Genomic DNA, 115,343 nt, shown 5'->3' with positions numbered 1-115,343 from the left:
TAATCTGTCCCTCTTCAATGGATGCAACTAACTCCTTGTATGAATTTTTAGGAAGGTAGTCTTTCATTTTGTTTACGGAAAAAACATTCTTTCCGTAAATGTCAGTTGCTTTTTTAGTTTCAACTTTTTCAAATGAAGCAATTTGGCGTGAGCCTGCTGCTTCTACTGCTTTGAATCTTAGGTTCGACATTTGTATTTTGTAGTTAAATTACAGTTTGTTGATTTTGTTTTTCAAAAATATTGTGTTTTTATTGAAAACTGAAATTTTTTTTGATGTTTTTTGTGAAATAATTCAAAAATTATGGTTTTTGGCTAATAAAAAAGGTGTGATTTATATAAATCACACCTTTTTTATTGTTTTGTGTTATAATTCGAATCCCCAGTCTATTCCTTTTTCGGTAGCAGGTACTCCTTTCTTCATCCAAGCAGGAGCGGGGGCACCTTTTAGGAAATGATCGAAGAATTGCTGTTCGCGAATTTGTATATCCTTACGGTTTTGTCGAAGTATGAGGTTATGTTCATCACCATTATAATTCAGCATCCATACAGGTTTGTTTAATCGGCGTAACGCAGTAAACATTTCAATACCTTGATACCATGGCACGGCCCCGTCGTTGTCATTAGCCATAATGACAACAGGAGTTTTAACTTTATCCAAATGGAATAAAGGTGAATTTTCGATATATAGTTCTGGAGCTTCCCACAGGGTTTTTCCGATGCGGCTTTGTGTATGTTCGTATTGGAACTGGCGGGACATACCACTTTGCCAGCGTATTCCGCCATAGGCAGATGTCATGTTGACGACAGGAGCACCAGTCCATGCTGCAGCGTACATATTGGTCCGCGTAATGAGGTGAGCAACTTGATAACCGCCCCAACTTTGGCCCTGTATTCCCATCTTTGTGCTATCAACCCATGCATTCTGAGCGAGGTATCTCATCCCAGAATTGATGTATTCTTCAGCTGATTTACCCGGATGACCTGTTTTGTAGCTTATATTTGGCGCAAATACCAGGTACTCGTTACTTACAAAATAGGGGATGTTCAAACGCGATGGCGTAGGAGCAGGGGGTTGATACGTATATAATCCATCTGAAAGCTTTTCATAGAAGTAAGCTATAATGGGATATTTTTTTGCAGGATCAAAATTTTCTGGTTTATAAAGAATTCCCTCAGCCTGATTTCCTTCGGGCGTTGTCCAATGGACTAACTCCGCTGTCCCCCAGTTGTAATTAGCCTGTTGCTGATTAATATTGGATAGTTGTAATTCGTCTTTGAACTTTATGGTATTGGTGTAGATATTAGGCGAATTCATATAATCCTCTTTACTGTACAGTATCGTTTGTTGATCCGCTGAAGAGCTGATATTCCTGAACGTTTTTGCCTCCACCAAAAGACTTTTAGGATCGTTATGCTGCCCCTTGAACTGGTAGAAACCAGATTCTTTGGTTTTATTGTCAAAGGAAGTTAGAAAACCACCCTTTTTATAGTCGAGTGTTGTGGCTTGTTCGCGGTCCTCTTCTCTTTTTAGCGGTAAGTAGCGGAAAGTTGTCTGCGATGCAGCTCCATAGCCGTTGGTCAAGATGGATTTGTTGGAACCGTCCAAGTTAAAATACCAGATATCATACCTCGAATTGACGTAAATCCCTTTAAAGTCCGGACTCCATGCTGCCATGCCATATCCTTGCGCGGCAGTAGGCATATCATTTTCCTCGTCGGCAAAGGACGCTGGTATACCGTCATTTAGCACCGTCTTTTTCTTTGAACTAACCTGATAGGAATTCCAGGAACCTTTATCTTGGTCGAAATATACGATGTATTTTGCGTCAGGACTTAAGATTGCATTTCCTGAAAAGTTTGAAAGGATTAACTCTTTATTTCCTGTTTTTGTTGAAACCAGATAAATGTCGTCTCGTGTACTGCCTTCCCATTGACTTGCGATGCGCTTGCCAAAATCAGTGCGTGCTAAGATATACTCTTCATTTCCGTCCGGTGTAAGTGCGGTGGAGTTAAATGTTTGGTCCGTAAGGGGAATAATGTTGCGATTATATTTGGGGTAAGTAACCGCTAAGAAATTTCTTGCAAGATCTTTCTTTAAATTGACCAACTGCATGGGCTGTAAATAGTCGTCTTGCCAGTTCCAAACGTCCACTTTAGCATGCTCAAAATCAACCAAAGTGGTGTCTCTGACACGTGGTATTGGTGCTATGCCGAAAAATAGCTTCTCCCCATTTTTGCTGAAACGGATATCGCCATCCCCACTAACGGCCCAGTCTTTAGGTATACCATTGCTTGTTTTTGTTGCGAGGTATTGGGCTGTATCTATACCATTGGCATAATAATATAGATTGTAATTTTTTAGTAATGCCTTTTCATTGGAGAGATCCCCCAGGTAAGCGAGCTGATTACCTGATTCATCAAATTTGAAATTTTTATAATTACCTTTTCCATTTGATATCTTTTTAAGCTTTTTAGTTGCTATTTCGTAAAGGTAGACTCCAGATTCTTTTGATAGGCTATCTTTTGAATCTGTTTTTTTTGAAAAAACGATTTTTGATCCATTTTTATTCCATTCGTATTGATCTACAGATGAGAATTGCACCGAATCACCAGAATTTAGATCATATAAAGCAAGCGTTGCCACTGTTTTTTTCTTTTTATCGCTGCCTTTCTTTGCTTGTGTGGCATCAGTAGCCGTTTTTGAATCAGGTTTTTCATTTATTTCCTTGTCGAAAAGAAAAGAGACGAAATTGTTGTTTTGATCAGCAATTTTATAGGATTTTACCTGCGCAAATTTGACAAGGGATGACGTTGTTACATTGTAGATTGCCAATGAATCTTTTGGGAGATCTTCGGCTTTCTTCTTTTTGATCTTGGCTTCGCGGGTTAAGGCAAATGGCGCTTTGACCAAACTTAACAGATGATTTTCGGTATCTGTTAGTTTTCCATTATACCCACGGGGAATTTGAATGATTTCTTTGTTCTCTTTGGTTTTGAGAAAAAGCTGATTGTCGCCTTCTTGTGGAACGACCTGGAATAGGATAAATTTTCCCGATTTACTGATATAGGGTGATGATACGCTTTGCCAACTATCATATACCGTATGATCCAATGGTTTCTTTTGCGCATGGGCAGCGAATGCAGCCAGAAAACAAAATGGAATACAGATACTTTTCTTATTCATATTTTTAAACCTTTTTGTCGCAATTTATTCATAAAAAATAAATAAACATCGATTTTTTGGTATATTCATTGTTACGTAAACATAAAAAACTGGTTATGAAATCATCATCCGCTGTTATTATTTCGATTATAATGGGCGTTGTGCTCTTGCTCGGCACCTGGATATTGGGTACAGCTTATCGCTATAAGTTTAAATCGACGCAGACAATCACTGTTAATGGTAATGCCAAAAAAGATTTTGAATCCGATTTAGTCAAATGGAGTGCTACTTTTAGCCGAAAGAATTATGAATTGAGTGCTGCTTCAGCACAATTGGCTACCGATAGAGATTTGGTGCGGGACTTTTTAGTACAACAGGGGGTTAAGGCTGACGAGATCCGTTTCGAGGCTGTTAATATTGCCAAAGACTTTGAATATCATACCGATGGAAAAGGCAATGGTTATAATACTTTTTCCGGTTATACCTTATCGCAGGCCGTCAGTGTCGAATCAAAAGACTTAAATAAAGTTGACAATGCTTCAAGAGAAATATCGACATTAATTTCCAAGGGGATAGAACTTAGCTCCAGTACCCCTAACTATTATTACTCCAAGCTAGAGGATCTAAAGCTGGAACTTATTTCACAGGCTTCAAAAAATGCACATCAACGTGCAGAGAATATCGCAAAGGAATCGAATGCCGGATTGGGTAATCTGGTAAAGGCCGATCTGGGAATTTTTCAGATAACGGGACAAAACGACAACGAAGAATACTCTTCAGGTGGTGCATTTAATACAGCATCAAGAAAAAAAACAGCTAATATCACAGTTAAAGCAAGTTTTTTGAGTAACTAATGAAAAATTATTTGACTGAATCTCAGTCCTATATTGGTTTTGATTGAAAATTTATTCAAAAAGTTTTCTCCTTTTCAATAAAAAACCTACTTTTGCATCATCCCAAACGGATATGCCCGGATGGCGGAATTGGTAGACGCGCTGGTCTCAAACACCAGTGGGAAACCGTGCCGGTTCGACTCCGGCTCCGGGTACTGAAAGCCTCTTTGCGATACGTAAAGAGGCTTTTTTTATACACCTATGTTTTTCTGACCTGATGATTTCGACAATACCCCGATAATAACTTATCAAGATAGACAATATAACGGATATATCCTAATACCAACGTATACCTAATACCAGTTTTTAAGCAGTTTTTAGACAATGATTAGTCATTACTTATTCAGTTGTCACTGAGCAAGCACTGAACGAGCACTGAACAAGCACTGAACAAGCAGTGTCTAAAGAGCTAATCTGATCGCTCTTTGATCCGAATTTGCTACAATAGCTATAGCTTGTTCTTTGGTGTTTCTTCGCTTATTATAGGGACTTTCATTAGACCTTCCTGAGTATTCGTTCGCTATTTCTCTGGTGTTTCCTTGGTGTTTCCTTGGTATTTCTTTGGTCTTTCTTTGGTGTTTCTCTGGTCTTTCTTTGGTATTTCTTTGGTATTTCTTTGGTCTTTCTTTGGTGTTTCTCTGGTCTTTCTTTGGTGTTTTAACGATAAAATGCCAATAAAAGAGCAATAAAAGAGCAAAGAAACGGTAACGTAGGTGTAATCCTCAACCAGACTTGTAGATAAGAAAGATAAATTGCCTACCGTTGAATTGGCAGTAAGACGGGCTTTTTTTTATAAACTTTCTTTAATCTGAATTTTCTTGTTTAAATTGGAAATACCAAATATAAACTTGGATGAAAACAGTTTTTTTATCGCTGGCACTGTTGTGTTTTTTCATGACGCAGGGACAAGTGGGGTTTGTCTTAAACGGGAAAAAGAATGTCAAAATTCCTTTTCTTTTTGTTCATAACCTAGTCATTATACCTGTGCAAGTAAACGGGTATATGATGAACTTCCTGTTGGATACAGGTGTTAAAGAAACCATGATATTTGGGGAAACATTAAAGTCAATTGATAGCGCTGTTTTTGTTAATAAGTTTCAGGGCTTGGGTCGGGAAGAGGGTTTGGATGGCTATTTATCCGTCAGCAATCACGTGAATATTGCAGGCGTATATGAAGATTTGGATCAACCGATCTATATTCTTCAAAATGCTCATATTGATATTTCTACCCGGATAGGCGTGGAAGTGAATGGAATTATGGGTAGTCGTTTTTTTGAAAACCAAATGATCGAAATGGATTTTCAAAAACATCGCATCACCTTATATCCAAGGGCGAACAAGCCTAAGGGGCTTGAGAAGATGCAGCGTTTGCCCTTGGATATTTTAAACAGTCGCCCCTATACTTCGGTTGCTTTTAAACAGGGCGATGTGGCTATTGATGGTCGTGTATTGATCGACATGGGAAATAGCGATGCCTTAATGCTTATTCCTTCCAAGCTAAATAATTTTGATATTAAGCCTCCATTTATTGATGACTACATAGGGCAAGGATTTAACGGTGAGATTTATGGAAAAAGAAATCGAATCCGATCGCTCGAACTTGGGCCGTTTACAATGGATTATCCCCTCGTAGCCTATCCCGAATTGAGTTCGTTACAGCATGCAACATTTGTGAGCGAAAGGGTAGGTTCCATTGGAAATGAGTTGTTACGCCGATTTAAGGTCGTATTCGATTACCCCAACAAATCCATATACCTTCATAAGAATAAAGATTTTGATCGCTTTTATTATTTGAATATGAGTGGCTTAGAAATTATCCACGATGGCATTAAATACGAAAAAGAAGAAATACCCGTGGTTCTGCAAAAAGATGGCGGTACAGAGGTAAGAATGGGCAACAGCGTGCAGTATCGCTTTGTACTACGGAATATGTACAAAATTGCGACGGTTCGTGATGGTTCGCCTGCGGCAATCGCAGGACTAATGCCGGGAGATAAGGTTATAAGGATCAATGGTAGACCTGCATCTTCATTTTCCCTGGAGTCGATCCATAATCTTTTTAAATCAGAAGAGGGAAAGGAAATGCGTTTCCGCGTAACCAGAGGCGGGAATACACGCGACTTTAAATTTGTGCTAAAGGATCCACTTCCATTTAACCCGAATTAAATTTTTGCAAATATGAAAAGTTTAAATAAAACTTATTTATCTTTGCTGTCAATAATAGTATTTTAACAATTAAACACGAAGAGATATGTTGGTCGCCAAGATTATAACACCGCAAGCTTTTAAGGCAAATGGATTTGCTGAAAGCAATCTTCGTGCTTTTTGTCATAGTTAAGACATTCTTCAAAATTGGAGCACATCGTGTTTATTCAATCCGCTGGAATAAATAATCGGATCGCTTCACTTCTTTTGGAAAACCAATTAATACAGATGAAAAAGCCGAAGTTCATTCGGGCTTTTTATTTTTCCTGATTTTCGTTTCTATTCATACAACTTAGACACTTTAGGGGCATATGGCTTTCTGAAAAGGTGTTTATAATCCGCTCTTTCGCACGAATCAACTGTGCATAATGAAGAGCATTTGTTTAATAGATTCGTTATCTCTAAAAGAATATTCCCGAAATTTTTTCAAAAATGCTGCCGATTTCTACGATGGAATTGGTGGCTAATTATGTATGTTTTTTACAAAAAATGGGAAGTAAATTATCTGGAAAAGATCTAATAAAAATAGGTTTTCCACAAAATAATATAGTTAACACAGCTTTGGGACTGATCACAAGGTATCGAAAGAAAGAAAATAAAGAAACCATTCTTCTTGAACTTGCTGAGCTTTTAGAAGCTCCAGAGCGATTTATGAAGCATAAAATATGGGGAAAGCTTTCTGAAGGACTGGTGCAGCCCATAGAAATACGTGTCCGGGAGCTGAGCGCGCATGGAGCTCCATTTAACATATTTGGTGCAAATGAAATTGATGAGCAGGCGAAAAGACAATTGTACGATGCATTGCAATTGCCTATTTCAAGGCAAGGTGCATTGATGCCAGATGCACATACAGGTTATGGGCTTCCCATCGGTGGGGTGCTGGCTACAGAAAATGCCGTTATACCCTATGGTGTCGGGGTGGATATCGGTTGCCGGATGAGCCTGTCGATATTCGATTTACCTGGCAGTTATTTTAAAGGACGAGAATTTCAACTAAGAAATATATTGAAGGAAAATACCAAATTTGGTTTAACCGACACGCATCGTGAGAAGTCTGATCACATCATTTTCAGTAGGACGGAATTTCAGGAAATCCCGCTGTTAAAATCCCTGTTGGGGAAAGCTTATAGGCAATTCGGGACTTCTGGCAGCGGAAATCATTTTGTCGAAATGGGCATTGTTGAGCTTCATACCGTGCGGAACGAATGGGGGATGGATCCAGGGCAGTATTTGGGGATTTTATCCCATAGTGGTTCTCGCGGCCTGGGAGCACATATCGCTAAACATTATACGAGTCTGGCTGCCCAACTGTGTCCATTACCTCGTCATGTGCAGCATTTGGCCTGGTTGGATTTATCAACCCAAGAAGGACAAGAATATTGGATGGCAATGAATTTGGCAGGGGACTATGCTCAGGCCTGTCATACGGATATCCACCGACGTTTGGCTAAAGCACTTGGATGTAACCCCGTGGTAACGATCGAAAATCATCATAATTTCGCATGGAAGGAATTCGTGAATGGTGAGGAATGTATCGTTCATCGGAAGGGAGCAACTCCTGCTGGAAAGGGTGTGTTGGGGGTGATTCCCGGCTCGATGACAGCACCGGGGTTCATTGTGGAAGGGAGGGGAAACCCCTTAAGTTTACAGTCGGCATCCCATGGAGCGGGGCGGGTCATGTCGAGATCTGCCTGCAAAAATAATTTAACAAAAAGCGCCATGTTGAAAGAGCTGGAAGCATGTGGTGTGGAGTTGATCGGGGGCGCATTGGATGAGTCGCCACGTGCTTATAAAGATATTCATCGGGTGATGAAATTGCAGGAGGAACTGGTGAATGTTCTCGGAACGTTTAGTCCGAAGATTGTGCGTATGGACAAATAAAGGTGATGGAAGAAAGGTATCTACAGATTTCTTCGGGACGAGGTCCTAAGGAATGTAATATGGCTGTCCGGTTAGTATTCGATAGACTCGCTGTTGAATGCCGTAAAGTTGGCGTAGAAGTCACGGAAATAGAAAGAGAAGACGTTGATGGACTTCCTTGTTCGTTAATCGTCAGATTGAGCGGAAGAAATATGGAACAATTGATTGATCATTGGATTGGCACAATCTGTTGGGTGTGTAAAAGCCCTTTTCGTCCTTTACACAAACGGAAGAATTGGTTTGTCGACGTTAAAATGTACGATCCTGAGGAAAAGGAAAAACTGTTGAATTTGAAAGATGTATATTTCCAAACAATGCGGAGTAGCGGCGCAGGTGGGCAGCATGTCAATAAAGTAAGTTCTGGCGTCAGAGCTACGCATGCACCGACAGGGGTAAGTGTTCAGGTGATGGATACGAGATCCCAATTGCAGAATAAGGAGATTGCAATGCTGCGCCTGGCTGCACGTCTTCGGAATTTAGGGCAGGCCACATTAAACGCGGCCAAAGCACAAAAATGGAAAAATCAAATCGAGGTGTCACGGGGACAGGCAAAACGCGTCTTTCATGGACAAAAATTTATTGAAAAGTAAGTTATTTTTACTGTTTTACTGAAGCGAAAACCCTTGCTAGTATTTTGGCAAGGGTTTGTTTTTTAGCGTTAATTTTTTTATTTGAAAAATGCTCGCGGTTTATTTGTGGAAGGTCAATGATTTAAATTTAGCTGTGTTAGACTTGTAATATTTTAACATTTGATGTTAAAATATAGGTAATATTGGTCAATATCATAGCGTGCTCTGTTTTAACATTTGCATAATTTAGATTTTATAAAAGCATTTTAAACTAACTAACAGAGACTAGCTTATGAACAAAAGAAGTATTGCAATACTAGCATCCAATATACTAGTATGTTCTGCGCTTTATGCCCAAACAGCACTTAAAGGTAAAGTGTTGGATCAGGATGGCAAACCAATACCAGGGGTATCGGTAACCATTCGAGGCGGTGCCGGCACGCAGACAGGAATTGATGGTGGATTTTCATTAACATATACAGGTGGAGGAGTTTTAAATGTCACTGCAGTTGGTTATAAATCCAAGCAGTTTCAACTGAATAATCAAACGAATTTAAGCATTACATTAGAATCTTCAGCGGAGAATTTAGACGAAGTGGTGGTTACCGCATTAGGTATCACAAGAGAGAAGAAATCGTTGGGTTATGCCATGCAGGAGGTTAAAGCCAAGGAATTGACAGATGCCGGACAACATAGTCTAACAGGAGCATTGGCGGGTAAAGTTGCAGGTGTCCAAATAAACCAATTTGGTGGAGCGATCGGATCTTCAGCGCGTATTTCGATCCGCGGAAACACGTCGTTACAGGCAAACCAGCAACCGCTTATCGTAGTGGATGGTATTCCTATTACAAATAACTCTCAGCGTTCCGGAGATAATACCTATACTGGGGTGGATTACGGTTCGGGTCTAAACGACATTAATCCAGATGATATCGAAAGCATCAACGTACTGAAAGGTGGGGCAGCAGCACTATACGGTATGCGTGCTGGTACAGGCGTTATTATGATTACCACAAAATCTGGAAAACGGGCCGAAAACGGAGTCCAGATTTCATACGATGGTAATTTTTCCATCGACAGAGCCGCCAATTTACCGAAGTACCAAAATTTATATGGTCAAGGATCACGGGGGGATGAATACAGTTTTAAGAAATTTGGTGGAAATCTATCTTATCAGGATTATGTAACGCAGAATTCATTCAGTTACGTTGATGGCACAGGAAACATTGGTGTTAATGATAATATCGATGAATCTTGGGGGCCTCGCATGGACATTGGTTTGTTGATACCACAGTTTAACAGTCCGGTTGTGAATGGTGTACGCCAGGCAACAGCATGGAATTCACATAAAAACAATGTTAGAGAGTTCTTCCAGACAGGTTTTTCCCAAAACCATAATGTTTCATTGCTTTCCAAATCAGATCGATCTTCTACACGTGCATCTATTTCCTTTAGGGATCAAAAGGGAACAGTACCTAATACAGATCAGAAAAAATATACTGCCCAGCTGAACAATGAATATAAGGTTAGCGATAAAGTGTCTTATGACATTATGAGTAACTTTACGCGTACAGAAAGTAACAACTTGGTCACGCAGGGATATGATGCAGCAAATCCAATGAACGGCCTGATCTGGTTTGGTCGCCAGGTGGATATGCAAGACTTGAAAAATAATTGGGATCAAAAAGATGCGCAAGGGAAATATACCTATTACAATTGGAATTCCGCTTATCATATGAATCCTTTTTATACGATGCATGAATCCCGTAATGCGATGAAGATGAACCGTGTTTTCGGTAAGACATCCTTATATTATCAACCTTTTGATTTTTTGAAATTTGAGGGACGTGTAGGATTGGATTACTATAACACACATATGTTTGAGACGACTTATTTTAACTTTGATAACCAAGATGGTAAGTTCAATGACATAAAAAATAGCAATTCCGATTTTAATGCAGATTTTATCGCAAATTTCAATAAACAATTTGGGGATTTGAGTTTGACAGGTATTTTGGGTGCTAACTACCGCGATTATCAATATGAAACAAGTACACTAGGGGCCAAAGGATTAAATGTATTAGGCGTTTATACGATTGCGAATAAAATAGGAGATGCCTACACGTTTATGGATCATTCGAAAGGCCGATCCAATTCGGTTTACGCTCAGGCAAATTTGGGCTGGAAAGATCAATTATATTTGGATCTGACAGCACGGAATGACTGGTCATCGACACTACGGAAATCCTTTTTCTATCCTTCGGCAAGTTTAAGCTGGATTCCGACAGCTTCATTTGAAGGTCTGAAAAGTGATTATTTGAATTTTTGGAAAATGCGATTTAATTTGGTGAAAGTAGGTAACGCTACACAACCTTATCAAAATGGAAACTATTATTATGCACAAACAGATGCTTATAATAACCTAGCGCAAATGTACAAGAGTATGGTCTATGCGATCGAAGGCCTGGAACCTGAAGCTATCACTTCTTATGAAATCGGTACTGAGCTTGGATTATTCAAAGACCGTCTTCATTTAGACCTTACCTATTATCAAAAAATAAATAAAAAACAATTGCTTCCAGTGACGACCTCCAATGTGGTTGGGTTTAGTAGTATCTTCTTAAATGCGGGAGAAATTCGAAGCAAGGGTATTGAAGTTCAATTACGCGGTGATATCCTGAAACGTGAAGATGGATTGAATTGGACAACAACTGTCAACTTCTCAAAAGATAATAACAAGGTTGTTGAACTTTATCCTGAATTGGGCTTGAAAGATTACAGACAGGGTTGGACTTGGGGCATCTCCAATATGGCTTCTGTGGGGCGCCCTTGGGGAAGCTTGGTTGGCCCCGGATACGATCGTGTAAAAGATGGACCGATGAAAGGTGCTATTAAAGTGGGTTCTAACGGTCTGGTTTCTACACCACTTGATGGTCAAGTGATTGGTAATGCTGTGCCGGACTTCTTGGCTTCGATGCGTAATGACTTCACCTTTAAAGATTTTAGATTTGGCTTTATGCTCGATTTTCGTAAGGGGGGAGATATTTGGTCACAAACGATGTCCCATGGTTATGCGACGGGTATAGCTGAAATCACTGCTGCGGATGGCATTCGTGAAAGGGCAATTGTAGCAGGTCGGGATGTGATGAAGAATGAACGATTTGCAATGTCGGACGGAAAAGGAGGCTGGGTTGCAAATACCATAGAAACGTCAGCGCAGGACTGGTACGAAAATGGCGGAATTGCCGAAATGTATGTTTTTGATGGTTCTTTCCTGAAATTAAGAGAGGCCTATATTTCGTATAATTTACCAAAACATTTATATAGTAAAATAAAAGGGATTAAGCGGGCTAATATTTCTGTAACGGGTACCAACTTAGCCTTGCTTTGGGTGCATAAATCAAATACGATGCGGTTAGATCCCGAAGCGGGAGGTGTATCTAGCGATTCTAGAGGTGTAGGATTTGAGCAAGCGACAGTTCCAAACTCAAGAAGTATAGGTCTTAAACTTGGTTTTACATTTTAATTAATACATAAAGTTTAAGATATAGAACCCCAAAAAATTATGATTATGAATACTTTCATTAAAAAATTTAAATATACGCCTTTGTTAGCCGTTCTTTTGGTGACAGGTTGTACCAAAAATTTTGAGAAAATTAATACCGATCCGGATGCTTTAAATGACGTTCCACCACAAAATATGTTGGTCAACGTGATGCGAAATGCCGGAGACCAGTTTGGCGGCGACGTTGATGGTTATGGTACATTTGCTGGATATATTGTTAAAATTCAATATCCAGATAACCTGAGTGGATTGATTCCGACAAATAATACCTATGGCAATCGTTGGGCTGCTTGCTACTATAATATCACCCAAATGAAAGACCTGCTTAAAAAGACAGAAGCCAATGCTGAAGGGTATAAAAATACAAGGGCTATAGCAAGAATTTGGAATAACTACATGTGGTCTTATTTATTGGACGGCTGGGGTGATATTCCATATTCAGAGGCATTTAAAGGACGGCCAGAAGATGGTTCGGTATTGAAAGCCAAATATGATAAACAGGAGGATGTTTTTCCCGCAGTTTTAGCGGATCTCAAATCAATTGCTGATGAATTGGCGGCTGGTATTGGAACGGATGATGTTGGTAACTATGACGTCATCTATGGAGAGGCTAATAGTGGTAGTCCGGATGTAAAAACACAAATGTTAAGGTGGCAGAAGTTTTGTAATTCGCTACGCTTGCGGATGGCAATACGCATTTCTTCCGTTGCTCCGGCATTAGCTAAATCTACAATAGAGGAAATTGCTGGAAATAAGACAAAATATCCATTAATTGAGACCAATGCGGAAAGTTGTCAAATGTTTTTCCCTGGAAATCTGCCTTATATGGAACCTTGGTATGAGTCTGGTATTTACGGTAAACGCATCAACAATTGGGGAATGTTTGATATTTTTATCAATCATTTAACGGAAACGAACGACCCTCGGATTGAGTCCATTGCGCAGAAAAATAATGCCGGTAAATATGTTGGGTTTGTTAATGGTTCGTTGACTAATCCTTCCCCTTCAACATCAATTTCATGGATTGGACTCCATTATATCAATAACCCTGCTGGGGCAGTACCTTTTTATAAAGCCTGTGAAACTTATTATATGTTGGCTGAAGCCGCATTATTAGGTTATAATGTTGGAATTACAGCTAAAGCAGCCTATGAAACAGCAGTTAGGCTATCTATGGAAGATAACGAAGTTGCTGAACCAGCTGTGAATGCTTATTTAGCCGGAGCGGGAAAATTTGATGGGTCGAAGGATCGTATCTATTGGGATATGTGGGTCGCTTTATTTAAAGAAAATTTTGAAGCCTGGAGTTTGTATAGAAGGACGGGAATTCCTAGCACCAATTATCCTTCAAAAATTCAAAATTCAGCAACTCCACATACAGACCAACCATTTCGCCTGCCTTATCCGAATAATGAATACCTATATAATACGGATAACGTTACAGCAGCTGCGCAAGGGACTGTGGATTATAACTGGGGAAAACGCTTATGGTGGGCTAAAAATAACGGTAAAAACTAGTTTAAAATGCTTTATTGAGCGGGTATCGAAAGATCCCGCTTTTTTTTGCTCGTTTTAATGACAATTTTACCCCTTCGGTGCAAGACGTCCTGTTAACCTTTCTGATAAAGCCTCAACATCAAAAGTTGGGGCTTTTTGATTGCTACTGTATCCTCCCTTAGAAAAAATAGTACACGGTTGTTAAGGCCATTTAGCAGACTGCGGGAAAGCTTTAGCCGCTGAAATAATTTATTTATAATTAATAGGGACTATTACCGTATTTTCTTCTGTCATTGACCTTTAATGTAGAAAATAATTTGTTTTATTGCGGTGATAATTAGTATCTTTAAGAGGAAGGGCCTCAAAAGAATTCCTTCAGACTAAGTAAACTTAAGTAGTCGCTGTAACCTGCATCTAAAGGAGGTTATAGGGCATGGAATTTCAAATTCGATATTATGATAAAATCCCCGGGCTTCCTTTTTAAGGAAGCGATCAAGAATGAAAAACCATTACAAATTGTTGGAGCGATCAATGCGAATCATGCTCTTTTGGCTGAACAGGCCGGTTTTAAAGCTATTTATCTTTCTGGAGGTGGTGTTGCAGCAGGTTCTCTTGGGATTCCGGATCTTGGGATTACAACACTTCAGGATGTTTTGATTGATGTGGATCGCATTACAAATGTGTGTAAGCTTCCTTTGCTGGTGGATATTGATACTGGCTTCGGTCCTTCGGCATTCAATGTGGCACGTACAATAAAGTCTTTAATTAAAGTGGGCGCGGCGGCAGTACACATGGAGGATCAGGTGGGAGCTAAGCGTTGTGGGCACCGGCCTGGGAAAGAGCTCGTCTCTCGATCTGAAATGGTTGACCGTCTGAAAGCGGCGGTGGATGCACGCACGGATGAACATTTTGCCATTGGTGCACGTACAGATGCACTGGCTTCCGAAGGCCTTGAGCTTGCTTTGGAAAGGGCAGTGGCTTATAAAGAAGCCGGAGCGGATTTTATTTTTGCCGAGGCGGTGCATCATTTGGAGCAATACGTTCAATTTAGTGCGGCAACAGGCCTTCCGATTTTGGCGAATATCACCGAATTTGGACAAACACCGTTGTTTGGCCTGGATGAACTTCGTCAAGCGGATGTTTCTATTGTCCTTTATCCGCTATCTGCCTTCCGTGCAGCTAATAAAGCCGCTACAACTGTTTATCGTCATATTCGGGAAGATGGGGGGCAGCTGAATGTGATCGACGATATGCAGACGAGAGAGGAGTTATACAGAAGTATCGATTATTATGCTTATGAAAATCGATTGGATCAATTGTTTAACAAATAATTATATTCAGATGGAAGAGACAAACGGCGCAGGTTTTAAGCCTAAAAAAAGTGTAGCACTTTCTGGTGTAACAGCTGGTAATACGGCTTTGAGTACTGTCGGAAAAAGTGGTAATGATCTGCATTATAGGGGTTATGATATTTTAGATCTGGCGCATCAGGCAAGTTTTGAAGAGGTTGCTTACTTACTTATTTATGGAAGTCTACCAACACAGGCGCAGCTCGTCACGTATCAAAGTCAGTTGATCAGTCAACGTGGCCTACCTATTACTGTTCAACAAGTCCTTAAGCAGTTGCCATCTACAGCCCATGCCATGGATGTTTTACGGACTTATGTTTCGTTTTTCGGTAGTGTATCGCCAGAAAAGGATAGTCATCCCATTGCTGGTGCACGGGATATTGCAACTCGTCTGATGGCATCGATGGCTTCAGCACTGTTGTACTGGTATCACTTTAGTCAGCATGGACGTGAGGTGCAGGTTGAGACTTCGGACTCCACTTTAGGCGGACATTTTCTACATCTCCTGCACGGAAAGGTCCCATCGCCGTCTTGGGTGAGAGCGATGCAAATTTCACTTAATTTATATGCGGAGCATGAATTCAACGCATCCACATTCACCGCTCGGGTAATTGCAGGAACAGGATCAGATATGTATTCCTGTATAGTAGGGGCAATAGGTGCGCTACGTGGACCTAAGCATGGCGGAGCCAATGAGGTCGCTTTCGAAATTCAGAGTCGTTATGCAAATGCTGATGAGGCGGAAGAGGATATCCGAAGACGATTGGCAAATAAAGAAGTCATTATTGGATTTGGCCATCCGGTGTATACGATCTCGGATCCAAGAAATCAAGTGATAAAACAAGTTGCGAGAGAGCTGTCGGAAGAAGCAGGAGACATGACACTCTACCTGATCGCGGAGCGGTTGGAAAAAGTTATGTGGGAAGAAAAGAAAATGTTTCCGAACCTGGATTGGTACTCCGCCGTGTCCTATCATATTATGGGGATTCCAACGGAGATGTTTACGCCCTTATTTGTTCTCTCACGTATAACAGGCTGGTCAGCGCATGTTTTTGAGCAACGTCAGGATGGAAAAATTATCCGGCCGAGTGCAAACTACATTGGTCCCGATGATAGACCTTTTGTACCTCTTTCCGAACGGTAAATTTGGATTAATGAAAGGTGTTTAAAGTGCTTTTTGAACAGGGGGGAGAGGAAGAATTTAGCGCATAAAAAAAACGAATTATATTAATAAATAGAACGATAGTCTTATACGAAATACACGAATGAGTTCAGCAATATCAAATGAAAGACCACAACCGGATCAGGTTTTAGTGGACATTGTGGATTATGTCCTAAATTATAAAATTGAGGAAAAAGTTGCTTGGAATACAGCATTTTACTGTTTTCTCGATACCATCGGCTGCGGCTTGGAAGCATTGACTTATCCTGCCTGTACTAAATTGTTGGGGCCAGTTGTGGCAGGGACCGTTGTACCGAATGGTGCAAGGGTGCCGGGTACAAATTTTCAATTGGATCCCATTCAGGCTGCCTTCAATATCGGCACGATTATTCGATGGCTGGATTTTAATGATACCTGGCTAGCTGCAGAATGGGGCCATCCATCCGATAATTTAGGGGGAATTTTAGCTGTCGCAGATTGGTTGAGCCGAACCAATATTACGCATGGTCAAAAACCATTGAAAACTAAAGTGGTGCTCGAGGCAATGATTATGGCTCATGAGATACAAGGTGTTTTGGCGCTTGAAAACTCGTTTAATAAAGTGGGTTTGGACCATGTTATTTTGGTTAAGGTAGCTTCAACAGCGGTGGTAGGTAGGCTCCTTGGTCTCACAAGAGAGGAATTGCTCAACGCGGTTTCTTTGGCTTTTGTCGATGGACAAGCTTTACGCACTTATCGGCATGCACCAAATACAGGTAGCCGAAAATCATGGGCAGCCGGAGATGCAACTTCACGTGCTGTTCGACTGGCCATGATCGCAAAAACAGGAGAAATGGGCTATCCATCTGTTTTGACAGCTCCAATCTGGGGATTCTACGATGTATCCTTTAAAGGAAGTGCATTTAAATTTCAACGTGCTTACGGATCATATGTGATGGAGAATATTCTTTTTAAGATTTCTTTTCCCGCTGAGTTCCATGCACAGACTGCAGCCGAAGCAGCAATGTTACTTCATCAGCAATTGAAGGAATTCGGAAAAAGTACTTCGGATATTGCCCGTGTTACCATTCGTACACATGAAGCGGCTATCCGGATTATCGATAAAAAGGGGCCTTTGCACAACCCTGCAGACCGTGATCACTGTATTCAGTATATGGTTGCTGTGCCGCTGATCTTTGGACGTCTGACAGCTGAAGATTATGAAAATCATATCGCTTCTGATCCAAGAATTGATGCACTGCGCGATAAAATTTATTGTATCGAAGATACTCAATTCACCCTTGATTATCACGATCCACAAAAGCGGGCGATATCAAATGCTTTGACCATTGAATTGACTGATGGGACCTTATTGCCTGAGGTCGTTGTCGAATACCCAATAGGTCATCCAAGAAGGAGGGCAGAAGGAATACCTAAGTTAATTGAAAAATACAAAACAAATCTTGCTCGGGTATTTTCTGAAAAACAGCAAAAGGAAATACTTGCAGCTACCTTGGACTACGATACTTTCCTCGAACAGGATGTTTCGCGTCTCATGGATTTGTTTGTGCGCTAATGATATAGCTAGGGCGACTCACCCTATTTTTCGCCCTAGCTTTTGTTTAGTACTTTATAACATCATTACGCAATTATATAGAATATTTAGTTTTAAAGATGTAATCCTTTGTTTGGTAGTTTTTTAACCCTTTAATGGTTATCTGTTAGGGTAGCATTTAATAGGTGCTAGACAACTTCTTCAGTTGAGCACAGGTCGGTTTTAAGACCAGTTTGAGTCGAAACCATTATAAAATCTGAAATCTTTATCTGCCAGCTCTCTTAAAGATGCTGGAATATCCCATTGTTCACCGTAGGGCTGAAATAGTTGACATTCCGAAACGAATAGAGGAAGTGTTGTGAGATCGATGTGACCGAATACCCCCCCTGTATGGCTTGCATAACCAACCCCTAAGATGGAACCAATATCGCCATCGATGGGTTGATGAAGTACACCTTCTGCGAGGCATCGGTAACTATCCAATGCCATAACATGCAATAAACGCTTACGGATAATTGTAGCCGTTATATTTTCCTTTACAGATGCAATTATAGGGTTTTTCCAAATTTTCTTCTTTTTGGTTTCAGTGTCATAATCGTAGAATCCGGCGCCTGATTTTTTTCCTTTTCTTCCTTGATCCACCATACCTTTGAGGTAATTGTATGCGCGCTTTTGGCTGGCATGTAGTTGTGGAAGTTGATCATATACATGGAGCATTAGTTCCAAGGAGATTTCGTCTAATACCGCTAAGGGACCTACGGCAAAACCTGCAGCTATCGCTTCCTCTTCAATAAGAGTTGGAGAGATTCCTTCCAATACCATTGTAATACCCTCCAGTAAATAGTTGAAGAAAATACGCGAGGTGAAAAAACCTGGACCGTCTTGTACGACTATCGGAATTTTATTGAGGCGTAAAGCTGTGGTGAGTGCTTTCTCCAACGTTTTTTGCGCGGTTTGTTTACCACAGATGATTTCGACAAGAGGCATGCGGTCAACAGGAGAAAAGAAATGCATGCCGATAAAACTTTTAGGTTCGGAGCTTGCGAAAGCAAGCTCCGTAATGGGCAATGATGTCGTATTTGTCGCGAAGAACCCATTTTCACTTAAATAGGGTAAGCTTTCTTGTGTGACATTAGCTTTTAGGTGGAAATCTTCAAATACAGCTTCAATAATACAGTCAGATCCATTCAGATCACCGACTTGTTCCGTTGGTTTTATGCGTGCAAGCAATTGTTCCCCTTGGGATGCGGTCATGGCCCCTAAAGCCAGTGATTTTTCACAAACCTGCTTAGCATAAGCTTTGCCGCGTTGGGCTTGGGAAAGTGTAACGTCTTTTAAAGCAACTTCTATTCCTGCCCGGGCCGCCTCATAAGCGATCCCCGAACCCATCATTCCAGCACCCAGAATGCCTATTTTTTTTAGGCTATAATCTTCAAAATGATTTATAGTTTTGGGTGATTTCGCCAATTGGACACCATAATGAAGTGTACGGACCATGCTGAGTGGCTCGGGACGTCTTAATACGTGCAGGTACAAGTTTGCTTCCTGCTCGGCGGCCTCAAACGGTGTAGATAATTGTTTTTTTTGTAATAATTCAATAACTGCATTTGTGCCGGCGTATAAGCCGCGTGCTTTTTTTTGGATAGCGAGAATTGCTTCGGGCCCCAGTTCGTCCATTTGTTTTGTGTGCTGGTTGGCATCAATGCTGGGAGGATGAAGAATCCAGTTTTTTGCTAAAGGTAGGCAATCGTCCGGCTTCTGCGCCAATTCATTGATTAACCCAAGTTGATGTGCTTCTTCACTGCTCACAAGTTTGCTTTGTGTCAGCAGACTTAGGGCATTTTCAGTACCTATCAATGCTGGCAAATAGATCGTTGCACCAAAAGCCGTAAACAAACCATACCTACTTTCCGGAAAGCCAAACTGAAGTGTTTCGGAGGCGATACGATAATTAGACCATAGCATAGTCGCTAGGGCAATCGCAGTACAATTGTTAGTGAAAAGAGAGACAATTGGCTTTTTAAACGTTTCCCAACGCAAAACTTTTGATGTAAGCTCGAATAAGTCCGAAGGGCTCGAGCGGCTCGAAGAAAACTGCCTAAATAATTGCGCATACTCAATTTTTTCGTCTTGAATCGGGCAAGTGTATACGACGCCTACCGTATCTTCCCGTTCGAGAATGAACGTAACCAAATCGACAAATTGTGTGAGATAGCCTATCATATCCAACTGCTCTGGAGCTGCTGCCGATAGAGGTTGGATTGTAATGATATGATGATTATCCTGTTCTACACGAAAGAGAGGGTGTGTCCTATAAGATTTATTTTCATCCATTGTATTGGTCCTGATTTTTAAAAGCTTTCTATTGTTTGGACTTTCCGGATTGATAAGTCACATGATCTATTGTCATTTTCGCGATAATTTCGAGCATGATTTCTGAGGTTCCTCCGATAATGGTGCCGACACGGACATCGCGATATAAACGTGCGATTTTATAATCTTCTGTAAAGCCATAACCGCCAAATAATTGGAGACATTGGTTTACGACATTGACGGCGAGCTCACTTGCTTGTAGCTTCGCTATGGAACATTCTTGGACTGCATATTCGTTTTGGTCTTGGAGATCACAACAATGGTAGACAAAGGCTTTCGTGGTAGCAATATTGGCTGCCATTTGTGCGATCCGGTGCCGTATGGTTTGAAATTCCTGGATCTTTTTTCCAAAGGCTTCGCGTTGTGCGATATAATCAAGCGTGTATTGAAACGCGGATTCTGCGGTAGCGAGACTATGAACAGCTGCGGTAAGCCTTTCCAACTGAAGTCCATCCATTAAATAGCGAAATCCTTCTCCGGCAATGCCAACAAGGTGAGAAATAGGGACTCGCACATTATTAAAACCTAGTTCGGCAGTGTCTGAGGCGTGCCAACCTAATTTATTGATTTTGTTTGAAGAGACTCCGCTTGCATTTCTGTCAATAATTAACAAGCTTATTCCTTTTGTTCCTTGGTCAGGAGCCGTTTTGACTGCTGTAATGAAAAAATCACCGTAGTAACCGTTGGTAATAAATGTTTTAGATCCGTTGACAATATAAAAATCTCCGTCGCGGACAGCTGTTGTTTTGATCTGCTTTACGTCAGAACCAGCCCCGGGTTCAGTAATAGCAACAGCGCTGATCATATCACCAGCAATAACCGGTTTAAGATAGCGTACTTTCAGATCTTCTGATCCATATTTCAGTAGGTATGGAGCCGACATAAACTGAATGACAAGCGCGGAAATGGTAAATCCGCCAGAAAAACAATACGATAATTCTTCGCAGAGTATCAAGGAATAATAAAAATCGAGTTCTAGTCCGCCATACACTTCTGGATAATTGAGACCCATAAATCCCATATCACCCATTTTCTTCCACACTTTCCGGTCGATCTCCCTCTGTTTTTCCCAATCATCGATGTAAGGTGTAATCTCTTTTCGAATAAATGCGCGAAGTGTATCGCGAAAAATCTGATGTTCAGCTGTAAACCGGATTGTCTGCATAATCGTTTATCTTGCTTCTGGTTATCTTATGTAAGGGGGCCTTTTGAATGCCCGTCCATTAGGATGTTATCTAAACGAATTTAACGAAAAGGCTTGGCTTTTTACAAATTTTTATTCTTTATTTTTCGTTTAATAGTTTAAGTAGGGAAGTTTTTGGGTTGTTTTTTTTCTATTTATTCTGTTTTTATAAAAAAAATAAAACCGACTTGTTGTGGGGTATCTGTTATATTTTTTATCTTTAAGACGAGGAAGGGCTGTTGCGGATACGCTTAGGATAGGCCTCCTAATTTTAGCAAAACAATTATAAATTTTTATATCATGTCAAAAAGCGTATTTATCGTTGCAGCGAAACGTACACCAATTGGAAGCTTTGGTGGAGCGCTATCGTCAATTTCAGCCACGAAGCTCGCAGCCCGGGTTGTCCGAGCGGTTGTTGATGAAGCTGGAATTGCCAGTGATTTAGTCGACGAGATTATTATGGGGGCTGTTTTGCAAGCTGATTTAGGACAAGCGCCGGCTCGACAGGTTGCTCGTTTCGCCGGTTTATCAGATCATACAACTGCAACAACCATCAATAAAGTATGTGCAAGTGGCATGAAAGCCATAGCGGTTGCTGCGCAGAGTATTCTATTGGGAGATGCGGATGTTGTGATTGCAGGGGGGATGGAAAGCATGAGCAGGGTACCTTACTATGCAGATGCTATGCGCTGGGGTGCTAAGTTTGGTGCTCAAAGCCTGAGTGATGGCTTGCAACGCGATGGCTTGAGTGATGCCTATTCAAATGATGCCATGGGAGTCTTCGCGGAACTATGCGCCGAAAAATATCATATTGGTCGTGAAGAACAGGATAATTATGCAATAAGTTCCTATAAAAGAAGTCTCGATGCTTGGCAAAAAAATAAGTTTTTGAGCGAAGTCCAACCTATAACGGTACAGAGTCGAAAAGGAGAGGTGCTTGTTTCGCGGGATGAAGAGTTTTCTCAGGTTAATTTTGACAAGATACCTGAGCTTAAACCCGCTTTCAAAAAAGAGGGGACTGTAACTGCAGCGAACGCATCGACGATAAGTGATGGAGCTGCTGCGGTACTGCTCATGTCTGGTGAAAAATTGGAAGAACTTGGACTTGTCCCCTTAGCCGAGATTATTGCTTATGCTGATGCTGAACAAGAGCCAGAATGGTTTACGACAACGCCTAGTATTGCCACAAATAAAGTATTAAAAAAAGCAGGCCTTACCATTGATGATATTGATTATTTCGAATTTAATGAAGCCTTTTCTGTTGTCGCTTTGGCAAATGCACAAATTTTAGGCTTACCCTTGAACAAAGTAAACGTTTATGGGGGGGCGGTATCTTTGGGGCATCCATTGGGATGTTCGGGAGCTAGAATTGTGGTAACACTTAGTAGTATCTTAAGACAGGAAGGGGGATCATTAGGACTGGCTGCGATATGTAATGGTGGCGGCGGTGCCTCTGCCATGGTTATTAAAAAGATTTGATGCTTCTTCCAGCATAAGAATGCATTAATCTTATGCTGGAAGAAGTTCAGTTTTATTGAATTCGGTTGTTATTAACCATCTAGCTTCCAAGAAACTTATTTTATTTGCTATCAAGTCGTTTGTCTACTCTTCATATAGACGACTTGCTTCGACGCCATGGAGCGCAAGCTCCGATTCGATTTCCGTCGGGTTTAATCGAATGCCTTCTATGGTTAACAGATTGTAAATAGAATCCAAGTCGATTTTCCATTCGTGGATGCCATTCAGTTTTTCAACAGCTTGTTTAATTTTGTCTACAAGACTGGGATGTTGTGCATTAGTTTCGAAAATGAGCTTTTCCATAGTGTTTCATATTAGGCCTGATTAAAAATCAGGCGGGTTTAACCAAAATAGCGTAGACAATCATTTGATCGGCTAATTACAATAGTCTCAATATAAGGATAATAATCTGAAATTAATGTTTCAAAGTGACTAAATTGTAATGAAACTGTTAATTTTTGTAATAAATACATAAGAATTTTACAGTGCTGTATTTTGTTTAGATTGCTCAGATTTCATTTGATCGTTAACGAGTTTGATTATCCAGGTTTTCTGCAACTGGTTTTTCGTTTAGAATGAAATTTTAACTAAGTTTGGATGAACATGACAACTGAAATCTCGAATATAATCATTCTATTATTGCTGACCATTGTTGCTGTAGTATTGGTTTTGTTTCTATTGTTAAGACAAAAATACCGGAAATTGGAGGTCGAAAATAGACGACAAAAAGATCTTTTTAATCGTATGGACAATCAAAAGATAGCACATTTCCATCGGGCTCAATTAAATCCACATTTGCTTAAAAATTCGTTGAACGGAATACTTTCCCATGCTTATCAAACCTATTATACGATGGACAAATTGGCCATGGTATTGGATTACGTGTTGTATGAAAGTGAAGATGAGCTCGTTTCACCAAAGGCCGAAATTGAATTTGCCCGCAATCTCATTGAGATTAATAAAGTTAAATTAAGCCCTTTATTTGATATCCGCGTAAAATTTGATATTGATGAACTAAATGACGCTATATTGAACACACCTTCTTTTGTTCCTCTGATGTCGGTTGATTTAATTGAAAATGCGTTTAAGCATGCGGACTTTCACGGTCCGGATTCTTTTATCGCAATCATGTTGACCTTTAAGAACGGTTTATTCGAATTAGTTGTAAACAATCGAATATCAAAACGTTCACCATTGCAAAAGTCTAAAAGTGGAATAGGTAGCAAAACCTTGGAAGAGCGTCTCATGTTGTATTATCCAGGTAGACATCATCTGCGCAGATTTGTAGAAAATGATGTTTATACTGCCCACCTTCAAATTAGATTGTATGCCGATTGAAAAAAATTTGAAATGTATTCTTTTGGATGATGAAATACCAAGCTTGAGATTTTTGAAAATGCTATGTGAACAGATTCCTGGCTTGGAGGTGGTGAAAACTTTTAATGATCCAACTGTATTATTGAGTGAATACCGCAATTTGAGTTTTGATTTTTGTATTCTGGATATTGAAATGCCGGAATTTAACGGATTTGATCTAGCCATAGAGCTAAAAGACTTTCCAATTGTGTTTTCTACCGCATATAAACAATATGCGAGCGAGGCATTTGACATCAACGCAGTAGATTATATGCGTAAACCACTGTCCTTGGAACGTCTTCAACAAGCCATTATGAAGGTTGAGCAGCTAATCAGCAAGCGATCTGAAACTGTCTCGTTTGCGCAATTTAATACGAATAAAGGAAAAACAGTATTGTATTTCGAACAGATTAACTATGTTCAAATAGCTGAAGTAGACAGCCGGGATAAAACAGTTTATTTGGCGGATGGTTCATTTATTTTATTGAAAAATATAAGCTTTGATAAGCTGATGGAGATCTTGCCTGAACAGGATTTTATCCGTATCAATAAAAAAGAGATCATTGCAGCCAAGATCGTCAAATTTTTCTCGGCTGATGAAATTACAAGCACTTTGTTGGACGAACAAAATCTACCCCTTGTTTTTAATTTGGGCGAATCGTACAAGAAAATGTTTTTCGAGAAATTCAGTTGATTACAAAATTCTTTTGGTTCATTACATATTTTCTTAGACCTACCTGCTGAAAGGCATTAAAACTGCAACAGAATTATATTTTTGTTGAGAATGTATTTTATCCCCCCTTTGTTTAAAGAATATTGGTCGGGACTTAGTATGCTATTGTCATTATATTTATTTTAATTGCCATTGAAGATGAGGAGATATAGGAATACAATTTTCTACGTAGTGTTAGTGGGTACGTTACTCGGTGTGATGTATTGGGTGATTCATTTGGGGACACAGCTGGAGGCTCCAGAGCTGCTGCGTGGACAGAAAACAAGTCAAGGTGCCTGGAACGATTTTACATCAACCTTATTCCATAGTCTGCAGCATCCGCTAGCGATATTACTGGCGCAAATCGTGACAATCATTATCGCTGCACGTATCATGGGCTGGATTTGCATAAAGATTAAGCAGCCTGTCGTCATAGGAGAGATGCTCGCCGGTATCATATTGGGGCCATCGTTGCTGGGACTCCATTTTCCCGAATTTTCGCATACACTTTTTCCTGTAGAATCGCTTAGTAACTTGCAGTTTCTGAGCCAAATTGGGCTAATCTTATTTATGTTTATCATTGGAATGGAGCTGGACCTGAATGTGCTGCGAAATAAAGCGCATGATGCTGTTGTCATTTCTCATGCAAGCATTGTGATCCCATTTACGTTGGGAATTTCACTGGCTTATTTTTTATACCTATTCCATCCACCCACAAATGTAGAGTTTCTATCCTACAGCTTGTTTATTGGTATTTCCATGAGTATAACAGCGTTTCCTGTTCTTGCTAGAATTATACAAGAAAGGGGGTTGCAAAAAAGTAAGTTAGGTGCAATGGCGATTACCTGCGCCGCTGCAGACGATACTACAGCTTGGTGTATTCTGGCTGTCGTGATAGCAATTGTCAAAGCGGGTGATTTTGCTAGTGCATTATATACCATCGGGCTGGCTGTTGCCTATGTGCTCATCATGATTAAGATCGTTCGTCCATTTTTGATGCGCGTTGGAGAGGTAAAAGGAAGTAAAGAAGCCCTAAGTAAGCCTGTTGTTGCTATTTTCTTTATTGTGCTGTTATTGTCGGCTTATGCGACCGAAGTAATCGGAATCCATGCACTTTTTGGAGCATTTATGGCCGGAGCTATTATGCCCGAAGGGAGTCGATTCCGGACAGCATTTATCGAAAAAATCGAAGATGTTTCAACCTTGTTACTATTACCTTTATTCTTTGTCTTTACAGGTCTCCGCACGCAGATCGGTCTGCTTAATGACCCTCAGTTATGGATGATTACCATTGGGATTATTTTGGTTGCGGTTATTGGTAAATTTGCAGGTAGTACGTTAGCGGCGCGCTTTGTTGGTCAAAGCTGGAAAGATAGTTTGAGTATTGGTGCCTTAATGAACACGCGGGGGCTAATGGAACTTATCGTCCTCAATATTGGATACGATCTTGGCGTTTTAAGTGCTGAATTATTTTCGATGATGGTTGTAATGGCGTTGGTCACTACTTTTATGACGGGACCATCTTTAGATTTAATCAATTTCCTCTATCGACCTAAGAAAAATTCACTACAGGAAGATTTCCGTGATAAATCAAAATTTAAGATTCTACTGTCTTTTGCGAAAAGTAACACGGGGATTTCACTATTGTATCTGGCTGATGCTTTAACGTTGAAATCAAAAAAGAACGCTGAAATTACGGCATTACATATTGAGCCTGCCAACGAATTACATCATTATGAAGTGGAAATCCAGGAGCTGGATAGTTTCCGTGAAATTAAGCAGGTGGCGATGCAGCTTGAGCAACCGATCCAGACAATTTTTAAAATCTCCAGTGATATTGACAATGAGATTGTTCAAACTTCCAATGAGCGCAATCAGGACTTATTATTGTTGGGTGTCAGTGAATCAATTTATGAGGGAAGCTTACTGGGGCGTTTTTTAGATTTTACTACCCGGATTGTGAATCCCGAGAAGTTATTCCATACGGTTACAAATGCAGAGTCTCCTTTCATGACTTTCGATCGAAATCAGCAAATCAATGCTAAAGTAAATGCACAGGTAGGTATCTTAATCGATAAAAATTTTCTAAAGGCAAATCGTGTGGTTGTTCCTGTTGTCTTAAAAAACGATGAATTTCTTGGTGAAATGATACAGCGTCTAATACAGCATTCCGATGCTCAAGTCATTGTGTGGGATCTCAACCAAGTGCTGAAAACCAATGAGAGCTTTAAAGAGAAATTGAGGCAATTGGAACAACTTGTACCAAATCATCTTACAATAACTGAAAAAGAGTTAAACCGTGAGACCTGGCAGGAGCAAGACTTAATGTTGATCAGCCTTCCCAGCTGGAACAAAATTGTCAATAAAAAAGTACATTGGCTTCCTTTCACGCCATCGACACTGTTGATGGCAGATCGCAAACCATAAATAAAACATAAAAGGCCCTAAATCCAATAATTTAGGGCCTTTTACTTGAGGTTTTATAAAGATCTATTTATTGATCTTTTCTATTTTGATTTTTAGTCCGATTAATTTTTCAATATCAGCTAAATATGGTCTTTCTTCTACATCGCAAAAAGAAACGGCTTTTCCTTCCTGGCCAGCTCTTCCTGTTCTTCCGATGCGATGAACGTAGGTTTCCGGTACATTAGGGAGATCATAATTAATCACAAGGGGGAGTTGTTCGATATCAATTCCTCTTGCAGCAATATCGGTAGCGATCAATATTTTAAGATGACTGTCCTTAAATTCACCTAGCGCTTTTTGTCTCGCATTTTGAGATTTATTTCCGTGAATGGCTGCTGCTCTCAAACCATTTTTCGCAAGTAACTTAACGATTTTATCCGCTCCGTGTTTTGTTCGGGAGAAGACAATGGTACGCTCATGCTTCAGCTTTTTTAGTATGCTCGTCAATAATTTGATCTTATCCTTCTTTTCAACAAAAAATACAGATTGATTGACTTTCTCGGCCGTTGAGCTTACCGGGGTGACGTCAACTTCAATAGGTTTATGTAATATGCCATGTGCAAATTTACGGATATTGGGTGGCATCGTTGCCGAGAAGAATAATGTTTGTCGTTTTGACGGAACTTTGGCCAGGATCTTTTTGATGTCATGAATAAAGCCCATGTCCAGCATATTGTCCGCCTCGTCCAATATTAAGATTTCGATTTTATCTAGAGAAACTATTTTTTGATTCATTAAATCCAGTAAGCGGCCTGGGGTAGCTACAAGAATATCGACGCCCTTTTTAATTTCTTTAACTTGTTTTTCTTGGCTTACACCACCGAAAATAGTGCAGTAGTTTAGTTTTAGATATTTCCGGTATAAGTTTATATTGTCTCCAATTTGAATGGCTAGTTCACGTGTTGGCGTAAGGATCAAAGCCCTAATCGGAACGAGCTTACCTGAAGTCTTAGTTTCTTCAAGACGTTGTAAAAGCGGAAGTGCAAAAGCGGCGGTTTTGCCTGTTCCCGTTTGTGCACAACCAATAAGATCGTTGCCTTGCAATACAACTGGAATGGCTTTCTGTTGAATTGCAGTGGGGTGTGTGTAGCCTGTTTCTGTTATTGCTTTTAAAAGCGGAGCGATTAAACTGAGTTGTTTAAATTCCATAAATAGTATGTTCGAATTTGTCTTAAATAAAACCTTTGAGAATCCTTTTTATGCTTTTATTTGAAAACTAAAAGTCTTCAACGGAAAAGTAAAGGATTGCTGAAAAATTGTAAAGGAAGAATAGGAAAAAGAAATGGGATAAGTCATTAAGAATTACCCCATTAACAAGAAAGTGTATTTTTTGGATTACGCCAATTTTACATTTGTAGCGCTGATCCCCTTTGGAGTTCTTTCTACATCATAAGTTACAACGTCGCCTTCAGATACTTGGTTTTTAAGCGCAGAAACGTGTACGAAAACATCTGCACTACCATCCTCTGGTGTAATAAAACCAAAACCTTTAGTTTCATTGAAAAATTTAATTTTACCTGTATTCATTATTTTTAATTAAGTGCGGCAAGGTAGGCATAATAAATGATTAATCTTTTATTTTTTTTAAATGAATTATAAAATGTGTTCTGTAACTGAGGCTTTTTTTGAAGAAGATGTTGATTGGAACAGCGCTAGAGGAAGGAAATTATTGAACATAAATGCCTAATAAAACACAATCCCTCCAACCAATGTAACATGATCAATTAATAATTCCATTGTTAATGGTATTATTAATTATTTAGATAAATATTTTTTAAAATGTTTGTTCTTCGTGAAATTAGTATTAACTTCATGCGCCCCTCCCACGGGCATGTTTTTCATAGGTAGATGTATGGTCGAGTGATTCTAACTCGACCATTTTTTCGTTTTGTCCATAAGGTTCCGCAACAATTGTCGATATATATTTTACAATGCTTTTTGCGAGCACCTAAATTCATTTTTGTATTTTCATCGAAGTAATTTGTTTTTAATAATAAAGAACGTAATTCTTGTTAAATGGCATTCATCCAAGCATATGTAGTCTATTCGTATTTGATATTTAGATGATATCCGTTAAAAACAAAACTTAAACCAATATCCAATGAATAGAAAAGATTTTATCAAAACGTCTACTGTTTTAGCTGCTTCAACATTTTTTTTAAATGCGAAAGGTTCAACCTTTTTAGATCAATCCATCCGGGTTGGATTAATTGGTGTAAATGGTATGGGCTGGGCTGATTTGAATGCGTTGTTAAAGAATGATGGCTTGGTTTGTACCGCTCTTTGCGATGTGGATGAAAATATTCTTAAAAAGAGAGCGGAAGAACTTCAAAAAAGAAACATACATGTCGAAACATTTGTAGATTATAAAAAAATGCTCAACAGCCCAATGGTGGATGCGGTCATTATTGCAACTCCGGATCATTGGCATTGCCTGCAAATGATCGATGCCGTAAATGCGGGGAAACACGTCTATGTCGAAAAGCCTATTGGTAACTCTATCCTTGAATGTCAATTAATGGTTCAGGCGGCAAAAAAGAATAAGGCTATTGTGCAAGTTGGACAGTGGCAACGGAGCCAGCAACATTTCCAGGACGCCATTGATTTTGTTCATTCGGGTAAATTAGGTAAAATACGATTGGTGAAAGCTTGGTCTTATCAGGGGTGGAAAAGTGCTATTCCCATTGTACCCGATGAACCGGTTCCCGCAGGTGTGCATTATACGGAATGGCTAGGTCCGGCACAAAAAAGACCATTTAATTCGAATCGATTCCACTTTAATTTCCGCTGGTTTTGGGACTATGCGGGTGGTTTGATGACAGATTGGGGCGTGCATATGTTGGATTATGCTTTACTGGGGATGAAAGTTTCTGATCCAAAATCCATCATGGCCTCAGGAGGTAAGTTCGCATTCCCGGACGATGCTGGCCAAACGCCTGATACCATGACTGCCGTATATGAGTTTGAGGGCTTCAACATCCAATGGGAGCATGCTAAGGGTATTGATCTCGGACCTTATAATCGTAATCATGGTGTCGCATTTATTGGTAACAATGGTACGCTGGTGTTGAATAGATCGGGATGGGAGGTCATTCCAGAAAAAGGAAGGATGGAAGCGGTCTCTATCCAACCTTCTTTAGACAATGGCTTGGATAAACATATGGAAAATTTTGTGGCTGCCATTCGCCAACGTAATCCACAAATACTCCATGCACCAATTGAAGTAGGAGCCCATATTGCCATCTTTTCTCAATTGGGAAATATTGCATTTAGGACAGGACAAAAACTCTATTGGGATAAAGAACAACAGCATTTTACGGATCAGAAAGCGAATAGGTACCTGGCATCAGTTTATCATAATGGCTATAAATACCCTAAAGTCTAATGTGTCGAAAAAATTGGTTGTTGATTAATCATAGTTAATCAACAACCAATGGATCACTCTTACCAATGGATCATTTCTGTCTTTTTTAAAGAACGAATTCGTTTGCAAGATCGATCTCCTCGCGGTTGATGGAGTGGCCTGCGTTTTGATATACCATGAGCTTTACATTGGCATTCATTTGTTCTAAGATGGCTACTGTAGCTTCCACCCGTTCAAGAGGAACATGGAAATCTGGATCGCTAGTGCCTATAAAAATAGGTGTTTGAGCAAAGTCACCCTTGTAATTATCCCTGTTAATTTCTTCACCGATTACTCCGCCAATAATTGCTATAGCACCACCATAGCGTTGACCATGCCGTGTAAGGTATTCTAGTGTTAAACAGGCACCCTGAGAAAAACCAAAAAAATAGATGTTTTCGGTGAGGATTCCATTGGCTAAAGCTAGTTTGACCGTATGATCGATCAGATCAATTGCAGAACTCAACCAGGGTTCGTTCTCTTGTACGGGAGCAATAAAAGAATAGGGGTACCAGCTGTGATTTTCTGCCTGTGGTGCAAGTAACGCAAAATTATCGACATGAAGATAGGATGACATACCAAGGATGTCTTCTGCACTTCCCCCACGACCATGGATCATGACGATGGCTTTTTTTGCCTGTTCCAAACTTTGCCCAGCCGTTTTAATATTGATTGAATGACTCATTTTGTCCCTTCTTTTTATGGTAATTTATACCGTTTTTTTAAACCAAACATCCTGATAAAGCTCTGGATGACGATGAAACTGTGCATTTACATAAGGACATAAAGGAACAATTTTCATGTTGTTTTCACGCGCATGAGATACCAATTTCTCAAGAAGTATTTTGGCAAATCCTCGGCCTTCATAAGCTTCGTCTACCTCTGTATGGTAAACTACTAAATTCCCGTCAATGATAGCGATGCTCATTAAACCTGCTTTGTGATCGTCGGAGAATAATTGGAGCTCCCCACGTTGATTTTTGTCTAATACAATTTCAGTTCTTTCCATAACTTTTTCTTTTGTAAAATGATTTTTATAAACTTTTATTAATCGATTTTTGGCAATGTCTGTTCAATCTGCGAACGATAGCTTTCATATTGTTTTGGCAATTTGAGTGCCGCTCCTAAAGTGGATAAGGGTTCATCTACTGTAAACCCGGGATTGTCTGTCGCGATTTCAAATAAGACACCGCCAGGTTCACGAAAATAGAGTGAGAAAAAGTAATCTCTATTTATTTTTTCTGTGATATTCAGCCCTGCCGAAAGGACCTTTTCGCGATACTCCATCAATACATTATCATCCTTTACCCGGAATGCGATATGATGGTTTGTGCCGGCCGCATTTTTGCCATAGGGCAGATTTTTATCCGCTATTATGTCGACAATGTTTGCTGTTTCAATGCTGTCAGTTGTTAATCTATAGCGGTTCTCATCCTGCTGATGAAACGAATAACCTAAAATATCGGTCAATACGCGTATAGTTGGATCTGCTTCTTTTAATGAAAGCGTGACATTATGGAATCCTTTTAGCGCATGATCTGCATTGACGTCGGTAGTTGTCCATGCCTTTCTAGGGTCGTTAGTTTCAATAAACTGAAGTTGCAATCCATCGGGATCATTAAATGAAATCAGCTTCTCTCCAAAAATCTCATTTTCCTGTAAACTAATCTGATGTTCCGCTAAGCGATTTTTCCAGAAATCCAAACTCCCTTGAGGTACGGCATAGCCAATATGAGTCGCCATTCCCGCTCCCGGAGTACCCTTTCCGATACCTTCCCAAGGGAAAAACGTAAGAATCGTTCCTGGTTCGCCCTGTTCATTACCGAAATAGAAGTGGTAGGTGCTTGGGTCGTCGAAATTAACTGTTTTTTTGACAAGGCGTACGCCCAGTACTTTTGTATAGAAATCGAGATTTCGCTTTGCATTGTCTGCTATCGCCGTAATGTGATGTAGTCCTAATATTTTATTTTCCATAGCTGATAATTTTATTTTCTTAACTGACGTAAAGTTACATCGCGCAATAAGGAATTTTATTGAACTAGATTAATAAAAGCGATAATTGTCATTTTTGTTTTTATAGCAATACTGATTTTCGAAAATATATAAAAAACACCTGAAGTTGGGGACTTCAGGTGTTTAACCTAACCAATTATTAACCTAAATTTATGAAATGTATATTTCTGAATATTATACTATAGGAATAAATCCAATTATCATGCCAATATTTATAAAGTAAAAGACCTCAGATAAAAGCTGTTTATATTGTATAAATTAGGTAAATTGGAGTGTGCTAAGGTGAGGTGTGAATCGATGACTTCAATTAAAATGGATTTAAAGATGAAAAATAGAATAATGGTTAAGGTTATGACTTTCTCTGTTTTATTGCTAACGCTGGGTTGTCAGCAACCTTCGACAGATGAATCCAAAGAAGCTGCGCAAAAACAACTTGACGAAAACAAAGAGAATAAAAGAATCGTTTTAGATTTTTATCAGCAAATGTTTGGTGATAAGGATATTTCTGCAGTTGACAAGTACATTTCTCCTCAGTATATCCAACATAATCCCGCTGTTGCGGATGGGGCAGCAGCGTTTAAGCTCGCTGCGACAAAGTGGTTTGAAGGGCAGCCTAAGACAAAGATTGATGTACAGCATATTGCTTCGGACGGCGACTTGGTCTTCATACACCTAAAAAATAAGAATCCAGATGGTAGCCTTAAATCGACAATCGATATCTTCAGATTGGAAGAAGGTAAAATCGTAGAGCATTGGGACGCGCAGCAAGATGTACCTAAGAACGCGGCAAATGCTCACCCTATGTTTTAAGGACTTTGCGCAATCTCATTTTTTGCGTTTGAATCTTTGTTTCTATTAATTTTTAGCGGAGTTGTCGGTTATGGTAATTTATGTCTAAATTTAGGCCTAAATCATTTTTTGCGAAACCACTATTTTAATTATGAAGAGAGTCCTAAGCCTAAGTTGTTTTTTCTTACTGTTTTCTGCATGTAGTGTTCATTATAGTCCAAAAGAATATCCTTATGTGTATATGCAAAAGAAGGATCGTGAGCTTAAAGAATGGAAGCTGGTATGGGAAGAAAACTTCAATTCCCCAAAGCTAGATAGTAGTAAATGGTCCCGGATTCCAGCAGGGGAAGCCGATTGGAATCGGCATATGAGCATGGATGACGCCTGTTTTGGATGGGAAAATGGTGAGTTAATTCTCAAAGGAATAAAAAATACAGACAAAAATAGCGATTCAAGACCATTTTTGACAGGCGGGATATGGAGCAAGGGGAAGTTTGCTTTTCAGTACGGACGCATAGAAATCAGAGCCAAGCTAGGAAGTGCAAAAGGAGCATGGCCTGCCATGTGGATGCTGGCAGAGTTGGACAAGTATGGGAAATATCCTAGAAATGGTGAAATCGATATTATGGAGCATCTTAATTTTGACAATATCATATACCAGACCACGCATTCCTATTATACGTTGGATCTGGGGCAAAAGGAGAATCCGAAACATTTTGGCACCGCTTCGGTCAACACTGACGCGTATAATATATATGGTATAAGCTGGTATCCCGACCGTATCGTATTTCAGTTAAATGGTGTTGACACCTTTACTTACCCAAGAGTTGATGGTGTAGATCCCTCTCAGTGGCCTTATGATCAACCCTTTTATCTTTTGATTGACCAACAGTTGGGCGGAAGCTGGGTTGGTGAAGTGAATCAAGACAAGCTACCCGTTGAGATGCGTGTTGACTGGGTTAAAGTTTACCAATAGTACTCACCAATGCTGAGCAAAATGAATGATGAAAAAAAATCTACTGTTATTGAACCTTAGTTTTCTGAGAACAGTAAAATATCATAATTTTATAGGTGACCTATGATTAAGTGATAAAAACTTAATATACACGACCTCATAAAAATGTTTACTTTTGGCCAAGTTATGGAAGATAATACGATATTCAAGATTAGCAATAAAATTAAGGAAATTCGAAAAGAAAAAGGAATTACCATACAGGAAGTTGCCGATAGAGCGGGTGTAAGCAAGGGGCTTATTTCGCAGATTGAAAATAACAGAACAATACCCTCCTTACTCGTATTGATTAATATCATCAATGCACTGAATATTGATCTTAACGAGTTTTTTAAAGATTTTAATTCTGAATTGGATTCAAGCCCTGTGGTCGTTCGGAAAAAAGATACGTATAGTCCGTTTGAAAAAGAGTCGGCGATAGGTTTTCATTATAAACGGATTTTTACAACTGCGATGGATAGTTCGACCATGGATATTGTTCTTTTGGAGTTGCTTCCAGATGCAGAACGCCCCATGGTGGAGACCGAAGCCTATGAATATAAATATATCATTAGCGGACAGGTGGAGTATATCTTCAATGATCAAAAAATTAGCTTAGCGGAGGGCGATTCGATTTTCTTTAATGGACGACTATCACATACACCGCGCAATGTTGGAAATGGAAAGGCCGTCATGCTAATTGTATACTTTTTTGAAAATAAGAAATAGATAATAACACGTTAAGTATTAGAGCATCATTGAATCATTCAATGATGCTTTTTTTATTCTATACTTTTCGTATTACAAATGGATAATTATATTTGTTTATAAATACTTAACAAAAAGTTTAGTCTTGTGTTAATTTCCAAAATTTACTTTTGATTGCGGACGATGAGGTCTGTTAACAAGTTTAGATGATGGAGTTAAACCAACGAATAAAACGACGCATAAATAGACTGGATGAGAAATATGTGGCTATTGTTCTGGCTGTTACAGCATTTTTATGTTATACGAGTATGTATTCATTTAGAAAGTCATTTACGGCATCTGCCTTTGCAAATGATACTATTTTTGGTGTCGATTATAAAGTCTGTATGGTGGTCATTCAAATGCTGGGCTATTTGTTGTCAAAGTTCTATGGCATTAAATTTATTTCTGAAAGTAAACAACGTAATAGAGGACGGTATTTAATCGCATTGATTTGTATTTCATGGATAGGGCTTTTGGCATTTGCACTTTGTCCAAGGCCTTGGAATGTTGTCTTTCTTTTTATCAATGGTTTTCCATTGGGAATGGTTTGGGGATTGGTATTTAGTTATTTAGAAGGAAGGCGTTTTACAGAGATTATGGGGGCAGTAATGTCCGTGAGTCTGATTTTTGCTTCTGGACTGATAAAAACTGTTGGACGGTGGTTGATGTCTTCTTTTCATATTAATGAATTTTGGATGCCATTTTTGACGGGTTTACTTTTTTTTCTACCCTTTATTTTGTGCGTATGGATACTTGAAAATGCCCCAGAACCTACAACGGAGGATAAGAAGCTACGGACAGAACGCGTTGCAATGAACAGTCAAATGCGAAAACACTTTTTTAAAACCTTTAATCCCGGGATTGTATTGACTATTATCGTGTACACGATGCTTACTATTTTACGTGACGTGCGGGATAACTTTGAGGTAGAAATCTGGCAGATGTTACATGTAAAAGGAGCGGGTATTTTTGCAAAAGTTGATGGGACTATTTCATTAATTGTATTGCTGTTGGTGAGTTGTCTTATCATGGTTAAAAACAATCTTAAAGCGTTTAAGTTGATTCACTATATGATCATTATGGGGTTCCTTACTGCAGGTATTTCTACCTATTTGTTTACGAGGCAATGGATTGATGGTTTAAGTTGGATGTTGCTTGTCGGTTTGGGGTTATATATGGCATACATTCCTTATAACGCTATATTTTTTGAAAGAATGATCGCTACATATCGTATGAAAAGTAATATTGGTTTTGTGATGTATATGGCTGATTCAATCGGCTATTTGGGTAGTTTTCTGATATTGGTGAACAAAGAGTTTATGCCAAATTCTGTTACCTGGGGAAATTACTTTATTCAATTGGTTTTTTCGGCGTCTATTATCGGAGCGATTTTGGGCATCTTCTCCCTACTTTATTTTATTCGAAAAAAAGAACAGATGAAAGAAAGCGACGATGAGTTGTTGGCTCCTTGGCATGCGACAAAAGGAGAAGTACAAATTAGTTAACTATACTTTTTTATGATATTCTATTTATAAAGATGAAAACAAATACATATGATTTAATTATTGTTGGGGGCGGGATTTTAGGGACCTTTCATGCCTATCATGCGTTACAAAAGGGGTTACGTGTGCTCCAACTCGAAAAGGATAATTTTCCCGTGGGATCTACCGTTCGTAATTTTGGACAAGTAGTGCCATCGGGGATGGCCGGTGAATGGTTTGATTATGGTGTACGTGGAGTTGAAATATATCAATCTATTCAGCGGGAGATGGATATATCCGTTAGAAAAAATGGTAGTATCTATATTGCTTCAGATAATGATGAAGTTCAGGTACTTCATGAGTTATCTAAGCATTATCAAGCGAAAGGATATGAACATGAACTTTGGTCGAAGGAACAGGTTTTATTGAAATATCCTGTGATGAATGCTAGTTATGTTAAAGAGGCCATCTTTTTTCCGCAGGAACTCAGTGTAGAACCCGAGTCAATGATTAGACAGCTGCATATTTATATGCAAAATAAGTTTGTGGACTATACGTTGAAATACGATACGACAATTGTGGCCTGTGAGGATAAAAATGATGCTGTTGTTGTCACAAGCAGTACGTTGCAAAACTTTGAAGGGAAGAAATTGCTTATTTGCAATGGATACGAGTTTAAAATTTTATATCGTTCCTTATTTGACAATAGTGGACTTGAAATTAGCAAGTTGCAAATGATGCGAACGAAACCTTTGGCCCATATCCATTTGCCAGGGAATATTTTAACAGGACTGACCATTCGTCGATACGAGAGTTTTGAAGAATACTGCCCATCTTTTCAAACAATTCCATTGCCTGATCACTATCAGGAGCTACGCAATTATGGAATTCATATACTTTTTAAACAGGCCACGGATGGTAGTATTATTATCGGTGATTCGCACGAATATGCAGCGGGCAACAGACTTGATGAATTGGGCTTCGCTGTGAATTCCTATATCAATGAATTGATGATTACAGAAGCCAACCGTATCATGCCGATGGAGCGTGCCTCGATTTCATCCTCTTGGGCAGGTTATTATTCGCAGCACAAAGATCATATTCTTGAAATCGACGTTAGCTCAAAGATACATGTTAGAACCGGTATCGGAGGGAAGGGAATGACAGCAAGTGCCGGCTATGCCGAACAGAGTATTGAAAAACTTTTTTAACTTATACCTATCGCAGAGCCCCCGCTATCAAATCTAGCGGGGGCTCTTTGGTTTTTACGCTATTTTTTGAATAGTTTGTACAGATTCCCTAGAGGTACAGATCGCCTTTATTAATAAGGTCAAACTTTATAAAATTCAATTAGTAAATAACTAAATTATAAAGAAGATGTATCGTAAATCTTTGTATTGCACCAACTAATTGACCAGTTGTTTGTTCTTTATAAAACATTACTGATCAATATTTCCTTATTGTTTAGGCGTTAAACAATGTTTTTATTAACTTCACGGTCACAATAAACCAGATCTAAATAGTAGAAGTGAATGGCAAATAATGTTTTTCCTGAAAATGAGTTAAGAAGGATAGAAAAATTAAAGTCCTATGAGTTAATGGGACTCGGGAAAGACCCTGAGCTGGACGTTTTTGCGCAGGCAGCCTGTCTGATTACAGATTGCCCTGCAGCTTTAATTGCTATGATGGAGCAAGAAACACAACGGATTCAAAGTTGCGTTGGGATGGAGCTGGATACCGTTGAAAGGAAGAATACAGTCTGTCAATACACGATAATGAGCAAGGAGGTCCTTGTTATTGAAGATACTTTTGAAGATCCACGCTCATCTTCCAATCCATTGATTCGCGAAGGAAATATCCGTTTTTATGCTGGGGTTCCTCTTTTGGATGATGATGGTGATGCTCTTGGAACAATCTGTGTCATTGATTTCCATCCGAAAAAGCTTTCGGATAAGCAAAAAGACTCATTGGAGGAGCTAGGTAAGGCGGTGACCAAAATATTATTGGGAAAAAAACGAAAAGTACAGGCTGGTTATTTTTCCGAAATTTTTCACTTGACGAACAATATTATTTGTGTATTGGATGAGACGCGCAAGGTAAAAGAAGTTAACCCTGCATTTAGTAAAGTCTTGGGATTGTCCAGATCGAATAGTTTAGGCAAATCTATTTTTACATTATTGGGGGACACTGAAAGGGAGTTAGTGTCGGACTTAGGTCGAGTTGAGGAAACAAAGTACGGCGTTCAATCTACGAGTAGGACTAAAACAGAAAATGGTCAAGTTGTCGAAATTGAATGGCATTTCAAATATGATCCGATAAATCATGATATTCTGGCCTTTGGCAGAAACGTAACAAAAGAACGCGAAGAAAAACTCAAGTTGGAGAATTCCGAACGTAGATTTCGTAGCTTTTTTGAAAATGCGATTGGCCTCATGAGTATGCATGATTTGGACGGTAATATTCTATCCGTCAATGAAAAAGGAAGAGAGGTGTTGCGGTATGCCAAAGAAGAGGTAAAAGGACTTAACCTCAAGAAATTGGTTCCGTCTCATCATGTGGGTCTGGTTGAAGAATATCTCAAGCGCATTGCCAGCAATAAAGAGGATTCTGGAATGATGGTTCTCCAAACAAAAGATGGTGAAGATATTTCTTGGCTATACCACAATATGTTGGAAACGGATGAAAATGGGCGATCTTATGTTGTCAGTACAGCCTTGAATATGACGGATCGATTGCGACTTGAAAATGATCTTTTGCATACCAAACAGATCCTGGAGCAGACCAATGCTGTCGCTCAGGTTGGCGGATGGGAGGTCAACTTAGTTGAAAACAAGGTTTATTGGTCCGAGTCCACGAAGCTAATTCATGGTGTGGCTTCTGATTTTACACCTGATTTTGAACATGCAATCGGATTTTATGAGCCGGAAAGCCAGGTTATTTTGCGTGGAATTTTTGAAGATGCCATTACATCAAGAACACATTACGATACGGAATTGCGCCTATTAAAGCAAAATGGTGAATCAATTTGGGTACGGGTAAAGGGTATTCCAGAATTTGAAAACGATGTGTGTAAACGTGTTTTTGGAATTATTCAGGATATCGATCAAAGTAAATCGCTATTCTTGGAGCTGGAACGCAAAGAATCGATGTTACGTGCGTTTGTGGATTATGTTCCTGCTTCGGTTGCTATGTTTGACCGAGACTTTAACTATATTTCGGTCAGTAATCAATGGTTAGAAGATTTTCACGAAGGGGTAAGCTTGCCGCCAAGTAGTAACTTTTTCAATCTGTTTCCAAATATCCCAGAAAATAGAAAAAAAATCTACCTTGATGCGCTGGAGGGAATACCTTATAAGAATACGGATGAGGTCATACAGGCTGGCGGACTTGCCGAAGCGCAACATTTCAATTGGGAGGTAAGACCTTGGCATCTTGCTGATGGAAGTATAGGTGGGATCATTATTTTTACACAAAATATCACGGATTCGGTAAAAATAAATGATGAATTAAAGTTAGCGAAGGAACTGGCCGATCTGGCGAGTAGAGCAAAGTCCGAATTCCTCGCCAATATGAGTCACGAAATTCGAACGCCTTTAAACGGTGTGATCGGATTCTCCGATTTGTTGTTAAAAACACCATTAAATGACACACAGTTACAATACTTAGGCTATATCAATGAATCTGGAAATAGCTTACTCAATATTATTAATGATATTTTAGACTTTTCAAAAATCGAATCCGGTAAGCTTGAATTATTTGTCGATAAGTATAATGTATATGATGTAGCGAATCAGGTTATTAATGTTGTTCTCTATCAAGCACAACGAAAAGATGTCGAACTGCTTTTGAATATTGAGCAGGGACTGCCAGCTTTTGTTTGGATTGATGAGGCACGTATTAAGCAAGTGCTGGTGAATTTATTAGGTAACGCCGTTAAGTTTACGGAAAAAGGCGAAATCGAATTTAAGATCAGTAAACTTCGCAATGATGAGAATAAATTAACCTTACGTTTTGCGGTTAGAGATACGGGGATAGGAATTCCGCCAGAGAAGCAACAACGCATCTTTGATGCCTTTACGCAAGAAGATAGCTCGGTAAGTAAACGATATGGGGGCACGGGACTCGGTTTGACAATCTCCAACAACCTCTTGAAATACATGGGGAGTAAATTGAATCTGGAAAGCGAACTGGGTGTCGGGTCGACGTTCTATTTTGATATCGAGGTCCGATGTGAAGAAATGGAGGATGAAGATACAGCTTTACCTTTAAATCGTGTCCTCGTTGTCGATGACAACGCTAATAATCGGATCATCCTGCAACATATGCTGGCCTATAAGAACGTCGAATCTGTCCTCGCAGAAAACGGCATGGAAGCCTTACAGTTACTGATGAAAGGGGAACGTTTCGATGTTATTTTAATGGACTACCACATGCCGATCTTATCGGGACTCGAAACGATAGAAAAAATCAAAGAACTCTTTAAAAAACAGGAAGAAGGTATCCCTTTGATCGTGTTGCACACTTCGTCTGAAGAGCATGAGGTAATTTCAGCATTTAGACAAGAGGAGCGGTCATTCTGTCTACTTAAGCCGATTAAATCTGAGGAGTTGTATTCGACTTTAAGAAGGGCGATACAACAAAATAGGGAGGATGCCGCGCAATTAAAGGCGAATGCAAACTTATCGTTATCATCAGATTCGTACGGTCAAGACGTTCAGGTGCTCCTGGCAGACGACAATGCCGTTAATATGGCGCTTAATTTACGCATGATGGCTAGCATCATGCCTGGCGCCCAGTTAACCGAAGTTTCTGACGGAGCCCAAGCCATTCGTGCTTGCAAAGAGAAACAATTTGATTTTATTTTGATGGATGTTCAGATGCCCGAGGTCGATGGTATTGAAGCAACCAAACAGATCCGGCAAATGTCATCCTATGCTGAGACACCTATTATCGGTGTTACTGCCGGTAATATTTCAGGCGAAAAGGAACGCTGTCTGGAAGCGGGAATGTCAGACTTTCTAGCTAAACCTATTCGTCAACAGGATTTATTCAAGGCCTTGGAAAAAGCCATGTTATCGGTTAAACCCAGTGCTGCCGAAGCCTCGGATCTGGAAGATTTGGACGAGCATCTGGATATGCGACGGCTGGAAGAACAGGCTGGCGATGATCCCGCATTTTTAACCTTTTTTCTGGATTTGGTCGTCCGGGAAATAAAGGGGTCTAGAAAGCAGTTAAAGGAGGCCATTGATACAAACGATATTGTACGCATCAAAGAACTCCTTCATAAGTTGCGGGGAACTTCATCGACAGCCGGACTTATTAAATTGGCTCAAATGACCAAGGACCTGGAGATCAGCCCAACGATTGAAACAGACCTTGCGATCGCTTTTGTGGCCATCGAACAAGAAATGGATATCGGATTGGAATTAATTGCAAAAATCTTAAATAAATAATGATATGTTGATTTTAATAGCGGAAGACGACGAATTGATACTACGTACTGTTGAACACAAATTAGTGAAAGAAGGACACGAAGTGGTGCTGACCAGAAATGGCCGTGAAGCCATCGAGAAAATTAATGAACTGAATTTGGATTTAGTTGTAACGGATATTATGATGCCCTTTGCTTCTGGTATTGAAATTCTTTCGGCAATAAAGAGTATCGGAAAGAAAATCCCGGTTATTGTATTATCGAGTATGGGCCAAGAGGAGGTCGTGGTGGATGCATTTGATTTAGGCGCATCTGATTTTATGGTTAAGCCATTTAGTCCAAACGAACTGATTCTTAGGATAAAACGCCTGATAAATAAATAAAATTATGCACCACCATATCGAGCTACATGAGCTTATTCTGGCGATTGTTATCGTATTGATTTTAGTACTATTATTGATTATCACAGTGCTGGGATACAGCTTTTATAGCTATAGAATCCTTCATAATAGGCAATCTTGGCGACAGATCATCGAGTACAAAATTATGGAAACTATAGTAGGTGGCGATGAGAATGGCGATCGAGACCTGGAGTTTGCGAAATACCTGAAGGAACCTTCTTTTCGGGCTCTTTTTTTGGATGTATTAGTCGACTCGGATCGAAAATTTTCTGGTGGAGCGAAACAATCGATCAATAGGTTGTTTCATGATTTTAAATTGGAGGATGAGGCTTGGCGAAAGCTTCGGCATAGAAAAGCTTATCTGGTTGCGGGTGGGGTTCAAGAGCTTGCCGCGATGAATGTTGAACCGGCAATCCCTGAGATAACAGACAAGCTTAATGATCCCCGTACTGCGGTATATCAAGAAGCACAATATGCGATCGTAAGTTTTAAGGGATATGAGGGACTTGGTTTTTTGGACCATTTCGATCGTCCCTTATCTGACTGGCAACAATTGCGTTTATTGTTTTCTATTCATGAAATACCCGAGCTTTCGGAGTTACATGTGGATACCTGGCTTAAGAGTTCAAATGATTCTGTCGTCGTATTTACATTGCGTTTGATCCGAAAATTTAGATTGATGACTTTTTATACCGAAGTTTTTAGCCTATTGGATCATCCATCTACGAAGGTTCGTGTACAAGCCATACGAACGTTGCAGGCTATTGAGAACAGTGGGACAATTCAGCAATTTATGCAAAATTTTGATCTGCAACCAATAGAAGTTCAGATCGAAATCCTTAAAGCAATGAAGATTGCCAAAAGTAGAGAAAGTGAGTATTTTCTAAAGGATCAACTGTGGAATCATAACCAAGTGTCAATTAAAATTTCTGCAGCAGAAGTACTCGTTGTACTGGGCGAAGAACAGTATTTGCGCGAGATTTCACAACGTGAAGATATATACGACGAACTTACACAAATTATTAAACACGCTTTGCAAGAGAAAAAATGTTAGAGTTTTCCCATATCGTATACGAAATTATAGTTTGGTTATTTTTGCTTTATTCGGCAGCAGTATTCATTATCTATACTTGGATAGGGCTATACGCTTATGGAGCGGTGTTTCGTTACAAACACAATAATACATTTACGGATTATAGTATTATTGCCACCAACCCCAACGCGCCAACATTCAGTCTGATTGCGCCAGCATACAACGAAGGGATGACCATCGTTGAAAACGTACGTTCATTATTGTCGCTGTATTATCATAATCTGGAAATTATTATCGTTAATGATGGTAGTAAAGACGACTCAATTTTGAAATTGATAGCTTCTTATGAACTTGAACCAACGTCCTTTTTTGTTCAGGGAACTATTGAGACCAAGGATATAAGGGGGATCTATAAGAGCAAAAATCCAGCTTTTAAGAAGCTGATTGTTGTTGACAAGGAAAACGGCGGTAAGGCTGATGCGCTCAATGTCGGCGTTAATATTTCTTCGGGAGATTATATCGTCTGTATTGATGTGGACTGCATTTTGGAACAGGATGCTATTCTAAAATTAGCAAAGCCATTTTTGGAGCAGACCGACAAACGGGTTATAGCCTGTGGCGGCGTTATACGTTTGGCTAATAACTGTAATGTCGTGAACGGTTCGGTGGTCGACGTTAATCTACCAAAATCATGGTTGGGACGTACGCAGGCTTTGGAGTATATCCGCGCTTTTATTTTAGGCCGTATGGCTTGGTCCAGGGCTTCTGGATTAATTCTTATTTCCGGGGCATTTGGCGCTTTTGACCGGGAGATTGTATTAGCGTGCGGGGGCTATGACCGAAATACGGTGGGAGAAGACATGGAACTCGTTGTTCGTATGCGCCGCTATATGGAGGAGCAAAAGCAAGCCTACGAGGTGGTCAACATTCCTGATCCATTGTGCTGGACGGAAGTACCCGAGTCAAAAGAAGTATTGCGTAAGCAGCGCAATCGTTGGATGCGGGGCACGATGGAAACCTTATGGAAACATCGTAAACTTATGTTCAACCCCAAATATGGCCGTTTTGGTATGCTCAGTATGCCTTATTGGTTTTTCTTTGAATTCTTGGGACCCATTGTCGAATTTACGGGCTATATTGTTTTTCTAATCTTTTTTATTCTAGGAATAATCAATTGGCCATTTTTCGTTGCACTATTTGCACTGGTGATTGCTTCCGGAATTTTGTATTCGATCTATGCCATCTTGGTTGATCTTGTTAGCCATCAGGTCTATTCGAAGAAACGAGATCTTTCCACCCTGATAACTACCGCGATACTAGAACCTTTATACTTTCATCCCATTGTTGTTAAAGCTGGGGTACAGGGGGTTGTTGATTACTTTCGTAAGCAGCATGGCTGGGGAGAAATGACACGGCAAGGCTTTCAACAAAAAGATGCCAATGAGTCGGTTTGGAAATACCTTGGTCAGCGATTAACTCTGTCGTTACAGAGCTTAGGACCTGTTATGTTGGTTGTCTTTGCCTTGTATATGTTATCTGTTGGTGTCGAGTGGTGGTGGTACGGTCGTCGATTTTCTCAGCTTTCGGAGTCACATGCCGGGAAATACCTGTTTTTGGATAACATCTTGTTTATCTTTCAATCCTTGGCCTGTTTGGGAATCGGCTATTTATTGCTTCAGTTCATCAGCAGTTTTTGGGCAAGACTTCTTATGGTCATATCGTTCTCGTTTATTGTCGTTATGCAATTCATCTTGTTTTTGTATTTTGGCGAATCGAGAAATTTGCTTGGGGCTGATATGTTCTATTATAGTTCGGAAGAGATGAAGCAAATTTTGGAGGCCAGTGGTATGTTGAGTTTTACCAATATTGCTTTACTTTTATTATTGATCGTAATTTCTTGGGTTCCCCTTTGGGTAGCCAATAAACAGACATTCAAAAAGGCTTATGCGAGTATTGCACTGTTATCTTTGGGGATCATATCGTTTTTTGTCTCCTCGGCTTCGCTTTTGGGGGGGAGCTCCGAAAAAGATGAATTCGTCGCCAATGCAAGCCGGAGTAAGTGGCGTTATTTTTTCGATTCCAATTTCACTAATTACGTGGATGAGCACCCTGGGATGCTCGCTATGTTCAATAAAGACGACGATGATGCAAAAGTGGTAGATACTAAATTTCCCTTTTTGAAAAAAGAGGATACTAAAGATTTCCTAGGGGCATACATGCAGAAAACGGCGAAAGTACCCAATTTGGTCATTCTTGTTATCGAGGGTTTAGGACATGCCTATAGTGCTGAAAATGGCTATATTGGCAACTTTACGCCTTTTATAGGTACATTGAAGCAACAGTCTTTGTATTGGGATAATAATATGAGTTCCTCGGGTCGGACATTTTCCGTTTTGCCGACCATAACAGGTTCGTTGCCTTTTGCAACACATGGATTCATGGAACAAGACACCTTGCCTGACAACTTTAATCTATTTAATATTCTGAAGAGTAATGGATTCAATACTGGGTTTTTCTATGGCGGTCATTCTAATTTTGATTTCATGAAAAAGTTCATGGATTATAATAAAATAGATATGCTCATGGACCAAGCCGCATTCGGACCTCCTTATAAAAAATTACCCGAAAAGGGTGGGGAGAGCTGGGGATATGAAGATCAAGCTGTCTTTAGCAAACTTCTTGAAGTACAGAAGGTACAGGAACACCCTTATTTCCATGTTCTTTTGACACTATCAACCCATAATCCGTTTTTGATTAATAATGCGGCTCATTATGAGCAACTATTTGATCAACGTATCGCAACATTGAACCTTACACCCGAACAAAAAAAGTGGGCTTTGGAAAACCGTACCCAGCTTGTTTCGGTGCTGAATCTAGATGATGCGATGGAGCAGTTCTTTAATGAATATAAAAAGAGACCAGATTTTGCAAATACTATTTTTGTCATAACTGGGGACCACGCGATGCCTGAGATACCCTTGCAAAGCAAAATCGATCGTTATCATGTTCCACTGTTGATTTATTCACCACTTTTGAAAGGGCCAAAGACTTTTCATAATTTTGTTAGCCATTTTGATGTCGCGCCTTCCATATTGGCCTACTATCGCGAGAATTTTGGTATGAAAACTCCTACACAAGTTACCTGGATCGGTCAGGGCCTTGACAAGGGCACTTCAGCTCAGGGAGATGGCATTGCCATGATGCAGAGTAAAAATCAATTGATTGATTTTGTAAAAGGCAGTTACCATCTTTCCGATGGACAACTGTATAAACTGGATGGAATACTCAATGAAGATGCCACCGCGGATAATGCGAAAGAAGAATTGTCCAAGCGCTTTGAATTATTTAAGCGCAAGAACAAACTCTTTTATACCCAGAAGCGACTTCTTCCAGACAGTGTGTATACAAATTACTTTAATAGAACAAAGAAGAACTAGAATTTTCGAATATAACCAAGGATGATGTCCAATTGATTTCCTTTCTCTTTTGGCCTGAATTCTTGGTTATAATAGGTGCCCGAAATTGAAAATAGGTTACTTTGTTTCACCGAGAAGTTATACTCGGCACCTACTTTGAATGTCTTTAATTTATAGGAAGCGTTGTCCAATAGATTATTTCGGTTTTCTTCGGGGCTCAGACCCGTTCCGGCACTAAATCCGAAGTAATCGTTTGCTCCTTTTGTATAATAGCGGACTGTTCCGGTATAGGATTGGGAAATATTCTTTTCGCCCGGTGTAAGATAAGTCCTCAGATTGAACCAAAAGTTTTGGTAATATTTTCCGACTGAAGCCGTGTACATCCAGATGTTGTCACTAAAATAAAGCTGACGATATCCGATCTCTCCCTCAAAGCTGTTCGGAAGATTGGCATAGAGAGACACGCCAGTTCTATATTTCGCAAAAATCCCCACATTATTGGAGTATCCAGCACCCACGTAGAGGTAAAATATCTTTGAAAGACGAGGATAAGCCTCCATCTCGAATTGTACGCCATTTTCTGCAAATTTATTTGCATAGTTGGTCCTGAAAATAACTGATCCTATGGGGGTTGCCCGCTTATAACTTAAGCCGACAATGTGCCAATTATGATCAAACTGTTTGTCAAAATAGACGAAGTTGTAGGTCAGACCGATTGCGTTTTTAGCCGTATATTCTTCAATACTTTTTGCCAGTGCTCGAGCTTCTGTGTTTTTAGGATTAATTGCCAATAAACTATGAATTGCCTTTTCGGCAGCTTCATAATGATCGTTGCCATAACTAATTTTACCTTTTAACAGAAGTAGATCCTGCGACTGCGGATGTAGGCTAAGCCCTTTGTCTGTAATTGCAATAGCTTTGTCAGTCTGATCATTCCAATATTCCAATGAGGCATATGCTAAAAAGAAATCTTCATCACTTGTATTCTTTTTGTCCAGTTCTGTGAAGATGGTTCTTGCCGAATCAATTTTGTCCGACCAGGTATAAAGCCGTCCGAGAAAGATACTGATATCCGAGTAATCCGGTGCTTGAAGTAGCGCCTGTTTGGATAATTGAATGGCTTGCGGATAATCTTTTGAATCAAAGGCTACCTTTCGCGCTTTTACAAAGAGATCATCAGCAGTGAGTTTCGTCTCTTGCGCAATTGAAAATAAGGGTAATAAAGAGAGGGAGAGTAATGGATAAATTACTTTTTTCATTCTAGATCGTAAAGTTGACATTTAAGCTTGCTAATATATAAACTAAAATTAGCAAATTTTGTTTGTCTGCTTTTGTTTTAAAATAAATTTTTGAGCTCTTTTAAAGCGTTCTATCTCTTTTTGCGGAACGCCTTCCGAAATAATCCTTAGAAGGAGAGTTTCGAAAAACGCCAATGGAATGTGTCAACAACCGTTAACTGGTTGCTGTCTACGGGTAATCCGGTTATTATTTTAAGCACCTGCATGGCCATCATACTGCCGATAATACCAGGTAAAGGACCCAGCACCCCATTTTTATCGCAATTTGGAACCTGTTCCGGATCGGGGGGCGTTGGAAAGATATCCAATAGGTTTTTACTACCCTGATAGTTAAAGACAGCCAGCTGTCCTTCAAAACCATAGATGCTACCGTACACCAAAGGTTTATCGAGTTGTAGGCACGTATGATTAAGCAGGTAGCGTGTTGTAAAGTTATCACAGCAATCGACAATGATATGATAGGGAGCGAGCAATGCTAGCGCGTTGTCTGCATCTATTTTTACCTGAAAGGGCTCAAAATGAATTGTACTATTGTGTTGCCGTATATAGGCTGTGGCACTTTCTGTTTTTGCCTGGTGTATATTATCTTCGGAATGAATGATCTGTCTATTTAGATTGTGGATTTCAACCCTGTCAAAATCAACCAGGCCAAGTTTGCCTATACCAGCTGCGGCTAAATATTGAACGACAGGGCTCCCGAGTCCCCCTGCACCGACGACCAATACCTTGGCATCCATAATCTTCCGTTGTCCGGCAACGCCGATCTCTTCAATAAAAATCTGTCTGCTATAGCGATCAAAAATGTTATTTTTCATGTATTTAACGTACTATACCGGCATAATTGCTCTCCCAGTCTTTCATCACTGGAGAATAGCCCATCTTTCGGATTTGATTTTTTATTGTTTCCATATCTCTTTCATCACTTACTTCAAATTGTTCCAAAGCTTGCGGATCAACAACATAGCCTCCCGGATTGGTCTTTGAAGCGGCACTCATGGTCGTTACGCCAATAGGTATGATATGATCCCTGAAGGTTTCGTTCTCTCGGGTGGAAATGGAGATTTCTAAATTTTCATTCCACAGGCGGTATGCACAGATCAACTGCAGTAGATCGCGGTCTGCCAAATGAAAATTTGGCTCAACAGAACCTGCGGCTGGTCGCAGGCGTGGAAAGGAAATCGAATAGCGTGTTTGCCAATATCGTTTTTGTAAATAGGCGATGTGTGCCGCGGTGAAAAAGCTGTCCACCCGCCAGTCCTCCAGCCCAAGTAATACGCCCAGTCCGATTTTATGGATTCCCGCCCGGCCTATACGGTCAGGCGTATCCAAACGATAGTCAAAATTGGACTTTTTTCCTTTCGGATGATATTGTTTGTAAACTTCGCGATGGTAGGTTTCCTGATAGACCAATATTGCATAGACTCCGGCTGCCTGCAGTAATCGGTACTCGGATTCTTCCAATGGCTGTACTTCAATGGATATCTGTGAAAAATGAGGTTTTAAAAGCCGAATAGCATTTAGGAAATAAGTGATCTCGACAGTTTTGTTGGCTTCTCCGCTGACCAGTAAGATATGATTGATTCCCATGGCTTTAAGTGCCATTGCTTCCAGTAATAGTTCGGTGTTGCTCAGCGTTTTGCGTTTGATTTTATTGTCCATGCTAAAACCGCAATATGTACAGATGTTTTGGCACTCATTGCTCAGGTAAAGCGGGGCATAGAGCTGTATGGTTTTACCGAAACGACGTTGCGTGATTTGTTGGGTTTTTTGTGCCATTTGCTCCAGATATGGTGCTGCAGCCGGTGAGATGAGCGCTCTAAAGTCAGAGAGCGTTAAATGGTCTTTTTCTAACGCATGTTGTACATCCTGATCCGTAGCGTCATAAATCTGTGCATGGACCTCATCCCAGGAGTATTCATCGCGTATCATTTTGAAATCTGTCATAGTGAATTATCAGTCAAATAAAAATGAAGTTAGGGGGCTCGAAGCGATTGCGTGGGAGCCTATCTTTCCCAATCCGGCCTCATAAGCTTTCCGTCCAGCGATAACGGCCTCTCTGAAAGCTTCGGCCATACGTATCGGATTATTAGAGACTGCAATTGCCGTATTGACAAGCACCGCATCAGCTCCGATTTCCATGGCTTTAGCGGCATCGGAAGGCGCTCCGATTCCAGCGTCTACGACCACTGGGACATTACTTTCCTCAATAATAATTTCGAGAAAGTCCAAGGTACGCAGCCCTTTATTGCTTCCAATAGGGGCACCTAAAGGCATAACGACAGCTGTGCCTGCATTTTCTAAACGTTTACAAAGTACCGGGTCTGCGTGAATATAGGGCATGACGACGAAACCCAATTTAGCAAGTGATTCGGTTGCGCGTAAGGTTTCAATAGGATCGGGCAGCAGATAACGTGGGTCGGGATGAATTTCCAATTTCACCCAGTTTGTTTCCAGTGCTTCGCGAGCAAGTTGAGCCGCAAGTACTGCTTCTTCAGCTGTTCGTGCTCCCGAAGTATTGGGAAGCAAATGGATTGCCGCCAGATCGAGCGCGCTGATGAGGCTGTCGTCTGAGCCGGTCTGGTCGATTCGTTTGAGGGCGACGGTGACCAATTGGGAAGCCGAAGCCACAATGGCAGCGCTCATTTCCGTGAGATAACCGAATTTGCCCGTACCGAGAAATAATCTGGATTCAAATACGCGATCGGCTATATGTAAGTTGCTCATAGTAAAATTTTATTGATGGATGAAACAATGTTTGGAGTCTTGGTTACGATTCCCGAGAGTGCTACACCGTAGACGCCAATTTCTAATAGATGTTGGATATCTTCAAGTTGGCTTATACCGCCAATTGCGAATATTGGAATAGGGGTTAGGCCTTCTCGGTGGACTTGTTGGATGATGTTTTCATATCCTGCAATCCCCAGTAGGGGACTTAGTTTTTGTTTTGTCGTGGTATAGTTGAATGGCCCGAGCCCGATATAGTCACAATGTTCACTTATTCTTTGCTTTACATTGGCAAAGCTATTGGCTGTACCGCCAATTATTTTTCCTGCACCCAATAGGTGCCGGGCAGCTGCTACACTGCAGTCGTCCAGTCCCAAGTGCACCCCATCAGCGTCTACAGCCGCTGCAAGCGAAGGATGGTCATTGATGATACAGCTGGCACCAAATTCGGAACAAGCCTGCCTGATCTCTTCGGCGAGCGCATAAAGATCTTTTTCCTCGGCTTCCTTCCATCGGATCTGTATCCATTTGGCCCCAGCGTCCAGCACTTTCAGCATGTTGTTTTTTTGTTCCCTTATAGTTTTACCTTGTGAGATATATTGGAGTCTTTCCATAGTTTTTGTTTGCATGCAATAAAATTTTGAATAGGATCCCGATGTTTCCATAAAGTGCCATATAAGGCAATTCCATCTGCACCTTGCTGCATCGGAATAAGACAGTTGTTTTGGTTTATCCCTCCAAGACCGATGAGACGAACAGCAAAGTTGGCGCGTGACGGTAGTTGACCTAGTCTTGCATTATGCGTTCCATACCCCACTTTTGAGATGCTCGGAAATAATGGACTGAAAAAAGCATAGGCCCAACGTTCATCAAGGCTATTGAATTGATCAATATCATGCACAGATGTTGAACAGATTGTTGTAGGCCCCAGTTGATTTGCAGATTCATGCAGTCTACTTTTATCGTTCAGGTGGATTCGTGCAATCCCAAGCTCAGCCGATAGATGCGGATGTGAGTGTAAAACCAATCTGTCGCGGTATATAGGAGCTATAGTTTCTATATATCGCGACATTTGTAAGTCTGTAAAATGATACTTACGCAAATGCAGAATATCAAGACCTTCTTTAAACAACGCTGTTATAATCGCCTGTTCAGAACGGATTGTTTCTGCTGCTGTCAATGCAATAATCATGAATAGATCTCTTTTCCTTGTGCGATGAATTCCTGCGATTTTTCCAGCATCCCCTGGGCGGCACTATCCCTGATTTCCTGCGTTATTTTCATCGAGCAAAATTTGGGACCGCACATGGAGCAGAAGTGCGCCACTTTAGCCGCATCTGCCGGCAATGTTTCGTCATGATATTCCCGTGCGGTATCTGGATCAAGGGAAAGGTTGAATTGATCTTCCCATCTGAATTCGAATCTGGCTTTACTCAAGGCGTTATCACGATATTGTGCACCAGGGTGTCCTTTGGCTAAATCGGCCGCATGGGCAGCTAGTTTATAGGTGATTACACCATCTTTGACATCTTTTTTATTTGGTAGACCCAGGTGTTCTTTGGGGGTAACATAGCAAAGCATTGCACAGCCATACCAACCGATCATAGCCGCTCCAATGGCGGATGTGATATGGTCATAGCCTGGAGCAATATCTGTTGTTAAGGGACCTAAGGTATAAAATGGCGCTTCGTCACAACAGGCCAATTGCTTGTCCATATTCTCTTTGATCAATTGCATAGGAACATGTCCTGGCCCTTCGATCATCACCTGAACATCATGTTTCCAGGCGATTTTGGTGAGTTCGCCCAGGGTTTCGAGCTCCGCAAATTGAGCTGCATCGTTTGCATCTGCAATAGCTCCGGGGCGAAGACCGTCGCCAAGTGAAAAAGCCACATCATATTGTTTCATAATTTCGCATATTTCCTCAAAATGGGTATAGAGAAAATTTTCTTTGTGATGAAAAAGACACCATTTGGCCATGATAGAGCCGCCTCTGGAGACAATTCCAGTAACTCGGGATGCCGTGAGATGGATATAACGAAGCAATACGCCGGCGTGTATGGTAAAGTACGAAACACCCTGTTCGGCCTGTTCAATCAAGGTATCTTTGAATATTTCCCAGGTAAGATCCTCGGCCACCCCCTTTACTTTTTCGAGCGCCTGATAGATCGGTACTGTACCGATTGGGACTGGCGAGTTACGGATAATCCATTCGCGGGTTTCGTGAATATTTTTGCCAGTGGATAGATCCATGATGGTATCAGCCCCCCAACGACAGGCCCATACCGCTTTCTCAACTTCTTCCTCTATGCTTGAACTTACGGCGCTATTGCCAATATTGGCATTGATTTTAACAAGAAAGTTGCGTCCGATAATCATGGGTTCACTTTCAGGGTGATTAATATTATTGGGTATGATCGCTCTTCCGGCGGCGATTTCTTCACGGACAAATTCTGGTGTAATAGCTTTATCATGTGTTCTCGCACCAAAGTTTTGCCCCCGATGCTGATGATCCATCCCAGGGGTACTAGCTTCCAACTGCTCAATACGTTGGTTTTCCCGGATAGCAACATACTCCATTTCCGGGGTAATGATGCCTTGCTTTGCATAATGTAATTGGGTGACATTCTTGCCGGCAGAGGCTACTTTCGGTTTGTGGCTATAGGCAAATCGGAGTTCGTCCAACGTTGGATCAGAAAGTCGTTTTTGTCCATATTCAGAGCTGATGCCAGCCAACTGTATGACATCCTGACGATCCAAGATCCACTGCTCGCGAAGGCGAGGGAGTCCTTTGCGGATATCGATATGGATAGTGTCATCTGTATAAGGCCCAGAAGTATCATAGATTGTTACCGGCGGATTAATTTCGATCTGTCCATTCGTTAATTTGGTTGGGCTCAAGGAGATTTGACGCATAGCGACTTGAATAGGAAATAGTTTTCCGGCTACAAAAATTTTCTTTGCATTTGGAAAGGGGGATTGCGTAATTGTTTCAGCTGTCATTTTTTCTGTATTGTGGTGAATTACTCGGTTGATTTTTTTTGAAAGGCTAGCCGCCTTGAGATGCAGTGATTAAGATAATCTGATCATAAGGTTTAAGTGTTGTCGTACCCCAGTCCTTTTTGGGGATGACTTGGTTGTTGATGGCTACAGCCACGCCCTGGGTTTTGCCAGATAATTCCAAAAGTAACAAGCCTTCTAGTGACGTAAGTGCGGGATCGAAAAATCGAATTTGATGGTTTATTGTAAGTTCCATTCCTTAATTTTTTTTGGTAAAACTTTAGGAATGGCTACACAAAGGCGCAGCAATGCACCTTGTAGACAGCTCACTTTTCCCTACGCCAGTATGATCCGGATCAGGTTCTAAGGGTAAAATCTCAGCCTGCATGAGCAGACACCCCTAAAGTTGCGACTAATATAAGGTTATTTTTATGAAAGTTGCAAGAATTTATTTTGCTGCCTGAGGTATATCGTGCAGGAAAGTACAGGTCACCATGTGGAAAATATTTGATATATTAGATTTTTAAATCAGCTAAAACAATTTAACAATCACCAAGAATAGTATCTTTTCATGCGTAGGATTTTATTGACAATACTGTTGTGTATAACGAACAGCACTTATGCCCAACCTAAAAGCAACTGCATCGCGGTACAGTTGACATGCGAACATCTGGTCAATCCATTGGGTATCGATGCAACCCAGCCGAGACTTAGCTGGCGACTTGAGGACCAACGTAATGGTGCGGTACAACAGGCTTATCAGATCCTTTTAGGGCAAGATTCGCTGGCACTACTGAAGGAGACGAAAAATAGCTGGGATAGTGGCAAACAGCTCAGCTCGTCCATGTTAGTGACCTATAACGGCGCACAGTTAAAGCCACAGACCACGTATTTCTGGAAGGTTAAAGTATGGGATAAGGATGGTATATCAACAAGTTCTAAAATAGCATCGTTCGAAACTGGAATGATGGGAATGGACCTTTGGAAGGGAAAATGGATTAGCGACAATAAGGATATTCATGCGCGAGAAACGCCTTATTTTAGGACAGAATTTAAGATAAATAAGCCGATAAAGTCTGCACGCGCGTATATTGCCACAGCAGGGCTATATGAACTTTCCATGAATGGTCAACGCGTAGGAGACCATCGCCTGGATCCAATGTATACTCGATTCGACCGGCGTACATTATATGTCGTGACGGACGTAACCCAGCAGCTCCAACAAGGAGAGAACGCTATTGGCGTTGTTTTGGGGAATGGCTGGTATAATCACCAACCACTGGCGGTTTGGAACTTTGATAAAGCACCGTGGCGGGCCCGACCAACATTCTGTTTAGAGCTGAAAATCGTCTATACAGATGGTACAGTAGAAACTATTGTTTCAGATAAGCAGTGGAAAACAGCTTCGGGACCAATTACTTATAATAATATTTACACTGGTGAGCATTATGATGCAAGACTGGAAATACCCAACTGGGACAAACCTAAATATGATGATTCAACTTGGAAGGCTGTTCAGTATAGAAATGCGCCATCTGCACATATCGTTACCCAACAGATGGTACCGATTCGGCTCGTGAAGTCCTATAAGCCCAAATCAGTGACAAAGATAGACCAACGTACTTATGTTTTCGATATGGGCCAAAATATGGCTGGGATTACAAAAGTTAAAGTCAAAGGAGCTGCAGGGACTATGCTACGTATCAAGCACGGTGAACGATTGTCGGCAGATGGGCGTCTTGACCTGTCCAATATTGATGTTTATTATCGGGGCGATAAGGAAAAGGAGCCCTTTCAAACGGACATTCTTACCTTAAGCGGTCGTAATGATGAGTTTATGGCAAAGTTCGGTTACAAAGGATTTCGTTACGTCGAAATTAGTAGTAGTGCGGCAATTGCATTGGATAGTTCGGCTGTGACCGCTTATTTTATGCATAGTGATGTGCCCGCCATTGGACAGCTCAAGACGTCATCAGCGTTGGTCAACAAACTATGGGAAGCGACCAACAATGCCTACTTGTCCAATTTGATGGGCTATCCGACAGACTGTCCGCAGCGCGAAAAGAACGGTTGGACAGGGGATGGGCACCTTGCGATTGAAACAGCTTTGTACAATTTTGACGGGATAACAGTTTATGAAAAATGGATGGCGGATCATCGTGATGAGCAACAGGAGAACGGTGTCTTACCCGATATTATTCCAACTGGGGGATGGGGTTATGGTACAGCGAATGGTTTGGATTGGACAAGTACCATTGCCATTATTCCCTGGCAGATCTATCAGTTTTATGGAGACCCACGTGCATTAGAAGAATGCTATCTTAATATCAAACGCTATGTGGATTATGTCGACGGAATCAGCACATCTGGGTTGACAACTTTTGGGCGTGGAGACTGGGTGCCAGTGAAGTCACAGTCGAATCTGGAGTTGACCTCCTCGGTTTATTTTTATGTGGATGCGACCATCTTGGCTGCTACGGCTAAATTGTTTGGATACACAGCAGATCAACAAAAATATGAACTGCTGAGCAGAAAAATTAAGACGGCCATCAACGCTAAATTTTTAGATGCTTCCAAGGGTATTTATAGCAATGGAACACAGACTGAACTGAGTGTTCCACTCTATTGGGGTGTGGTACCTGACGAAATGAAAGCCCGGGTTGCAGCCAACCTGAATAAGAAAGTGGAAGAGGCCAACTTTCACTTAGATGTAGGAGTATTGGGTGCAAAAGCATTATTGAATGCGTTAAAAGATAACGGTTATGCAACGACAGCCTATAAGGTTGCGGTACAAGATACTTATCCGTCTTGGGGATGGTGGATTGTAAATGGCGCGACAACATTGTTGGAGAACTGGGATTTAAAAGCAACGCGTGATATTTCAGACAACCACATGATGTTTGGCGAAATCGGTGGTTGGTTTTTTAAATCTATCGGCGGGATTCTGCCAGATCCTAAACAACCTGGATTTAAACATGTGCTTTTAAAACCCATCTTTCCCCAGGAACTGAAAAAATCTTCTATTTCTTATGATTCACCCTACGGTAAAATTGTTTCCGAATGGAAGTTAAAGGATAAAAAGATTGTTTATGATATCCAAATACCCGCAAATGCCACGGCGACATTTTATCCGCCGGATAATGTTAGCATTAGCAGTAGCGATGCCGTCCAATTGGAGGCTGGTAAACATAGGCTGGAGCTGGAACTCAAGTAATCATAGGCTCCGATCTGTTGTTTTATTGCCCCGACCGTTGGTATTATGCTCTTATCATGTTATGTATTAGAGTGCTTTTGTAAGTTTACCGAGCTGTTTTAATTTTAAAGCGAGTTCATTGCTCCAGGGTAAACCAATACAGAGACGCATGCAATGGTGAAATTGATCCTGTAAGGTGAAAATCCGCCCCGGTGAAATGCTGATCTGTAGTTTAAGCGCATAGTTATATAGCTTGCCTGTATCGATGTGTTTTGGAAACTCGACCCATAGGGCAAGTCCACCCTGTGGACGGCTAATTTTAGTGCCTTCCGGAAAATGGGCCGAAATGATAGCAGCGTAGCGCTGGTAGTTTTCCGTTAATGATCTACGAAGTTTACGCAGGTGGTTTTCATACTTTCCGGTTAATAGAAAATTTCCAACCGCCTCATTGATGATCGCCGTAGATGACAGGGAATGGATCAGTTTTAGTTTGATAATCTGTTCTTTGTATTTTCCAGGAGCAACCCATCCGACACGGAAGCCTGGAGCCAACGTCTTTGAAACGGATCCACACCAGAGGACATTGCCATCCCGGTCAAAAGATTTGCAACATTTGGGGCGTTGCGTGCCAAAATGGAGGTCGCTGTAGGTGTCATCTTCGATTAGCGGAATTTGGTGTTTTGACAGCAATGCCACAATTTCCCGCTTATGCTCATCCGGCATGCAATAACCCAAAGGGGTGTTAAAATTGGGGACCAGTAAACAGACTTTAATTTGGGGCAACAGATTTTTGAGGGCTTCAATGTCTATTCCTATGATGGGGTCCGTAGCTATTTCCAGCACCTTAAGCCCTAGACTGACGGCAAGTTGGAGGATACCCGGATAGCAGGGGCTTTCCAGAGCCAGTGTATCTCCAGGTTTGGTTAAGGCCATCAGACACAAAACTAAAGCATTCATACAGCCGTTGGTAGTAACGACATCATCTTCATTTAGATTTCCACCCCAGGCCAATGAACGTACGGCCACCATACGACGTAATTTTATATTGCCTTGCAAGGGTTCATATGCTGTGCCACCATCGCTGAGCTCCCGTGTAGCGAGGACGATTTCTTTTTTTAATTTTGCGGTAGGTAGGAGACTTCCGGAAGGAACACCGATTGAAAATAAGGTTAAGTCGCGACGTCCCATGGTTGAATACACCTTATTCATCAATTGATCCGGTTCTCTGTTGTTGGCGATTGGAATAGGTTGACTGGCTGCCGCCAACGGAAGTTGCAAATAGTTTGGAGGACTAACGAAGTAGCCGGATTGGGGCTTGGACTGTATAAGAGAACGTTCTTCCAACGCTAGAAATGCCCTTTTTGCGGTATTTATACTGATACCGTGTTCAGCGCTTAGCTTCCTCACCGAAGGTAGTTTTTCGCCAGCTTTTAAGACGCCTGATTTAATCTTATTGGCAATATTGTCTGCTATTTCATTATACAAATAATCTTTTTTCATCAAATTAGGATTAGTGTTCGTCTTTAAAGGTAACTGTGTCCATTGAATTATCAAAAACTGTGACTGTGCTTAATTCTTGTAATGGACGAACTTTGTGTAAAAGATTGATACATGGCGCAATTAAGTATAAGTAAATTACAGGAAAATACAACGAGCGGTTGGTTAAATGGTTTTATTGGTGTGGTATTATTTAGTGGTTCGTTGCCGGCAACACGCATGGCGGTTTTAGCTTTTGACCCTGTATTTGTTACATTAGCAAGGGCTTCCATTGCAGGCATATTGGCACTGATAACATTGATGGTTTTTAAGGAAAAACGTCCAGAAAGAAAGCAATTGGGGTCGCTATGCATCGTGGCAATAGGATGTGTCGTTGGATTTCCCTTACTGAGCGCTTTGGCTCTGCAGCACATCACGTCCGCGCATTCCATCGTTTTTATCGGTATTTTGCCCGTATCGACAGCCGTATTTGGTATTATACGCGGTGGCGAGCGTCCGAAGCCAATCTTTTGGCTGTTCTCTGCTCTAGGGAGTCTACTGGTGATCGGCTATGCGCTGGCACAAGGACTAACAGCCTCACCTTTAGGCGACGTTTTAATGATTTTATCGGTCATTCTCTGTGGTTTGGGCTATGCTGAAGGTGCAAAATTGACCAAGACGCTAGGGGGCTGGCAGGTCATTTCCTGGACCTTGGTTTTGTCGCTGCCGTTGATGTTGCCACTTACCTTTGTCTACCTTCCATCGTCTTTTGACACTGTGCCTATCGGGGCCTGGGCCAGTTTAGCCTATGTGTCGATGTTCAGTATGTTTATTGGCTTTGTTTTTTGGTATAAAGGACTCGCCCAAGGTGGCACGGCGACCATCGGACAATTACAGTTACTCCAGCCTTTTTTCGGTCTGGCTTTAGCCGCCGGGCTTCTTCATGAACAAGTCGGTGTTGGCATGCTGGCCGTAACAGTTGCTGTTATTCTTTGTGTCGTTGGAACGAAGAGATTTGCCCGATAAATGCATTAGAAAAAAGAGAACTGGATTATAGGCTCTCTCGGAAAACGATAAATTTATTAACTTTAACTTTTAGGGTGTCATTCGAGGCGTATTTGATCGAATGATGTGTATTTATCTTGTATTGGCAAAGAAAACAGCGTATGATTTTACCGTTTGAACCTTATAATCCGATATGGAAAGCGAATTTTGACAGTATTCAACATGAACTTTTTACGTTGTTGAAACCAATAAGGTCGAGGGTTGATCACATAGGCAGTACGGCCGTTGAGGGATTGTCTGCCAAACCAATCATTGATATATTGATCGGTTTAGAGGAAGAAAACGATCTTGATCGTATTCCGCTCCTGTTGCGGGATAATTGCTATGTATATTATGAAAAATACAATGAGGATATGCCTTACAGACGTTTTTTTATCGCCCTGATTGATCGTCCTGAAGTATTAGGATTACCAGAGCAAATCGCACCTGGCGATGAAATTCCAGCACGATTGCATGACCATTCGTTACGAGTAGCACATATCCATAGCATACCCTTGCAATCAAAACACTGGTTGCGCCATATAGCCTTTCGCGATTACCTGCGTGCGCACGACAATGTAAGAGATCGCTATCAGGCACTCAAAGAAAAATTGGTACTGCAGCAATGGAAAGATGGTAACGATTATAATGATGCGAAAGATGAATTTTTGAAAGAGCATGAAGCAAAAGCTGTGGAGTGGTACAATAAAGGTTGCGGAACAATAGAATGGTATTACAATGAGAACCTTGGACAAAGCAGCGTGGATGGATCGGATTAAATTGGTAAGAAATTAAGGTTATACTAGCTAAATTTAGGTATGAATACATTATTGGAAGAATTTGAGCATATTATTCAGAAGTTTTCTTCGCAAATTTTGGAAATAAATGATGACGATTTTAATCGCAAATTAGAACCAGATAAATGGAGCAAAAAAGAGATTCTGGGTCATCTAGTCGATAGCGCTTTTGTTAATTACCAACGGTTTATAAGAGCTCAATTTGAAGAAAATCCAAAAATATACTATGATCAGGTAGCCTATTGTGCATCTGCAGGTTACCAACATGCTGAGACCGAGAAATTATGCAATCTATGGCGATCGGTAAACGAACAATTGTTGTTTTTGTTTAAGCAGGTAATTGCGAACAAATTGATTCAAAGGACTTGTAATGACCATAGCCTCGAATTTTTAATGCTTGACTATGTGGTGCATTTGAAGCATCACAGAAATCAGATTTTGTCCGAATGAAAAAATTTAGGAAAGGATAGCATGAGAGCTCTTTGTTCAGGCATCAGTAAATTTAATAGTCCATAAAAAATAAGGGATGGAGATACGGAAATTGAAAGCGGGAGATAGTGCTGACTTATTAAAGGCAATTAATGGAGCTTTTGCCGACTATATTGTACCATTTCAGTTAGACGCATTGCAATTGGAGTCGAAGATCAGAGGCGAGGATATTTTAATGGACTTGTCAGTTGGTGTTTTTGACGGAATACAACTGGTAGCTTTTATTATGCATGGCATGCGAGAAATTGAGGGTAGTAAAGTGATCTACAATGCTGGTACAGGTGTTTTGCCCGCCTATCGGAACAGCGGATTAGTCGGTGAAATGTACAGATTTATGCAGCCATCCTTCAGAGAGTATCGCGTGAAAAAATTACTATTGGAAGTGATAGAAAGTAATCGACGTGCTATTCGGGTATATGAAAAAAATGGTTTTGTTAAAGGCCGTAGATTACTGTGCTTTGGAGGAGAACTTCATGTAAAGATGGGTGCTTTATCTGGCAGAACACAGCCTATCCGTATACAGTCTATCCATGACTTTTCTTGGGATATTTTGCAGTCTTTTTGGGATGTTGAACCCAGCTGGCAAAATAGAAGTGAGCGTAGTGAATTAATTCAGCTTAAAGGGTTGGGGGCATTTATTGGCTCCGATTTGGTGGGATATATCTTGTTCAATTCGTCCAATAGACGGATCTACCAAATTGCGGTAGCACAGCAGCATAGGCGGAAAGGTATTGCAACACAGCTTTTATCCGAGCTGATAGTGTTTGTGTCCAGCGTAAAGGTACAAATTACTAACGTTGATGAAAAAGCCAAAAACTTGCAACTATTTCTACAAAGACAAGGCCTGGTCAACACAATCAACCAGATTGAAATGGTCAAGATGATTTTCTGATAATATCAATTAAAAATTAAAGTATTTCATTTACGATCAATAATTGTGAAAACAAATGTTGTTGTAAAAGTGTTGTTTAACAAAAGTTTAGATAGGATGTGCTATTAAACTGTCCATTATAATTCTATTTACTGGTGTAATTTTACCATCCCTCGGAAAAGACGCTCTTCAACAATTTAAACGACACTAATTTTTAAAACATATGAAATCGAAGTCATTTTTAATCGCAATTGTCTCAAGCTTATTGTTGTTGGCTTGTAGCACTTCAACAAGGATAACAGATATCTATAAAAATAGAGACCTTACTCCCAAACAATATCAAACAATATTCATTATTGCAATGACAAACCACGCTAAAGCAAAGGAGGTCATTGAATCCAATTTGGCAGAAGCAGCTTCCATGCATGGCTACAAGGCTATTAAAAGCAGCGACGTTTTTAAACGGACGTTTACCAAAGATGAAAGTCAAAACAAAGATTTAGTGATGAAAGCAGTACACAGTTTGAATGCAGATGCCATTTTCACTGTTACCCTGATCGACAAAGCCAGCGAGACCCGATATGTACCGGGAAATGGGCCTTATATGCCTTATCCGAGATTTGGTTGGTATGGTAATTTTTGGAGCTATTACTCCCATTGGTACCCAATTGCATACGATCCTGGTTATTACACGACGGATAAAATGTACTATCTGGAAAGCAATCTATATGATGTTAGCTCCGAACAACTGCTTTGGAGTGTACAGTCTGAAACGATCAACCCTTCCAGCTTAGCAGATTTTTCTAAAAGTTATACAAAGGCGCTCGTAAAAGCATTGGAAAAGGATATTGCTGCTAAATAGCCATTGATAAAAAGTATGCTTTAAAAGCTAGCTTCAATTTAAATAATGTATTTGTGTAAAAATATTCTTTATAACACCGATTCAGTACCTCGTAAAGGCGTTTTATGGTGTAATAATAAACTAAATTGCATTAATATTGTTATATTGGCAAGCAATAAAGTTAGCTCAAATCAGATGAGGTACAAATTATATAGAGAACAGCAATTGACCTGCGATATGGATACCGCATGGGCATTTTTTTCGTCACCCATGAATCTTTCAGAAATTACTCCAAAAGATATGGGTTTTGTAGTCACCTCAGACTGTGATCAACAAGAAATTTTTGAAGGAATGATCATCGATTATTTGGTATCTCCGATTCTTCGGTTTCCGCTGAAGTGGAAGACCAAAATAACGCAGGTGGAAAAGAATAAAAGTTTTACTGATTTCCAACTAAAGGGACCTTATGCCTATTGGAATCATTTTCATGAATTTATTCCAAACGAAAATGGGGTACTCATGAAAGACAGGGTTGACTATGAATTGCCTTTGGGGATTCTAGGCACAATTGCGCATGGAATTTTTGTTAAAAGGAAGTTGGAGCGAATCTTCGATTACCGTCATCAGGTTTTAGAAAAATTATTTAATCAAACTCAGAATTAGTGGTAACGAATCTATTGCAGTTCACGTGACCGAAAAGAAAGAAGTAGTCTACAATGAAGAAATTTTATCAAATAAGCAATGGAGTTGCTTTGGTCATCACTGTGATCATTAATTACCTATCCAATACGGGGATTTTTAATGGGGAGACCATGGCAACAATTTCTGCTAAATATCAAAATCTATTTACACCTGCGGGATATGCCTTTTCCATATGGGGTCTCATTTATTTGGGGTTGTTTGGATTTGTAATTTATTTTGGTCCTTTTGTCAGACAGACAAATGAAAAAGATAAAGTAGTTTTAAAAGTCGGATGGTGGTTCTTGATTTCTTGTCTAGCAAATAGTTTATGGGTCATTACCTGGTTGTATGACTATACCTTTTTAACTATTTTATTGATGGTCTTACTTTTTGTGTCGCTATTAAAGATAATTTACTATACACAAACTATTGCGTTTCATGCTGCACGCAGCAAGCGTATATTTCTTAAGATCCCTTTTCAACTTTATGCAGGGTGGATTTCTGTCGCTTTGATTGCCAATATTGCAGCCTATCTGACGAAGATAGGCTGGGGAGGTTTTGGATTATCAGCTACCATGTGGGCTATTATCATGTTTTCAATTGCATTAATTCTTCACTTATTGATGATCTGGCAACGTCATTTGCCGGTATTTGGACTTGTCGCCGTATGGGCTTTAATAGCCATTGCAGCTGCTAATAAATTAGTTAATAGCACTGTATATGCAGCGGCTATAATGGCAGCCATTATTGTTTTGCTAAATGTAATTGTGTACTTTATTCAATATCGTAAGCGACAGCCTTTCTAGTCCTTGCCTAATAAAGTGCATGATTCTGTTGGCAATCGAATTTTAAGCTTTCCATAGTAATGCAGCGAAACCAACTATTATTTTATTGCTGATTTTGCAATCAATAGCTTTTGAAATTCTTTTCCGATAAATGGATTGATGACGTGCTGAAATCCTTTTTGCAATGTAAAGACAGTGATAGTCGCATCAGACTCCGGCGAATAGATCACATCTGTTCCCCACCAACCCCCATGATAGTAGGCGTTGAATCCCATGTCAAAATGATAAATTCCCAAACAATATTTAGATTTATCCGACGAAAGAACATAGGTATGCATCGCTTCTAGAAGCTTTTTATCCTGAATGATTTTCCCGTTAAATAGATATTGGAAAAACAGGGAAGTCTCTTTGGCTGTTGCTGCGATTCCGCCGCCTCCGTACAGATCCCAGGAAGGATCAATAGCATAAGAGTCCCAGTTGTATTTGTTAGCGTATTGATGGGCGAGTGGCAAGGTGCTTTCAGGATAATGCTCTAAGTTTATAAACCATGTCTTTGTAAGATTTAATTCTTTGTATTTCAGTAAATTTCGAATAGCTGTATAAAATGGCAGATGCGTTTTTTGCTCAATAATCTCGGTGAGGAGCAAATAATTAATATCAGCGTAACTAAACTTTTCCCCGACAGGCTGTGGGCTCCCGATATCGATGGATCTTCTGATCTGCTCGTCTTTTTTCCATTTATATTTAGGATGCTGATTGACGAATTCAAAATAAGCTTCATCTACATAATCTTGAATTCCCGAAGTATGTGACAGCAAGTTCTTTATAGTGATTCCCGCTAGATTATAGCCATCGCTTTCAAATAGGTGACGTGTTTTTTTTGATAATAAATTGGCAATCGGTTGATCAATAGAAAATTCACCTTTTTCTACCAATCTTAGCATTGCTGCAGCAACATAAGGTTTTGTGTTGCTAGCAATCAAAACAGGCTGTTGGTCTTCCAGCGCTTGGTTCGTGCTGGTATCTGCTACTCCTCTTGCATAACTCCAGGAAATATTGTATTTCGGCGCTTCTACATGAACAATAATCCCGATTGCATCTTTATTTTTATCATAAATAGAATCTACTTTATGCTTAAAAACTGGCTGTAATTGAGCCCATCCGATTAATGGAATAAACATGGTATTTAACAACACGATTTTTTTCATATATTCTTTTCTAAACGTGTATCTCAGATCCAGAAACTGTCTGAGCATTGCTAAGTATATTTCTTTACTACTTCACTAACAGACGCCACTGCACCTGCAAAAGCATTGATCCTACAGCAGGGGTAACGGATTTTGCTTCCTGTTGCGCTTGTGAAAATAAGAATTAAAATAATAATCTTGATGGTGAAAAATGTAAAATAGCACATCAGTTTTATTTCTTGTCGTATGCAAAGTCTTTTCAATATATAAAATGTTAGATTTATGGTGTAAAAGAAGCTTATCGTAAGGATATGAGAAAAGTAATTGCAGCATTCAATATGACCCTTGACGGGTTTTGTGATCATACAGCAGGCATTCCCGATGAGGAAATACATCTTCATTATACGCATCTATTAAATAACGCTGATGTCATTTTGTATGGTAGGATTGCTTATCAGCTTATGGAATATTGGCGGCCTTTTGTGAAAAGTCCCTCAGGTGAAAAATCAATGGATGACTTTGCATTGGCTATCGATAAAATTCCAAAAGTTGTTTTTTCAAATAGCCTGAAAAATATAGACTGGGCAAGTGCAAAATTGGCCGATGGTATACTTAAAGATGAATTATTGAAATTGAAACAGCAATCCGGTAGGGATATTTTGGTTGGGAGTCGAAGTTTAATTGTACAGTTGTTGAATCTCAATTTGATCGACGAATTTCAACTGTGCATTTATCCTGTTGTTGTAGGACAGGGGCTTTCACTTTTTGAAAATATAATCGATAGAAAAGTTTTTAAATTATTAAAAACAAAGCCTTTTTCTGGCGGATCAGTCCTCTTGTACTATCAATACAGTCCAACACCTACTTCCCTATAAACTATTCCATCGGGAAATATCGGCAACACAGCGGGAAATCCAGATACCTGCAGCTCCTCTGATGAAATTTACATTTGTAATGTAATTTAAAAAGAATTCATTATGAAATATAAACATTCAATTTTGTGGGCTATAGCAGCACTCCCCTCGCTAATTACCGCTTGCAAAAGAAATGATGCTATGCCATCGATGTCGGAGACGACCATCACGATAGAAAATGTATTGGATTCGAAACCATTGGTCGAGTCTGGTCGTTTTAAAAACAATGGTGCTTCGCCAGTGATTATGCCTGGTGAAGCAATTTCAATTAAGTTTTCTGCAGCCGAGGGACAAGCGCTTAGCTTTGCAACGATGTATGGTTGGTCGAATGATTTGTTTTTTGCTCCAGAAAATCCTGGCATAAAGCTGTATCAGGACAATGGAACTCCGGTTGAGGGCGATGTTTCGGTACAGATCAAATTATGGGATAATGGTACTCGTATCAATCAGAAACCAGGCGCAGCTGTAATGCACCCGGGAACCACAGAAACTGCTCCAAAAGCTATTAGCGAAGGAAATGGAACCGATGCACAGGGCAATACTTATGCTGCAGCTTCTACTTTAATGAAGGCAACACTTCATTATGAAGGGAATTCCAATTTTACACTTATAATCACGAATACCTCTGGCGATACGAGCAATCCGACTCCCTTCAGTCCCGGAGTTTGGGCGATTTCATATATCGCAGGAGGCAAGCTGATAAATTCTAATCCATTATTTGAGGCAGGAAAACCAAGTGCAAATGGCATGACAAATATTGCGGAAATGGGAGACAATAGCGTTTTAGGAAATTATATCAATACACAAACAGGTATTTTTACACCATTATCTCCGGTTTTGGTAGTGTTGTATAAAGGCATCGAAAACCCGATATATAAAACCGGTGAAAATGACCGTGGAAAAGGACTGAAAGATTTAGCGCAAAAAGGTGATGCATCAGGCCTGGCGACTTATCTTAAAACACTCGCAGGTGTAAAAGCTGTTTATATCCTTCCGGCGGCTAGCTCAACTGTATTACTTCCTAAAATCGGAGCGCAGGCGGGAAGTAGCGTTTCGCAGCAGTTAAGTGTAGCAAGTGGAGACCGAATTGCCATTGCAAGCATGTATGGGCTTTCCAACGATTGGTTCTTCGCCACAAAAGATAATGGAATTGATGCAACAGTAAAAGGAGATGTATCCTATTCAATCGGATTGTTTGACAATGGAACAGCGATTAATCAGTTTCCCGGAGCCGGCAATGAGCAAGCAGGATTAGGCGGCACTCCTGCGACAGAACGTAAACCTGTTATAGAAGTGCCTAATCCAAATGGGTTCACCACACTGCCATCAATTTCCAGCATGATAAAAGTAACAATCAACTAATTTTTGAGTCCGGTTATACGTACGAAAATCTCATGGATATTATTGTCCTTACTGGACACAGGACAATCAGCAACCTATTACATGCGGGGCTAAAGTATCGATTGAGTTTCCATGGGGAAAAAGTATAGATTCAGTTTAATAAGTAGTAAATGTGTTGTAAAATGAAAAATTATATAAAAACAAAATTAGCTGCGTTTATTGCGTTGCTGTTATTCACGACGTGCATCGCAGGCATAGCCAATGCGCAAGAGCCTTCTCGCATGAGTAAAGCTGACGGCGTGATACATAAAATCGAAATGAAGCAATCCCCTTATCATATTCCGCAAAATCCGGAAGACATCAGCCCGCTATTGTGTGGAGAAAAAATACCGATGGCCGTATTGTTTGACGTTTCCGGTAAACGATTTGATCTCAATAGGGCGATTTCCCAAAAACCGACCATTTTGGTTTTCTACCGCGGTGGCTGGTGTCCTTATTGTATCAGACAACTTTCGGGCTTACAAGAGGCCTTTTCAGGATTGGAAGAAATGGGGTATCAGTTGATTGCCATAAGCACAGACGAATCTGAAGGACTAATGGAAGCTGCAGCAAAAGAAAAATTAAGCTATACACTTTTATCGGATTCAGATCTTGCGCTGTCGAAACAAATGGGGATTGCATATAAAGCTCCAAAAGACTATTGGGAGATGCTTCCGAAAACAACTGGAGGTAAGGACAGCGAGTTATTGCTCCCAGTGCCATCAGTTTTTATAGTCGATCAAACGGGAACCATACACTTTGAATTTATCAATCCCGATTTCAAACAGAGATTGTCCTCCAATCTGCTGCTTGCAGCTGCAAGCAGCATTAAAGAAGACCTTTAAATTTCTAGTTTTTGGGTCGTAGACTCTTAAGAAAATGATTAAATTTAAGCGAATTGAAATGCTGTAAGTAAACGACAACATGATTAGGGAGTATAATGATAACGTGACCGCAGCACGGTTTGTGATGCATAGTGACAACAACCAGTTTTCAGGTAGGGGACTTCGTAATGCGGGTTCTCTGCCTATCAACACATTTATCTACAACAAGGGCGGCGAACAGAAAGTGACGATCGATGAGATTAGCTATACGATGCCAGCAAGGTGTATACTTCCTTTGGTTTCCAATCAGCATTTTGTATTTGAGCAGCCCGATGCGCTGACTGCCTGGCAGTTTAATAGGGAGTTCTATTGTATCGTTGACCACGATGCTGAGGTCGGTTGTGTTGGTTTTCTGTTCTATGGTATTCGACATCCAATGTTCATTGTATTAAATGATACTGCTGTCGAAGAAATGTCTCATCTGGAGAATGTGTTTTCCAATGAGATGATGGTAAAAGATAATTTTCAGGGTGAAATGCTGCGCACCCTTCTTAAGAGAGTTATTATCAATACCACAAGAATTGCAAAGCTCCAAAGTGAAAGCTATCAGCTATTTCCAGACGAAAAAATGGATATTGTGAGAAAGTTTGCATTGCTACTGGAATGTAACTTTAAAGAGGAACATGAAGTCAGGTTCTATGCCGCTGCACTCAACAAATCACCAAAAACACTGAGCAATGTATTTGGTCTGTTGAAACAGTCAGCGCCATCTGTTCTTATCCGTAACCGAATAATTCTTGAGGCTAAAAGGTACCTCCATTATACCGAGAAGTCAGCGAAGGAAATAGCCTACGAACTTGGTTTTGAAAGTCCTGCCCATTTTAGCCGGTTTTTCAAAAAGTATTCTGGAACAAATGTTTCAGCTTTTAAGAACCTTTGATCATAATTCAAGGCGCGGGTTGCCGTTTAGAGAAAGACTGTATTGTATGGGAATTTGATTTATACCTTTCAATGAATATGCGATTAAGGTTTCCTTATGAAAAATAAGTGAATTTGCTCTTAAAATAAAACGTATGCCATTGGTAAGCTGGCGCTAGAAAATTGAAGCCCAATATAACAAATTATTAATAGTCTGTAAATGAAGTTATTAAAACCATATTTTGTGTTGATAGGGATGATCATTGCATTGATTTTTATGTACATTGCAATTTCGGTTTATCCGGGTGGGACTTACCAGAATGAGTCTGAGCGAGAAATTAAAATTCTATTTCGAAACGTTGCCAAATTATGATGAGCAATAATATGATAAAAAATGAACCACAAAAATCTCCTAGCACTAATTTTCATTGTAGTAAGCCAATTAGCGAATGCACAATTTGCAAAAATCGTTAATAAAGACGGGTATGTTGTTATTTATTGCGGAGATCTCCAAAAGTAGGCGGGATCAAACGTAATCACCTTGTTTTTTAAATATTTGTTATTGCTTTTGTCAAACCCACTTGGAACTAAAGAAATGTACTGCAGATTGGGGTCGGCAGGCCTATATCTACTTTCTGTGTTAAACTGGCTTTTATTCGTGCATTGAATCCAGTATAAATTTTTTGCCATATAATAATCCAGATACCAAAGTTTGCTTACTTTGGTCTCTGCGTTTAGCTTGAGCGATTGATTATTTTTTAAATGCTCCCTAACTTCTTCAATGCTCAGTAAATTGTTGTTGTCGTCCATCACAAATGTACCATGGGAAGGATCCATCCACAGCCATTTTTTTAGAGTTTCAGCATATACGCTATTGATCACATGGCAATCAGTATCTTTGTCGTCTTTTGGCATGCATGTAACATAGCGTGACTTAAATCCCATAGCGAGGTACATTTCATTTAACGTCATCGCTTTGTGCCGACAGTTGATACCCTTTCCCGTTGCCTTGTGGTAGTTGTAAAAATCAATTGCGTCAAATTCACATAGCGCCCAATTGCTGCCGTCATATTTAATGCTATTTGCCACGAAAAACATGATATTACGGATTTTGGAAATTTCGTCGCCATTACCAGCTATCGAGTCCAGGTTGAAAAAATTTTTTACTGCTAATAAATTACGATCGCTCGCTACCTCGTAGGTAAATATCGGCAAAGAGTCACTATTTGCTGAAACGTATCCTCCTGATTGCTGCAACAGGGTTAATTTATCGTATTGCTTCAGTTGGACCAATGCTTTTACAAATTTGCTTTCCTTTCGAATATTATCTAGATCCTGATCATTTAAAGCATTACGATAGTCGGTATATCCCCACAAAATTGCCTTTTCAAAACTTGAAACAGCTTGTTTTTTTTGATTGAGTAATGATTGTAAACAAGCAAGGTTGAAGTTTATATTCGCATTGATTTCACTTATCGTAGTTTGATATTCCTGCTTTTCTTTTTCAGATAGCTGTAAGCTGTCCATTTTGGCCGATATGGCATTTAATACTGTGGCTGCTTTTTGATAATCCTTTGCCGGGTAATAATTATTATATTCCTGTTCTAACTTCTTAAAGTCTGAGAGGAATTTATGCCATGTCGTAGAAGCTGTCTGCGCGGATACACAGGTGGTCAATAGCATGAAAAGAAGAAGGTTAAATAGTTTCATTGGAGATTTTTAGTTAAAGTAAATAGTTTTATTATATCAATGTCAACTGTAATTTTTGTGCTTGAAAAGCGTTGTCCTATGATTTTATAAAATAGGATTTGCTTTAAGACAGTTATACCATGTGAATTATTACATCTGGCTCGTATAATATTATCCAAATACTTTTTAAATAATTATCGCTTAATTCGCTGTGATCGAATATCGTCTTTAATCCATTTAAGCGCTGCGCGATTAGGAGAATGAATATTAAGCGGAAATTATCTGGAAAATGCAACAAAACACGTGTAGAGTTGTTTGCATTTTGAATGATATTATAAGGGATTAATGATTCGTCATATGAAAAAGATATTTTATGTGTTTCTATTTATCCTTTCCATGATGAAAGTTTATGGTCAGGGGCATTACAACGGTTCATCGTTTAATCCCAACGATTATTTTGCTCCGCATGAAGGGTTGATTATACCAGTATGGTATGGTTATGCCAATATGAATTATTTCAATGGGCAGGGTAAAAAGACAGATCAATTGATTAATCCGGTTCCTGGAAATCCTACTGCTTTACAAATTGAACAAAAGGTGATCACGCATTCTTTTATCCTGATGGCAATTTACGGAGGAAAGGGAAAGATTTTGGGCGCCAATTGGGGACTGATGGTTATCCCGACAGTAAACAGTCCTACCGCCAATATTGCGTTGGACTACTATTCGCAGCAGACAGGTCCTGGAAGATATGTTTTTACCAATAAAAGTTTAGGATTTGGCGACATGTATGTACAGCCAATCTGGTTATCATGGAAGCAGGGAAAGTTTCAATATGCATTAAATTATGGCCTATGGGCGCCGACTGGGAAATACGAGCATGGTAGTTTAGATAATGGGGGGCATGGATATTGGTCACATAATATACGTGGTGCTCTTAAATATAAACCAACTTCCAAGATCAATTTAAGTATTGCTCCTACATTAGAAATCAATCAGTGGCAAAAAAACACTGACTTTAAAGAAGGGAGTCATCTTACGTTTGATTTAGGTGGTTCGTATTTATTGATTCCCGGGGAGATGAAGTGGGGTTATTTGGCAACTATTCCAAACAAGTATCCGACGACAAGGGAACAGAGGGAAGTTTTCTTTCTGACCAGAACGCGGGAATAGGTGCATTCGGATCGTATTGGGTGGTACCTCATAAAATCGGTATAATGGCCCGGGTAACGCAGAATTTTGCGACCGAAAATAGATTTGGTGGGATTGCTTTTCAAACAGGTGTAAATTTCCTAATACCGGCAAAATAACTCAGAGGATGCTATAAAACGCAGCTTTTGTGTTTGCTTCGAGCTCCTGTAGGCGAAATTGATTAACTACCGGTTCTCCCAAAAGAATCGTAAAAGATTCCCCTTGTTTATTTGAAATGCCTTCAAAAATTTCAGTCCACCATAGTGGAATATCATTGATCGATGTACCGAATACTTTTTCTGCAGGTGAATGCAGCGGTATTGTAATACTGTAATTTTCCAAATTGACGGTTTTATAATTTTTGTTGTGATAACCAAAATTAAGCGTTAGTATCCAGCCTAAGCTTGACATAGCACATGTATTAACAATTATCTTATCAGCATTTTGGTGGACGATAAATTATATATGACGCGATAATATGAACTCATTTATATGCTAAGCACGCCCATTTTCTATAATTATTAAACACTAATATATTTTTTGAGTACTTCGAGAAGGTCTGCCCGCCGTATTGGTTTGGGAAGAAAGTCGTTCATTCCGGATTCAAGACATTTTTCTTTTTCTCCCAGCACATTTCCGGCGGTAACACCTATGATCGGGATGTGTTGATATCCTGACAGCATTCTAATATGTTGTGTCGCCTCAATACCACTCATTATCGGCATCTGTACATCCATAATAATAAGGGAAAACTGCTTTTTCCTGCATTCTTCCAAAGCTTGTAAACCGTTTGCAGCTTCCGTTAAATGTATGTTGGGAGCTAGAGACTTCATTATCCTATTGTTCAGGACCATATTTACTGGGTTATCATCAACCAAAAGCACATCTAATTCCCGTGCAAATGCATGCGAATCTTTTTCTGGCTGATCCTGAATAATTTCTAATACAGTACTTCTGTCTACCTTTTTTAGGGTTTTGTATAGATCATGTGATTTTATAGGCTTCAACAGCAAATGTGTATTTTCTATTTTTCTAACTGAAGTAAGTATATCCAGTTCTTCCGAAGAAGAAGAAGAAAGTACTATAAATGGAGCGATCTCCTTTCGCTGATTTAACAAGCCTTTTATTTTCTCAATTGTTTCCAATCCAGACATGATAGGCATATGATAATCCATCAAAATCACATCAAACCGCTCACCCTTCAACATGATATCCAGTGCTTCCATGCCGTTAGAAGCCAATGTGGATTTGATATTTTTATAGGTAAGCATGTGTTCAAGGATAATCCTGTTGCTTTCATTATCATCTACCACTAATGCCGTTTTAATAGCCGTTTCATCTTCTTCCTTCCATTCAGACTTTTCGTATGGAACCGTGAGATCGAAGAAAAATACAGATCCGCTGTCTATCTCGCTGTTTAGAGATAAATGACTCCCCATATAGCCCAAGATATTGTTTGAGATCGTTAGCCCTAGTCCCGTACCGCCAAATCGCTTGCTGATTGAACTGTTTTCTTGGGTAAAGGCATCAAAAATATATTTCTGTTTCTCAACAGGAATGCCGATTCCTGTATCTCTTACCGAGAAACGCAAAGCAATCGTATGATCATCCATGCGCAATTTCTCTACTTTTAGTTCGATCTCACCCTTTTCTGTGAATTTCACAGCATTCCCTAGCAGATTGATCAAGATCTGTTTTAACCTGGCTTCATCAATAAAAAGTGTTTTCGGGAGGCCCGGCTCAACGTTGAGAAGAAGTTCGATGTTTTTTTTCTGGGATTGATAAAGAATCACGTTGATGACTTGACTTAACATATCATACACGTCACTTTTTTCGATCAAAAGTTCCATTTTTCCGGATTCTATTTTAGAAAAATCCAGTATATCATTGATGATGCTGAGCAGGTTTTCTCCTGATTCGTTGATGTAATTCAGATATTGTGTTTGTGTTTCATTCAGCGGTGTACGGAGGAGGAGGTCTGAAAATCCAATAACTCCGTTCAAAGGCGTACGGATCTCATGACTCATATTGGCCAGAAATTCGGATTTTGCCCTGCTGGCTATATCCGCAGTTTCCTTAGCGCTTTTCAGTTCTTCGTTTATTTTTACGGCATTTGTAATATTCTGTATGGAAATAATTATACCTCCAACCTCATCTTTTGTAAGATACCATGGCCCGACTTTAAGGTCGTAATGCTGAATTTCTTCTTTACCTTCCACCTTTACCGCAAAATCCCCATCGATGTACGTTTCTCCCAAAAGCGCACTCCTGTAAATTTTTTTTCTTTCTTCTGGAATATTAGGCGATATTGTAAATAGATTATTGCCGATAAGATCGACATTATTCATATTAAATTCATCTCGCCATCTACTACTTACAGCAACGTAGTTAAGGGCTTTGTCCAACATTGCCAATGGAATAGGAACATCGGTGGCAAAAGACTGCATCATAGCCTCCTTCTCGGCAACCTCTAGAAACATTTTTTTGAAGGCATCAATGTCCTGAATAATTCCAAAAACCCTGTGGCATATTTCATTTTCAAATTCGGGAATACCCTTTATCCTTACCCAAATCGTAACGCCGTCATTACGCATGAGTTGCAGCTCCTCATCAAAAGAAATTCCTTGTTGTACTGCTCTGTCAAATAGATATTCTATTCGCTCTCTATTTTTTCCTTCGTAAAATCCAAGGGCATTTTCAAAAGTTGGTTGGAAATTAATGTTAGTTTTATGAATTTCTCGCACACTTTGAGACCAAGTGAGTTTTCCGCTTTTCATATTGACTTCCCAGCCTCCCACTTGGGCAACCGCACTTGTTTCCTCGAGCATTTCCTTCGTATAAAACAGATCTTTTTCCAACCTGTCCCGGCGCATTATGTCAGATTTTAGTTGAATATAGACGAAAATGGTGACACCGATTGCCGCAACTGCAGAAAATATAATGAACAAAACGGTCCGTTTGGTGGAGTTATTCAGGTCTTCATTTTTTATAGCAAGCTGACTTTCTCCATGTTTTACAAATTCCTGAACAAGCATTCGACATTTATCCATGATCTGCTTGTTTTGTTCAAGCTCTTCTGGGGTCATTAATATACCCTTTTTACGATTATTAATCAGCGAGGCATATTCTTTCATCAGCAGGTCTGAGGTGTGCCGCAATTCATGAAAGATATTAATTTGGAGTTTATCTTTAAGATTAAACCTTTCTTTGTCAGCAATAAGCAGGGGATATTCTTTCCCGCTTTTATCCAACGGTTCAAGAAATTCTTCCTTGCCGGTAAGCTGGTAACCCCGATTGCCAGTTTCAGCATTTAACAGCGTGTTTAAAATATCCTTTATTAAACTGATAGATTCCTTCGTTTTTAAGAGGCTTTGCCTACTTTCCATCTGCTTATGTATGCTAATATAAGAGGCTATAGAACCCGTAATCAGCAGTATTAAAGAGAGCATTACACCGATCTGAAGATTTCTAATAATTTTTTTTGGCATAGGATGGTTGTTTACTGTTAAGATACTAAAAAAGTAAATAATTACCCCAGATTTCCTATTGAATACTTTGAATAATAATCCAAAGGTGGACAATGCTACTATCGGCGCCAATAATATATTGCACTGTTAAGTTGTTATTTTCAGATATTTAATTCGATCATTAAACAACTGGAAATGATATCTCAAAACTTCGCATAAGCACCACTGTCAAATTTGTTTTGTGCTTTCAGGAGTTCGGAGATAATGTTTGGTAAATTCATATTTTCAAATCTTAGGAAGATTATTAAATGGTTGGTAATGTTCCGCCGTCAATTACGTATTCTGTCCCCGTTAGATAGCTGGCTCTTGGTGAAACTAGAAAGCCAACAAGTTCAGCTACCTCTGCAGGCTCTGCAGGTCTCCCGAAAGGGATCCCGCCCAGTGCATCCATTACGCCCTGTTGCGCCTCTTCTATAGTACTGTTCGAATTTCTTGCAATTTCGCCTAGCCAGGCTTCAGATGCGGTGGTATTGATCCAGCCAGGCGAAACCGTCAGTATGCGGACACCTTTAGGAGTAACCTCGTTCGATAAGCTTTTGCTGTAGTTCCTCAATCCAGCCTTTGCCGCTGCGTAAGGTAATGTTGAATCATATAAGGGTAATTTGCCCTGAATAGAAGCAATGTGGATGATCACACCGTTTTTGCGTTCTATCATCTGCGGTAAAAAGCTCCTATCTAGACGGATCGGAGCCAAAAGGTTAGCTTGCAGTGTCGATTCCCAATCCTCATCACTTAACACAGCAAATCCTCCTGCGGGGGTAGAAGATCCGCCAAGGTTGTTTACCAAGATGTCTAGTCTACCATAGCTCGAAAGCACTCCGCTCACCACTTTTTGAGCCCCTTCTGCTGTACTCAGATCGGAAGCAATGAAATGCAGCTTGCTGTTTTCCAGGTCGGGGACGTTTCTTGCGGTAATCACAACTGTTGCTCCAGCTTGTAATAGTCTTTCCGCGATTGCTCTTCCAGTGCCTTTTGTACCCCCTGTTACCAAGGCAATCTTGTCTGATAATTCGTTGTTGAAATTAAATTGTTCCATTTTTACAAATTGTTTATAGGACAAAATTGAGGTATAAAACCAGCCTGTGCAAGTACGGCATTACGATTCATATAGGGATAAATTTTTCCCCTATTGTACAAATCGGAACATACCTTTAATTTTGAAAATATGTATTAGAGAAAAATAATTCCGAACCTAAATTGCGGTCTCGACTTGATAGGTGAAGTGCTTTACGGAAAATGGAAAATACGCTTGCTCTGGTTTATTGACCAGGGACATAAAAGACCGAGTGAATTGCAGCGTAAGATACCAGACGCCTCCAGACGGGTGCTGAATATACAGCTGAAAGAACTGGAAGATCATGAGGTAGTCATGAAGAAAATATATCCTGTCGTTCCTCCAAAAGTTGAATATTCGCTTACAGATTTAGGGATGAGTTTAATACCCATAATTTCCGCATTAGGACAGTGGGGTGATCAAAACGAAGATAGACTGCGGACAATAATTTTAAAAAGAATTTTAGGATAATACCCCTAATTGCTCTAGTCGGTAAAGTATTTTAGTTTATACAAAATTTCTCTTTTATTTTCTTGCAAAGAGCAAGAAAATAAAATCATTAAAAAATGCAGTAATCAAGACGTTGGCTAGTAAAAATAGCGTGCTATTATTTTTGTTACTGGAGGGGAGAGCAATTGGTTACTCAATTTAATCTATAAAAAACGGCCGAATATAGGTTCGACCGTTACTCAGGAAAAGCTCCCGAACATGGGCATTACTCCAATCTTTTTAATCTGAACAATAACTGTTGGACAGCTTCTTGCGCATCATCAATAATGGATTGTGAGAAGTTTTCCTTAAAAAGTCCTTCTCGTTTGTTTTCAACTTGCTTGTAAAAATCCTCAATGTATTTGATGTAATTAGCCGGTTTTGACGTTTGGGGAATCACGATATCAAGTGTACCTTCCAATGAAAAAGTGGTTTCCACCAGTCTGTCTGTAATATCAATAAGAGACTCAATCGCTTGGTCTAAAGAAATATGAGCCTCATAGCTCCCTTTTCCTGTTATCGACCAATGGGTCAGCTTCAATGCGTTTCTGAATGAAATCATTTCACCTAAAAAGTTCGCAATTTCCTGTTTTGAGTTCTGTTGTTTTTTTGCCATGATATTTTACTTTATTTAAGTCACATTTTTGATTATTATAACAACAACCTAGCGGTCAAAGTTTCTAATTTATTAGAAAAACCGCTAGTGATCAAGAAATCAAGGATATCCGGATTTTCGACTGTATAGTTTTGTGTGCCAGTAGGGCCTACCCAACGAACTCGGACGAAATTAGGAGATTGTACTATACTTTTAACTAGCCAATACGTCGTGAATACTGGATGTAATTTCATTTAAATCAAAAGGTTTCGCAATAAATCCGTTTGCGCCAAGTCCTTCGGCAACATCGCGACCATCTACACTGGCGGATAGAACAAGGATAGGTATATTTTTGATTTCGGGTGTATTGCGTATGATTTTAATCAGCTGGTCGCCCGAAAGCACGGGCATCCAGAGATCCAATAACAAAAGATCTGGCTGATATGCTATGAGCTGTTTGGTCAGATTTGTACTGTTTTTTCGCTTAAGACCTGGTAACCCTCCAGATCCAAGAATAATTCCAGCATCTCAACAATGCCTTGGTCATCGTCACAGATCATTATTTTCTTACTTTTCATCGTTTTCTGTCCTCATTATTGGTAATGTGAAATTAAAAGTAGAACCTTCTCCGGGTTCGCTTTCTACCCAAAGGGTTCCGTTGTGATGCGTTATGATCTCGTGCGAAACATACAGTCCAATACCTAATCCCGGAAATTTCTTTTGGGTATGGCCGGCGCGAAAGAAGCGCTCAAATATTTTTTGCTTGTCGACATTTGCTATTCCCATGCCATAGTCTCGTACAGAGATCTTGACAAAATTGGCAACCCTGTGAATGGCAACGTCGATTCTATTTGAACCCGGTGAATATTTGATCGCATTGGACAACAGATTATTGATTACCTGAATAATTTGTAATTCATCGCCGCTAACTGTAGCATCTGTGGAGCCTAATAGGTTTATTTTGTAACCAGGTACACCTACCATTATATTGTCAATGGCTTCCCGAATTGTATGATCTATGGCAAATGGCTCCATGTGGAGCTCAATATGGCCAGACTGTATTTTTGAGGTGTCTAGTAATTTAGTAATCAATATATTCAGTCGATCTATATAGGCCGAAATTTTATCCAGTGTACTGACAAATTTATTGTCGGAATGGTCTATACTAAGTCGTTGCAGAATCTGTACAAGCCCCTTAATGGTCGTTAGGGGCGTCTTTAGTTCATGACTAGCGACGGACAAAAAATCGTATTAACGTAGATCCTGTTCTTTTTTCTCGGTGATGTCTTCAATGGCGATCAGGATACGGTCTTTATATTGCCCTTCAAACTCTATGCGATAGGCATTTAATAGCATCACTTTGCGGCCGATATGCGGAAATACATGTTCTACTTCGTAATCAATTACGGGATTGCTGGTTGGTAAAATATGCGTAAGAAGTTCCTTCAAGGAGGGGATATCCCATTGCTTATTGCCCAGATCAAACAATAATTTTCCTACAGTCTCTTCTGAGGAGACGTGAAATGATGTTAAAAAATGTTTATTTGCACTCAGCACAATATAATTGCCATCGAGTACTAGAAGATTTTCGCGAACCGTTTCAATCATGCTCGAGAGGAAGCTTTCCTTCTCCTGCAATTCTTTGGTTCGTTGCTGTATTTTGATCTCAACATTGTTTTTTTCCTCCCGGAGTTCGTGTTCGGCCTTTTTACGCGAGGTAATATCATTTTGAACACCAATAAAGTGCGTCACCTGGCCGGCCTCATTCTTCACAGGTGAAATGAAAAGCTCATTCCAAAAAAGTGTTCCGTCTTTGCGTTAATTGCGAATTTCGATCTTACATTCTTCACCATTTTTGATACAATCTTTGAGGATGTAGCGTTCAGGTTGAGAACGATCCTGCGCTTGCAAAAAGCGACAATTGTGACCGATAATTTCATCGTGTGAATAACCACTGATGTTTTCAAAGGCCTTATTGCAATAGATAATCGGATTATCATGCTGCAAATTATCGGTGATAATAATGCCTGAATAAGCAGAATTTAAAGCCTTAAGATATATATTTAATTCATTAATGCCTGACGCACGTTTTCCCATATAGTGTTGTATTCCAAATATCGTTGTCCAATTTAATCTATAAAACTAAAACCAATGAAAAACAGCCTGTTTTTTTTGAAAAACACGTATAAATCCGCGTCAGGAGTTTAGCTAGCACGTGGTACTGTACACCAAACAACATAAACTGAGTGTTGGTAACATATGCTAATATTGCCTAAAATATTACATACAAATTTGTTAGTAACGTACATTCAGCGGTATATTGTAGTAAATGTATGACTTCTAGTTAATTTTACTTGAAATTTTGATAGCCTACCAAAAAGATTCTCGGAATACGCGTGATACCGGCAATGATTTTCTATAAAAACATAAATCATAGTAAAGAAATGAATACAACTAAATTGACTCCTGAAATAATTAAAATAATTGAAAACCTGAACAAGCTTCATGTGTTTGACGGCATAAATTCATTAGAAATAAAGCTGCAAAGGATATGAGACAATGGCATTCGGCTCAGCGGCAAAAAAGAAGCAGTGAAAATGTTAGAAGAATTTAATATTCGTAGCAAGAATCACGAAATTCCTGTGAGAATACACCGACCCAATGAAATTATAAATGAAAAATCACCGGCCATCATTTATCTTCATGGCGGTTGGTTTATTTCTGGAAGTTTTGAGACGCACGATGCTATTGTCTGTCAATTGGCCAACGCTACGGGTTGTGCCATTGTTTTTGTGGACTTTCGACTGGCGCCAGAGTATCCTTTTCCGGCTGGTTTCGATGATGCTCAATCAGCGACTGAGTGGATCGTTAATAATTCGGACTCTTTAAACATCGATAAAACTATGATTGGAATTATTGGCGACAGTGCGGGGCAGCTTTAACCGTAGGAGTTTCGACAAGGCCTGGTGAGCATTTGAGGTTTCATGTGTGATTTATCCGGCAGCTGATAATCAATTAAGTACAGTCAAAGAAAGACTATCAAAATGGTCCGATTATTAATAAGGAGGAAGGAATAAAAGCCTGGAATTGGTATCTAACCGACCAAATGGATCAACAGAACCCCATAGCAATTCCTCTTTTGATTGAATATTTTAAGAATACGCCTCCAACGTTGATTTTATTGACTGAGCACGATCGGTTGCGGGATGAAGGAAAACAATTGGCAGAGAATATGAAAACCTCCGAAATTCCAGTCAAAATTACTCATTACAAAGAGATTGCCAATGGTTTTTTGCATATGGGAGCTGTTTTAAGAGAAACCAGAGAAGCTTTTCGGGACATCGCAGCATTCACAAAAGAAAACTTAAAATAATCTTCCGAAAAAGTTACTTCAATATCGTGTAAGGTATTTCTGAAACCGTCCTCAACAAGGGCTAGCATATGACCATACGATCGATTTGCCAGTTCTGACCAAACTTCTCCGGACTGTCCTGAAAGCTTAATACATTGTAGCAAAAATTTCTTCTGTGGATTTGATTAAACGATTTTAGGTTGTCCATTGTTCTCAGAATAACAGTACAAAAACAGTACAAAAAAGGTTGAAAACGTAAAAAGCAAAATATGAATGGATTTAATAAAAATATGTTGGGCGGATTGATCGGTGCGCTCGTACTCAATGTGGTCCATAGTGCTGCCAAGAGATTCGATCCCAAAGCTCCAGAAGTGGATAAAGTGGGCGAAGAAGCGATGCAGAAAACGGTGCGCTTTGCTGGATTTAAACCGCCAAAGGGCAATGCATTGGTGGCGGCAACTTTTGGGGCAGATGTAGCTTCCAATGCCATGTTATATACCCTCATCGGATATGGAGGTCAGAAAAATATGCTGCTCAAAGGAGCGTTGCTCGGAACGGTAGTTGGTCTGGCAACACTGACTATTCCAGAACAGGCCGGACTGGATGCCAAGCCAATAAAAAAGACTGATCGTACCAAGTTTATGACCTTGGCCTGGTATGTGATCGGAGGAGTGGCCGCTGGTCTAGCCATGAAAGCTATGAGCAAGAGTTAGGAAAGACTAGAGTTGGTAAATTTATCAGATTACATTGTTCAATGCATGCCCCTTTAAGCGCCAATCTAAAATGAAAAAACATCTTTTTTGATCTAGATCATCGTTTTAAGCCGTCGGGAAAATTGAAATTTGAATAGCTTTCAATAAGGGAAGTCTATCAGATTAAAAGTAATTAACGAAATAGGAATAGATAGTTTTATCGCTACCGGAGCATATGATGGTGGGTTGAGTTCAGCGGAAAATATAACAGCAATGAAAGCCCTATTGTCAAAGATAGCGTTTGCAGATCAGGCAGGATTGCATATCTTCGGGCTCGGGGAGCATCATAGAAAAGAATTTTTAGATGAATCAAAGCCAGTAGGAGTAGCTCGTCATCTTTAGTATTTCCTGCAAATTCAGCTATTTGGATTGCATTGCTATAGTTCACGTAAAAGGACTTACAGGTGACCAGGGATTATTGACCACCGGGTTTTGTATTTAAGTATGAGAAGGCTTTAATTGAAAATAAGGCAAAAGCAATAGCGCAAATGTAGATAGCTCAAACCTTTTAGACTTTGGCTTTGTTCACTTTATGGATGAATCGGTTAAACTCTTTCGCAAAATGCCGATTACATCCATTTATTAATAAAGGTTATAAAAGATTACCGAAACTTTAGGACTTTGCCATTTGCACTGACCCTTACACGTTTTGGAAATCAGCTATGTCTGTCATTATTTTAAAAAATGGTATGAAAAAAGCAGCAAGTAAAAAGATTCGACCGTTGCAAAAGCAAAAGCGACCCGGATTAGAAATAAATATGACACCAGTTCCTGACACTTCGCCGTTAAAGTATCCTGCAGAAGGAAAATTGAAAAATAAGGTAGCATTAATTACTGGAGGAGATAGCGGCATTGGGAAAGCTGTAGCTTTGTTATTTGCCAAGGAGGGAGCTGATATTGTTATTGCCTATCTTAGTGAAACAAAAGATGCAAAACAAACCCAGAAAGAGGTTGAATCCTTCTCAAGAAAATGTACGCTGATTAAAGGTGATTTGGGAAAAGAAAATCACTGTAAAAAAGTAATTGAATTTACGATAAAAACGCATAAGAAAATTGATAATATCGTTAATAACGCGGGGCTACATTGGCAAACAGAATCAATTGAAGAAATTACCACTGAACAGTTAAACAAGACTTTTCAGAATAATTTCTATTCCTATTTCTGGATTACGAAGTATGCCATGCCTTATCTTAAGAAGGGGGCAAGTATCATTAATACATCCTCGGTGACTGCATATCGAGGCAGTCCAAAGTTGATCGATTATTCTGCAACAAAAGGTGCAATAATTTCTTTTACACGAAGCTTGTCAGCAAATCTTATGGATAAAGGAATTAGGGTCAATGCTGTTGCGCCCGGTCCGGTATGGACTCCATTGATAGCATCTTCATTTGATCCTAAAAAAAACTCCGAATTTGGAAGCGACTCCCCAATGGGAAGGGCAGGAATGCCAAATGAAATTGCACCAAGCTTTCTATTTCTAGCTAGCAAAGATTCACATTTTATGATTGGTCAAGTTTTACATCCCAATGGCGGAGAAGTCGTCAATGGTTAACCAATGAATAAGTCACAATCAGATCTGCAAGTCGTCAATCGACATAAGGCTTTCAGTTTTTCAAAATGTTCTCTACTATGGGGTGACTGCCCCGCCAATGAATGAATGACTCGAGCTAGCTAAATTTGTTGACAAAGTATTATTCTTTAATAAGTACAGATTTGTTGTACGAATTGTTGCTGGAATTAATATTAGTTTGAGAAACAGGCGGTTTTCTTATTCTCTTTCCGCTCGTCGGCGACCTTAACCATGATTCATATACCTGTTGTCGTATGGATACAGTCGCAAATTGAAGATATAGATCGGAATGAAATAATTTTAGCGGGATTGTTTCCATCATTGAAGATTGATACCTTATGTATGTTGTTTTTGCCAAGTGATGAACTATTGCGACCGGAGGAATGTTTAGGATTGAATGGCGGCGGCTATAGTAAGATTTTTGAATTTTAAAAGGTTATGATTGATATACAAAAAATATTTGCAGAGGGGGTGGAAAGCTCCTTTCTTATTGAAATAGGTGCGAGAACAATTATAATGTTTCTTCTAATATTGATCATTCTAAGGCTTTCGGGTAGAAGGGGAGTTCGGCAGTTAACTCTTTTTGAGGTTGCGATTATAATCAGTTTGGGCTCAGCTGCGGGAGATCCCATGTTTCAAGAAGAAATACCCATCTTTTATGCGATTGTTGTCTTTATATGTGTAATCTTTGTCTATAAGTTGGTAACCTGGATTACCTCCCGATCAGAGAATATTGCCCATTTATTGGAAGGTAAAGTTTTACCTGTAGTTAAGGATGGCGTATTTGATATAAAACATGAAAATGATAATACCTTTTCGCGTATGGAATTTTTTTCTGAACTGAGAAATTTAAATGTCGAACATTTGGGGCAGGTTAAGGAAGGCATTCTAGAAGTCGATGGAACATTAAGCGTTTTATTTTATGCTGATAGTGATGTGAGGTATGGGCTACCATTATTCCCGTCTTCTTTCAAAAAGGTTGATGTAATGAGTGCTGAAGGGCCATTCGCATGCATGTATTGCGGCCATGTCGTATTTAGTTTTAAGAACGAATCAAAGGCATGTCCAAGATGCAATAAAACACAATGGAGCAAAGCCTTGAATTCAAGAAGAGTATAGAAGAATAATACCATGTATTATTTAAACAAATTATAGGGTGAAAAAATTTGACCGTTTTTATTTGAAGCTTTTCTGTGAACACACGATCAACATCAATCAAGGCGCAGAATCCACAATAAGCTATTTAATGGCCCGGCTTAAGATGGCGGATTATATGAATGAACCTGTTCGTTAGTGTATTTAAAAAACTTGATGCCTGATTGTCAATTATTATGCGTACATTTATTACTGCGATCTGCTATTCATCTTAACCCATTCAGTAGATCCGATATGATAAATACACTTGTTTTATCTCTAAATTCTCCACGATATACCTTTCGGAAATTTTCAGTTCAACAACTAGCAGCTTGCGTACTTCAAAGAGTAAATACGATTCAGCTTAATATTATTCCTTCCGATCAATCTTAGCTATTGAAAGTAAAAGGACCATCACTTTATAAAATCCATACATCATGAGTAAAGACATTAAAAAGGAAAAAAGCACCAAAGAGAAAGCACAATCTTCTTATCAAAAGGAAAAAGATGGCTCCTCTAAAGAGTTAACGGATAATGTTTTCCGTAAAAAAAAGAAATAGGCAATCGAAAAGGTAGCTTATTTTTTGCACTTGCACAAGGCAGATTATTTTGAAGCGGGTATACAGTCTGGATTATCACCAGGCTTTTGCTCGCTTTTTTAATTTGCAAAGCTGAATGATATACCCATTGTTTTGACAACAAAATGAGTTTCATCACAAAGCGATGTTTTTATACGTCTTCGTCTGAATATACACGTGAAGTATGGGTAATGACGTTTGAAGTAGAACCAAATATATTCGATGGGCGTTCAATTTTAAAAAGCTCTAGGGCCATAGACTTACTCAATGGAAGAGCTCATTAAGAGCTAATCAACAATCAAGGAAGGTGGATCTTATGCCTAAGATCCATTTTTTAATAAGTGATGAAAAAAATATTTCTTAAAAAAATAAGATGAAAAAGACAATAGTAGTGTGCGATGATGATAAAGAAATACTAAATGCATTTTCCTTGGTGTTAGAGAATCATTATACGATTGTTATATCTGTAGCAAACAGTTTAGTCCTGACGGAAGTGTTGGATACTATGAATGCTGATATACTCTTTTTGGACATTCATATGCATGCACGGAATGGTGACATGATACTGCGTGATCTCAAGAGTTCAGCTAAATATGATAAGCTGCCTGTGATTATGATGTCAGGTCATATCGACGGAAGAAGAATCTCTTTGGAATGTGGGGCCGAGGGTTTTCTAGCAAAGCCTTTTGAACTTACTGATCTGGAAAACTACATACGAAGATTTGTTTATGAAAGTGAATCGTAATGCCCAATCGTCACAATATAGCTTGCCGGCACTATAGTATTCTGAAGGCAAGAACAATGACGTCGGAGGCGTATATATTTGCTCTCCTGATCAGATGGTACTCTTATTAGACTTTGCGACATACCACTATATATTTAGCTACAAAATTACCGAAGTATGTCGCGCCACTTCTTACTCATATTAAGCAGCCTATATATGAGGCTTCGCTTTGATACGGATGTGCCTGAGTTGTTTTATCATCATGGAAAACGCCAGGTAGTGGTAGTTCGGGCCAAGAAATACAGCCTTTGGCATATTTATCTCAATAATGCTTATGTAGGAAGTATTCAGTATGACAGTAAGCAGTTCAATTACCACCTCGTAGATAATTGCTTACTGACCGATGATCACGTGCAAAAGTATAGCCATGATACAACGTGGGGAATTAAAGTGGATAAAGGACGATATTCGATGAAAAAGGATATAAAGTTCGAATGTGACGTGTGTGGTCAAAAGCAAGTGGTTGAGGTTTCTGTTTTGCATGGCGGTGGAACCTTGCAAATTATGATTGATCGGTTTTTTTATAATGGATGTAGATTTTCGCAATGGCGAATGGGTAATGCTATGTAACAATACGAGCTGGTTGACAATCGATGAACTTGCTATTATCCTGTTAATCTAATTACACTCAGTGCTATTGATGGAATACAAAGAAATAATTGTCAATAAAATTCCACAACATGACCACGAAAACACTCCCAATTTTTGCTACGTAAAATGACAAATTAGCCTTCTCATTAAGCAGATATAATACGATTTGTTTGCTCCGGTAAATCCAGCGGATTCAAAGGTCGAGACAAATACAGACAGTTCGCTTTCTTCCATCAGAGGCTTGCCAATTGGTTCTACTGCTCTCGCGGGATTGATCATGAGCATGCCGGGATCAGGTCGAGCGGGAGGGATATCCTTGCGGAATATGTTCCGCAGGAACCGGTGTACGTTTTCATTCATTATGGCATCTGCAATTCCGATCTGCTTATTGAAATGAACAAAGTAGAAGTCTTCTCCAAATAGGATTTCCATCAGTTCAGTCCATGGTTGTTCTCCGCGCTCCTGATAAGGCAGCGCTAAGTTTATTATTTTATTTACCCGTTCAGGATACAATAGTGCGAGATTCCACACCACATTAGCACCCCAGTCATGACCGACGAAGGTAGCATCTTTGTATCCGAAATGATCAAGTAGAGCGGATAAGGTCAGCAGTCAAGTGCTTTATGTTATAATCCGTTACTTCAGTTGGGCAGGATGAGTTACCATAGCCACGTTGATTTGGGACAATGCCGTAGGTTGATTATTTTCGCTAAAGCCTATGCTGAAATTCTCATTAATTGGAACGAGATCGATTATGGGACAAATTTGATTTGTTTGGCTGACATAATTTTTGTCTTGAAATGATCCTTTAAAGTGAAACCACCGACTATAGCGATGGTCACCAAGCTCATCATTGTAATAATGCCATACTTCACATTCTTTTTTATAACCAATTCCCAAATCTTCGAATAAAAGTTTGATTTCATATTGCCTCATTTAACCGTTATAAAGGTGCCATTTGATGCCCTATTTTTCCAGGTCATAGCTAATAATGTCTCTCTTGACATTCATCAATCCTTTACAGCAGTTTACGTTTTGCATCCTCAAATTCTGCTTGTGTAATCATTCCTTTTTCCATCAATCCATGTAATCGTTCTATTTCAGTCGCAGCATCTTTTTGGGTAATGGGGGAGATAGGCACATAATTATGAACGACGGGTTGTGAAAAATATACGCGGTTGTATTTTAAATCAAAATTCTCTTTGCGCATTGTTAGAAAAGCAATAAAGTCGATCAATGCGATAAAAGCAGGTATAAGCGTCCAACAGAAAAGGAGATAAAGGAAACCTAATCCGGTCTGCCCTAGGTAAAATCTATGTGCACCAAATACTCCAAGAAAAATGCCATTAAAGCTGCGGTTGTTTTATCTTTCATATGTTATTGATTAATGCGGTTTGTATTGTCTTTTCAAACCTAAGGATTGCCTGTTAGACATTCTTACGGTTTTCCGTAACCGATCCCACTTTCAAACCAATATCTTAGCCTTACAGCTTGTAATAATCTAGATAGTTAAAATTGACCAACATATTCATTCAGAATAAATAATGTATAGTAGGCTTTGGTATTAACCTTGCCCGATTGAAAAATAGCATGCCATGATGGTAACCACCACCAGTTCTGTTCTTTTTCTGTTACCTTCCTTATTTGCCTAAATACATTAGAATTTGGCTATCACGTCAATTTGCTAAGCTGAAACGATTTTATTTTCAAAAATCACAATTTAATATGGCACCACTACTAGCATTGCCAACAAGCTGCCGATATTGACTCAACCATTTAGAATTTAGTTTTTTTCTGATCGGAATAAAGCCTTTTCTTCGCAATTGAATCTCATCTTCGCTAATGTCAGCTGAAAGCATATGTTGGTCGATATCAATAACGATATAGTCTCCGTTTTTTAGTAATCCAATCAATCCACCTTCAGCAGCCTCAGGTGAGACATGTCCAATAGCTATTCCGCGGGTAGCTCCGCTGAATCGGCCATCTGTTACCAACGCTACAGAACTGCCCAATCCCATCCCCATGATCAGGCTAGTAGGTGTCAACATTTCCTGCATCCCCGGGCCACCTTTGGGACCTTCGTAACGGATCACCACAACATCTCCAGCTTTGATCTCACCGGCAAGGATGCCTACTATGGCCTCTTCTTGACTATCATAGCAAACCGCAGTCCCGCTAAAATTTTTTTCGCCAGTGATTCCTGCAGATTTTACAACAGCTCCCTGCTCTGCAAGATTTCCGAATAGAATCGCCAATCCTCCAACAGGACTGTATGGATTATTTATTGTATGTATGATTGTTGCATCTTTGATCGCTGCATTGGCAATCTTTTTGAATAACATTTCGCCACTGATCGTTATATTATCCTGAAGGACATGGTTGTTGCGCTTGGTCATTTCGTTCATTACAGCGTTTACTCCTCCGGCGCGATGGACGTCTTCCATGTGGACGGTGCTTAAACTGGGCGATATTTTTGCAATGTGCGCTACTTGATCTGATATTGAGTTAATGTCCCTAAGCTGAAAATCTATTTCCGCTTCGTGAGCTATAGCAAGCATATGAAGGACAGTATTGGTACTACCGCCCATGGCCATATCCACTGCAAAAGCATTCTGGATGGCTTTTTCATTGATGATGTTTTTAAGTTTGAATTGTTTGGAAAGCTGATCGTCTTTGGCGATTTCACAGATCCTTCTGGCTGATTCCCGATATAGATTTTCACGCTCGGGTGTTAATGCCAATATGGTTCCATTACCAGGTAGTGCTATACCCATAGCTTCCATCAGGGTGTTCATGGAATTTGCTGTAAACATACCCGAGCAACTACCGCCACTGGGGCATGCATTACACTCGATGTCTTTGAGCTCTTCGTCACTGATTAATCCTGCTTCGTGTTTGCCTACAGCCTCAAAAGCTGTAGACAGGTCAATGGCAGTGCCATCTTTGATATACCCTTTTCTCATGGGGCCTCCACTGACAAAGATTGTAGGCACATCTACACGTAGCGCACCCATAATCATGCCGGGTACAATCTTATCGCAGTTAGGGATAGCTATCATAGCATCCAATTTGTGTGCATTCATGACGCTTTCAATTGAGTTGGCAATCAATTCTCGGCTGGGGAGCGAGTACAGCATTCCATCGTGTCCCATAGCAATACCATCGTCAATACCGATCGTGTTGAATTCAAAAGGAATACATCCGTTTGCCTTGATTTCGTCTTTAATGATCTCAGCAACCTTATTCAGAAAAAAATGTCCGGGTATAATTTCGATAAAGGAATTTGCCACTCCAATAAAAGGCTTATCAAAATCGTTATCATTTACGCCTGTGGCCCGAAATAGGGCTCTATGGGGAGTACGTTGGTATCCCTTCTTTACTTCGTCGCTTCTCATTTTTTATTAGTTAAATAGTAGATTTTAACCTACTTAGTGTTTCGGGTGATATCGCCAGATAAGCCGCAAGGTTAGCATTAGACAAACGCTGTATGAGTTCGGGATTATTTTTCAATAGATCGCGATAACGTTCTTTAGCAGTTTGGGTTAATAAGCTGCTGAGCTTATTATTAACAACAGTTAATCCATATTCGAGGATGTAGATATAAAAATTGTCCCAGCCGGGCATATTTGCTCTCAAAAAGATAAAATCAGTGTTGCTGATGCTTAGGACCTCAGTATCTTCTACGGCTTGGATAAATTCTGTAGCTGGCTGTCTGGAAATGAAGCTGACGATAGAGGTTAGAAAAGTATGCTCAAAAGCCATGAATCGGGTTGCCGTTGATAGTTCGTCATTGCGAAAATATAGGCGCAGACAGCCCTTTCCGACAAAGAAAAGATAGTCTGCAATGGAACCTTCGTTGAGCAGATGGTCATTTTTCTTTATCGATTGGGGTTTAAAATAAGTTAGGGCCTCCGTTAATTGCTGTTCGTTTAACAACGCTTTTTCACGTAACAATTGTAATAGTTGCTCTCTCATCGCTTATTATTTATAGGTCAAAGATGCACTTTATATTAGGATATAGTCGTTGACATTGGTCAAAAACGTCAACGATTTATTAAAGTTTTATTCTCCTTTGGGATAATGGAAATTTGGTAAGTTTAGAGCAAATACAACATTGAAATATGCACCAATTATTTCTTTGTTAGGTGCAAAAGCTGTTCGTTTGACCACAGCTCACCAAAAAAAAATAAAATCCATTTCAAACTAATTGATACCTTAGGAAATGTCGTGCGTGAAAGAACGAGGAAAATTAAGCCCGAACCGCAAAACTTTGCTTCTTTCAGAAATACCGACCTTGACATCTATGTATTAGTTAATAGATTCTTTACCGAGACTATTTGCTTTGCACTAGATAACCATGGTGATTTAGTCGTGCCGAGTGAGTCGACAGCTGGCGGTTTTCTTATTCTCTTTCCGCTCGCCGGCGCCCTTAACCATGATGTATATACTTATCGTCGTGTGGATTCAGTCGCCAATTGAAAGATATAGATCCGAAAGAAATAATTTTAGCGGGTTTGTTTCCGTCATTCAACTATTTTTGAAAGACATTTTTGGTCTGTTGTTATTCAGTCTTCTTTCGTTAGATGCAATTGAAGAAAACCGTTTTTAAGCTTCTGACCTTGGTACTTGAACTTTGAACTTAAATCCTCATTGCTTGCTAAAATTGCTCCAGCTCCAGTAATTATAGGGCTGATGTTAAAATAAATATCGGTAACCAAATTCTTATCCAAAAAAGCGTTGAAAGTACCTGCTCCGCCACCAACGGCTATTTCCCGCACTCCTTTTGCAGACATATATGCAATTGCTTCTTCAGGACTTGCAACAGTCTTGTAGCCATCAGCCGTATAAGGTTTATCGGCCAATATGATGATTTCTATTCCATTAAAATGATCTTTTATCGGATCTGGAAAATTTAGAAAATTTTCAAATGTTTTCAATCCTATCACTACATTTCCAATCCGTTTTACAAATTGTATGTAAAATTCCATTGCTTCCGGTGGCAGTTTATGATGCGGATTATCGGATATCAAAATTCTTCCATTAGCCGAAATATTTGCGATTACTGTTACTTTCATAATGATTTTCTTTAAATTTTTGTACAACAAAACTATTGGATATTCAATATATATTTACTATTCATTACCTTTAGGAAAGTAACTATCTTATGAGCAATAAAAATATTGGTAAAGAAACTATATTGGCATTAAAAGATGGCATTGAATTGCTCAGTGGTAAATGGAAATTTTGTATCCTACACAATTTGCAGAAACACGGCCCAATGCGGTTTAAAGATCTGCAAGAGATGGCTCAGGGAATATCCCCAAAAGTTCTATCCAAGGAACTTCAGGAATTAGAAGATAATTTACTGATTAGTAGAACGGTTAATGACACCAAACCTGTAACTGTTTCTTATGCGCTTACCGCCTATGCTAAAGAAACGGAGGAAGTTGCCAATGCTTTAATTAAATTTGGTCTAAAGCATAGAGATAAAATTAAAGCAAAATGAGGTTTCTATTTTAACAGCTCATTTGGGGAAGTTTGGAGCCTTCTCTATGTAACAATCCGAATAATTATTCCTAACCTTATTAAGTATTGATAAATAATATTTATCTTTAAGCTAATGTTATTTATCCTATGCGGCTAATCTTAGGCGTGTAAGGTTAACCAAAAGCCTAATTTATGCGTATTATACAAAAGCTTAGCACTTATTTAAACGAGAAATTCGATGGATTAGTTTTAATCGGTTTGTTATTAGTTATGATTTTTTACAGTGCAGGTTTTATGCTTTTTAATCAATACATAGCTTTGTTTTACGGACTGTTTTCTGGATTAATATTAGTTCTTTTTTTTAAAAATTGGCGGACTGAATATTTCATCAACAGATCTGGGTTGGGATTATTAACTTTTGTTATAGTGCTAGAATTTGCATTTTTGCTATATGATCAAGTTCATTTGAAAGATGATTGGTACTTTTTACCGTGGGCGGTTCTGTTGGGTGGAGCTGTGATGGTAACCATTAGTATGTTAATCGGGTTAAAAAAAATCATTATTCCAAAAGCACTTTCGAAATTCTTTTATATAAGCGCTATTTTTCTCTTTTCAACTGTCTATTCCTACGGGCTGCTATCTCTTATAAACATTTTTAATGCGCGGCAAGTCGTTAAATGGGAGCGTGCTGAAGTGGGGCTACCATCCTGGGTAATTACTTTTGGAGGAAATTACAACGATGCCATATTTGAGAACAGAGAATGGGGAACTCGGTGGATGAATTTATTTTTTTTGAAATGGGAAGGTGATTTTCCGCATCCGCCAACGACTGCCGAAATAAAAGTCTTTGAGGGAAACCTAGGACAACACTATATGCTCAAAACGTATGATGAGGATGAAAAGAATGACGCAAGACAAATCGACTAACATGGACAAAATTATATATCTTGACAACAATGCATCCACTCCAATGGATCCTAGGGTCTTAGACGAAATGATGCCCTATTTGACAGACAAGTATGGTAACGCAGCAAGTCGTCATAAACTAGGCAAATATTTAGATACTGCGGTCGAGAAGAGTAGGAGACAGATTGCTGATCTTATAGATACCAATGCAGAAGATATTTTCTTTACAGCTGGTGCTACTGAAGCTATCAATATGGGATTACGTGGATTATTGAGGCCCGGGAAACAACATATTATAACTGTACAGACAGAGCATCCCACAGTTTTGGATACCTGCAGGTATCTTGAGACCAATGGTATTGCGGTTACTTACCTTTCTGTTGATAGCGACGGATTGATAGACCTTGAAGAACTAGAGCGGGCCTTTACACCTCTTACAGCTTTAGTATGTGTGATGCATGTCAACCATGATACTGGTGTGATTCAGGACATAGAGCGAATTGCGGAAATAACACATGCTCATGACGCCTTTTTTATGACCGATGGAAGCCAATCTGTCGGAAAACTCCCTGTTCGCGCACGATCATTAATAGATATCCTCACATTCTCTGCCCATAAATTTTATGGGCCAACGGGTATAGGCGGTATTTATTTTAGACCCGAAGTACCTATGAAACCGCTTATCTTTTCTGGTGGACATGAAGGCGAGGCAAGAAATGGTACACTTAATGTGCCGGGTATCGTTGGTATCGGCAAAGCCGCTGAACTCGCAGCTTTACAGATGAATGAAGACGAAGAACGCATTGGCAAACTACGTGATATCTTAGAACAACAATTATTGGCAATCGGAGGGACGAAATTAATAGGTTCTAAAACACACAGGATCTATACAACATGTACAATACGTTTTGATGGTATTAACAGCGAAAATATTGTTCAAAAACTCGATAATATATGTGTTTCCAACTGCTCAGTACTCAGTTATTTTGAAGCAGCACCTTCTCCTGTACTTCAAGCTATGGGATTGAGTAGGAATGAGGCATTTAATGCACTAAGATTTAGTTTAGGGCGTTTCACTACAGCAGAAGAAATCGGACAAACTGTGGAAGCTGTAAGCGAGATCATAAACCAATTGCACAATAATAAATCGCTACATCGACACCACTGCCTTTAGCGATATAAGAGCGAGCTATGTCGATTTCTTTGGCGGTCGCTCTACCAGCTATGAGAGGCCTCATCCATCCAAGGGCATATAAAAAATTTGAACCCTAAATATCTTCAGTGTATGCAGTATTGCTAATATTTTTAGTAATATTGTAAAATGAAACCTCTGGAAATCTTTAGCCGAAATCGGGTAATGTACGCTCAAATTACCGTGCATGATAAAAGCATGGGCATGAAAGATTATCATCTTTACAACAAAAATGGTCTTGCTTTTTATGTTTTCAGGAAATCTCAGGGAGTGTGGGAATTGGCATTCGGTGTACTCGCTGATGACATCAAGGAAGCGTGCATTGACGCCCTTATACTTCGCTTTGATACGGATGTGCCTGAGTTATTTTATCATCATGGAAAACGCCAGGTAGTGGAAGTACGGGCCAAGAAATACAGCCTTTGGCATATATACCTCAATAATGCTTATGTAGGAAGTATTCAATATGACACCTTCACTAAGCAGTTCAATTACCACCTTGACGACAATTGCTTATTGACCGATGATCACGTGCAAAAGTATATAGTCCTGATACAACGTGGGGAATTAAAGTGGATAAAGGACGATATTCGATGAAAAAAGGATATAAAAGGAATAAAAAACCTTGAGTCTGGGAGGATCTCAAGACTTCATAATTACTACCTATTTCTGAAAAGTACTATTAATACAATATTGAATCCTGTTTGGTTTTAAAAAAAATTATTTCTAGCTGTTGAGTAGGGAGATACCGGAATGCAGAAGGGGATGACGGCTTTTCTTATACTTACGAAAATACGTAGCTTAACATCAACAAAGTGAAGGGGGCAGAACGCCATTTCAAAGACAATTTAAAGGTGGAACATTTGTAGCAATTTTAAATGTGCCAAAAGGAGCCGGCGGTAATGGTCATAATACTCTGTTAGTAAGAAATCCTATTTTTTGTAATGTAGGATTAACTTGATTAATTGATAAAATGAAGAAAATTAAATTTTTAGAATATCCGATTGCCTACTTCAACGAAGTTGAGTACGTTGCATATCTGCCCAAAGTAGAAGGTGAAAATGAATTATTTAGAAAGTTGAGCAATATTCTTACTTTTCCAGATTATTTTGGGGAAAATTGGAGTGCTGTATTTGATTGTCTAAGAGATTTTAGCTGGATTAGTAAAAAAGGAATCACATTGGTATATGAAGAAATTCCTGTACTTTCGGAAGAGCAATTGAGGATATATTTTGATGTTTTGTTTTCCGCAGTTAATGATTGTAGTTACCCAGCGGCAATAAGATTGAAACCACTGGGCAAACCTAGATCGCAACAGAGGCGCTGCTGTTAGGAGCGGCGCTCCATTGCGCCTAGCAGCCTCAGGTCATCAGATGCTGGCAATTCAAATATCTGCAGGTGAAAGTGCTTAATTGCAGCCAGTAGATGATCAAATATATCGGCCATCGTATCTTCGAAATAGGCCCATTGTGTTCCCTTAGTAAACATGTAGAGCTCCAGCGGAATACCGTATTCACTGGGGGCTAGCTGACGGACCAATAAAGTAAGTTCCTGATGGATATTGGGATTATGTTTGGCATAGGCGAGTACATAGGCCCTAAACAGGCCGATATTGGTCATCCTGCGACCATTGACGGGCGAGGAGCTGTTTGTATGCCAGGTTTTATTGTACTCGGCAATCTCGCGCTCTCTTTTTTCGATATAGGGAGCTAGCAGCCGGATCGTTTTCAATGCCGTGACTTCCTCCTCACTGAGGTAGCGTACCGAAGACATTTTAATGTTCAATGCCCGTTTTATCCGACGGCCACCGGTCTCCTGCATCCCACGATAGTTTTTAAATGAATCGCTCAGTAGGGTATAGGTCGGAATGGTGACAATGGTCTTATCCCAATTTTGTATCTTCACATTGTTGAGGTTAATCTGCAGCACGTCGCCGTCTACACCGTATTTAGGCATTTCTATCCAGTCTCCTACGCGGACCGAGTCATTTGCCGACACCTGAATACTGGCCACAAAGCCCAGGATTGTATCCTTAAATACGAGCATGAGGATGGCGGATGCCGCCCCTAGCGAAACCAGAAAAGACCAGGGCGAATTGCCGGTCAGCAGGGAAACGACCAGTGTACCGATCACAAATATTAAAAAGATCTGTACCACTTGCAGGTAGCTGTCGATGGGTTTGTCCTTAAACACATTTGTACCACGAAAAATATCGCGGCAGGTTTTTAACAAGCTATTGGCCAGATAGTAGATGGTGAACAATACCACGATATCCAGAAACTTGATAATAGCGGCTGTAAGCACCGGAAAACCAACGAAGATCACTGGTAGCAGCTGCCGTGTAAGCAGCACGAGCAGGGTGCGGCTCACGCGTACATGCACCTTGTTTTCCAACAGATAATCATCCCATTTGGTCGAGGTTCGCTGGGCAATCCGGTTCAATGCGGAATAAAATACTTTGCGCATGATATAATCGAGCGCATAGAGAATCACCGCAAAAGCAAAAAGTAATCCGGCGGCCGTAACAATATGTGCCTGCTGCTCGGGTAAATCCAATTTGGCAAAGAAATTAAAAATGTACTGATAAATTGAACTTGGTGATTGTTCATTGAAGTTAAGCATGTTTAAATTTTTCATATGAACGAACAAATTTACGAAGAAATATAAACACGGATTTTAGCGTGGAAAATACCCCTTTAACGCTGTTTTTATGTGTAAAGTTTGCTTATTGATTAATTTTTACGTATATTAGTAAATTAATAGATAACCCGACGGCGAAATTTCTTCTGTTTCGCGTCTTTAAAACCCCCAACGATTTGAATGAGATTAGTGTGATAGGTGGTGGGAGTTGGGCCACAGCCCTGGTTAAAATTTTGACAGAAAATAGCATTCATACCAACTGGTACTTGCGGCGTTCAGAGCAGGTGCGCTCGATAAACCGGGATGCTGTTAACCCTGACTACCTATCGTTTTTAAAACTTGACAATACAAAAATTTATGCGTCCGATCAGCTGGACGAGATCGTGGCCCGATCGAAAGTAATCCTTTTCGTCGTGCCCAGTGCGCATTTGGACAAAGTTTGCGCCGCAATCCCCAAAGAGGACCTTGCCGAAAAGTTTGTGATCACCGCTATTAAAGGAACCGTCGGCCCGGACAACCTGCTCCCCAGTGCTTATCTCGCTAGGTATTTTGAATTGAAAGATTTTCAGCAGGCAATCATTGCGGGACCATGCCATGCCGAAGAAATCGCACGGAGCAAGAAAACGTATATGACCTTGTGCGGTCCCAACGAATCCTTTATCCGTAAGATTTCCAAGGGCTTCGCTTCAAGCTATATGCAGGTAAACTATAGCCCCGACATGATGGGCGTGGAGTACGCCGCTATTTACAAAAATGTCGTCGGCATCGTCTGTGGCATGGCCGAAGGACTGCATTACGGTGACAACTTTATGGCGGTGCTTGTGGCCAATGCGATTGACGAACTGGGGCTGTTGCTGCATTCCCTTGGTGCGCCCGATGTCCGGCTGGGGAGCTCCACCTATTTGGGCGACCTATTGGTGACGGGTTACTCCGCGCATAGCCGTAACCGGACTTTCGGTAAATACCTTGGCCAGGGATATTCGGTGTTCGAAGCCCGTCAACTCATGGGCATGGTCGCTGAAGGATATTTTGCAACCCGGGGGCTGATGGCGACGGTCTCGAGCCTCGGGCTCAATTTGCCCCTCTTACAGACAACATATCGTGTGCTATACAACCATATGGCCGCAATTGATGAATTTAAACTTTTAGAAAGGAATATAAAATAATATGCTATTAGCAACAGATTTAGATGGAACTTTTTTGGGCGGAAAGATGGAAGACCGCCTCAGATTATATAGATTGATAAAAACTAGCCCGAATATGCAGCTGGTCTTTGTTACCGGAAGAGGGCTGGAGTCGGTATTGCCGCTGCTGAGCGACCCGCTTATTCCGGTGCCAGATTTCATTATTGCGGATGTGGGCGCAACGGTCGTTAACGGCCATAGCCTGGAAGCGATTGAGCCGCTGCAGAGTGAGATTGAGGAAAAATGGCCGCAGACTTATGCCATCCGGGCAGCGCTGGAGGAAATACCGCAGTTGAATTATCAACATGTGCCGCAGCAGCGCCGCAGTTCATTTTATTATGAAGCCGGTGTGGACCATAGTCTGGTGCAGCAGGTGGCTGACAGGTATGACTGTGATATTATTACTTCGGCCGATAAATACCTGGACTTGCTCCCCAGAGGGGTCAATAAGGGGACGACATTAAAGAAGCTGGTTGAATTTCTGGCCGTTGACCCAGATGATGTGATGGTAGCTGGCGATACGCTGAATGATCTGGCCTTGTTTGAGATCGGCTTTCGTGGTGTTGCTGTCGGAAAATCTGAGCCGGGGCTGCTGCAGGCCATTGATCAGTTGGATACAGCGTACAGTGCAGAGGCCGCTGGAGCGGGCGGTATACTGGAGTACATGGGTAAATACCGCCCGTTTCAGCAGCTGATCCGCGGGGAACAAAAATCGTTGCCTCAAAAAAGAAAATCCAAAAAATCAGACCAGCTGGTGATGGTGTACCATCGGCTGCCTTTTGAAAAGGAGTCGGTAAACGGTAAGACGGTAAGGGTACCGCCCAGAAGCCCGAACGGCATCATTCCTTCGCTGCTGGGCTTATTTGAAAAGGGACGCTCCGGTCTTTGGATCGGGGAGGAAGTCATCCAGCAGGACGGAAAGCCGGTTCCAAATCAGTTGGTGGACGAAAGCCGATATCCTAATCTGGTCGCTTCCACCCTATCGCTGTCTAAAGAGGATATCGATAAGTTCTATCGTGTATTCTCCAAAGAGGCGTTCTGGCCGACGATCTTTTCCTTTGTTGACCGGGCAAAATTCAACCACGAGGACTGGGAACATTACCTGATGATCAACAAGCGCTTTGCCGAGCGGATTGCCCGCGAGGCCGACGAGGAGGCGCTGGTCTGGATCCATGAGTATAATCTGTGGATGGTGCCTTCTTTTTTAAAGACCATGCGCCCGGATCTGAAAATTGGCTTTTTTCATCATACGGCTTTTCCGGCAGCAGATATTTTCAATATTATTCCCTGGCGCAAAGAGATCATCGGCAGCCTGCTGCTCTGTGATTTTATCAGTTTTCATATCCCTCGTTACGTCGAGAATTTTGTGGATGTGATCCGCAGCCATACACCATTTAAAGTGGTCAAAAAAGTTGATGTCGCCAATCAGTTCCTGACCTATAGCTGTGCACTCGGCGTCGATCAGATGACCAAGATCATAGAGGTGGATGGCCGGCAGATTAGGCTTGGCGCACAGCCGGTGGGGGTGAACAGGGACCATATCGAACAGATTTTGACGGATGATAAGGTCAAGACTGAGATCAATGCCCTCAAAGAAAACAAAGCCGGATCCGGAATAACGCGTATCATATCCATCGAGCGTCTGGATTACGTCAAAGGCCCCTTGGAAAAAATCCAGGCTTTTGGTGAATTTCTAGCCGAATACCCAGAATTTAGGGGCAAGATCGAACTGGTCAATGTCTGTACGCCGCCATCACAGGGGATGACTATCTATGACGAAATCCGGGATCAGGTGAATCAGGCCGTGGGTGAGATCAACGGTAAATATGCAACGATGAACTGGACCCCGATCCAATATTTTTACAGGGCCTTACCTTTTGAGGAAGTGGTCAAACACTATGCGCTGAGTGATATTGCCTGGATCACGCCTCTGCGGGACGGACTGAATCTAGTCGCAAAGGAATACATTGCGACCCATGGGTTATTGGAGACTCCCGGGATTCTTGTGCTCTCAGAATTTGCAGGTGCCTCGGTCGAATTGCCTTATGCCATATTGACCAATCCCTACGACCGTAAGAGCATGAAAGATGCACTGTTGAAAGCCTTGGTCATGGAACCCGGAGAGGCTCAGGTCAGGGCGCGCCGGCTGTACGAGCATATTGAGCACTACGATATCCATTACTGGGGGCGGGATTTTGTGAAAGAGCTCGAAAAATCGGGTAAAGCAATTGTTCCTGAAAAGAAGTAACGGCTAGTCTCAGGTGCTAAACGTGTTTTTTAAGCCATCTAAGAAAAAAAGAGTTAGAAATAACGTTGAAAACGAAGCTGCTAGATGTATCCTTTAGGAAATCCCTCTATTTTACAAACAATATTGTTTTAAAGAGGGTTTTTCTTGAGGGAATAATTCAATAAAAAAATAACGCGCAAAGTCTCGAAGAAAAAATAAAATATGATAAATACAGGTAATAATAATGAATTTCAAAATGCTTTCAGTGCAAGCTTCAGTTATTATTTTGACAATTTTAGAAATGAGGAGCAATTTTTTGATTCTGCCAAAAGATGGATTGATGATAAATATTTCTTGATTGTGTTTGGATGTTCAACTAAGGATCATCGTGGACAACATATCTTATTATTTTTCAGCAGCCAGTATTTTCCGGTTCAAGAACTAAGAGGATATTTTAAAGAAGGGGCTTATTTTGCATTCCGTTCAGATCTATTTACAGGATATAGTCTGCGAAATAAATTGAAAGAATTTGGGTTTCTAGAATACTCCATTCAGGAATCGATGATCTTATCGAATAACGATTATAGACTTATAAAAAATATCTTTGAACTGATAGACCTCGAGACTAAGATGCCCATGAGTGAAACGCAGTCTAAAATACTTATTTCTTATCTTGATTTGCTTTTACAACATATGCAAAGGTTTTATCAACAGTTAATGGAAGATAAGCTGAATGAGTTTAGCGCGTTACAAAAAGATTTCATGAGCGAGCTGCACACTCTTTTTGATAACAAAAGAAAATGCTTGTTTTTACTTCCTAGTTTAACATTATTGTCCAAGAAACTAAATTGTACAACACGATTTCTCAATGATGTTTCTTTAAAAACTTCTAAAAATACAGCACAGTATCATATTGACAATTTTATTGTTAAAATAGCAAAGGAATTACTTGCTGAAACTGATTTATCAGTAGCTGAAATCGCTAAAAAAATGCAATTTGATCAACCTCAGTCATTAACCAGACTGTTTAAAAAGAAAACAAGAATTAGTCCACTCGACTATCGTATATCAATTATATGACAAATTTATTTCTAGAGGAATCAGCATTAGACTAGCCAAATCAGGTCATTGGTCAAGCCAATGAATTATATTGAGCAAAAATTGCGCATTCTGTGTTGCGGCAGGATGGTTCATTCCTCGTTTTTCACTTTTGATGCCATGGAGTTGTGCCGAAAAAGGAGCACCATCTCCGAATACCACAATTCTCCCTTTCCCAAATTGCAGGTAAGCGCCGTTTGCAAACCCTTTGCCCGACAATCGGGGAATATTGTCTGGAATAGGTCTTTTTATCTGATTCGCATCATTGGGTAGGTAGATGTCATATTCTTCATTTAATAAAGAAATAATATGTGCCTTCGTTGGTATGATAAAGCCTGTTCCACCCCAGCACATGATACTGTCTATTTCCTTACCTGATCCAGTGGTTATTTCATTGGATAACAGTGTGCCTCTATCCTTTGAAAAGATCTCGGGACGTCCATTCTTAGGTAAGGCAAAACCGTTCACGATATGAATCCCAAATGCCGCACCAAGCGTTTGTACAGATCCGGCACAAGGCATGTGGTCGGTCACTAGAAATAGGCTTCCGCCATCAAATACCCATTGACTGAGTGTTTCTATCTCCTGATCGGTAAAGGCTGAATAGGTGGGTAATTTCCAGTTTTCTGGATTATATAAGGCATTTATGCTGATATAAATTTTCACTTCCTTTAATTGATCGTAAGAGATTTTTTCTTTGGCACTTCGGAGGCGATATCCATCAGCTTGCAGAAGATCTGAAAAAGGAGCGTAGGCTCCTCTCAAAGTAACCGGATTGTTGTGTGCCTCGTCAAATAGGAGTAGCGGTCCATCACCGATCCGCACCAGCGGATCGGTGATGGGATAATGAAACTTTTCATCCGCCACCTGTTGGGCACTTAACCCAAAGGTACCTATTAGCAGAAGGAATAAGCAGACAATAGATCTGTTCATATTATTTTTCTTGAATAGGATTATTGGTCCGTCTTTAGCCAGACATCATTTTCGAAACACTGCATTTGCTCCACCTTTCCATTGGCAACAGAAAATGTCAATGGGAAGGTACCATCATCATTTAGAAAGAAAAATTCCGATCGTGGGGTAAATGAAATTGTTTTGTTATCCCACGATTGCGTAAGCGTTAGGCCTGTTGAGGAGGGATCTATTTGAATCTTAAAGTTGTTATCATTTACCTTGAGGTAAGTTCCGGCAAGTTGTTTCAGTTGAGATGCGGTTAAACTCGCGATTTTAGTGGGGTCAAATGGCACGCGCTCACATAAAATCCTACCCAGTATCTTGGTTTGGCTAAAATCGCCGGAATCATCCTTTAAAAATTCTATGGCGTAGCCTTCATTTTTGGATTCAAAATGCGTATCATCTTTACGGACCAGCTGATATCTTTTTTTCTGATCCCACAGCTGTGTCGCATACAGGTTGTTATCTTGCTCCTCGAAAGCAATGAAAGCTACTTTATTGGGTAGCTGGTAGTAACCTTGAAATGATTTTAGCGGAACCAACTGTTGTTGCTGGGGGCTATCTTTAGAGGCGGACTGGGCAAATGTATCAATCGAAGCAAAAAGACAACATGCTCCCACCAGAAGACCATATGTTGCTTTGGAAAATTGGCGGATCGCTCTCGAGTACCCGCTTGGTTTGGTGTATTGTATCATAATTTCTTTTGTTGATTTGATACAAGAGTAGGTCTTTTTGATAGGCTAACCGTCCGAATGGATGCAATCGAACAAACTTCATTGCGTCGGGTTAGTTTGATTGTTTACTATTGACTTTCATATATTCTGTCGGCGTAATGCCTGTTGCTTTTTTGAAGCTGGCATAAAAGGTTGTTCTTGAATTGAAACCTGCCCTTATTGCGATTCCAAACATATCAAGTAGCTTGGCCTCTTCGGATAATAAAAGTATTTTCGCTTCCTCCGTTCGAAGCCCGTTGATAAACTGGTAAAAATTTTTTTCCAGCCCATTGTTTATGATGTACGACAGATCATGCGGATTGATTCCGATATGCTCCGCGAGGGATGATAGTATCAAAGCCGGGTCGAGATATAGCTTTTCAGCTGCTGTTTTCTGTACTAGTTTTTCTTTTAATGCGTCTACTTGTTTTGCTGTCAGCCGCTCTTCGGCTTTAACCTTTTTATGCTCCGCTTCGTTGATGAGGTTTTCTGTAGACTCAATTGTGTAAATTGACCGTTGTGTTAACGTTGCGTAGGCAAGTGCCACAGTGCCCATAAAATATAAAATTGGGGCGACAGCACTAAAAACTATATATACCATAGCCAGCAGGCGGGCAACAATCATCAATAAGAGCGCGATCAATAGATACTTCAACCAGGCCATGTTTATCTTTTCCGTATAGGAAGATAGTTGGCGAATGTTTTTCTGGTGTATTTTGAAGAGCCTATAACAGGCAATCCAATAAAAGATACATTGTGCAAAAAAGAAATATTTGATAGCAAAGATGATCCATTGCGGTAATTGAGGAGGATGGATGTGTTTATTAAAAAGTCCGGGTATTAAATAGATGATCGAGAAGAAAACGAAAGCGAGGAATGGAACAAAATGTAGTCCCCAATACCGAATTGTTGCTGTTGGTTTGACCATGTAGTGAACGGCCAGATAGAAGCAGGGGAGTGTTGCCCATCGCGGGAGTTCCAGCGTATGGATCAATCCATTGCTCTCGATATGAAAACCTTCCAGAAAAAGCTGGGTAAATAAGCATGCCATCAAATAATACCAAGTCCCAAGCCACCGGTCTGCGTGGGAACAACTGTGGTTGACACCCATAACGATTAAGGTGCCGAGCAACAGAAATGCACCCGCTGAAAAAGCATGAAAGGTATAGAGTATATTGATCATGGGCCGTAGCAAGTTATCATTGTAACGTGAATTTAAACATAATTGATCAAATGGTGCTACATCATCCATATAAGTACCCCGATCCAACCATTTACGGACAGCGGGGCGACGAGTAAGCTTTTTTTTACAAATTAGCAATGATCTTTACTGGTCTTGTCCGTGTCCATCCAAACGGATAAATCTGTTAGGGTTCCATGCGATACAATATCAAACTGCTGTCGAATGAGATTACTGATATAGGTTGCTTTTTCGTTTTTCGGTTTATGCTTCGATCGCTTAAGCGGAGATAGTGATTTTATCAATGACAGCACAGTTCTCGATTATAGCTTATTGTTTCCATTTCACTTTTCCCTTATCGTCCAACATTTCGATAGAAGGGTTACCCAGACTGTCCACCTTTAAAATAATTCTCGGTATCTCATTGTTATCTTTCATCACCAAAGAAGCGTTCCCATTCTCTGTTAGTAGGTTTATCCGGTTAATATTATGCCCCGGCTTACCGGATAGATCTTTATCATTAATCAATAGACCAGCCCTGAAATAATTGTCGTGTTTATTATCCTGTGCCAGGATACCAATGGCATCGGCATTCTGATAATCAAATGCAAGTGCATTCAGGTTAGTCTCTTCATTATCGGTAATTGCCAAACCACCTCTTTCGTCTCCATTTTTATCATAGAAAATCAGGCCCGCGGGAGCGTAAGCCCTTTTATATGTTTTCCCTTTGATAATAGGTTGCGGAATGTTATCTGTGTTTGCAATAACGACACGATTATTTCCAGATCTGTCCTTGATATCTATTCTTTCAGCACTTAAACTGTGCTTGTTGTTCAGAAAAAAGTAGACCACACAAGCCATCAGTACGATATTGGAAAGAATAAGTGCGGTTAGAAATATTTTTAGTGTTTTGGAAATTGTTTGCATAATTTAATTTCAATTGTTAATTATTACGGTCTCCTATTCCAAACTTCAATTAATAGTACGATGCGTTCTATTTCAAAGAGTTTAATAGTATCCTTTATTATTGTTTGATAATAAGCAAAAATAAAGTGTGATTTCGAAAACGCACTCTATATAGGTTGAGCGTAATGATTTTTTTATTTGGTTAGCCCTTTACGTATTCGGCTCAACTGTGTTGGGGTAATGCTCAGGTGCGAAGCAATATATTGTAGTGGAATTCTGCTGTCAATTCCCGGATGTGCCGCCAGCAATTTGAGATATCTTGTGGTTGCACTTTCGGTCAGTAAAGAAATTTCTCTTTCTTCATTAATGACGATCCATTTTTTCTCCAAATAGGCAATGTAAAGGTTTTTTAGTTCATCATTTTGATTGATAGCTGCTCTTGTTTGATAATAAGGCATACATACCACAGTAGTGTTTTCAATAGCTTGCAGTTTAAAATCGTTGGGCGTTTTTATGATTGCCGAAAATCTTGTGCTCGCAAAATCCCTCTCCAAATAAATCCATTTATTCCAGATAGCTCCTTTTTCATCAATAAAATAAGAGTTTAAGGCTCCTTTACAGACAAAGAAAATGTCATTGGCGACACGCCCTTCCCTAAGTAAAACTTCATTTTTCTTAAACTGCTGAATGTAGGCCGTTTCAGCCAATAAATCAAATGCCTTATCCGAAATGGGATATACGCTTGTAACAGCTGTTTTAAAGTCAGCAAGATATTTTTCTGTTTCTGTCATTTGCTTTAGCGGGGCTATATTCGAATAAATATAACGTATATTTTAAATAGCTAAAATTGATTTTTCTTCTTCTTTGGATATTTCGATATCAATGACCACTAGATATATATGATAGATTTTATCTTGGTATTATTGTGCCTGAATTTGTAGCGGCAATAATAGTCGTCTGTATTTATTGTCCTGTTTCGTTTTTGAAACCGAAGCGTTATCCCAGTAGCTGCGGTGAGAATAATCTCTACCGATTCCGTATCGAGATCCCTGGCCGACCTCAACGAATAAAATTTCCAGATAAGTCCAAATCTGAGAATAAGTTATAAGTGTCGAAATAAAGGAACTATTTTGGCCACTTCATAAGTGGCTCCTTTGTAGGGGCTTATTGTTTTTTTGTCAATTTTTACCATCAACTCTCATCCTTTGCAGCATTTTCTTCGGCAAGCTTTCCTTTAAGTTATAGGACACCAGCTATCCCGATCACCCTTTGACTTTCTGATCCTGGCATAAAATTTTTTACGATCTTTAAAGAACCAATACGTCGCTATTATGATAAATATATTATTAAAAACGGTTACAGATGCAATAGACATTAATCAAGCAGATAGGGACCTGATTTCAAAACTTTTTAGGGAAAAGAAATATTGAGACTAAGCACAGCAGATAGAACATTAACCTGTTTTGTAAACAAAGGAAGCCTGTCCAAATTCATTTACAGAACTTTGACAGACTTCCATTTTAGAATAATTATGGTATGTTTATTTAGCGGCTAAAACGTCCAATTTCTCAATAGATGGCGGATTAGCTAACAATTCTGGTGCATTTTCCATAAGCGCCTTTGCTATCTTACCACCAAGATGTGCTTGTCTGCCTTCTTCATCTGAAAATGTGTCATAAATGCCAAATGTAGAAGAGTCAATACGAAACGCATACCAAGTAATAGTGCCGACTTCTTCATTAGCAAGTGGCAACGCACTTGTAATAAACTCTTCAACGTTTTTTTCTTTTCCAGCTTTTGCTTCTAGTCGAACTAATAATCCTAATTTTTTCATATATGTTTATCTTTTTTAAATTACACATTTTTATAACAAATGTAGCTCATTTAAGTTTTTTAGGATTTTTTATTTGGTTCAAAAACTTATGAAAAAAGATCAACTACCGTTATAACGTAGCCTTTGGGGATATCAATAAAACCATCTTAACTTACTGTAATAGAATGTTAGAATCCCTGCATCAAAATGCCTAAAATAACGCTATTGTATGGACCCTTTTTAATTCACCCCAAGATTCTTTATCAAATTCTTCGCTATCTTACCATTGTTGTTGATTAAACGTTCTAACATAGGCTTGGTTTAGTATGTTAAAAATGTGGAAAAGATCTAACCTAAACTATCGTCAAGCAATACATATTTGTAACCTCTCAGACATTAAAACGGAGGTTTATTGAGATTATTCGATATCCTTAATTAGCATGATTAATTTTAAAAGATGTTGTATCAAAAACTTGTATCAATAAACAAAGTTTCATGAATTTATATCACATGAGTTTAATGTAACTAAATATGAAAATTGGGTATGCAACTGGAAAACCACTTGAACGAAAAGAAAGCTTCGGGCAATAGCAATCGTCGAAATGGCAAGACAAAAAAGACAGTCCGAGGTCTCAATACCGGAACTTTTGAGCTGGAGACAGGCCGGGATAGATCGGTAAGGTTCGAGCCTAAAGTAGTACCTAACAGACAATTAATTATCACTGAACAGCTTGAGGGACACGTGTTGAGCATGTATGCCCATCTCCTGCTAGTTGAACTGAATTATTAAAAAACTCTTCAAATCCGAATTGACCTACTCCGTCAAATGTGATTTCTTCAATTCCAAAAAATTCAAAGGCGCTAGCAAATTTTAGTAATTCTCTTATCTCTGGCGGAATTTGTCCTGTTGGCAATCTTTGGCTAATTCGTCAATTTGTTGATTTGTCAAACCTTCTTTTAATTCTACTTTATATTCGTCGCCATCTTCTTAAATATATTGTTCGGTCGAAATGGAAGTTAGTTTTTCCGTAGGTGTCATAAATGCAATTGTGTTTTCTTGATGTGTCGTGTTATGCTTGTAGGTAACTGGCGCGGCGACTTGTCGTAGCTGTATCGAAGATACGAAAGTGGAGCTGTTTTGCCAAGTCACTTGTTATAATTTAGTGGATGCGCCATTAAATGAGGAATCTGGCTATCGGAATTTTTATGGAGATACCGCTAGCCCCAAATTACGAAGCATGGTGGTGCATTGAAAACTTTATCGATTTACCACAGGGACGGAATAGCGCTTTAGATTTCGGGGTACATGCAGGCGAAGTCAAAGTCCGACTGGAATTTTTGCCAAGGAATAGATGGTCTATCTAAAAGCAGTGAAGCATGAAGCCACTCGGTATGATATATCAGATATTTATATGCAGTGGTAAGGCTATTTTAATCAAGAGACAGAAGAGAAACTCCAGATAATAAATATACGCGTTAAGGAATTAAAGATTTTTTGGCGTATAGCCGGGGGCCTAGTTAAATAGTTTACAGAAGAAACTATTTTGGTAAATTCATAAGTAGTTCCTTTGCAGGTACTTCTTGTATTTTTCCGTCAACTTTTACCACCAAACTCTCACCCTTTGCTGCACTTTCTTCGGCTAGTTTTCGTAAAGCCTTTTGCACTCCTAAACGAATTCGTTCAGCAAGATTAATATTTTCAATATTTACCTTATCGTTCATTATAGTATTTCGATTTTAGTGTTGACCAAATTTCGCTATTTGAAACGAATTCTCCAAATTTATCACCCTGAGCAATAATTCCGGGGATTAAATCCATGTTATCAAAAACCAACCAGCGATCACATATTGGAATATAAATGTTAAACAAATTTTCTAAACCACGATGATAACGTCTTTCTATCACATCAGATGGAATATTGTGTCCTCCGTTTTCTACTCTTTTCTTTACACGTTGTATGGCTAGTGCAGGGGAGTCGAGCCAAAAATAGAGTACAGTTACCAAAGAATTCGATATCTCGAATGTCAATGCTGCAAAAATAAAATATTGCGGGCTTTTATAAAGTTACTAGATTTTGCCAAATGGATGTTATCTGCTGTTTTTTTAATAAAAGGCACAGTAGAAATTCCATTCTTCTGTTTTCGCATTTTTAGCAAAATACATCGTTCCGCTATCAACTATATTCAAATTTGCTTTGTCGTCGGATGCAATTTGAAATACAAATTCAAAGTCGTTACCAAAATAAACACCCGGTTGACAAAAGCTTGGGTAACCTCCAAGTTTGTGTCCATATTGATTGTCAGCTGTATCATAATAACCTTCAATTACTCCCGAATTTTCAAGTTTTAATATTTCATCTTCCATTTCACTTGTTAAACCACCTCCATCCCACACAGGATAATCTTCTTCTATTTTTGAAGGTTTTAGGGGAAATGGTTTTAGTCCTGAATCAGGATTGTTTAATTCTTTAATTATTAATTTGTCTGATTTTTTATATTCTCGCAAAAGCCATTCATTTCCGTTGGCAGTTATATCCATTGGAAGTTCTTCTGCTATAAAAACAGTAATCACCATTGTATCAGCTAAAATATCAGGTCTAATTTCAATATCTTCTAAGCAAAGTTGGAACAGAGGAAACGTCCAAAACGATGAGATAATTCGTATAAAAAAGTGGCGGATAGTGTTTTCAGTCAGTTTCTATCCTTGATAGACCGGTATAGGAATCTGTCCAATCTTGTGAGCTTTATACGTATGAACATATTTGGCTAAGATTGCCTCCTTTGGTGGTTAACGAGAGGAGCTTTTATTGCTTAATTTGTTTGTCTCATTAAAGCTACCGAATAAATAAATTGGCTACGGATTCCCGAAATCGGGTAATGTACGCTCAAATTACCGTGCATGATAAAAGCATGGGCATGAAAGATTATCATCTTTACAACAAAAATGGTCTTGCTTTTTATGTTTTCAGGAAATCTTAGGGAGTGTGGCAATTGGCATTCGGTGTACTTGCCGATGACATCAAGGAAGCGTGCATTGACGCTCTTATACTTCGCTTTGATACGGATGTGCCTGAGTTGTTTTATCTTCATGGAAAACGCCAGGTAGTGGAAGTTCGGGCCAAGAAATACAGCCTTTGGCATATTTATCTCAATAATGCTTATGTAGGAAGTATTCAATATTACACCTTCACTAAGCAGTTCAATTACCACCTTGAAGACAATTGCTTATTGACCGATGATCAGGTGCAAAAATATATAGCCCTGATAAAACGTGGAGAATTAAAGTGGATAAAGGACGATATGCGATGAAAAACGATATAAAAGGAATAAAAAAACCTCGAGTCTGGGAGGATCTTAAGGCTTCCTAAATACTGCGGAATAGTGCTGCTGTAACTATGTTTCTATCGTCGAGAATAAAAGGTGCTGTATTGATGGAGGATTTTCCCCATCTGCCTCGAAGATATCAACCTTTGTTTGTAGCAACCTATCGTCTTTAATTATCAGATGCTCGGGGAAAACATGTTGTACTTTCTTTGTCAGCTTTTCAAATACCTGAAAATCAGTATCGCATACTGGGGTAAATGATTTTTTCCGATCGGGGAGGCGCATTATCCTGATCGCAAAATAGGGTAAAATAACACTAACAAATAAAGAGTATAAGATGTCTTCATTCTGCTCAAGGGGGAAGGAAAAGTGATATGAAGGGCTTCCCCCTAAGAAGGAATAGTCCCAGATTTCAGCAGACAGGTCGGTAAGGGACTCTTTTAATTGTTCCCATTGCCCGCGGTCTGACCAGGCTGATTCAATACATTGTTTCCGGTTATTGTAAGCTTCTGAAGCGGAATAAGCCATGATATCGTCGAGGGTAACACCCTCCGGATAATACTCTTTTAACTGCTCTGTTATTTGTTCCTTTCGCATCTGAATTTATTTACAATTAGTATCCCAGTTCTTCACTCCAGTCCCAGGATTAGTTCCTACCATATTGGCTCCTCTCGCAAGATTCGCTCCAAGCTGTGCATTGATTTAGACCTGCATTTCAGGAGGCCTTTTTTTTAATTTGTTAAAACTGCCGAACGAATCGACTGTTCTTCCGCGTAACCAACTCTTCTTTCGAACCCATACCGTAGCCTTAACAATGCGTCATCATCTTGAAATTAAGAGCTGTATATATTCTTTTTAACAACCTTTTGATGAAAAGGACGCGTACATATTTTAGGATATATTAAGGTTAATACGATTTATCCAAATTTGTTCTCGGTCTTGGTTGTTTTCAAAGTTCTGCAACATATATTCACGATTGTACTTTACTTTTCCATTGAAATACAATTTACCATTTACGTAAACCTTTACTTTCTTCTTCAGATTGACCATTTCAGGCGAAATATTGATTGAAAATGATTTAATAGATGAAGTTTTAATTCTGAAAATGTTGTTTTGATATTCAGCTTTTATTTTTCCTGATTTTCTTGGAAAATCAAAAGCTTTTTTATTAACCTCCTGCACAACTAAGCTATCGTTTTTGTCGTATTTCAACCATTGGTTGATTTTGAAATTTAACTCTTTGTGCCAATTTGATTTTCGGCTTAGGGTATCTAGTTTTATATCAGAAAACCAATCAATATTTCCGTATTTTTCATCATCAAATTCCCAAGATATTTCTTTCGAAAAAGGATTTCTCTTCCGGGGTTTTAGGTCGTTAAAAAGAATCTGATAAGCTGGTTCAGATTCGTCAAATTGTGGAAACCAATGCGGAAATCCATTGTAGCGATAATCTTTGTAATCGGCATTTATTCCGTTCATTAATTTTGTTAAATCATCATTTGCGTTTGGTGGATAATAATAATCCTCATCTGTTGAAAAATTGATAAATGAACGGTTTTTAATATTTTCAACGAAAGTACCACCCGTAAATATTTTTGGATAAGTGTTAAATCCGTAAAAACCTGCAAATTGTGTAGGTTGTTTCATCAGATATGAAAACGACCCCGTTCCTCCGTTAGAATGTCCCGAAATGAAAACTTTATTGTCATCAACGTTGACTGCTTTCTTGATACTTTCAAGCATTTCGGGAATCATAAAAAAGCCCTCATTTGATGTCATCCAATTGTATTGCCTGCTCCCTTTTGGAAAAACTAAAATGACATCATTTTGCTCTGCATATTTTGTGTAATATCTATTCCAACCACCTAAATTCCAATCTGCAAACTGATAATCAATCAACGCATTACTTCTTACTGCACCATGAAGAAAGAAAAGCAGGGGATACTTCTTATGAGGATTGTAATTTTTTGGTAAATGAATAAAAAACGAAGTTTTGGTTGAATCGTTTATTTTGAATGAAATAGAATAATCCTGATTCTTTTTCGCTTTGTAGGGATTAAAGTTTTTTATTTTCTCATAAAGAGATTTTTCATCCTGAAATTTATCTAGGTTAGTTGGCTCTATGCTGAAAAATTCATCTTCCTTTACTTTTAATTGGATGTAAAAACGATCTTTATTTTTAATAGCATCACTTTTCAAAATTTGCCATCTTGGGTCACCTATTAGATCTTTATATTCTTCCGAAGCATAATCTCTAATGATATAATTCCAAGCGGGATAAGTTTTCCAGTCGGTTTCCTTCTTTGCCAGCGCAGATAAATAGGTAAATGCTTTATCTTTATTATTCAATTTATAGGCTAAGATTGAAGCGTTATAGCGGCTAAATTGATCTATACTATCCGGAAAGCGCGCAAATGCATCCTCGTATAATCCTAATGCATGCAGATACGCAATTGAATCTTTTGCTTTTTTTTTGTTTTCGACCGCTTTTCGAATCAAAGTTGAATAATTTTCCTGTGCTTGGGCAAATAAACTTAACAGAACTAAAAATAAAACAATACAATATCTCATAAATCAAAATTTAATCAGGCAAATCTACAGACAAACTATTTCGGAAACTTGTAAAAATGGAACTTTACTCGAACTTGTAAAAATGGAACTTTACTCGAACTTGTAAAAATGGAACTTTACTCGTTAAGGATCCAGATGCCAAAAAGTATCTTCTTTTCCTAAAATAGTTCCTTTGCTAAAAAAGTTTCTAGGTGAATTATCAACCAGATTTTTATAGATTTTATTAAGATGAGATTGGTCGCTGAAATTAAACTCATAAGCAATTTCAGTGAAGCTACTTTCAGGGTTCTCAAAAAGTTTCTTGTTGACGGACTGCCTAAAAAGAACTATTTCGTAAAATTTTTTTATGGAAACTCCCAAATGAAATTGAAATAATCTGTTTAAATGTTGTCTGCTGATTCCAATGTAAGTTGAAAGTTCTGTGACAGATATTTTCTCGTCATTACTGAAAATATATTGAATTGCTTGTTCTAAAATTGGGCTCTCAAATTTTTTAAAACGATGTAATAAAGCGTTGTCTAAAAAATCTGAAATATGTTTTGTTTGAGTTGTAGAAAAGATTTCTTTTAGTTCTTCTGGACTGAAAAACTCGTAATCTGTTATATAATCTGCAAAATTTAAATTTTCGTAAAATTGCTGGATACCTAAAGGATGAAATACAATGACGATTCTGTAAACTGTTCCAGATTGTTTTACATTAAGTACTTTTTGCCGAATAGGGGTGAAAATCTGAAATGGGTTTGCGTTATCATCAAATTTTATTTCTCCATTTTCCAATCTCACATGATATCTATAAATTGAAATTGTATTATTAAAATGGGGGAAACATAGGAATTTATTGATCACATTATTTGGTTTAATGTCCAAATAGTAATAATCAACATACTTTTTGACTATAGGATTTTTTGGTTTGAACGTTTGAAATAATTCCTTCATTTTTAACTTTCCACCTCGCAAATCTGCAATAATTTCAAAAATAAGAAAAAAAGTTAATGCTAAATCAACATATATCTGATCGTCTAAATAATAATGGAGATTGGAAAAAAACCTAAACAGCTTTGCTGGAGATTAGCGCTTAGCAAAGGGCTACTTTAGTCTAATATAATTCACTATCAAACGCTAAGAAAAGTGATTAAAAGTAATTTATACATAATCGATATTATTTACTAGGTTATTGTGCTAATTTATTACATACTAAATAACTCATAAAATTTGATAAAGAATAGTCTGTCTGTAATTTTTCAGCTCATGTGATTGACTATCCATATAATTTACTTGTTTTTTTACTAAATATGTTAGCAATAATCAATTTATTGTTATATATTTGTCTGATAATCAATTAATAAAAATTATGGCTAGATCAAAAAAACATTTGGGTAGGTATGTAGATCCACGTACCGATTTCGGTTGGAAATTTTACTTTGGTAGGGAGGACAACAAAATCTTACTGATTGAGTTTCTCAATAGTCTGTTTCAGGGAGAGAAGATAATTTCGGATCTAAGATATAAGCCTGTAGAACATGATGGTGATTATGAGGGAATGCGTCGTGTTGTATTTGATTTACATTGTATCGGCAGCGATGGTGAGGTTTTCATCATTGAGATGCAGCAGCTCTTTCAAGAATTTTTTAAGGACCGTGCAGTGTACTATACCTCACGTCTCATCAATAAACAATTAGCGCGAGGTAAGAAGGGTAGTGATTATTACCTACCGGAGGTTTACTTTATTGGTATTTTGGAGTTTCACATGGATAGAAATGGTAGTACCGGTATATCTCGTGTCACAGAGCGGCCTTATTTCTATGATGTTGCGCTGTGTGACAAATTGACCAAAGAAATATTCTATGATAAATTGGGATATAAAATGATTTCGCTTCCATTATTTAATAAACAGCCAGAAGAACTAAAGACAGTTATGGATCAGTGGTTGTACTTACTTAAACACTTGAGTACCATGGATAGATTGCCAACATTTTTGGATAAAAGAATATTTGGTCTTATCTTTGAGATAGGAGAGATAGGTAAACTAACGGAGGAGGAGCTAATGTCATACGAAGCAAGTTTAAAACATAAGCGTGATGCTGAGAGCGTATTTAATTCGGCCAAGAAATCCGGAGAATCTTTAGGTCACGCTAAAGGCCTAGCAGAAGGTAAAGCTAAAGGTCTAGCAGAAGGTAAACCCAACGGTCTAGCAGAAGGTAAAGCCAAAGGACTAGCAGAAGGAGGGCGTAAAAAAGCTCTTGAGA

The 115,343-nt window shown here is 39.6% G+C and carries 105 protein-coding genes, 1 tRNA gene, 3 pseudogenes and 1 riboswitch (1 of these 110 running past the window's edge); of the genes and pseudogenes, 60 read left to right on the top strand and 49 right to left on the bottom strand.

Translation table 11 applies throughout. From position 1 onward, the window contains the following. Positions 1-190 carry the start of a glutamine synthetase III gene (locus tag B3H30_RS14100; RefSeq protein ID WP_070565356.1) on the bottom strand. Its footprint begins 2,000 nt before the window's first position, so the window shows 190 of its 2,190 coding nt (coding positions 1-190); the start codon lies at positions 188-190; its stop codon lies off the left edge, out of view. A 174-nt stretch (positions 191-364) separates the two neighbouring features. Beyond that, positions 365-3,184 (bottom strand): S9 family peptidase, encoded by a 2,820-nt coding sequence (locus tag B3H30_RS14095; protein ID WP_070565354.1) that lies wholly within the window; start codon positions 3,182-3,184, stop codon positions 365-367. 95 nt (positions 3,185-3,279) lie between these two features. On the opposite strand from B3H30_RS14095, the gene B3H30_RS14090 reads away from it, so the two are divergent. From B3H30_RS14090 to B3H30_RS14045, 10 genes are all read left to right on the top strand, one after another. Then, positions 3,280-4,017 (top strand): SIMPL domain-containing protein, encoded by a 738-nt coding sequence (locus tag B3H30_RS14090; RefSeq protein WP_046674621.1) that lies wholly within the window; start codon positions 3,280-3,282, stop codon positions 4,015-4,017. Positions 4,018-4,131: 114 nt separating this feature from the next. Continuing rightward, positions 4,132-4,211 (top strand) — tRNA-Leu (locus tag B3H30_RS14085). A gap of 697 nt (positions 4,212-4,908) precedes the next feature. Further along, the gene (locus B3H30_RS14080; protein ID WP_083295902.1) at positions 4,909-6,222 is read left to right on the top strand and encodes a PDZ domain-containing protein; all 1,314 of its coding nucleotides are present in this window, start codon (positions 4,909-4,911) and stop codon (positions 6,220-6,222) included. A 528-nt stretch (positions 6,223-6,750) separates the two neighbouring features. Beyond that, positions 6,751-8,142, top strand: coding sequence for an RtcB family protein (locus B3H30_RS14075; protein WP_070565669.1), 1,392 nt, complete (start codon positions 6,751-6,753; stop codon positions 8,140-8,142). A 5-nt stretch (positions 8,143-8,147) separates the two neighbouring features. Further along, positions 8,148-8,771 (top strand): peptide chain release factor H, encoded by a 624-nt coding sequence (prfH, locus tag B3H30_RS14070; RefSeq protein ID WP_286834495.1) that lies wholly within the window; start codon positions 8,148-8,150, stop codon positions 8,769-8,771. Between the two features lie 271 nt (positions 8,772-9,042). Further along, positions 9,043-12,276 carry a SusC/RagA family TonB-linked outer membrane protein gene (locus tag B3H30_RS14065; protein WP_070565349.1) on the top strand — a complete coding sequence of 1,078 codons (3,234 nt, stop codon included), beginning with the start codon at positions 9,043-9,045 and terminating at the stop codon, positions 12,274-12,276. A 45-nt stretch (positions 12,277-12,321) separates the two neighbouring features. After that, positions 12,322-13,833, top strand: coding sequence for a SusD/RagB family nutrient-binding outer membrane lipoprotein (locus B3H30_RS14060; protein ID WP_070565667.1), 1,512 nt, complete (start codon positions 12,322-12,324; stop codon positions 13,831-13,833). A 434-nt stretch (positions 13,834-14,267) separates the two neighbouring features. Beyond that, positions 14,268-15,143: a methylisocitrate lyase gene (gene prpB / locus B3H30_RS14055; RefSeq protein ID WP_070565348.1), complete on the top strand. Its 876-nt coding sequence runs from the start codon at positions 14,268-14,270 to the stop codon at positions 15,141-15,143. Between the two features lie 10 nt (positions 15,144-15,153). Continuing rightward, positions 15,154-16,305, top strand: coding sequence for a bifunctional 2-methylcitrate synthase/citrate synthase (prpC, locus tag B3H30_RS14050; protein ID WP_070565664.1), 1,152 nt, complete (start codon positions 15,154-15,156; stop codon positions 16,303-16,305). Positions 16,306-16,426: 121 nt separating this feature from the next. Next, a complete protein-coding gene (locus tag B3H30_RS14045) occupies positions 16,427-17,878 on the top strand; it encodes a bifunctional 2-methylcitrate dehydratase/aconitate hydratase (protein ID WP_070565347.1) in 1,452 nt (483 codons plus the stop codon). A 201-nt stretch (positions 17,879-18,079) separates the two neighbouring features. Here B3H30_RS14045 and B3H30_RS14040 read toward each other — a convergent pair whose 3' ends face one another. Together B3H30_RS14040 and B3H30_RS14035 are read right to left on the bottom strand one after the other, a co-directional pair. After that, positions 18,080-20,191, bottom strand: coding sequence for a 3-hydroxyacyl-CoA dehydrogenase NAD-binding domain-containing protein (locus B3H30_RS14040; protein WP_070565345.1), 2,112 nt, complete (start codon positions 20,189-20,191; stop codon positions 18,080-18,082). 28 nt (positions 20,192-20,219) lie between these two features. Further along, positions 20,220-21,395, bottom strand: coding sequence for an acyl-CoA dehydrogenase family protein (locus B3H30_RS14035; RefSeq protein ID WP_070565343.1), 1,176 nt, complete (start codon positions 21,393-21,395; stop codon positions 20,220-20,222). Between the two features lie 318 nt (positions 21,396-21,713). Here B3H30_RS14035 and B3H30_RS14030 point away from each other — a divergent pair, with 318 nt between their 5' ends. Next, the gene (locus B3H30_RS14030) at positions 21,714-22,892 is read left to right on the top strand and encodes a thiolase family protein (protein WP_070565341.1); all 1,179 of its coding nucleotides are present in this window, start codon (positions 21,714-21,716) and stop codon (positions 22,890-22,892) included. Between the two features lie 123 nt (positions 22,893-23,015). Here the strand turns inward: B3H30_RS14030 and B3H30_RS14025 are convergent, their stop codons facing one another. Beyond that, positions 23,016-23,234: a hypothetical protein gene (locus B3H30_RS14025; protein WP_046672939.1), complete on the bottom strand. Its 219-nt coding sequence runs from the start codon at positions 23,232-23,234 to the stop codon at positions 23,016-23,018. 294 nt (positions 23,235-23,528) lie between these two features. Here B3H30_RS14025 and B3H30_RS14020 point away from each other — a divergent pair, with 294 nt between their 5' ends. The 3 genes from B3H30_RS14020 (at position 23,529) to B3H30_RS14010 (ending at position 27,426) form a co-directional block, all read left to right on the top strand. Continuing rightward, positions 23,529-24,269, top strand: a complete 741-nt coding sequence (locus tag B3H30_RS14020) for a histidine kinase (RefSeq protein ID WP_083295901.1) — start codon at positions 23,529-23,531, stop codon at positions 24,267-24,269. Continuing rightward, entirely contained in the window at positions 24,259-24,981 is a 723-nt protein-coding gene (locus tag B3H30_RS14015) for a LytR/AlgR family response regulator transcription factor (RefSeq protein ID WP_070565339.1), read from the top strand. The genes B3H30_RS14020 and B3H30_RS14015 overlap by 11 nt, the downstream gene beginning before the upstream one ends. Before the next feature lie 177 nt (positions 24,982-25,158). Then, a complete protein-coding gene (locus B3H30_RS14010; protein WP_070565337.1) occupies positions 25,159-27,426 on the top strand; it encodes a cation:proton antiporter in 2,268 nt (755 codons plus the stop codon). A 63-nt stretch (positions 27,427-27,489) separates the two neighbouring features. Here the strand turns inward: B3H30_RS14010 and B3H30_RS14005 are convergent, their stop codons facing one another. Beyond that, positions 27,490-28,614: a DEAD/DEAH box helicase gene (locus tag B3H30_RS14005; protein ID WP_070565335.1), complete on the bottom strand. Its 1,125-nt coding sequence runs from the start codon at positions 28,612-28,614 to the stop codon at positions 27,490-27,492. 186 nt (positions 28,615-28,800) lie between these two features. Beyond that, on the bottom strand, positions 28,801-28,992 hold the full coding sequence (locus tag B3H30_RS14000) for a cold-shock protein (RefSeq protein ID WP_046672944.1): 192 nt from the start codon (positions 28,990-28,992) through the stop codon (positions 28,801-28,803). Between the two features lie 574 nt (positions 28,993-29,566). On the opposite strand from B3H30_RS14000, the gene B3H30_RS13995 reads away from it, so the two are divergent. Beyond that, positions 29,567-30,850: a Gfo/Idh/MocA family protein gene (locus tag B3H30_RS13995; protein ID WP_070565333.1), complete on the top strand. Its 1,284-nt coding sequence runs from the start codon at positions 29,567-29,569 to the stop codon at positions 30,848-30,850. A gap of 85 nt (positions 30,851-30,935) precedes the next feature. Here B3H30_RS13995 and B3H30_RS13990 read toward each other — a convergent pair whose 3' ends face one another. The 3 genes from B3H30_RS13990 to B3H30_RS13980 are packed head-to-tail and all read right to left on the bottom strand — an operon-like array spanning position 30,936 to position 32,842. Next, entirely contained in the window at positions 30,936-31,553 is a 618-nt protein-coding gene (locus B3H30_RS13990) for an alpha/beta hydrolase (RefSeq protein WP_070565331.1), read from the bottom strand. Positions 31,554-31,577: 24 nt separating this feature from the next. Beyond that, positions 31,578-31,877: a GNAT family N-acetyltransferase gene (locus tag B3H30_RS13985; protein ID WP_046672947.1), complete on the bottom strand. Its 300-nt coding sequence runs from the start codon at positions 31,875-31,877 to the stop codon at positions 31,578-31,580. A gap of 38 nt (positions 31,878-31,915) precedes the next feature. After that, positions 31,916-32,842: a ring-cleaving dioxygenase gene (locus B3H30_RS13980; protein WP_070565329.1), complete on the bottom strand. Its 927-nt coding sequence runs from the start codon at positions 32,840-32,842 to the stop codon at positions 31,916-31,918. 363 nt (positions 32,843-33,205) lie between these two features. Here B3H30_RS13980 and B3H30_RS13975 point away from each other — a divergent pair, with 363 nt between their 5' ends. The 9 genes from B3H30_RS13975 to B3H30_RS13935 all read left to right on the top strand — a co-directional run bounded on the left by B3H30_RS13975 (position 33,206) and on the right by B3H30_RS13935 (position 47,194). Then, positions 33,206-33,691, top strand: a complete 486-nt coding sequence (locus B3H30_RS13975; protein WP_070565661.1) for a nuclear transport factor 2 family protein — start codon at positions 33,206-33,208, stop codon at positions 33,689-33,691. 130 nt (positions 33,692-33,821) lie between these two features. After that, on the top strand, positions 33,822-34,646 hold the full coding sequence (locus B3H30_RS13970) for a glycoside hydrolase family 16 protein (RefSeq protein ID WP_070565327.1): 825 nt from the start codon (positions 33,822-33,824) through the stop codon (positions 34,644-34,646). Between the two features lie 165 nt (positions 34,647-34,811). After that, positions 34,812-35,390, top strand: a complete 579-nt coding sequence (locus B3H30_RS13965; RefSeq protein WP_159333512.1) for a helix-turn-helix domain-containing protein — start codon at positions 34,812-34,814, stop codon at positions 35,388-35,390. A 185-nt stretch (positions 35,391-35,575) separates the two neighbouring features. Then, positions 35,576-36,916 carry a DUF5690 family protein gene (locus B3H30_RS13960; protein WP_083296140.1) on the top strand — a complete coding sequence of 447 codons (1,341 nt, stop codon included), beginning with the start codon at positions 35,576-35,578 and terminating at the stop codon, positions 36,914-36,916. 32 nt (positions 36,917-36,948) lie between these two features. Further along, positions 36,949-38,103: a TIGR03364 family FAD-dependent oxidoreductase gene (locus B3H30_RS13955; protein WP_070570514.1), complete on the top strand. Its 1,155-nt coding sequence runs from the start codon at positions 36,949-36,951 to the stop codon at positions 38,101-38,103. Between the two features lie 321 nt (positions 38,104-38,424). Continuing rightward, on the top strand, positions 38,425-42,345 hold the full coding sequence (locus B3H30_RS13950; protein WP_286834489.1) for a response regulator: 3,921 nt from the start codon (positions 38,425-38,427) through the stop codon (positions 42,343-42,345). A gap of 4 nt (positions 42,346-42,349) precedes the next feature. Next, complete coding sequence (locus B3H30_RS13945; RefSeq protein WP_070570518.1) at positions 42,350-42,706, top strand: response regulator transcription factor; 357 nt, start codon at positions 42,350-42,352, stop codon at positions 42,704-42,706. A 4-nt stretch (positions 42,707-42,710) separates the two neighbouring features. After that, positions 42,711-43,778: a hypothetical protein gene (locus tag B3H30_RS13940; protein WP_070570521.1), complete on the top strand. Its 1,068-nt coding sequence runs from the start codon at positions 42,711-42,713 to the stop codon at positions 43,776-43,778. Beyond that, positions 43,772-47,194: a sulfatase-like hydrolase/transferase gene (locus B3H30_RS13935; RefSeq protein WP_159333038.1), complete on the top strand. Its 3,423-nt coding sequence runs from the start codon at positions 43,772-43,774 to the stop codon at positions 47,192-47,194. Before B3H30_RS13940 ends, B3H30_RS13935 begins: the two co-directional genes overlap by 7 nt. Here B3H30_RS13935 and B3H30_RS13930 read toward each other — a convergent pair. The 8 genes from B3H30_RS13930 to thiS all read right to left on the bottom strand — a co-directional run bounded on the left by B3H30_RS13930 (position 47,191) and on the right by thiS (position 54,451). Then, positions 47,191-48,432 (bottom strand): YaiO family outer membrane beta-barrel protein, encoded by a 1,242-nt coding sequence (locus B3H30_RS13930; RefSeq protein WP_083296141.1) that lies wholly within the window; start codon positions 48,430-48,432, stop codon positions 47,191-47,193. The genes B3H30_RS13935 and B3H30_RS13930 overlap by 4 nt on opposite strands. A gap of 146 nt (positions 48,433-48,578) precedes the next feature. Beyond that, positions 48,579-49,286: a HesA/MoeB/ThiF family protein gene (locus B3H30_RS13925; RefSeq protein ID WP_070570525.1), complete on the bottom strand. Its 708-nt coding sequence runs from the start codon at positions 49,284-49,286 to the stop codon at positions 48,579-48,581. Positions 49,287-49,290: 4 nt separating this feature from the next. Continuing rightward, complete coding sequence (gene thiH / locus B3H30_RS13920) at positions 49,291-50,415, bottom strand: 2-iminoacetate synthase ThiH (RefSeq protein ID WP_070570527.1); 1,125 nt, start codon at positions 50,413-50,415, stop codon at positions 49,291-49,293. Positions 50,416-50,424: 9 nt separating this feature from the next. Further along, positions 50,425-51,195, bottom strand: coding sequence for a thiazole synthase (locus tag B3H30_RS13915; protein WP_070570529.1), 771 nt, complete (start codon positions 51,193-51,195; stop codon positions 50,425-50,427). After that, positions 51,192-51,824: a thiamine phosphate synthase gene (thiE, locus tag B3H30_RS13910; protein WP_236560218.1), complete on the bottom strand. Its 633-nt coding sequence runs from the start codon at positions 51,822-51,824 to the stop codon at positions 51,192-51,194. Before thiE ends, B3H30_RS13915 begins: the two co-directional genes overlap by 4 nt. Next, positions 51,770-52,387, bottom strand: a complete 618-nt coding sequence (locus B3H30_RS13905) for a thiamine phosphate synthase (RefSeq protein WP_159333037.1) — start codon at positions 52,385-52,387, stop codon at positions 51,770-51,772. The genes thiE and B3H30_RS13905 overlap by 55 nt, the downstream gene beginning before the upstream one ends. After that, positions 52,384-54,198 (bottom strand): phosphomethylpyrimidine synthase ThiC, encoded by a 1,815-nt coding sequence (thiC, locus tag B3H30_RS13900; protein WP_070570535.1) that lies wholly within the window; start codon positions 54,196-54,198, stop codon positions 52,384-52,386. The genes B3H30_RS13905 and thiC overlap by 4 nt, the downstream gene beginning before the upstream one ends. A gap of 46 nt (positions 54,199-54,244) precedes the next feature. Further along, positions 54,245-54,451, bottom strand: coding sequence for a sulfur carrier protein ThiS (gene thiS, locus B3H30_RS13895; protein ID WP_112376243.1), 207 nt, complete (start codon positions 54,449-54,451; stop codon positions 54,245-54,247). A 60-nt stretch (positions 54,452-54,511) separates the two neighbouring features. Beyond that, positions 54,512-54,607, bottom strand: a riboswitch (TPP riboswitch). Positions 54,608-54,766: 159 nt separating this feature from the next. Between thiS and B3H30_RS13890 the strand changes: the two genes are divergently transcribed. After that, complete coding sequence (locus B3H30_RS13890; RefSeq protein ID WP_286777243.1) at positions 54,767-57,409, top strand: alpha-L-rhamnosidase; 2,643 nt, start codon at positions 54,767-54,769, stop codon at positions 57,407-57,409. Between the two features lie 66 nt (positions 57,410-57,475). Here B3H30_RS13890 and B3H30_RS13885 read toward each other — a convergent pair whose 3' ends face one another. Beyond that, positions 57,476-58,888, bottom strand: coding sequence for a PLP-dependent aminotransferase family protein (locus B3H30_RS13885; protein WP_112376245.1), 1,413 nt, complete (start codon positions 58,886-58,888; stop codon positions 57,476-57,478). A 111-nt stretch (positions 58,889-58,999) separates the two neighbouring features. Between B3H30_RS13885 and B3H30_RS13880 the strand changes: the two genes are divergently transcribed. From B3H30_RS13880 to B3H30_RS13850, 7 genes are all read left to right on the top strand, one after another. Further along, positions 59,000-59,890, top strand: a complete 891-nt coding sequence (locus B3H30_RS13880) for a DMT family transporter (protein WP_159333035.1) — start codon at positions 59,000-59,002, stop codon at positions 59,888-59,890. Positions 59,891-60,030: 140 nt separating this feature from the next. Next, positions 60,031-60,687, top strand: coding sequence for a GrpB family protein (locus tag B3H30_RS13875; protein ID WP_159333034.1), 657 nt, complete (start codon positions 60,031-60,033; stop codon positions 60,685-60,687). Positions 60,688-60,726: 39 nt separating this feature from the next. Continuing rightward, complete coding sequence (locus B3H30_RS13870; RefSeq protein WP_046672965.1) at positions 60,727-61,155, top strand: DinB family protein; 429 nt, start codon at positions 60,727-60,729, stop codon at positions 61,153-61,155. 76 nt (positions 61,156-61,231) lie between these two features. Next, the gene (locus tag B3H30_RS13865; protein ID WP_286834485.1) at positions 61,232-62,086 is read left to right on the top strand and encodes a GNAT family N-acetyltransferase; all 855 of its coding nucleotides are present in this window, start codon (positions 61,232-61,234) and stop codon (positions 62,084-62,086) included. Positions 62,087-62,288: 202 nt separating this feature from the next. Continuing rightward, positions 62,289-62,927, top strand: coding sequence for a hypothetical protein (locus tag B3H30_RS13860; protein ID WP_070570550.1), 639 nt, complete (start codon positions 62,289-62,291; stop codon positions 62,925-62,927). A 174-nt stretch (positions 62,928-63,101) separates the two neighbouring features. After that, positions 63,102-63,569, top strand: a complete 468-nt coding sequence (locus B3H30_RS13855; RefSeq protein WP_070570553.1) for an SRPBCC family protein — start codon at positions 63,102-63,104, stop codon at positions 63,567-63,569. Positions 63,570-63,622: 53 nt separating this feature from the next. Beyond that, positions 63,623-64,393 (top strand): tryptophan-rich sensory protein, encoded by a 771-nt coding sequence (locus B3H30_RS13850; RefSeq protein ID WP_112376248.1) that lies wholly within the window; start codon positions 63,623-63,625, stop codon positions 64,391-64,393. Positions 64,394-64,470: 77 nt separating this feature from the next. Here the strand turns inward: B3H30_RS13850 and B3H30_RS13845 are convergent, their stop codons facing one another. Continuing rightward, positions 64,471-65,580 (bottom strand): serine hydrolase domain-containing protein, encoded by a 1,110-nt coding sequence (locus B3H30_RS13845; RefSeq protein ID WP_070570557.1) that lies wholly within the window; start codon positions 65,578-65,580, stop codon positions 64,471-64,473. 290 nt (positions 65,581-65,870) lie between these two features. Between B3H30_RS13845 and B3H30_RS13840 the strand changes: the two genes are divergently transcribed. The 4 genes from B3H30_RS13840 (at position 65,871) to B3H30_RS13825 (ending at position 69,617) form a co-directional block, all read left to right on the top strand. Beyond that, on the top strand, positions 65,871-66,434 hold the full coding sequence (locus B3H30_RS13840; RefSeq protein ID WP_070570559.1) for a dihydrofolate reductase family protein: 564 nt from the start codon (positions 65,871-65,873) through the stop codon (positions 66,432-66,434). Positions 66,435-66,536: 102 nt separating this feature from the next. After that, on the top strand, positions 66,537-67,835 hold the full coding sequence (locus B3H30_RS13835; RefSeq protein ID WP_159333032.1) for a spondin domain-containing protein: 1,299 nt from the start codon (positions 66,537-66,539) through the stop codon (positions 67,833-67,835). A 161-nt stretch (positions 67,836-67,996) separates the two neighbouring features. Continuing rightward, the gene (locus B3H30_RS13830; protein ID WP_112376250.1) at positions 67,997-68,698 is read left to right on the top strand and encodes a peroxiredoxin-like family protein; all 702 of its coding nucleotides are present in this window, start codon (positions 67,997-67,999) and stop codon (positions 68,696-68,698) included. 79 nt (positions 68,699-68,777) lie between these two features. Beyond that, complete coding sequence (locus tag B3H30_RS13825; protein ID WP_112376251.1) at positions 68,778-69,617, top strand: AraC family transcriptional regulator; 840 nt, start codon at positions 68,778-68,780, stop codon at positions 69,615-69,617. Positions 69,618-70,090: 473 nt separating this feature from the next. Here the strand turns inward: B3H30_RS13825 and B3H30_RS13820 are convergent, their stop codons facing one another. After that, positions 70,091-71,305, bottom strand: a complete 1,215-nt coding sequence (locus tag B3H30_RS13820; protein WP_159333031.1) for a transglutaminase-like domain-containing protein — start codon at positions 71,303-71,305, stop codon at positions 70,091-70,093. 336 nt (positions 71,306-71,641) lie between these two features. On the opposite strand from B3H30_RS13820, the gene B3H30_RS13815 reads away from it, so the two are divergent. Together B3H30_RS13815 and B3H30_RS13810 are read left to right on the top strand one after the other, a co-directional pair. Further along, positions 71,642-72,457 carry a transporter gene (locus B3H30_RS13815; protein WP_262886171.1) on the top strand — a complete coding sequence of 272 codons (816 nt, stop codon included), beginning with the start codon at positions 71,642-71,644 and terminating at the stop codon, positions 72,455-72,457. Beyond that, on the top strand, positions 72,370-72,594 hold the full coding sequence (locus B3H30_RS13810; protein WP_262886170.1) for a transporter: 225 nt from the start codon (positions 72,370-72,372) through the stop codon (positions 72,592-72,594). Before B3H30_RS13815 ends, B3H30_RS13810 begins: the two co-directional genes overlap by 88 nt. A 1-nt stretch (position 72,595) precedes the next feature. Here B3H30_RS13810 and B3H30_RS13805 read toward each other — a convergent pair whose 3' ends face one another. The 3 genes from B3H30_RS13805 to B3H30_RS13795 all read right to left on the bottom strand — a co-directional run bounded on the left by B3H30_RS13805 (position 72,596) and on the right by B3H30_RS13795 (position 77,038). Then, a complete protein-coding gene (locus B3H30_RS13805) occupies positions 72,596-72,886 on the bottom strand; it encodes a hypothetical protein (protein WP_070570571.1) in 291 nt (96 codons plus the stop codon). Positions 72,887-72,996: 110 nt separating this feature from the next. Next, the gene (locus B3H30_RS13800; RefSeq protein ID WP_286834481.1) at positions 72,997-75,963 is read right to left on the bottom strand and encodes a response regulator; all 2,967 of its coding nucleotides are present in this window, start codon (positions 75,961-75,963) and stop codon (positions 72,997-72,999) included. A gap of 283 nt (positions 75,964-76,246) precedes the next feature. Next, positions 76,247-77,038, bottom strand: a complete 792-nt coding sequence (locus tag B3H30_RS13795; RefSeq protein ID WP_204991090.1) for an SDR family oxidoreductase — start codon at positions 77,036-77,038, stop codon at positions 76,247-76,249. 174 nt (positions 77,039-77,212) lie between these two features. Here B3H30_RS13795 and B3H30_RS13790 point away from each other — a divergent pair, with 174 nt between their 5' ends. After that, positions 77,213-77,527, top strand: coding sequence for a winged helix-turn-helix transcriptional regulator (locus B3H30_RS13790; RefSeq protein WP_286726773.1), 315 nt, complete (start codon positions 77,213-77,215; stop codon positions 77,525-77,527). A gap of 244 nt (positions 77,528-77,771) precedes the next feature. Here B3H30_RS13790 and B3H30_RS13785 read toward each other — a convergent pair whose 3' ends face one another. The 5 genes and pseudogenes from B3H30_RS13785 to B3H30_RS13765 form a co-directional block, all read right to left on the bottom strand. Further along, positions 77,772-78,161 carry a DUF5856 family protein gene (locus B3H30_RS13785; RefSeq protein ID WP_046672983.1) on the bottom strand — a complete coding sequence of 130 codons (390 nt, stop codon included), beginning with the start codon at positions 78,159-78,161 and terminating at the stop codon, positions 77,772-77,774. A gap of 192 nt (positions 78,162-78,353) precedes the next feature. Next, positions 78,354-78,605, bottom strand: a complete 252-nt coding sequence (locus B3H30_RS13780; protein WP_376745384.1) for a response regulator — start codon at positions 78,603-78,605, stop codon at positions 78,354-78,356. A gap of 102 nt (positions 78,606-78,707) precedes the next feature. Further along, positions 78,708-79,382 (bottom strand): sensor histidine kinase, encoded by a 675-nt coding sequence (locus B3H30_RS13775; protein WP_112376260.1) that lies wholly within the window; start codon positions 79,380-79,382, stop codon positions 78,708-78,710. A 9-nt stretch (positions 79,383-79,391) separates the two neighbouring features. Beyond that, positions 79,392-79,778, bottom strand: coding sequence for a PAS domain-containing protein (locus B3H30_RS13770; protein WP_262886178.1), 387 nt, complete (start codon positions 79,776-79,778; stop codon positions 79,392-79,394). 63 nt (positions 79,779-79,841) lie between these two features. Beyond that, a pseudogene (locus tag B3H30_RS13765) lies at positions 79,842-80,237 on the bottom strand (PAS domain-containing protein); the annotation flags it as partial. 500 nt (positions 80,238-80,737) lie between these two features. On the opposite strand from B3H30_RS13765, the gene B3H30_RS13760 reads away from it, so the two are divergent. The 9 genes from B3H30_RS13760 (at position 80,738) to B3H30_RS13720 (ending at position 86,881) form a co-directional block, all read left to right on the top strand. Next, positions 80,738-81,082, top strand: a complete 345-nt coding sequence (locus B3H30_RS13760; protein ID WP_201303546.1) for an alpha/beta hydrolase — start codon at positions 80,738-80,740, stop codon at positions 81,080-81,082. Between the two features lie 110 nt (positions 81,083-81,192). Continuing rightward, a complete protein-coding gene (locus B3H30_RS13755) occupies positions 81,193-81,513 on the top strand; it encodes an alpha/beta hydrolase (protein ID WP_201303624.1) in 321 nt (106 codons plus the stop codon). A 248-nt stretch (positions 81,514-81,761) separates the two neighbouring features. Continuing rightward, complete coding sequence (locus tag B3H30_RS13750) at positions 81,762-82,205, top strand: hypothetical protein (protein WP_070570577.1); 444 nt, start codon at positions 81,762-81,764, stop codon at positions 82,203-82,205. A gap of 728 nt (positions 82,206-82,933) precedes the next feature. Further along, on the top strand, positions 82,934-83,797 hold the full coding sequence (locus B3H30_RS13745) for an SDR family oxidoreductase (protein ID WP_286834477.1): 864 nt from the start codon (positions 82,934-82,936) through the stop codon (positions 83,795-83,797). A gap of 249 nt (positions 83,798-84,046) precedes the next feature. Continuing rightward, positions 84,047-84,247, top strand: coding sequence for a hypothetical protein (locus B3H30_RS13740; protein WP_070570580.1), 201 nt, complete (start codon positions 84,047-84,049; stop codon positions 84,245-84,247). Positions 84,248-84,253: 6 nt separating this feature from the next. Next, a complete protein-coding gene (locus B3H30_RS13735; protein ID WP_070570582.1) occupies positions 84,254-84,934 on the top strand; it encodes a DUF421 domain-containing protein in 681 nt (226 codons plus the stop codon). Between the two features lie 452 nt (positions 84,935-85,386). Further along, the gene (locus B3H30_RS13730; protein WP_256604652.1) at positions 85,387-85,509 is read left to right on the top strand and encodes a hypothetical protein; all 123 of its coding nucleotides are present in this window, start codon (positions 85,387-85,389) and stop codon (positions 85,507-85,509) included. 391 nt (positions 85,510-85,900) lie between these two features. After that, on the top strand, positions 85,901-86,272 hold the full coding sequence (locus B3H30_RS13725; RefSeq protein ID WP_070570584.1) for a response regulator: 372 nt from the start codon (positions 85,901-85,903) through the stop codon (positions 86,270-86,272). A 195-nt stretch (positions 86,273-86,467) separates the two neighbouring features. Then, positions 86,468-86,881, top strand: coding sequence for a hypothetical protein (locus B3H30_RS13720; protein ID WP_159333028.1), 414 nt, complete (start codon positions 86,468-86,470; stop codon positions 86,879-86,881). A gap of 138 nt (positions 86,882-87,019) precedes the next feature. Here the strand turns inward: B3H30_RS13720 and B3H30_RS13715 are convergent, their stop codons facing one another. The 6 genes and pseudogenes from B3H30_RS13715 to B3H30_RS13695 all read right to left on the bottom strand — a co-directional run bounded on the left by B3H30_RS13715 (position 87,020) and on the right by B3H30_RS13695 (position 90,877). After that, positions 87,020-87,511 (bottom strand): alpha/beta hydrolase, encoded by a 492-nt coding sequence (locus tag B3H30_RS13715; protein WP_236560358.1) that lies wholly within the window; start codon positions 87,509-87,511, stop codon positions 87,020-87,022. A 27-nt stretch (positions 87,512-87,538) separates the two neighbouring features. Next, positions 87,539-87,838 (bottom strand): hypothetical protein, encoded by a 300-nt coding sequence (locus tag B3H30_RS13710; RefSeq protein WP_070570588.1) that lies wholly within the window; start codon positions 87,836-87,838, stop codon positions 87,539-87,541. 82 nt (positions 87,839-87,920) lie between these two features. Beyond that, positions 87,921-88,112, bottom strand: a complete 192-nt coding sequence (locus B3H30_RS13705) for an SHOCT domain-containing protein (protein ID WP_201639097.1) — start codon at positions 88,110-88,112, stop codon at positions 87,921-87,923. 24 nt (positions 88,113-88,136) lie between these two features. Continuing rightward, positions 88,137-88,244, bottom strand: a pseudogene (locus B3H30_RS24885) (TM2 domain-containing protein); the annotation flags it as partial. Positions 88,245-88,608: 364 nt separating this feature from the next. Beyond that, positions 88,609-90,297 carry a dihydroxy-acid dehydratase gene (gene ilvD, locus B3H30_RS13700; protein WP_286710005.1) on the bottom strand — a complete coding sequence of 563 codons (1,689 nt, stop codon included), beginning with the start codon at positions 90,295-90,297 and terminating at the stop codon, positions 88,609-88,611. 10 nt (positions 90,298-90,307) lie between these two features. After that, positions 90,308-90,877: a Crp/Fnr family transcriptional regulator gene (locus tag B3H30_RS13695; RefSeq protein WP_070570592.1), complete on the bottom strand. Its 570-nt coding sequence runs from the start codon at positions 90,875-90,877 to the stop codon at positions 90,308-90,310. A gap of 252 nt (positions 90,878-91,129) precedes the next feature. Here B3H30_RS13695 and B3H30_RS13690 point away from each other — a divergent pair, with 252 nt between their 5' ends. Next, on the top strand, positions 91,130-91,381 hold the full coding sequence (locus B3H30_RS13690) for a hypothetical protein (protein WP_159333026.1): 252 nt from the start codon (positions 91,130-91,132) through the stop codon (positions 91,379-91,381). An 86-nt stretch (positions 91,382-91,467) separates the two neighbouring features. Here B3H30_RS13690 and B3H30_RS13685 read toward each other — a convergent pair whose 3' ends face one another. Further along, complete coding sequence (locus tag B3H30_RS13685; protein WP_159333025.1) at positions 91,468-91,977, bottom strand: dihydrofolate reductase family protein; 510 nt, start codon at positions 91,975-91,977, stop codon at positions 91,468-91,470. A gap of 89 nt (positions 91,978-92,066) precedes the next feature. On the opposite strand from B3H30_RS13685, the gene B3H30_RS13680 reads away from it, so the two are divergent. From B3H30_RS13680 to B3H30_RS13660, 5 genes are all read left to right on the top strand, one after another. Continuing rightward, positions 92,067-92,408 carry a winged helix-turn-helix transcriptional regulator gene (locus B3H30_RS13680; protein ID WP_070570596.1) on the top strand — a complete coding sequence of 114 codons (342 nt, stop codon included), beginning with the start codon at positions 92,067-92,069 and terminating at the stop codon, positions 92,406-92,408. Positions 92,409-92,581: 173 nt separating this feature from the next. Then, positions 92,582-93,316, top strand: coding sequence for a hypothetical protein (locus B3H30_RS13675; RefSeq protein ID WP_112376266.1), 735 nt, complete (start codon positions 92,582-92,584; stop codon positions 93,314-93,316). A gap of 1 nt (position 93,317) precedes the next feature. Then, the gene (locus B3H30_RS13670; RefSeq protein ID WP_139145109.1) at positions 93,318-94,469 is read left to right on the top strand and encodes a cysteine desulfurase family protein; all 1,152 of its coding nucleotides are present in this window, start codon (positions 93,318-93,320) and stop codon (positions 94,467-94,469) included. A gap of 147 nt (positions 94,470-94,616) precedes the next feature. Continuing rightward, positions 94,617-95,084 (top strand): hypothetical protein, encoded by a 468-nt coding sequence (locus B3H30_RS13665; RefSeq protein WP_159333023.1) that lies wholly within the window; start codon positions 94,617-94,619, stop codon positions 95,082-95,084. Between the two features lie 376 nt (positions 95,085-95,460). Further along, entirely contained in the window at positions 95,461-95,820 is a 360-nt protein-coding gene (locus B3H30_RS13660) for a barstar family protein (protein ID WP_070565728.1), read from the top strand. On the opposite strand, the gene B3H30_RS13655 is transcribed toward B3H30_RS13660, so the two are convergent. Further along, positions 95,817-97,124: a mechanosensitive ion channel family protein gene (locus B3H30_RS13655; protein WP_070565726.1), complete on the bottom strand. Its 1,308-nt coding sequence runs from the start codon at positions 97,122-97,124 to the stop codon at positions 95,817-95,819. The genes B3H30_RS13660 and B3H30_RS13655 overlap by 4 nt on opposite strands. A gap of 179 nt (positions 97,125-97,303) precedes the next feature. On the opposite strand from B3H30_RS13655, the gene B3H30_RS13650 reads away from it, so the two are divergent. From B3H30_RS13650 to B3H30_RS13640, 3 genes are all read left to right on the top strand, one after another. Beyond that, positions 97,304-98,293, top strand: coding sequence for an NAD(P)H-dependent glycerol-3-phosphate dehydrogenase (locus tag B3H30_RS13650; protein ID WP_083295914.1), 990 nt, complete (start codon positions 97,304-97,306; stop codon positions 98,291-98,293). A 1-nt stretch (position 98,294) separates the two neighbouring features. Beyond that, positions 98,295-100,559 (top strand): glucosylglycerol-phosphate synthase, encoded by a 2,265-nt coding sequence (gene ggpS / locus B3H30_RS13645; RefSeq protein ID WP_286779209.1) that lies wholly within the window; start codon positions 98,295-98,297, stop codon positions 100,557-100,559. Between the two features lie 201 nt (positions 100,560-100,760). Continuing rightward, a complete protein-coding gene (locus B3H30_RS13640) occupies positions 100,761-101,618 on the top strand; it encodes a helix-turn-helix domain-containing protein (protein WP_070565720.1) in 858 nt (285 codons plus the stop codon). A gap of 45 nt (positions 101,619-101,663) precedes the next feature. Here the strand turns inward: B3H30_RS13640 and B3H30_RS13635 are convergent, their stop codons facing one another. The 6 genes from B3H30_RS13635 to B3H30_RS13610 form a co-directional block, all read right to left on the bottom strand. Further along, positions 101,664-102,569 (bottom strand): hypothetical protein, encoded by a 906-nt coding sequence (locus B3H30_RS13635; RefSeq protein ID WP_139144976.1) that lies wholly within the window; start codon positions 102,567-102,569, stop codon positions 101,664-101,666. A gap of 20 nt (positions 102,570-102,589) precedes the next feature. Next, the gene (locus B3H30_RS13630; RefSeq protein ID WP_070565717.1) at positions 102,590-103,285 is read right to left on the bottom strand and encodes a hypothetical protein; all 696 of its coding nucleotides are present in this window, start codon (positions 103,283-103,285) and stop codon (positions 102,590-102,592) included. Between the two features lie 91 nt (positions 103,286-103,376). Beyond that, positions 103,377-104,624 (bottom strand): helix-turn-helix domain-containing protein, encoded by a 1,248-nt coding sequence (locus B3H30_RS13625; protein ID WP_070565716.1) that lies wholly within the window; start codon positions 104,622-104,624, stop codon positions 103,377-103,379. 189 nt (positions 104,625-104,813) lie between these two features. Beyond that, positions 104,814-105,410, bottom strand: a complete 597-nt coding sequence (locus B3H30_RS13620) for a hypothetical protein (protein ID WP_070565714.1) — start codon at positions 105,408-105,410, stop codon at positions 104,814-104,816. Positions 105,411-105,583: 173 nt separating this feature from the next. Next, entirely contained in the window at positions 105,584-106,180 is a 597-nt protein-coding gene (locus tag B3H30_RS13615; protein ID WP_070565712.1) for a Crp/Fnr family transcriptional regulator, read from the bottom strand. A gap of 749 nt (positions 106,181-106,929) precedes the next feature. Further along, positions 106,930-107,223: a putative quinol monooxygenase gene (locus tag B3H30_RS13610; protein WP_070566204.1), complete on the bottom strand. Its 294-nt coding sequence runs from the start codon at positions 107,221-107,223 to the stop codon at positions 106,930-106,932. A 526-nt stretch (positions 107,224-107,749) separates the two neighbouring features. Between B3H30_RS13610 and B3H30_RS13605 the strand changes: the two are divergent. After that, positions 107,750-107,962 (top strand): annotated as a pseudogene (locus B3H30_RS13605) (transposase); the annotation flags it as partial. Positions 107,963-108,741: 779 nt separating this feature from the next. Here the strand turns inward: B3H30_RS13605 and B3H30_RS13600 are convergent. The 3 genes from B3H30_RS13600 to B3H30_RS13590 all read right to left on the bottom strand — a co-directional run bounded on the left by B3H30_RS13600 (position 108,742) and on the right by B3H30_RS13590 (position 109,777). After that, positions 108,742-108,924 carry a hypothetical protein gene (locus B3H30_RS13600; RefSeq protein WP_028069684.1) on the bottom strand — a complete coding sequence of 61 codons (183 nt, stop codon included), beginning with the start codon at positions 108,922-108,924 and terminating at the stop codon, positions 108,742-108,744. Continuing rightward, a complete protein-coding gene (locus tag B3H30_RS13595) occupies positions 108,914-109,231 on the bottom strand; it encodes a hypothetical protein (RefSeq protein ID WP_070568843.1) in 318 nt (105 codons plus the stop codon). The genes B3H30_RS13600 and B3H30_RS13595 overlap by 11 nt, the downstream gene beginning before the upstream one ends. A gap of 75 nt (positions 109,232-109,306) precedes the next feature. After that, on the bottom strand, positions 109,307-109,777 hold the full coding sequence (locus tag B3H30_RS13590; RefSeq protein WP_070568840.1) for a DUF1963 domain-containing protein: 471 nt from the start codon (positions 109,775-109,777) through the stop codon (positions 109,307-109,309). 407 nt (positions 109,778-110,184) lie between these two features. On the opposite strand from B3H30_RS13590, the gene B3H30_RS13585 reads away from it, so the two are divergent. Next, the gene (locus B3H30_RS13585; RefSeq protein ID WP_159333012.1) at positions 110,185-110,511 is read left to right on the top strand and encodes a hypothetical protein; all 327 of its coding nucleotides are present in this window, start codon (positions 110,185-110,187) and stop codon (positions 110,509-110,511) included. 84 nt (positions 110,512-110,595) lie between these two features. Here the strand turns inward: B3H30_RS13585 and B3H30_RS13580 are convergent, their stop codons facing one another. From B3H30_RS13580 to B3H30_RS13570, 3 genes are all read right to left on the bottom strand, one after another. Then, entirely contained in the window at positions 110,596-111,123 is a 528-nt protein-coding gene (locus B3H30_RS13580; RefSeq protein WP_112376275.1) for a hypothetical protein, read from the bottom strand. A 294-nt stretch (positions 111,124-111,417) separates the two neighbouring features. After that, positions 111,418-113,097, bottom strand: coding sequence for an alpha/beta hydrolase-fold protein (locus B3H30_RS13575; RefSeq protein WP_070565941.1), 1,680 nt, complete (start codon positions 113,095-113,097; stop codon positions 111,418-111,420). Between the two features lie 123 nt (positions 113,098-113,220). Next, the gene (locus B3H30_RS13570; protein ID WP_070565939.1) at positions 113,221-114,033 is read right to left on the bottom strand and encodes a helix-turn-helix domain-containing protein; all 813 of its coding nucleotides are present in this window, start codon (positions 114,031-114,033) and stop codon (positions 113,221-113,223) included. Positions 114,034-114,448: 415 nt separating this feature from the next. On the opposite strand from B3H30_RS13570, the gene B3H30_RS13565 reads away from it, so the two are divergent. Then, a partial coding sequence (locus tag B3H30_RS13565; protein WP_286834470.1) for an Rpn family recombination-promoting nuclease/putative transposase occupies positions 114,449-115,343 on the top strand: 895 nt, incomplete at its 3' end.

Origin of the sequence: Sphingobacterium sp. UBA7038 (assembly GCF_002494055.1) — a bacterium.
In the GTDB taxonomy this organism is placed as follows: Bacteria; Bacteroidota; Bacteroidia; order Sphingobacteriales; family Sphingobacteriaceae; genus Sphingobacterium; species Sphingobacterium multivorum.
The sequence above is the reverse complement of the archived record's forward strand: the minus strand, read 5'-3'. Positions and strand labels throughout refer to the sequence as shown.

Bases quoted from the DNA above. Each gene is read 5' to 3' on its own strand.
- B3H30_RS14095 (WP_070565354.1), bottom strand. From the start codon at position 3,184: ATGAATAAGAAAAGTATCTGTATTCCATTTTGTTTTCTGGCTGCATTC.
- B3H30_RS14090 (WP_046674621.1), top strand. From the start codon at position 3,280: ATGAAATCATCATCCGCTGTTATTATTTCGATTATAATGGGCGTTGTG.
- B3H30_RS14080 (WP_083295902.1), top strand. From the start codon at position 4,909: ATGAAAACAGTTTTTTTATCGCTGGCACTGTTGTGTTTTTTCATGACG.
- B3H30_RS14075 (WP_070565669.1), top strand. From the start codon at position 6,751: ATGGGAAGTAAATTATCTGGAAAAGATCTAATAAAAATAGGTTTTCCA.
- prfH (WP_286834495.1), top strand. From the start codon at position 8,148: ATGGAAGAAAGGTATCTACAGATTTCTTCGGGACGAGGTCCTAAGGAA.
- B3H30_RS14065 (WP_070565349.1), top strand. From the start codon at position 9,043: ATGAACAAAAGAAGTATTGCAATACTAGCATCCAATATACTAGTATGT.
- B3H30_RS14060 (WP_070565667.1), top strand. From the start codon at position 12,322: ATGAATACTTTCATTAAAAAATTTAAATATACGCCTTTGTTAGCCGTT.
- prpB (WP_070565348.1), top strand. From the start codon at position 14,268: ATGATAAAATCCCCGGGCTTCCTTTTTAAGGAAGCGATCAAGAATGAA.
- prpC (WP_070565664.1), top strand. From the start codon at position 15,154: ATGGAAGAGACAAACGGCGCAGGTTTTAAGCCTAAAAAAAGTGTAGCA.
- B3H30_RS14045 (WP_070565347.1), top strand. From the start codon at position 16,427: ATGAGTTCAGCAATATCAAATGAAAGACCACAACCGGATCAGGTTTTA.
- B3H30_RS14040 (WP_070565345.1), bottom strand. From the start codon at position 20,191: ATGGATGAAAATAAATCTTATAGGACACACCCTCTCTTTCGTGTAGAA.
- B3H30_RS14035 (WP_070565343.1), bottom strand. From the start codon at position 21,395: ATGCAGACAATCCGGTTTACAGCTGAACATCAGATTTTTCGCGATACA.
- B3H30_RS14030 (WP_070565341.1), top strand. From the start codon at position 21,714: ATGTCAAAAAGCGTATTTATCGTTGCAGCGAAACGTACACCAATTGGA.
- B3H30_RS14025 (WP_046672939.1), bottom strand. From the start codon at position 23,234: ATGGAAAAGCTCATTTTCGAAACTAATGCACAACATCCCAGTCTTGTA.
- B3H30_RS14020 (WP_083295901.1), top strand. From the start codon at position 23,529: ATGAACATGACAACTGAAATCTCGAATATAATCATTCTATTATTGCTG.
- B3H30_RS14015 (WP_070565339.1), top strand. From the start codon at position 24,259: ATGCCGATTGAAAAAAATTTGAAATGTATTCTTTTGGATGATGAAATA.
- B3H30_RS14010 (WP_070565337.1), top strand. From the start codon at position 25,159: ATGAGGAGATATAGGAATACAATTTTCTACGTAGTGTTAGTGGGTACG.
- B3H30_RS14005 (WP_070565335.1), bottom strand. From the start codon at position 28,614: ATGGAATTTAAACAACTCAGTTTAATCGCTCCGCTTTTAAAAGCAATA.
- B3H30_RS14000 (WP_046672944.1), bottom strand. From the start codon at position 28,992: ATGAATACAGGTAAAATTAAATTTTTCAATGAAACTAAAGGTTTTGGT.
- B3H30_RS13995 (WP_070565333.1), top strand. From the start codon at position 29,567: ATGAATAGAAAAGATTTTATCAAAACGTCTACTGTTTTAGCTGCTTCA.
- B3H30_RS13990 (WP_070565331.1), bottom strand. From the start codon at position 31,553: ATGAGTCATTCAATCAATATTAAAACGGCTGGGCAAAGTTTGGAACAG.
- B3H30_RS13985 (WP_046672947.1), bottom strand. From the start codon at position 31,877: ATGGAAAGAACTGAAATTGTATTAGACAAAAATCAACGTGGGGAGCTC.
- B3H30_RS13980 (WP_070565329.1), bottom strand. From the start codon at position 32,842: ATGGAAAATAAAATATTAGGACTACATCACATTACGGCGATAGCAGAC.
- B3H30_RS13975 (WP_070565661.1), top strand. From the start codon at position 33,206: ATGAAAAATAGAATAATGGTTAAGGTTATGACTTTCTCTGTTTTATTG.
- B3H30_RS13970 (WP_070565327.1), top strand. From the start codon at position 33,822: ATGAAGAGAGTCCTAAGCCTAAGTTGTTTTTTCTTACTGTTTTCTGCA.
- B3H30_RS13965 (WP_159333512.1), top strand. From the start codon at position 34,812: ATGGAAGATAATACGATATTCAAGATTAGCAATAAAATTAAGGAAATT.
- B3H30_RS13960 (WP_083296140.1), top strand. From the start codon at position 35,576: ATGATGGAGTTAAACCAACGAATAAAACGACGCATAAATAGACTGGAT.
- B3H30_RS13955 (WP_070570514.1), top strand. From the start codon at position 36,949: ATGAAAACAAATACATATGATTTAATTATTGTTGGGGGCGGGATTTTA.
- B3H30_RS13950 (WP_286834489.1), top strand. From the start codon at position 38,425: ATGGCAAATAATGTTTTTCCTGAAAATGAGTTAAGAAGGATAGAAAAA.
- B3H30_RS13945 (WP_070570518.1), top strand. From the start codon at position 42,350: ATGTTGATTTTAATAGCGGAAGACGACGAATTGATACTACGTACTGTT.
- B3H30_RS13940 (WP_070570521.1), top strand. From the start codon at position 42,711: ATGCACCACCATATCGAGCTACATGAGCTTATTCTGGCGATTGTTATC.
- B3H30_RS13935 (WP_159333038.1), top strand. From the start codon at position 43,772: ATGTTAGAGTTTTCCCATATCGTATACGAAATTATAGTTTGGTTATTT.
- B3H30_RS13930 (WP_083296141.1), bottom strand. From the start codon at position 48,432: ATGAAAAAAGTAATTTATCCATTACTCTCCCTCTCTTTATTACCCTTA.
- B3H30_RS13925 (WP_070570525.1), bottom strand. From the start codon at position 49,286: ATGAAAAATAACATTTTTGATCGCTATAGCAGACAGATTTTTATTGAA.
- thiH (WP_070570527.1), bottom strand. From the start codon at position 50,415: ATGACAGATTTCAAAATGATACGCGATGAATACTCCTGGGATGAGGTC.
- B3H30_RS13915 (WP_070570529.1), bottom strand. From the start codon at position 51,195: ATGAGCAACTTACATATAGCCGATCGCGTATTTGAATCCAGATTATTT.
- thiE (WP_236560218.1), bottom strand. From the start codon at position 51,824: ATGCAAACAAAAACTATGGAAAGACTCCAATATATCTCACAAGGTAAA.
- B3H30_RS13905 (WP_159333037.1), bottom strand. From the start codon at position 52,387: ATGATTATTGCATTGACAGCAGCAGAAACAATCCGTTCTGAACAGGCG.
- thiC (WP_070570535.1), bottom strand. From the start codon at position 54,198: ATGACAGCTGAAACAATTACGCAATCCCCCTTTCCAAATGCAAAGAAA.
- thiS (WP_112376243.1), bottom strand. From the start codon at position 54,451: ATGGAACTTACAATAAACCATCAAATTCGATTTTTCGATCCCGCACTT.
- B3H30_RS13890 (WP_286777243.1), top strand. From the start codon at position 54,767: ATGCGTAGGATTTTATTGACAATACTGTTGTGTATAACGAACAGCACT.
- B3H30_RS13885 (WP_112376245.1), bottom strand. From the start codon at position 58,888: ATGAAAAAAGATTATTTGTATAATGAAATAGCAGACAATATTGCCAAT.
- B3H30_RS13880 (WP_159333035.1), top strand. From the start codon at position 59,000: ATGGCGCAATTAAGTATAAGTAAATTACAGGAAAATACAACGAGCGGT.
- B3H30_RS13875 (WP_159333034.1), top strand. From the start codon at position 60,031: ATGATTTTACCGTTTGAACCTTATAATCCGATATGGAAAGCGAATTTT.
- B3H30_RS13870 (WP_046672965.1), top strand. From the start codon at position 60,727: ATGAATACATTATTGGAAGAATTTGAGCATATTATTCAGAAGTTTTCT.
- B3H30_RS13865 (WP_286834485.1), top strand. From the start codon at position 61,232: ATGGAGATACGGAAATTGAAAGCGGGAGATAGTGCTGACTTATTAAAG.
- B3H30_RS13860 (WP_070570550.1), top strand. From the start codon at position 62,289: ATGAAATCGAAGTCATTTTTAATCGCAATTGTCTCAAGCTTATTGTTG.
- B3H30_RS13855 (WP_070570553.1), top strand. From the start codon at position 63,102: ATGAGGTACAAATTATATAGAGAACAGCAATTGACCTGCGATATGGAT.
- B3H30_RS13850 (WP_112376248.1), top strand. From the start codon at position 63,623: ATGAAGAAATTTTATCAAATAAGCAATGGAGTTGCTTTGGTCATCACT.
- B3H30_RS13845 (WP_070570557.1), bottom strand. From the start codon at position 65,580: ATGAAAAAAATCGTGTTGTTAAATACCATGTTTATTCCATTAATCGGA.
- B3H30_RS13840 (WP_070570559.1), top strand. From the start codon at position 65,871: ATGAGAAAAGTAATTGCAGCATTCAATATGACCCTTGACGGGTTTTGT.
- B3H30_RS13835 (WP_159333032.1), top strand. From the start codon at position 66,537: ATGAAATATAAACATTCAATTTTGTGGGCTATAGCAGCACTCCCCTCG.
- B3H30_RS13830 (WP_112376250.1), top strand. From the start codon at position 67,997: ATGAAAAATTATATAAAAACAAAATTAGCTGCGTTTATTGCGTTGCTG.
- B3H30_RS13825 (WP_112376251.1), top strand. From the start codon at position 68,778: ATGATTAGGGAGTATAATGATAACGTGACCGCAGCACGGTTTGTGATG.
- B3H30_RS13820 (WP_159333031.1), bottom strand. From the start codon at position 71,305: ATGAAACTATTTAACCTTCTTCTTTTCATGCTATTGACCACCTGTGTA.
- B3H30_RS13815 (WP_262886171.1), top strand. From the start codon at position 71,642: ATGAAAAAGATATTTTATGTGTTTCTATTTATCCTTTCCATGATGAAA.
- B3H30_RS13805 (WP_070570571.1), bottom strand. From the start codon at position 72,886: ATGTCAAGCTTAGGCTGGATACTAACGCTTAATTTTGGTTATCACAAC.
- B3H30_RS13800 (WP_286834481.1), bottom strand. From the start codon at position 75,963: ATGCCAAAAAAAATTATTAGAAATCTTCAGATCGGTGTAATGCTCTCT.
- B3H30_RS13795 (WP_204991090.1), bottom strand. From the start codon at position 77,038: ATGGAACAATTTAATTTCAACAACGAATTATCAGACAAGATTGCCTTG.
- B3H30_RS13785 (WP_046672983.1), bottom strand. From the start codon at position 78,161: ATGGCAAAAAAACAACAGAACTCAAAACAGGAAATTGCGAACTTTTTA.
- B3H30_RS13760 (WP_201303546.1), top strand. From the start codon at position 80,738: ATGTTAGAAGAATTTAATATTCGTAGCAAGAATCACGAAATTCCTGTG.
- B3H30_RS13750 (WP_070570577.1), top strand. From the start codon at position 81,762: ATGAATGGATTTAATAAAAATATGTTGGGCGGATTGATCGGTGCGCTC.
- B3H30_RS13745 (WP_286834477.1), top strand. From the start codon at position 82,934: ATGAAAAAAGCAGCAAGTAAAAAGATTCGACCGTTGCAAAAGCAAAAG.
- B3H30_RS13740 (WP_070570580.1), top strand. From the start codon at position 84,047: ATGATTCATATACCTGTTGTCGTATGGATACAGTCGCAAATTGAAGAT.
- B3H30_RS13735 (WP_070570582.1), top strand. From the start codon at position 84,254: ATGATTGATATACAAAAAATATTTGCAGAGGGGGTGGAAAGCTCCTTT.
- B3H30_RS13730 (WP_256604652.1), top strand. From the start codon at position 85,387: ATGAGTAAAGACATTAAAAAGGAAAAAAGCACCAAAGAGAAAGCACAA.
- B3H30_RS13725 (WP_070570584.1), top strand. From the start codon at position 85,901: ATGAAAAAGACAATAGTAGTGTGCGATGATGATAAAGAAATACTAAAT.
- B3H30_RS13720 (WP_159333028.1), top strand. From the start codon at position 86,468: ATGAGGCTTCGCTTTGATACGGATGTGCCTGAGTTGTTTTATCATCAT.
- B3H30_RS13710 (WP_070570588.1), bottom strand. From the start codon at position 87,838: ATGAGGCAATATGAAATCAAACTTTTATTCGAAGATTTGGGAATTGGT.
- B3H30_RS13705 (WP_201639097.1), bottom strand. From the start codon at position 88,112: ATGCGCAAAGAGAATTTTGATTTAAAATACAACCGCGTATATTTTTCA.
- ilvD (WP_286710005.1), bottom strand. From the start codon at position 90,297: ATGAGAAGCGACGAAGTAAAGAAGGGATACCAACGTACTCCCCATAGA.
- B3H30_RS13695 (WP_070570592.1), bottom strand. From the start codon at position 90,877: ATGAGAGAGCAACTATTACAATTGTTACGTGAAAAAGCGTTGTTAAAC.
- B3H30_RS13685 (WP_159333025.1), bottom strand. From the start codon at position 91,977: ATGAAAGTAACAGTAATCGCAAATATTTCGGCTAATGGAAGAATTTTG.
- B3H30_RS13680 (WP_070570596.1), top strand. From the start codon at position 92,067: ATGAGCAATAAAAATATTGGTAAAGAAACTATATTGGCATTAAAAGAT.
- B3H30_RS13675 (WP_112376266.1), top strand. From the start codon at position 92,582: ATGCGTATTATACAAAAGCTTAGCACTTATTTAAACGAGAAATTCGAT.
- B3H30_RS13670 (WP_139145109.1), top strand. From the start codon at position 93,318: ATGGACAAAATTATATATCTTGACAACAATGCATCCACTCCAATGGAT.
- B3H30_RS13665 (WP_159333023.1), top strand. From the start codon at position 94,617: ATGAAACCTCTGGAAATCTTTAGCCGAAATCGGGTAATGTACGCTCAA.
- B3H30_RS13660 (WP_070565728.1), top strand. From the start codon at position 95,461: ATGAAGAAAATTAAATTTTTAGAATATCCGATTGCCTACTTCAACGAA.
- B3H30_RS13655 (WP_070565726.1), bottom strand. From the start codon at position 97,124: ATGAAAAATTTAAACATGCTTAACTTCAATGAACAATCACCAAGTTCA.
- ggpS (WP_286779209.1), top strand. From the start codon at position 98,295: ATGCTATTAGCAACAGATTTAGATGGAACTTTTTTGGGCGGAAAGATG.
- B3H30_RS13640 (WP_070565720.1), top strand. From the start codon at position 100,761: ATGATAAATACAGGTAATAATAATGAATTTCAAAATGCTTTCAGTGCA.
- B3H30_RS13635 (WP_139144976.1), bottom strand. From the start codon at position 102,569: ATGAACAGATCTATTGTCTGCTTATTCCTTCTGCTAATAGGTACCTTT.
- B3H30_RS13630 (WP_070565717.1), bottom strand. From the start codon at position 103,285: ATGATACAATACACCAAACCAAGCGGGTACTCGAGAGCGATCCGCCAA.
- B3H30_RS13620 (WP_070565714.1), bottom strand. From the start codon at position 105,410: ATGCAAACAATTTCCAAAACACTAAAAATATTTCTAACCGCACTTATT.
- B3H30_RS13615 (WP_070565712.1), bottom strand. From the start codon at position 106,180: ATGACAGAAACAGAAAAATATCTTGCTGACTTTAAAACAGCTGTTACA.
- B3H30_RS13610 (WP_070566204.1), bottom strand. From the start codon at position 107,223: ATGAAAAAATTAGGATTATTAGTTCGACTAGAAGCAAAAGCTGGAAAA.
- B3H30_RS13600 (WP_028069684.1), bottom strand. From the start codon at position 108,924: ATGAACGATAAGGTAAATATTGAAAATATTAATCTTGCTGAACGAATT.
- B3H30_RS13590 (WP_070568840.1), bottom strand. From the start codon at position 109,777: ATGGTGATTACTGTTTTTATAGCAGAAGAACTTCCAATGGATATAACT.
- B3H30_RS13580 (WP_112376275.1), bottom strand. From the start codon at position 111,123: ATGCGAAAGGAACAAATAACAGAGCAGTTAAAAGAGTATTATCCGGAG.
- B3H30_RS13575 (WP_070565941.1), bottom strand. From the start codon at position 113,097: ATGAGATATTGTATTGTTTTATTTTTAGTTCTGTTAAGTTTATTTGCC.
- B3H30_RS13570 (WP_070565939.1), bottom strand. From the start codon at position 114,033: ATGAAGGAATTATTTCAAACGTTCAAACCAAAAAATCCTATAGTCAAA.